Source organism: Herbidospora galbida, from assembly GCF_005233835.1.
Classification (GTDB): Bacteria; Actinomycetota; Actinomycetes; order Streptosporangiales; family Streptosporangiaceae; genus Herbidospora; species Herbidospora galbida.
The window spans coordinates 1-113,557 of record NZ_SZQA01000008.1 but is presented as its reverse complement, the minus strand read 5'-3'; the positions used below and the strand labels follow the sequence as shown (position 1 = coordinate 113,557).

Sequence of the window (113,557 nt, the reverse complement as noted above, 5' to 3'; positions counted from 1 at the left end):
GCCGCCGGCACCGCGATCGCCTCGGCGCACCAGAGGGGCATCCGGGTGGCCATCCGATCCCGCCAGTACGGGGCCAGCAGGATGATTCCGGCGGTGGCGGAGACCGAGAGGGCGAACCCGTATTCTCTGGCCAGACCGGGGTTGAACAGCAGCAACAGCAGGACGGCGACCGAGAGGGCGGACACGCCGTCCTTCTGGCGGCCGGCGCCGAGGGCGAGCGCGGCGATCGTCCCCATGACGAGGGCCCGCAGCACACTCGGCGAGAACCGGGCGACGAACGCGAACGCGACCATGGCGGCGACGACGAGCACGGCCCGCCAGACGAGCGTGAACCCCACGGCCCGCGCGAGGAGCAGGACGGCGGTGCCGATGATGGCGAGGTTGGCGCCGCTCACGGCGGTCAGGTGGGAGAGGCCCGCGGTTTTGAAGTCGGCCTTGACGTCTTCGCCGAGGTTGGTGACGTCGCCCACCACCAGGCCGGGGAGCAGGCCGCGTTCGGCGGGGCCCAGGACGGAGCTGGCCTCTCTCAGTCCTGCTCTGACGGCGCCTGCGATGTCGTGTGGGTTCGATGGCGGGGTGAGGATCGCCGGGGCGCCTCGGGCCATGAAGACGGCTGCGAGCAGTTCTCCCGGTTCTGCTATGCCGAGACGGCCGGAGACTTTGACGTGGTGGCTGGGGAGGAGGGTGCGCCAGGTGTCGCCTCGGGCGAAGACGAGTACTGGGGCGTCGAGTTTGAGTCGATCGACCGCGACTATGCGGGCTTCGACGAAGACGAGGTCGCCCTTGACTCTGGGGTCGGCGGCGATGACGAGTTCGGCTGTGACGGTGGCGTTCTTTTTCGCCATATCCGTCAGCGGGCCTGAGGTGACGGCGTGGACTTTGACGCCGACCACTATCGAGACGGCGCATCCTGCGATGGCGACTGCTACGAGGATTCGCTTTCTGGAGACGGCGATCAGGGCGAAGATTCCGGCGGCGACGAAGGAGGCCCAGGCGGGGAGGCCGATGAGGAGGAGGGCGGCCAGGCACGCCGCTATGGCCGGGACTACGAGTTCGACGGAGTGGCCTTGCCAGACGTTGGCGGGTGGGGTGAGGATCTCGTCGTCTTTGGGGTGGTAGCGGTTGGTTCGTTGCTGGATTCGCGTCTTGAGCTTGTCTCGCAGGTGAAGGCCACTGCGTGGTTGCAACCGGCTGCTTATTTGAGGTCGACCTCTGGTGAGAACCGGTCGCGACGGGGAGGCCGTGGATCGCAGCCCGCGTATCCCGTAGAACCGGCGACTCACTGGGAACTCCCTTCATTGAGATCTGGCCCTACGGCTGACAAATGGCCGGACCCTCAGGCGGGATAGCGGGATGGGATGGCGGCCGCATCTCAGCCAACCTTGATTTGCGGGACCAGAGCAGGCGGCGAGTCATCCGCTCTCCGCCCACCCGCAGGAGGAGGCGCTTTGGCTCGCCATCCTTGCTGCACCTCGGGGTTGGATCCCACCACCGAGGCGAGTGGTACATCCCACCCGGCACAGTGCGGCTCCATTGTCCTCCCGCTCTGACGACTTGCTTGGCGTGCCTTAGTCGTACAAGAAGACTGGAAGTCACAGTGTGACCTGGTCTTTCAAATCGGCGAATTTGGCCTCGCCGATCCCCTCGACCTCGCGTAGCTGCTCGATGCTCTGAAATCCTCCGTTGGTGTCGCGGTATTCGACAATCCGCTGCGCCAGCACCTCTCCCACGCCGGGCAGCTGGTCGAGTTGGTCGACGGTGGCCGAATTGAGGCTGACCACCCCGGACTCCGCGACCGCAGGCGGGGGAGCGGCCGCCGCCGCGGGATCTCCCACCGCGATCTGCTCTCCATCGATCACCCGGCGGGCGAGGTTGAGCCCTCCCGGTTCGGCACCCTTCTTGAGCCCGCCCGCCGCCATGATCGCGTCGACCACGCGTGACCCCAGCGGTAGAGCGATCACACCTGGACGTTTCACCTTGCCCGTCACGTAGACCGTCACCTCGGCAGCGGCGGCCGACCGTACAGGACTGGGCGCCACCGATGCCCCGGCCACGGGGGCGGGCGGCGCAAGCGGTTCCTCGCGCGGACGCGTCCAGATCGCGATGGCCACGGCGACCAGAGCCGCCACGATCCCCACCAGGATCAGCCCTTTGATTCCTCGACGCCCCGGATCGAGCGGTCCGTTGAGCTCGTCGGCCAATTCGTTCTCGTCGAGAAGCGGCCATCTCGGCAAGGGCGGCGCCTTCCCGAAGGAGGGCGGTATCCCGCCGGGTGACATGGGAGCGCCAAGCTGGGAATCAGACTCGGCCAGGTAGGAGTCACGCCCTCTGGGGCGCGCCGGCCTTGTGGGTCGGGAATCCGAATGCACCGGATACTTCGGCTGCGACTGCTCGGGCCTGAACGCAGGGGGATCGTCGAGCCGGTTGGGCGGGGTGTCACGCAAGGAAGGCGCGCGGTTCTGCGGACTCGGTGATGGCTCGGCCTGGTAAGGGTCATCTCCTCTCGCCGGTCGGGAACCCGACTGCACCAGGTACTGCGGCTGTGGCTGAGCGGCCGTGAACGAATGTGAATCGTCGGTCTGGTCGAGCGGAGCGCCGAAAGACGAAGAAGGCACACCGTTCTGAAGCTCCGGCGGCGGTTCGGCCTGATAGGGGTCACGCCCTCTGGGGCCCACCGGCCCCGTCGGTCGGGAACCCGGCTGCACCGGATAGTTCTGTTGAGGCTGAACGGCCCCGAATGAAGGCGGCGGCCGATCGACGATCTGATTGAGACGCGCCTGCGCCACCGCTTGGCGACTTTCCCGCTCCCTGCTACGCACTCGGAGAAGGTAAAGCTTTACGAGATGATCCCGCCGACCCAGAGCGCGATTCTGTGGATAACTCGCAGAGAACAAAAGCCGGAATATCGAGCAATCTGGACCTTTCCCTCCAGTTTTCCCCAGCTGTGATTCCACACTCGAATCATCAAAACCCCTCGGTGGCCACGCGCGAGCTCCATCCGCCCCGGCGCATACATGCCGTGGTCAGTCGCGCGGCCCGAGCCATGCCGAACCGACAAGGGACCTTCACGCAGGGGCTCAGCTTTGGCCTACCAATCTGAGCTCAGACTCCAACCCGGCCAACTCGAGCCGACGGAGGCCACATCCCAGTCCGAACTCAGGTCCAAGCTCAGTTCGGCTCAAAGTTCGTCGGCTCAGGTCGAGTCGGCTCAGGGCGGCTCAGTCGGGTCAGCTCTGGTTGGCTCAGCCAGGGTCCGAGATCAGGTCGGCTCAGTCCGGGTCCGGGTCCGGATTCAGGTCAGCTCATGTCCGAGCTCAGGGTGGTTGCCGGCGTGTTCGGCACGCGGCCCCATAACATCCGGCCAATCGCACGAGAGATCAGGCCGCATCGGATTTTGTCGGTGGCCCGTCCTAGTGTGTACGCGCACGAAGCCGACAGTGAAAGCCCCTCGCCAGACACCGACGGCCCAACCCCTACCGTGTGCGCACCACCGTGGGTACGGAGCACCAGGAGGTCCCATGACGACCCTGCCCAACCGTCCGAACACCGCACTGCTCGTCATCGACGTGCAGAACGGCGTAGTCGAGGGCGCACTCCGCCGCGACGAGGTGGTCGCCAACATCAACACCCTCATCGGCAAGGCACGCGCGGAGCAGATCCCGGTCGTCTGGGTCCAGCACTCCGACGACGGCCTCAAATACGGCAGCGAGAACTGGCAGTACGTCCCCGAACTGACCCGGGAAGACCCCGAGCCCCTGGTCCACAAGCTCTACGGCGACTCGTTCGAGGACACCGACCTCGACGCCCTGCTCGGCGAGCGCGGTGTAGGCCGTCTGATCGTCACGGGCGCCCAAACCGACGCGTGCATCCGCTCGACTCTGCACGGTGCCTTCACCCGCGGCTACGACGTCACCCTCGTCGGCGACGCCCATACAACCGAAGACCTCACCGCTTACGGCGCCCCACCGGTCGACCAGGTCATCGCTCACACGAACCTGTACTGGAAGTTCCAGACCGCCCCCGGCCGCGAAGCGACCGTCGTAGACACCAGCGACGTCACCTTCGCATAGGCAGGGGGAGCCGCCCGGCCCAGAGCGATGTCCGGAGCGTCACAACCCGACGGTGGCGCTTCGGGGTCGAGGTACCCGCCGGCTGAATCGGAAGGGCTCCCAGTACGCGCGGCGAGGCTCTGGTCTCGTGCGCCACCGTGGGACGCTCGGTCGACAGCCAGGGAGCCGGTCCCGTGGCCGTCGGTGACGACCTTGTACACGACCGACGGGGAGGACGTCACCCTGCTCCCGGCCGGTTGAGACGGTGAAGACCGAGATGCTGTCCGACAGCTTCAGTGCGATCGCGGCCGGCGCCGGGAGATCTCCAGTCGGTCGTCACAGGTCGACTGCGCCTGCCGTCAAGCGGCGCGCGGCCAGGGGATCGACCGTGTCAGTCGGGTAGAGCCACGTGTGGCCTGGCCCATGACGCCGACCGGCCCGTGCCGAATGACCGAAGTGTGGTCGGTACGAAATTCCTTTGTTCTTCTCAATATGAGATAGACCTTTGAGTTGGGTCCACGAGCCTCACCCCCTGCTCGTCGGTGACGCATCTGCTTCACATAACGCGCTCGACTCCGGTGCAGCCGCGGTGCCCTCGCGACTCTTCGTTGATCTGGAGACGGCGATACTCCGGCACAGCTGGGATGGGGCCTGGCGTGATCGACATCCTTGATGCGCTCGCCCACCCCGGCGCCTGAGGCGCGGGCGCAGAGTGAGGGCGGTGGGTCGGTGGTCGAAAGGGCGGTGATGAGTCGGATCGCGCCTATGCTCCGGCAGTGCCCGATGATCTCCCGATCCTGTTCCTGGACGTCGACGGCCCGATCATCCCCTTCGGCGGTCACCACGTCACCCGGAACTCCCACGCGTCATCACGCGAGAACCCGTTGCTCGCCCGTGTCGACCCCACCCTCGGTTCCAAGCTCGCGGCGTTGCCCTGCGAGCTCGTCTGGGCGACCACCTGGGCCTCTCACGCCAACGACGTCATCGCGCCGATCCTCGGCCTGCCCGACCTGCCTTACGTCGACTGGCCAGACGCCGACGAGTGGGGCGAACTTCACTGGAAGACGCGCCACCTGGTGGAGTGGGCCGCAGGCCGCCCATTCATCTGGGCAGATGACGAACTGACGGACATCGACCGCCGCTGGGTGACCCGCCACCACCTCGCACCTGCCCTGCTTCACCAGGTGCGTCCCCAAGACGGCATGACAGACGCGGACTTCGACCTCATAAGCGCATGGCTCACACGCTGGGCTGAGATCCCTCGAAGACGCGAATGAGCAACCCAGGTTCAGGCGGCAGGCAGTTCCGCCGCCGGGCTGCGGCCGCATCCCCCCAACGAAATGACACGGCCTTCGAGTCACCGCATTCGCCAAGGTCAGCACCCGCAAAGGCGCTCAGACCGCAGACGGCTCCGCCTCCAAGAACACCCCGTCCCGCAGTTCCAGCACCCGATCCGCCAGCGTGATCAAACTAGGGTCATGCGTAGCCACCACCGCCGTGACCCCCTCACTCCGCACCAGCGCCCGCAACAGCTGCATGATCTGCCGAGCCGTCTGCGAGTCCAACTGCCCGGTTGGCTCATCGGCGATCAACAGTTTCGGCCGGTTGGCCAGTGACCGCGCGATCGCCACCCGCTGTTGCTGTCCGCCGGAGAGCTCGTAAGGCCGCTGGTTGGCATGCTGCTCCAACCCCACCAGAGCCAGCAACGCCTTCACCCGCTCGTCCCGCTCCGCAGGCGCCGTCCGGCTCAGCCGCATCGGCACCCCCACGTTCTCCGCAGCCGAGAGCACGGGGATCAGCCCGAACGACTGGAACACGAACCCGATCACGTCCCGCCGCAGCTCCAGCAGTCCGGCCTCGGGAAGGGCCGTGACCTCCTTCCCATCCACGAAGACCCGTCCTTCGGTAGGCACGTCCAGGCCGCCGAGCAGGTTGAGAAGGGTCGTCTTGCCCGACCCCGACCGCCCCCGTACGGCGATCAGTTCGCCGGGGAAAGCGGTGAAGGACACCCCGCGCAGCGCCTCGACCCCACGCGGATAGACCTTCCGCAGACCTTCCACCACGACAAGCGGTGAGCTCATTCGCCGTTCTCCTCACCAGCGCCGGCCGGCCACACTCCGATGTGGTCGCGTTCGAGTTCGAGCCGTACGCGCCGTTCCATCTCCAGCGCGTTCATGAAGTCACGGGGGAGCTGCAGGCGCCCGACCCGGTCGAGCACCGCGTACTCCTCGGCGATCACGTCGCCGTCTTCGGAGGTGCGCCGCAGGGTCTCGCTGGAGGTGCGGCCGTCGCGGATGCCGACGGTGCGGTCGACCTGCTCCGAGACCAGGGGGTCGTGCGTCACGATCACGGCCGTCACGCCGAGTTCGCGGTTGGCGCGGCGCAGCGCGCCGAAGACCTCTTCGGAGGTGTCGCTGTCGAGTTCGCCGGTCGGCTCGTCGGCGAGGATCACCTCGGGGTTGTTGGCCAGGGCGACGGCGATGGCCACGCGCTGCTGCTCGCCGCCCGACATCTGGCCCGGTCTGCGCGGGGCGCAGTCGGCGACGCCGAGGAGTTCGAGCAGGTCGTCGGCTCTGCCGGGGGTCGCCTTGCGGCCGGCCAGCTTCATCGGGAGCAGCACGTTCTCGCGGGCGGTCAGGTAGGGGAGCAGGTTGCGCGCCGTCTGCTGCCAGATGAAGCCGACCACTGAGCGGCGGTAGCGCAGGCGGTCTTTGGCCGTCATCGACAGCAGGTCCATGCCGGCGACCCGGGCCAGGCCGGCGGTCGGGACGTCCAGGCCCGACAGGACGTTCAGCAGGGTCGACTTGCCCGAGCCGGACGCGCCGACGATCGCGATCAGCTCGCCCTTCTCTATCAGCAGGTCGAGGCCCTGCAGGGCGACCACTTCCACACCCTCGGTCTTGTAGATGCGGACCAGGTTGTCGCACAGGATGTGGGCGTGCTCGCCGAACGCGGGTGCGCGCCGGGCCGCCTGGGCCTCCAGGTCGGACAGTGTGGTCATGAGGATTCCCCCACTCGGAGTGCGGTGGTGACGCGGCGGCCGGCGGTCGCGTGGGCGAAGGCGCCGAGGATCGAGACGGCGGTCAGGGCGGCCGCCAGCAGGGCGGGCGTGGTGAAGGTCACCGGGAAGTCGGTGACGGCCAGGCCGGCGAACGACGACAGGTCGAGGCCGGGGCCGACCACCAGGGGCAGCACCAGGCCGAGCGCGAGGCCGGCCACGGCGGTCAGGACGATCAGGGGCGCCACCTCCAGCACGGTCAGCGTGCGGGCCTGCTGCTGGGACAGGCCCAGCGTACGCAGGAACGACAGCGCCTTGGCGCGGTCGGCGGAGCCGATCACCAGGGCCACGATCACGGCGATCAGCGCGTAGGCGCCCATGGCCAGGGTGGCGACGGTGAAGGCGACCGTGATGGCGCCGGTCAGCGGGGTGTCCCGGATGTCGGCCAGCGCGGTCGTGTAGGTCTCGATCTCGGCGTCGGCCAGGCCCACCGTGCGTTCCAGGGTCGCCCGGTCGACGTCGCCGTCGACCAGCAGGATGTTCGTGTACGTCCGGAGCCCGGCCCGCTTGGGCCCGTCGAACGGCATCACGATCAGGTTCTCGCCCGGGAACGACAGTCCGGGCAGCTCGTCGAGCCGGCCCATGTTGCGGATCGTCATCCGGGTGTGCCACCCGACCTCGATCTCCTTGTACGGCACCAGCGTCGTCGACACCAGCGCCGGGACCCCGAGCCCGCGCGGCGGGTCGGGCACCGTCAGGGGCGAGCCGGCGACGAGTTCGCGGTAGTCCTTCAGGTCGATGGAGAGCACGGTGGCCCGCATGCCGCCGACGCCGACCTGGACGTTGCCCTTGCCCGCCCGCACCACCGAGGTGACCCCGGGCAGCGCCTCGACCTTGGCGACCACGTCCTCGGGGATCTCGGCGGCCCGCTCGATCCGGGCCTGCGCGCCGACGTCGCGCCACGCGGCCCGGCTCTGGGTGTCGCCGATCGCGCCCGACACCAGCGCCCCGAACACCGAGACGGCCAGCGCGGGCAGCAGGATCAGCACCGGCAGCGCCGCCCCGCCGCGCGACCGGGCGGCCAGCGTCAGGCCGAGGAACGAGACGGCCCCGGGACGCCGTCCGGCCAGCCGCGTGAACAGCTTCAACGGCAGCGGGTAGAGGCGCAGCGTCAGGATCCCGGCCGCCAGCGCCAGCCCGGCGGGCGCCAGGACGAGGAACGGGTCGGCCCCGAGCTCCTGCGCCTCGGTCGCCACTCCGCGCGTGCGCAGCAGGTAGGCGCCGCCCACTCCGAGCAGCACCACGAGGAACTCCAGGGCGATGCGGCGGGGCGAGGGACGTACCGACACGAGATCGGAACGGGTGTCCTTCAGGGGACGCCGGTGCGCCAGCGCGAGCCGGCCGGCCGCGAACAGCAGCGTCGTCAGGGCCACCACGACCGGGACGACGTGCGCGAGCGGGGTCGCCGGGCCGGGCACCAGGTACGACAGGCCGTAGCCGGCCAGCGCGGCGGGCAGCACCGCGAGCGCGACGACCGCCACCCCGGCCCGCACCACCTGGCCGAGGGAGGCGCCGCGGGCGCGTACCAGCGACAGGCCCGTGCGCATCCGCTCGGTGAGCAGCTGCACGGCCAGCGCCAGCACCCCGAGCGACACCACCGCGAGCCCGCCCAGCAGCAGGTAGAGCAGGGTCTCGGCGGTGCGCAGCACGACCAGGAAGTCGCCCAGCACCCGGTTGAGGCCGGTCCAGAGCTGGAACCGCAGCTCCAGCGGGTTGCCCATGCCGCCCGACAGGTCGCCCAGGAAGCGCTGGTAGTCGTCGACCTCGGTGATGATCGCCGGGGCGGTGGCCGCCTCGACGCGGCCTCGGTCGACGCCGTAGACCCACCAGTAGCTCACCTCGCGGCGCTCGTCGAGCCTGGTCAGGCCGTCGTCGCTGATCAGGCCGGCGGTCAGCCACTCGGTGTCGGTCGAGCCGGGGATGGGGCGCTCGACGATCCGGGTGACCTCGCCGTTGTGCTCCCAGTAGGGGTCGGCCGCGTCGGTGAGCTCGTACAGGCCGGTGACCTTGGCCACGACCGGGTAGCTGTTGCCGAGCACCAGGCTCTGGCCGACGTCGATGCCCATCTCGTCGACGACCTCGGCCAGGAGGCCGATCTCGATCACCGTCAGGTCTCTCAGGTCGGGCCGTCCGGGCAGCCGCGCCAGCGTCGACGACGCGCCCGGCGGCCGGCCCTTGACCCACTTCACCCGGGCGGTCGCGTCGGGCAGCCAGGCGAAGTCGACGTACTGGTTGGACCTTGAGGAGCCGCCGACGCGGCCGCTGACCGGGGTGCCGGTGGTCTTGGCGCTGTAGTGGGAGGTGCCCTGCCCGAGCGGCACGACGACCCTCCGCAGCTGCGGCGGCAGGCCCTGCGCGATCTCCTCGTACCGGTTCCGGAAGTCGGCCGGGTGATTGAGCAGCGCCTGGGGCACGATCGGCCGTCCGGTCACGGCGAGGTCGGTGACCTGCGCGGAGACGTCGCCGAGCATGCCGTGGACGGCGTCGTCGTAGGCCCGCTCGTAGCCCCGGGGCAGCGCCGCGAGCAGCAGCGACGCGGAGAGGCTCAGCAGCGCCAGCACCAGGGCCGTGCCCCGGTGCACCTTGACGAGCTGCCAGACGTTCACTCAGTCCTCCCCGATGCGCAGCGCGCGGCCGAGACCCTGGCGGCGGAGCGTGCGGGCCAGGCCCCCGACCACCGCGAACAGCAACAGCGCCACCGCCGCGAGCAGGGCGGCCGTGGCGCCCCACGGGATGTCCAGCAGCACCCCGGGCGTCACCGCCGTCGCCTGCCCGGTGAGCACGATGTGCGGCACGACGAGGGTGGCCACGGCGACGGCGAGAGCCGTACCGCCCAGCAGTGACAGCCCGATGATGAAGGTCTGCTCGACGGCGAGCAGCCCGAAGACCTGGTTGAAGCTCACCCCGAGCGCGCGCAGCAGCGCGAACTCGGTGGCGCGTTCGCGGGCCGCGACGGCCGCGTTGACGAGGAAGCCGAGGACCGCGAAGACCAGCGCCGCCGCGAAGCCCAGGATCAGCGCGCCCTGCAGGCCGCTGGCCAGCGGGTCGTCCTGGAGCTGGCGGGTCAGCGTGGCCCGCGACACGATCGTCTGGTCCCAGTCGAGGTGCCTGGTCATCTCCGCCTCGGCCCGCGGGCCGTCGGCGGCGAGCCACCACTCCGTGGCGGGATGCGGCGCGTACGCCCCCGCGAGGTCCCGCGCCTGGACGGTCTCCAGGTCGGCCAGCACGGCCGGCTGCTCGCCCTCGGTCCCGGGCATCGCGTCCAGGACGGCGATGGGCGTCACCGGGGTCGGCGTGCCGTCGATCGCCATGGTGGTCGTCTTGCCGATCACGAGCTTCGAACTGGCGGCCAGGTCGGCGGTGACCGCGACCGGCAGGGCCGTCGCAGAGGCCGGGCCGGGCAGCACCGCGATGTGCTCCGACTCGACCGGCACGTCGGCCGGGTGCGAGACCGGCCGCCCGGTCGTGAGCGTGAGGAACCCGCCGGGCGTGACCGAGGGCTTCTCGAGGTTCTGCCTGCCACGCTGCACGACCGTCCACGACGGAGCGGCCAGCGCGGCGCCGGCGTCGGTGGTGACCGCGTCGACGGCCACCGTGATCGGGCTGCCCTCGGGCGGGATCGGGACGTCGAGCAGCACGCCCTCGACCGCCAGCGGGTAGGCGATCGTGCCGGAGCGCCCGCCCAGAGACTTCAGGTCGGCCGTGATCCGGTGGGCGCGGCCGTCGGGGGTGAGCAGGCCGGTTCGGACCTCGGTCCGGGTGCCGAGACGGTCGCGGACGACCAGGCGCAGGAAGACGCCGCCGTACGCGTCCGCGCGGGCCGGGTCGCCGAGGGTGAGCCGGGTCCCGAGCGTCAGGGCGCCGGGCTCGCCCGGGACCGCGATCGAGGCCGGGTCGGGCCGGGCCGACGACAGCTCGCCCGCGAGTTCCGGCACGGTCATCGGGGTCAGGTCGGGGCGCAGGTGCAGCAGCCCGTCGAGGCGTTCGGCGTCGGCGGCCAGGAACACCGCGTCGTCGCCGCCGAGTTCGACCGCGCCCCGGTAGACGGGGCTCATCTCGGTGACGCCGGGCAGCGCGGCGTAGGCGCCCGCCCGGCCGAGCACGCCGAGTTCGGCGGCCGCGACGGGAGCGGCGACCCGCAGGTCGGCGGCGGCGATGTGGCGCGCCTGGTCCTCCTGGGACCCCCGCCAGGTCGCGGCCGTCGCGATCGACACCACGCCGATCGCGATGGCCATCGTGAGCAGCAGCACCGGGCCCGAGTAGCGCAGCGGGCGGCGGCTGACCTGCCAGGCGCCCAGCGCCGGCGCGAGACTGGACCTGCGGCTCGTCCACCGTTCGGCGATGCCCGAGACGATCGGGACGAGCCGCAGGCCCAGCATGCCCCCGCACAGAAGGGCCAGTGCCGGTCCCGTCACGATCAGCGGGTCGATGCCCAGACCGCCGCTCGTCGTGGAGGTGACCGGAGATCCGTACCGCTGGAGCTGCCAGACCGCGAGCGCAGCGACGACCAGCAGGACCAGGTCGCCGCCGGCGCGCTGGATGATGCCCTGCTTCTCGCCGCGCCCGCGGGCCGACTGTTCTTCGATGTACGTCCGCCGCGCCCCCCGCCACGCCGGCAGCGCCAGCAGGACGGCGCACGCGATCGCGACCCCCGCCGAGATGAGGAACGTCGACAGGTTCGGCGTGGGCGTCAGCCGCACCCCGGTGGCCCGCAGCCACGGCAGCGACCCGATCAGCGTCAGCACGGGTGGGGCCAGGAACGGCGCGACGATCGCGCACGGCAGCGCCACCAGCAGCGACTCGGCCCCCGCCAAGAGCCCCAGGCGCAGCGACCCGGCGCCGCGCGAGCGCAGCAGCGCGACCTCCATCCGCCGGTGGTCGGCCAGCAGCCGCGCCGTGAGCATCAGCGCGTACGCCGCCAGCACCAGCAGCTGCAGCACCGGCACCAGCATTGTCGAGCGGGCCACCAGCGCGGCCTGGTCGAGCTGGCCCAGCATCTCGGGCAGGTTGCTGACCGCCGCGCAGCCCGAGCACTCGCGCTTGACGTCGTCGTTGAGGGCGGCCACCGCGGCGGCGAACGGCCGCAGCTCCTCACGGGGGAGACTCCGCAGGTCGGGCACCGCGAACCAGGTCGCCGTCACGTTCGTCGCGAACCGCTGCACGAACGTCTCCGGCGTCACCATCAGCGGCCCGTTCGTCGTGTAGTTGCGGATCTCCGCGCCGCGCCGCAGCAGCTCGTCGCCGTTCCACCGGTCGCCGGCGGGGTCGGTCAGCCGGAAGACGCCGCTGACCCTGACGTTCACGGGCTTCTTGTCGAGCCGCCCCACGATGGTGAAGGTGGCGCCGCTGGTCAGGTCCATCTCCTGCGCGGCCGGCTGCGACAGCGCGACCTCGACGACCCCCGACGGCGAGGCCGCGGGCCAGGAGCCCTGGACGAGCTGCGCGTGCCGGTCGAGGTGCTCATAGGTCGCGAACCGGGTCAGCTCGGGCTGCTCCAGCTTCTCCTGGCCGGGCATCGCGTAGGAGTCCGACCGGATGCCGACCGTGACGTCGGCGGGCACGTCGCCGAAGGTCTTGTCGAGCTGCCCCCGGATGAGGGCGTCGCGCTGGGGGAAGGTCGTCGCGTCGACCGGCGCGGTGATCTTGGCCGAGGTGGTCCGGATCGGGGCCGTCTCCATGGTCCGGCGGACGCCGACCTCGGCGACGGTGACGGCGTACATGATCAGCGCCACGAGCGCCGTGGTGGCCAGCAGGATCGAACCGAACGCGGCGACGAGGAGGAGCGGCTGGCTGAGCGCGCGCCGCAGGACCAGCGGAATACGCCCCCGCATGTACCGACTCCCATCGTTTTTGCCGTTGTGCGGCACACGATAGGGGAGCGGGCAGTCCTGACGACCGGTCAGGGAAGACGGTGACCTAGCCGGTACGCTGCGGCGATGCCAATGTGATATCGAAAACGTGACATATTACGGGTTGAATCCCGACAACGGCGAAAGCCGCGCCCCGATGGTATCGGGGCACGGCTTCCGGATGTCGCTGAACGCAGACCTTAGCTGGCCGCGAGGGCGGCGGCGCGCTTGGCGATCGCCGACTTGCGGTTGGCGGCCTGGTTCTTGTGGATGACGCCCTTGCTCACGGCCTTGTCGAGCTGGCGGCTGGCCGCCTGCATCGCCGCGGACGCCGCGGCGGCGTCGCCGGACTCGGCGGCCTCGCGGAACTTGCGGACAGCCGTCTTGAGGGACGACTTGACGGCCTTGTTGCGCTGCCGGGCCTTCTCGTTCTGCCGGTTGCGCTTGATCTGGGACTTGATGTTCGCCACGAAGAAGCCTCAAAAAGAAGTCTGGGTTTCGGTATGGGTCGCGCTGGCTCGGTGAGAGGGCGTGCCATACGCAGTTGTCTAGGATACCAGCACCCATGACTCGCGGTACTCCGTCCAATCCTCCTCGGTGGCGGCGAAGTCGACGTAGAGGGCCAGGCCCGTGTCCTTGCGCGGGGTCTCGCTGATCACCAGCCGGAGCCCCTCGGCCGCCATCTCCACACTTTCGGCGTAGTCGGTCAGGCCGAGCTTGTGGTCGTGGTAAGCAGGGGCGCCGATCAGCACGCCCGTCGACTCGGGGGCCAGCGCGAAGGCCTTGCGCGCCTGGCGGGCCACCCAGCCGCCGTAGACGGTCTGGAGGGGCGTCCACGAGTCGTAGGTCATGATCGCGACCTGGTCGACCCGCTCGGCCACCTTCCGGAAATAGCCCTCCGACCAGTACTTCCCGTGCCCGACCACCGCGTTCCAGCCGGTCACCGCGCCGGGGAAGGGCTCGATCTGGTGGCTGGCGACGGAGATGCGGGCATGGGGGATGGCCCGGCGCGTCTCCTCCAGCAGGCTCAGGTACGCGGCGTCGCCGTCCAGGACCGGTTCGAAGTTGTAGTGGACGCCGTCATAGCCGAGCGCCACGATCTCCCGCGCCCCCGCGATGATGTTCGCCCGGGTGGCCGGGTCGTCGAGGTCGAGGTGGCCCTCGTCGTCCTCGTTGACCGTCTGCCCCAGCCACGGCAGCACCCGGACCCCCGGCAGATGGGTCCGCGCCCAGGCCAGGAAGTCACGCGACTTCGGGTGGAGGTTCGGATCGAGCCGCCCGTCGGCGCCGTAGGGCCCCGAGTGCACGAACACGTCCCGCATGTGGGTGAGACGGGGCTTCAGCGCCTCGAGATCCTTCTCGGTACGCCGCCCGTCGACCCACATGTGCCCCATCCACAACGCGTCGGTCCCCGCCGAACGCGCCGCGGGCGAGGGAGTGCCCAGGTAGTCGAGGCGTAAGACGGCCATACCGGTCACCGCCAGCACCAGGGGGACGGCCACGAGAATCGACAGGCCGAGCAGCACACGGCGGCGCGTGGTCGAGGCAAGCATGGGGACATGCGACCATGGAGGGTGGCTGCTCCGCCAGCCGTCGATCGCCTCAATCCCAGTTGAAACGGACTTCGGTGCGCACTCAGACCGGCCAGACCGACCCCGCGTTGATCCGCAATTTCTGCATCATCGCGCACATCGACCACGGCAAGTCAACACTTGCCGACCGGATGCTCCAGATCACCGGAGTGGTCGACGACCGGTCCATGCGCGCCCAATACCTCGACCGGATGGACATCGAGCGCGAGCGCGGCATCACCATCAAGTCCCAGGCGGTCCGCCTGCCGTGGAACGGCCACGTGCTCAACATGATCGACACGCCCGGCCACGTCGACTTCACCTATGAGGTGTCGCGGTCTCTCCAGGCGTGTGAGGGCGCGGTCCTGCTGGTCGACGCCGCCCAGGGCATCGAGGCCCAGACGCTGGCCAACCTCTACCTGGCCATGAACGCCGACCTCAACATCATCCCGGTCCTCAACAAGATCGACCTCCCGGCCGCCCAGCCGGAGAAGTACGCCGAGGAACTGGCCGGCCTGATTGGCTGCGAGCCCTCCGACGTGCTGCGCGTCTCGGGCAAGACCGGCGTGGGCGTGAAGGAGCTGCTCGACCACGTGGTCGACACGATCCCCGCCCCGGTCGGCGACGCCGACGCCCCCGCGCGGGCCCTCATCTTCGACTCGGTCTACGACACCTACCGGGGCGTCGTCACCTACGTCCGGGTGATGGACGGCCACCTGGGCAAGCGCGAGCGCATCCTCATGATGTCGACCCGGGCCCAGCACGAGACGCTGGAGATCGGCGTCATCAGCCCCGAGCCGCTGCCCTCGGCCCTCGGCCTCGGCGTCGGCGAGGTGGGCTACCTGATCACCGGCGTGAAGGACGTCCGCCAGTCCCGGGTGGGCGACACGGTCACCTCGGCCGCCAAGCCGGCCGAAGCGGCGCTCGGCGGCTACGAGCACCCCCGTCCGATGGTCTACTCGGGCCTCTACCCGATCGACGGCGACGACTTCCCCGAGCTCCGCGAGGCGCTCGACAAGCTCCGCCTCAACGACGCCGCCCTGGTCTACGAGCCCGAGTCGTCGGCGGCCCTGGGCTTCGGCTTCCGCTGCGGCTTCCTCGGCCTGCTCCACATGGAGATCGTGCGCGAGCGCCTGGAGCGCGAGTTCAACCTGGCCCTGATCTCGACCGCCCCCAACGTCATCTACCGCGTCATCATGGAAGACGGCACCGAGCACACGGTGACCAACCCCTCGGAGTTCCCCGAGGGCAAGATCGCCGAGATCTACGAGCCGACCGTGAAGGCGACCGTCCTGGCGCCCGCCGAGTTCATCGGCGCCATCATGGAGCTCTGCCAGGGCCGCCGCGGCGCCCTCCAGGGCATGGACTACCTGAGCGAAGACCGCGTCGAGATCCGCTACACCCTGCCCCTGGGCGAGATCATCTTCGACTTCTTCGACCAGCTGAAGTCCAAGACGCGAGGCTACGCCTCCCTCGACTACGAGCCCTCCGGCGAGCAGGACTCCGACCTGGTCAAGGTCGACATCCTCCTCCAGGGTGAGGCCGTCGACGCCTTCTCGGCCATCGTCCACCGCGAGAAGTCCTACGCCTACGGCGTCGACATGGCCAAGAAGCTCAAAGACCTGATCCCCAGGCAGCAGTTCGAGGTCCCCATCCAGGCCGCCATCGGCGCCCGCGTGATCGCCCGCGAGAACATCCGCGCGATCCGCAAAGACGTCCTGGCGAAGTGCTACGGCGGCGACATCTCCCGCAAGCGCAAGCTTCTCGAGAAGCAGAAGGAGGGCAAGAAGCGCATGAAGATGGTCGGCCGCGTGGAAGTCCCCCAAGAGGCTTTCGTGGCGGCGCTCAGCACCGACTCGAGCGGCGCGGAAAAGGCCAAGAAGTAGCACCAAGAAGCAAGAAGGGCCGGAGCGCGACCCAGTTGCGCTCCGGCCCTCGTCGTTCAGGTCAGCGCAGGACCTTGTACAGCGCGGTCGTCAGAGACGCCTTGCTGTCGTCCTGGTCGATCGACCACATCATGGCGCCGCCGAGGCCCTTCAGGCGGATGTAGGCCGCCTTCTCGACGAGCGAGATCGGGTCGTCGTACGACCAGAACTCGTTGCCGTCGTACAGCCACAGCGCGCCGGTCAGCAGGTCGCGGTGGCGCTTGCCGGGCTTGTTGACGATGTCCTTGTAGTCGTCGGTGCCGTTGGCCCACTTGCCGGGGGCGGGGCCGGTGGCGGGCTTCCAGAGGCCGTTGCCGCCGGCGGTGACGCCGGTCCAGCCCTGGCCGTAGAACGGGACGCCGACGACGATCTTCTTCTTGGGGGCGCCGCGGGTCAGGTAGTCCTTGACCGTCTGGTCGACGCTGAACTTGACCGCGTTCGGGTCCTTGCGGTCGGTGAACAGGTTGCCGTTGTGGCCGGTCACCTGCTCCCACGAGCCGTGCAGGTCGTAGCCCTGGACGGTGGCGAAGTCGAGGTAGGAGAAGACCTTCTTGACCTCGAAGCCGGCGTCGATCTTGGCGGCGGCGGCGGGGAGGAAGGCGGTGAGCTCGTGCTTCTTGTTGTACTGGTTCATCTGGCGGCGCAGCTCGGCCAGGAACAGCGTGAAGTTCTGCTTGTCCTCGGGGCGGATCACGTTGCCGACCTCACCGGACGAACCGGGCCACTCCCAGTCGAGGTCGATGCCGTCGAAGACGCCCGCGCCCGCGCCGGGGGCGGTGCCGGGCAGGTTGCCCTTCAGCCACAGGTCGATGCACGAGGAGGCCAGCTTGGTGCGGGCCTCGGGGGTGAGGACGGCGTCGGAGAACCACTTGGAGCCGGTCCAGCCGCCCAGCGAGATCAGGACCTTGAGGCTCGGGTACTTGGCCTTCAGCTTCTTGAGCTGGTTGAGGTTGCCGGCGATCGCGCCGGTGCCGTCGTCGGCCACGCCGTCGACGCTCTGCTCGGCCGGGACGGGGCGCTGCCAGTCGGCCCACGGGTCGGCCGAGTAGCACTCGCCGCCCTGGTTGACGAAGCCGAAGGCGTAGTTGATGTGGGTGAGCTTGGCGGCGGCGCCGGTCGTCACCATGTCCTTGACGTGGTAGTTGCGGCCGTAGATGCCCCACTGGATGAAGTAGGCCACCCGCTTGTATCCCGAGTCACCGGTCGAGGCCTGGGCCGGAGCGGGCGCGGCGGTGGCGACGAGGCCGGCCACCAGGGCTAACAGAAGGGGGGTGCGAAGTCTCGGCACTGTTGTCTCCGCTGCTAGGAGGCATTTCTTATAGGAAAGTTTCCTGTAAGTTTGCCGGGATCATAAATGCGTCCACATGACCGCGTCAATGAACCTCCCGGCATCGGGCAGACTGGGCGGATGCCCTCCGTGCTCCCCGACGGTGAACCCGTCCCCACGTCCGGTGAACTGCCGTCCGCGGCGCTCGCCGCGCTGGGCGAGCGTCCGTTCGGTTTCTATGTGCACGTCCCCTTCTGCGCGACCCGGTGCGGCTACTGCGACTTCAACACCTACACGGCGTCGGAGCTAGGTTCCGGGGCATCGCAAAGCGCTTACGCCGACACCGCGATCGAGGAGATCCGGCTGGCCCGCCGGGTGCTCGGCGACGTCGACCTGCCCGTCTCGACCGTGTTCTTCGGTGGCGGCACCCCCACGCTCCTGCCTCCCGACGATCTCGTACGCATCCTCCGGGCCGTCCACGAGGAGTTCGGCATCCACCACGACGCCGAGGTCACCACCGAGGCCAACCCCGAATCGGTCGGCCCCCGCGAGCTGGCGGCCCTCCGTGAGGGCGGGCTCAACCGCATCTCCTTCGGCATGCAGAGCGCCAGCGACCACGTGCTGCGGGTGCTGGAGCGCAAGCACACCCCGGGGCGCGCGGCGCAGGCCGTACAGGAGGCGAAGGAGGCGGGCTTCGGCCACGTCAACCTCGACCTGATCTACGGCACCCCGGGCGAGACCGACGACGACTGGCGGGCTTCACTGGAGGCAGCGATCGAGACCGGCCCCGACCACGTGTCGGCCTACTCGCTGATCGTCGAGACCGGCACCCGCCTGGCCAACCAGATCAAGCGGGGCGCCCTGCCCATGCCCGACGACGACGTCGCCGCCGACCGCTACCTGATCGCCGACGAACTCCTGACCAAGGCCGGCTTCTCCTGGTACGAGGTCTCCAACTGGGCCACCAGCGAGAAGGCCCGCTGCCGCCACAACCTGCTCTACTGGTCGGGCGCCGACTGGTGGGGCGCCGGCCCGGGGGCACACAGCCACGTCGGCGGCGTGCGCTGGTGGAACGTCAAACACCCGTCGACCTACGCCGCCCGCCTGGCCCAGGGCCACTCACCCGCCCACGCCCGGGAACAGACCTCGGCCGAGGAGCGCAATCTCGAACGCGTCATGCTCGAACTCCGCCTGGTCGACGGCTACCCCCTCGACGACCTGGCCAGAGAGGTCAGACCGGCGGCGGCCAAGGCGCTCGCGGGCGGGCTGCTCGACGTCGAGGCGTTCAAGAAGGGCCGCGCGGTGCTCACCCTCCAGGGCCGCCTGCTGGCCGACGCGGTCGTCAGGGATCTGACGTGACGAAGTCGATGAGCTCCTCGACCCGGCCCAGCAGTTCGGGCTCCAGGTCGGCGTAGCTGTTCACGCGGCCGAGGATGTGCCGCCACGCGTCCGGCGGCTCCATCCGCCAGCCCAGGGCGGCGATCACGCCCTCTTTCCACGGGATCCCGCGCGGCACCTCCGGCCACGCCCCGATCCCCAGCACGGCGGGCTTGACCGCCTGCCAGACGTCCACGAACGGATGGCCCGCCACCAGCACGTGGGGGCCCGCGACCTGGGCGGCGATCCGGCTCTCCTTGGAGCCGGGGACGAGATGGTCGACCAGCACGCCGAGCCGGCGGCCGGGCTCCGGGCCGAACTCGGCGACGATCTCGGGCAGGTGGTCGACGCCTTCGAGGTATTCGACGACCACGCCCTCCACCCGGAGGTCGTGGCCCCAGATCTTCTCCACGAGCGCGGCGTCGTGGACGCCCTCGACGTAGATCCTGCTCTCCTTGGCCACCTGGGCCTTCAGGCCCTCGACCGCGATGGAACCCGAGGCGCTGCGCCTCGGGCCCTGCGGTCTGGCCTGGGGACGGACGAGCGTGACGGGCCTCCCCTCCAGGAGGAAGGCGGCGGGTTCCAGGGGGAACAGCCGTCGTCGCCCGAACCGGTCTTCCAGGGTGACGGCCTCCTTGTCGCAGGTCACCACCGCCCCGCAGAACCCGTCGTCGGCCCACTCGACCACGAGGTCGAGCTCGGCTGGGATCTGCGGGATCGTCCCCTTCTTGGGGCGCCGCCAGTCTCCGGAGAGCACGTCCCGCTCGTACATGCCGCGAACGTTAGTACATCCCCATCATCCGGCGGCGGGCGCGGGAGCGCCGCACCAGCACGACGATGGTGGTCAGCACGGCGATCAGGAAACCGAGCGAGGGCAGGCCGAGCAGCAGCGCGGTGCCGCCCACCAGGCCGCCGGCCGCCGAGATCAGTTCCTTGCCGACGCCGAAGCGCACGCCCTCGCCGTCGCAGGAGGCCTGGTATTCACCGGCCGCCGGGACGCCGACCGAGAACAGCAGCTCCCACCTGGTGCCGTCGACGGTGACGGTCTGCTCGCCGATCCCCTTCGTCAGGGTGATCTTGTCGTCCGCGCTGCCCCCGGTGACCTGGCACTGCACGTCGGTCGGCTGGTCGGCGGCGGCCCAGATGGCCGGCTTCTGCGCCGGGTCGAGGTTCACCTTGACGGTCTCGCCGGAGGAGAAGGTCGTGGTGGGGGCCACGTCGGCGATGGACGAGAAGAGGCCGCCGGCGAAGGCGAAGACCCCGGCGACGGACATCACGATGAAGAGAAGCCAGGCCAGCACGATCCAGAGGATCCTGGGACGGACCGGTCCCTGCGGGGGCGGGGCGCCGTAGGGGGACTGGGGGGCGCCGTAGTAAGGGTGGGGCTGCTGGCCATAGTTCTGGCCATATTGAGCGGTCATGGGAGACATTGTGTGATTCATGACTTGCGACGTATTTGCAGTCGGCTTGTTGCGTCCGTGCCCGGCTGTGTTATCGCACCCTGGGAGCGGTGGCCGTACACTTGGCACTCGGGAACACAGAGTGCCAGGGAGGTGAGAACGTGCTTGACGACCGGAAGCTGGCGGTGCTGCGGGCGATCGTCGAAGACTACGTCTCCACCAACGAGCCCGTGGGTTCCAAGGCGCTGGCCGATCGGCACAACCTCGGAGTCTCGCCGGCCACCATCCGCAACGACATGGCGGCCCTCGAAGACGGCGGCTACATCCACCAGCCCCACACGAGCGCGGGGCGGGTTCCGACCGACAAGGGCTACCGGCTGTTCGTCGACCGGCTGTCCCAGGTCAAGCCCCTCTCGGGCGCCGAACGACGGGCCATCGAGACGTTCCTGGCCGGTACGCTCGACCTCGACGAGATCGTCATGCGGACGGTCCGGCTGCTCGCGCAGCTGACCCGGCACGTCGCGGTCGTCCAATACCCCTCGCTGACCCGCTCGACGGTCCGCCACGTGGAGATCGTGCCGCTGGCCGACACGCGGGTGATGCTGGTCCTGATCACCAACACCGGCCGCGTCGAGCAGCGGGTGGTCGACCTGCCCGAAGTGATCGGCGACGACCGGGTGTCCCATCTGCGCGCCGTGCTCAACGCGGCGCTCGACGGCTGCGGGCTGTCCAAGGTCCCCGAGACCGTGGCCGCGCTGCCCGAACGTCTGTCCCCAGAAGACCGGCCGGTGGCCGCCACGATCCTTTCGGTGATCCTGGAGACCCTGGTCGAACGGCATGAAGAGAAGATCGTGTTCGCCGGGGCCGCCAACCTCGCCGCCGCCGATTTCACCATCGGCCTGCGCGACGTGCTGGAGGCCCTGGAGGAGCAGGTCGTCCTGATGCGCCTCCTCGGCGAGACCGACGACCTGTCCGAGCTGACCGTCCGGATCGGCTCGGAGAACCCCTACACCGGTCTGCGCGGCACCTCGATCGTGGCCGCCGGATACGGCGCGGGAGACAAGGAACTGGCCCGGCTCGGAGTGCTGGGCCCGACGCGAATGGATTATCCGGTGACGATGGGTGCGGTGCGCGCGGTCGCGCGCTATGTCGGCCAGATCCTGGCGGGGTCATAAGTGGCCAAGGACTATTACGCCACCCTCGGCGTACGCCGCGACGCGAGCCAGGAAGAGATCAAGAAGGCCTACCGCCGACTGGCCCGTGAACTGCATCCCGACGTCAACCCCGACCCGGCGACGCAGGAGCGCTTCAAGGAGATCACCGCGGCCTACGAGGTGCTCTCCGACCCCCAGAAGCGGCAGATGCACGACATGGGCGGCGACCCCTTCGGCGGCGCGGGCGCCGGTGCGGGCTTCGGGGCGGGCTTCCCGTTCAGCGACATCATGGACGCCTTCTTCGGTACGGCCTCCGCCTCGCGCGGCCCCCGTTCGAGGGCCCGCCGAGGCCGTAACGCGACGATCCGGGTCGAACTCGACCTGGCCGAGTCGGGCTTCGGCACCACCCGCGAGCTCGTGGTCGACACCGCGATCCTCTGCGAGGTCTGCCAGGGCTCCGGCGCCGCGGCCGGCACCCACCCCGACACCTGCGACATGTGCCACGGCCGGGGGGAGGTCTCCCAGGTGACCCGCTCGTTCCTGGGCCAGGTCATGACCTCGCGCCCGTGCCCCCAGTGCGGCGGCTTCGGCAGCGTCATCCGCCACCCCTGCCAGGAGTGCTCCGGCGACGGCCGCGTCCGCACCCGCCGGACCATCAAGGTCCGCATTCCGGCGGGCGTCGAAGACGGCACCCACATCCAGCTCGCGGGCGAGGGCGAGGTCGGCCCCGGCGGCGGCCCTCCCGGCGACCTGTTCCTGGAGATCGTGGAGCGCCCCCACCCGACGTTCGAACGCCGCGGCGACGACCTCCACTGCACCGTCTCGATCCCCATGACCGCCGCAGCCCTGGGCACCTCGCTGACCATGGAGACCCTCGACGGCCCCGAACAGATCGACGTCCGCCCCGGCACCCAGTCGGGCCAGGTCATCCCGCTCTACGCGCGGGGCGTCCAGCGCCTCAACGAGAGCGGGCGGGGCGACCTGCTGATCCACGTCAACGTCGAGACCCCGCTGAAGCTCGACCCGGAGCAGGAGGAACTCCTCCGGAAGCTGTCCCAGCTGCGCGGCGAGGAGCGCCCGCCCGGCAAGTTCGCCCCGGGCCAGCAGGGCTTCTTCTCCCGCCTGAAGGACGCGTTCAACGGCCGATGACCGTCCCCGTCTTCCTGGGTGAGGTCACCCCGGGCCCGCGCCTGACCCTGGCCGGGCCCGAGGGCCGCCACGCGGCGGCCGTCCGCCGCATCACGGCGGGCGAGCGCGTCGACGTGACCGACGGCGCGGGCCGGGTGGCCGAGTGCACGGTCGACGCGGCCGGCAAAGACCACCTCGACCTCACGGTCCTTCGCGTGTACGAGATCCCGCCGCCCTCGCCGCGCCTGGTGGTCGTGCAGGGGTTGCCGAAGGGCGACCGGGGCGAGCTGGCCGTGGAGATGATGACCGAGGCCGGAGTCGACGCGATCGTGCCCTGGTCGGCCTCCCGGTCGATCACCCAGTGGAAGGGCGACCGCGCGGCCAAGTCACTGGCCCGCTGGCGCTCGACGGCGCGCGAGGCCGGAAAGCAGGCGCGGCGCTTCCACCTGCCGGAGATTCTGGAACCGGCCTCCACGAACCAGGTGGCGGCCCTGCTGGAGTCCGCCGCGCTGGCCGTGGTCCTCCACGAGGAGGCGGCCGAACCGCTCTCCCGCGTGGAACTGCCGGAGAAGGGCGACATCGTCCTGGTGGTGGGTCCTGAGGGCGGCGTGTCCGACGAGGAGATCACGCGTTTCCGCGCGGCGGGGGCACTTCCGGCCCTGCTGGGGCCGACGGTGCTGCGCACGTCGACGGCGGGGGTCGCGGCGGCAGCGGTCCTGATGACCCGCACCGGCCGCTGGTAGCACGCCACCTGCCGACGCTGGGGCCGACACTCTCGCACCCGGCAATTCGTGAATCGGGCCTGTGTGCGCGGCTCTGAGAAGAGCACGACATTTCGGATTTGTCGTCAAGTTAATCCCCCGACCCCTGTGACCTGCGCCGTCGTCCCGTCAATCGGCAGGCCATTCCTCTACAGGCTCTGTTCGCTCCATCGCGCCGCAGGGATCCGTACCGGAAAACCGAAAAGCGGGCCCCCCGGAGTGCGCTTGGCACGTTCCGAGAAGGCCCGCCTCGAAAGCTCAGGACGCCGGGTCCGAGACCTCCACCGTCGTCGACGGTGTCTCCGCGGGAGACGCGTCCGGGGTCGGCGTCGAGCAGGTGTCGCCGCAACCCGTCGGGGTCGGGCTGGGGGCGTCGGCCGTCGGGGTGGGGGTCGGCTTCGACGGGGTCTTGGTCGCGGTCGGCTTCGTCGTCGGGCCCGAGGTCGGGTTGGCCTCCTGCGTCGGGCACTTCGCCGCCGCCGCAGGGTCGGGGGCCGGGGTCGGCTCGGGGGTGACGCACGGGTCGGACGACGGCTCGGGCGGTGGCGCCGCCGCCGGCTGGGACGGGGCGGACGAGGTCGCCGGGGGCGTCGTCTCGGCCGGCTTGGTCGGATTCTGGGTGGTGATCGAGATGCCGGGTTCCTGGGGCGGCGGTGGCTGGAAGGTCGAGTCGGAGCTCGGGAGCTCGCCCGCGGGGGTCTGCTCGGTTCCGTTGTCGACCCAGGTGACACCCACGTTGTCTCGTATCTGGGGTACGGAGACGACCACGATTCCGGCCACCAGGGCGGCGGCGGCCACGGACGCACCTATGCGCCACCACAGGAGACCGCGGATGCCGCGGTTCTCGATGCGGTGGCGGATTATCTCCAGTCCGTCGGGAGACGGCACGACCGAGTCCGCCTCCGCGCGCATCGCACGGCGGAGGAGGTCGCCGTGCTCGTCGGGGGGGATGGTCATGAGAACTTCTCCAGCACTTGACGTAGTGAGGCCATGCCTCTGGCGGTGTGACTCTTCACCGCGCCTTTGGAGATGCCCATGGCGTGGGCGATCTCGGCCTCGGAAAGGTCGCCGTAGTAGCGCAGGACCAGCGCTTCGCGCTGCCGCTGGGGCAGGGCGCGCAGCGCCTCGATCACCGCGGTGCGCTCAAGCTCGCCGATGGCGCCGTTCTCGGCGCTCGGGGCGTCGGGGAGGCCCTTGGGGGCGTACTTCTCCACGACGGCTCGATGACGCAGCACGGAGCGCGAACGGTTGACGACCGACTGTCGCAGGTACGCAAGTGCCTTGTCGGGGTCGCGCAGCCTGCGCCAGGCGCCATGGATGGCGACGAACGCGTCCTGCACGACTTCTTCGGCGCTGGCCACATCGCGGACCAGCAGCACCGCGAGACGCACCAGTGACCGATAGTGGGCGCTGTAAAGCGCCGTAACGGCCATGTCGGCATCCCACCCGACCGGCACCGTGCCCAGCGACCTGTCGGCCACGAGGGTCTCGGTGGTCACATCAGTAGGACGCTCGTCCTTGCCAGGGGGTTTACGTTCTTCCGAATCATTAGGGGGCATGACCCAGTTGTGTCCTCGCCCGACACAGGGGATTGGTTGACGGTGCAGTCTCGCACATAAACCCTATCCGGGCAGATCTTTGCACGGGACATTCCGGGGATTACCGATTGGCAACGCTAGGCTTCCCCCGTGAAGAATGAGTGCCTGTTCTGCGCAATCGTGGCTCGTGAGATACCCGCGACGGTCGTGTACGAGACCGACACCACCCTTGCCTTCCGTGACATCAACCCCCATGCCCCCACGCATGTTCTGGTCGTACCGAAAAACCATGTGCGCGACGCGGGGGAACTGGCGGAGGCTGGACTGGCCGACGAGGTGATCAAAACGGCGAAGGCCGTCGCGGTCGCCGAGGGCATCGCCGAGTCCGGCTACCGGCTGGTCCTGAACACCGGGCCCGACTCGGGGCAGAGCGTCTTCCACGCCCATCTCCACCTGCTGGGCGGGGCGCCGCTGACGCTCCAGATGGGGTAGCGGACGGCTACCATTGACAGCGGTTAATAGGGAGGCGAGCAGGCCCGACGAGGCCGCCCATGTCCGAGACGCGCGAAACACAGAAGACCCACGCCAAGGTCGTGATCCCCGACGAGCACGCGATGATCAGCATCCTGGGCTCGCGTGACGAGCTCCTCCGGGTCATCGAGAAGAGCTTCCGGGCCGACATCCACGTGCGGGGCAACGAGATCACCATCACCGGGTCCCCCGACGAGAGCGGTGTGGTCGTCCGGCTGTTCGAGGAGCTGGTCGAGCTGGCCCGTTCGGGGGCGCAGCTGACCCCCGACGCGGTCGAGCGCAGCATCTCCATGCTGCGCCAGAGCAACGGCCGGCCGGCCGAGGTGCTCTCGCTCGACATCATCTCCTCGCGCGGGCGCACGATCCGCCCGAAGACGGTCAACCAGAAGAACTACGTCGACATGATCGACAAGCACACGATCGTCTTCGGCATCGGCCCCGCGGGAACCGGCAAGACCTATCTGGCGATGGCCAAGGCCGTGAAGGCCCTGCAGGAGAAGCGGGTCAACCGCATCATCCTGACCCGTCCGGCCGTGGAGGCCGGCGAGCGGCTGGGCTTCCTGCCCGGCACGCTCTACGAGAAGATCGACCCCTACCTGCGGCCGCTCTACGACGCCCTCCACGACATGATCGACCCCGACTCGATCCCGCGCCTGATGGCGGCGGGCACGATCGAGGTCGCCCCGCTCGCCTACATGCGCGGCCGGACGCTCAACGACGCCTTCATCATCCTCGACGAGGCCCAGAACACCTCGCCCGAGCAGATGAAGATGTTCCTGACTCGTCTGGGGTTCAACTCCAAGATCGTCGTCACCGGTGACGTCACCCAGGTCGACCTGCCGGGCGGCACCCAGAGCGGCCTCAAGGTGGTCCAAGACATCCTCGACGGCATCAACGACATCCACTTCAGCCGTCTGACCAGCGCCGACGTGGTCCGCCACAAGCTGGTGGGGCAGATCGTCGACGCCTACGGCCGCTATGACGCCGCACTGGCGTCCGACCCGCGCGCCAACGGCACCAACCGGCCCAGGGGGCGGCGATGACGATCGAGGTCAACAACGAGTCCGGCACCGAGATCGACGAGAGCCGTCTCGTCGCCCTCGCCGGGCACGTCCTCGGCCAGATGGGCATCAACTCCCTGGCGGAGTTGTCGATCCTGGTCGTCGACGAGGCCGCGATGACCGCCCTCCACGAGCAGTGGATGGGCGAGCCCGGCCCCACCGACGTGCTGGCCTTCCCCATGGACGAGCTCCGGCCCGGCCAGGGCCGCAACGACGACGCCTCGCCCGACCCCGCTCTGCTGGGCGACGTCGTCCTCTGCCCGACGGTGGCGGCCCGGCAGGCCGCCGAGGCGGGCCATCCGACGCAGGACGAACTCGACCTGCTGTGCACCCACGGCATCCTCCACCTGCTGGGCTACGACCACGCCGAGCCCGAGGAGCACGCCGAGATGTTCGGCCTCCAGGGCGAGCTGCTCGAGTCGTGGCGTAAGACAGCCCCCTAGGAACCATGAGTAACGGCTGGTTGTTCTCGGCCGTCGCCCTCGTCATCGGCGGCGGCCTGCTCGCGAGCGCGGAGACCGCGCTCACGCGGATCTCGCGCGTGCGCGCCGAGGAGTTCGTCAAAGAGGGGCGCCGCGGCGCGAACCCCCTCCAGGCCATCGTGGCCGACCCTCCTCGCTATCTGAACCTGCTGCTCCTGCTGCGGATGAGCTGCGAGCTCGGCGCGACCGTGATCGCGACGCTGCTGTTCATCGACTGGCTGGGCGACACGGGCCAGGCCTACGCGGCGGCGGCCGGGGCCATGATCGTCATCGCCTACGTCATCGTGGGCGTCTCCCCGCGCACGCTCGGGCGGCAGCACGCCGAGCCGATCGCGCTGTTCAGCGCGCCCGTCGTCTACGGCCTGACCCGGATCTTCGGCCCGCTGCCGACGCTGCTGATCCTGCTCGGCAACGCGGTCACCCCCGGCAAGGGGTTCCGCGAGGGGCCGTTCACCTCCGAGGCCGAGCTGCGCGACCTGGTCGACCTGGCCGAGGAGCGGCGGGTCATCGAGCCCGACGAGCGCGAGATGATCCACTCGGTGTTCGAACTGGGCGACACGCTGGTGCGCGAGGTCATGGTGCCGCGCACCGACATGGTCTTCATCGAGCGCCACAAGACCCTCGAACAGGCGTTGTCGCTGGCGCTGCGCAGCGGCTTCTCCCGGGTCCCGGTGACGGGCGAGAACGAAGACGACGTCATCGGCATCGCCTACCTGAAAGACATCGTCCGCCGCATCCAGGAGACGGGCGACGACGAGGGCGCGGTCGAGGAGCTGATGCGCCCGGCGACGTACGTCCCGGAGAGCAAGCCCATCGACGACCTGCTCCGGGACATGCAGGCCCGGCAGATCCACCTGGCGATCGTGATCGACGAATACGGCGGCACCGCCGGGCTCGTCACGATCGAGGACGTCATCGAGGAGATCGTCGGCGAGATCGCCGACGAATACGACCAGGAGGCCCCCCGGGTCGAGCACCTCGACGACGGCGCGGTGCGGGTCACCGCCCGGCTGGCGGTGTGGGAGCTGGAGGAGCTGTTCGACACCGAGATCGAGTCGGAGGACGTCGACACGGTGGGCGGCCTGCTGGCCCACGCCCTCGGGCGGGTGCCGATCGCGGGCTCCGAGGCGACGGTGGCCGGGCTGCGGCTGACCGCCGACGAACTCGCGGGTCGCCGCAACCGCATCAGCACCGTGGTGGTCCGGCGGGTCGACGACGACGCGGCGGCGCGGCACTGATCTCCGAGGGGGTCAGGCGCTCGCGTCGGCCCGCATCGGGGGGCAGGCGCCGCCCGGCCCGGTGGCCAGCTCGAAGTGCCACATCTCGTTCGCGTACGTCTGGCAGAGGCCGTATGCACGGCCGTGCCGGTTGAGCCAGTCGTCGGCGTCGGTGGGTCCGACGTCGACGGCGTCGCCGGTGACGTGGCGGGAGCGGTCGGGGGTGCTGACGAAGCGGCGGGCCTCCCGCTCGCTCCCATACTTGGTGATGGCCTCCTCGTACAGCTGCCGCTGGTAGCGCTCGCTGCGCCAGGCGGTGGTCAGGAACATCTCCACGCCGTCGTCGGCGGCGTCCCGGGCGGCCTCCTGCACGGCCCGCAGCAGGGCGGGGTCGAGGTTCGCGATCGCGGGCAGGCGGGTGTCGAACGGGGAGACGTGCGCTCCGTCGGCGACGAATCCGTCCGCGACGCCGACGGGGGCGGCCGCGCAGGTGGTGGTCGTGAAGGTCAGCAGCAGGGGCACCAGCCACCGGTACATGAGTGAACGTCCGTTCCTGATCGGCATCGGGTGGATGCGTTCAGGCTGGTCGGCGTAGGTGTCAGTACTGCGGAAGCCGGATGTCGGCGGGCGCTTGGCCGTGTATCAGTTCAGCCGCACGGTGGCGACCGCGCCGCCGCCGGGGGCGTTGGCGAAGGAGAGCCGCGCGCCGATGACCCTGGCCTGCCCGGTGGCGATGGTCAGCCCCAGGCCGTGCCCCCGGCCGCGTTCGCTCGTGCCGGTCCGGAACCGCTGCGGCCCCTCCGCCAGCAGCGGCTCGGGGAACCCCGGCCCGTGGTCGCGGACGGTGATCGTCGTGCCCGCCACGCGCACCTCGACCGGGCCATTCCCGTGGCGGTGGGCGTTCACGACCAGGTTGGCCAGGATGCGGTCGAGGCGGCGGGGGTCGGTCTCGGCGATCGGGTCGCCGTGGACGGTCACCTCGGCCGTCAGGCCCGTCCGGTGGACGCAGTCGCGGGCGAACCCGCCCAGCGGAACGGCCACCCGGTCGGCGGACTCGGCGCCCGCGTCCAGGCGGGAGATCTCCAGCAGGTTCTCCACGAGGACGCGCAGCACCCCGACCCGGTCGCGGACCAGCTCGGTCACCTCGCCGTCCGGCAGGAGCTCGGCGGAGGTGACCAGGCCCATCAACGGGGTGCGCAGCTCGTGGGCGACGTCGGCGGTGAACCGCTGCTCGGCGCGCAGGCGGTCGTGCAGGGCGGCGGCCATCGTGTCGACGGCGGCGGCGATGCCGGTGATCTCGTCGCCGCCGCGCCCGGCCGACGTGCGGGCCTCCAGGTCGCCTTCGGCGATGCGGCGGGCGGTGCGGGCGACCCGTCGCAGGCGGCGGTTGGGCAGTTCGGCGGCCAGCGCCGCCAGCGGGACCACCAGGCCCAGGACGCCCGCCGAGGCGAGCACGATGTGGCGGTCGAGGGCTCGCAGGTTGCGCAGGTCGCCGCCCATGTCGATCTTGACGGCACCGGTGTCGTCGGCCGCCCACATCCACGGGACGTCGGGGTCGCGGTCGTCGTACCAGGTGGCGAAGGTGCCCGGACCCCCGAGCCGGGCGGTCAGCTCGGCCGGGAGCGGGCCGGGGTCGGCCGGGCCGGCCAGCAGGGCGGTCAGCGCCCGGTCCCTGCCGAGGGCCAGCGAGCGCTCCAGGGTGCTCTGGTGGACGAGAACGCCGACGGCCAGCGCCACCACGCCCGACGCCACGGCCACCAGGGCGGCGATCTGCCAGCGCAGGGATCTCCAGCGGGACATCTCAGCGCCGCAGCTTGTAGCCGAAGCCGCGGACCGTCTCGACGCGGTCGGCCCCGACCTTCCGGCGCAGCCGCTGGACGCACAGGTCGACGACCCGGCTGTCGCCGTCCCAGCCGTAGTCCCAGACGTTGCGCAGGAGCGTCTGACGGTCCAGGACGATGCCGGGGTTGGCGGCGAACTCCAGCAGCAGCCGCAGCTCGGTGGGGGCCAGGGAGATCTGCTCGCCCGCGACGTACACCTCCAGCGCCTCGGGGTCGACGGTTAGGTCGCCGAAGACGAGCCGGGGGGTGCCGGGGGCGGGGGTGGCCCGGCGCAGCAGCGCCCGGATCCTGGCCACCAGCACGGAGGTGTCGGCGGGCTTGACGACGTAGTCGTCGGCGCCGGCCTCCAGCCCGGACACGACGTCCAGGGCGTCACCGCGCGCGGACATCATCAGGATCGGGACCAGGCTCGACTCGCGTACCCGGCGGCACAGCCCGATGCCGTCGAGGCCGGGCAGCATCACGTCGAGCAGCAGGAGATCGTGGTCGCCGGCGTGGAACCGCTCCAGACCGGTCAGGCCGTCGGCCGCCGGGTCGACCCGGTAGCCGTAGCGCTCCAGGGCCATGCCGACGCTCTTGCGGATCACCTCGTCGTCCTCGACGAGGAGCACCGAAACCGACATTGGTCTCCAAAGGCGCAGGAACAGGTCCGAAGCAGAATATGCGGACCTGGCAGCCGTCCTGCCTCAGCCGTGTATCAGCCGCGAATCAGTGACTACGCCCTGATCGGGTGGACGCGGTATTCGTAGGCGTGCTCGTCGAAGAGTAACCACTCGGTCACGTCGATCCGGTAGAGCCGCTCGCCCGGGGCCAGGCGGACCGGGTCGGGCGACTCGGCGGCGCTCGCGAGGCCGGCGAAGGTCACGCCCCGCCCCGCGCCGGCGATGATGGAGCCCGCCACTTTCGGACGGGTCTTCAGGCCGGCCACCAGCGGGCGGTCGCGGTGGGCGATGAACATGAGCCGGTCGGGCCCGAAGGCCGCGTGGAAGGGCAGGGGGAGGAGCGCCGGCGCCCCGTCGTCGTCGACGGCGGACAGGGACATGAGCCGGGCGTTGCCGACGTACTCCTGCAGGAGGCGTCGGTGGTGGGCGGGCGCGGTTGTCACGTGCCAAGGATGCTCTCACCTGCTTGGGTGTGTCTTGCATCCGGCAAGGAGTTTCTCCGCAAGCGTTCTTTAAGCGGCTTGCAAGTCATCCCGGGCATTCTTTCTCCAAGGCGTCCGGGAGGGGTTCGGGGCGCCGAACAAGGGGTCGATCGGTGCGCCGGGAGGGGTTCGCGGCGCACCGGCTGATCTGAGGGGGATCATCGATTAGGGGGCTCTCGTCCGGCGAGAGCCCCCTAATGATGTTTTTAGGCCCGTTGCTATTCGGGAATGTAGCCCGAGGGATATCGACGGGGGGACCTGGAAATGCGCGTGGCGAGACTGACCATCGCCTGCTGTCTGCTCGCCGCCGCCGTCGCCGGATGCGGCTCGGGTCCCGTGGGCGACGCCCGCACCACCCCGCAGGCGCTCAAGATCAAGGCGCTGTTCGCCGACCTCGACGAGATCCCGCGCGGCTTCGCCACCCGGTCGCGGCCCGGCTGGGAGGAACCGTTCGAACCGGTCGTCCAGGCCTGCCGCCGCCTGTTCAACCTGATGGCCGGCCGGCCCGCCCGCAAGGGCCTGACCGCCGCCACCACCGCCAGCTACCTGGGTGAGGGCGTCGGCCAGACGGCCGCCGTCTCACTCGCCCTGTACGGCTCCCGCGAGGCCGCCGACCAGATGGACGAACTGGCCAAGGCCTCCCGCAAGTGCACCACGGCCCGTGACCAGACCGCCGGTGAGGTCAACCGGCTGACCGTCGCCCCGCTCGCGGTGTCGGAGCAGATCCTCCAGGGCGGGGGCGTCGCGCGCCGCCTGGTCGGGCGGGTCGGCGGCTATCCGTACGAGATGCACCTGATCGTGGCCCGCCAGGGCGGCGCGGTGATCGGCCTGGTGAACGCCGGCATGAGCGGCGCCGACGCCCGCACGACCGAGGAACTGGCCCGATTGGTGTCCCGCAAGGTCGCTACCCTTGACCTGTGACGCTCGACCCTGAAGACGAAAAGATCCTCACCCTGGCCCGGTCGGCCAGGGCCAGGAACGGCACCGCCGAAGGCGCCGCCGTCCGTGACGAGACCGGCCGGACCTATGTCGCGACCGACGTGAACCTGCCCTCGCTGCGGCTGACCGCCGTGCAGGTCGCGGTGGCGACGGCGGTGTCGAGCGGCGCCCAGGGCCTGGAGGCCGCGGCGCTGGTCAGCGACGCCGAGGAACCCGCGCAGGAAGACCTCGCGGCGGTGGAGGACCTGGGCAACGCGATCCTGTTCCACGCGGGCCTCGACGGCTCGCTGAAAGGACGCTATGTCTGATCGGCCGGTGTCTGAGTTCCGCGCGGGGTTCGCCGCGTTCGTGGGGCGGCCCAACGTGGGCAAGTCGACCTTGATGAACGCCCTGGTCGGCACCAAGGTCGCGATCACCTCCTCCAAGCCCCAGACGACCCGGCGGGTGATCCGCGGCATCGTCCACCGGCCCGACGCCCAGCTCGTCATCGTCGACACCCCGGGCCTGCATCGGCCCCGCACCCTGCTGGGGGAGCGGCTCGACAGCCTGGTGCTCTCCACCCTGACCGAGGTCGACGTGCTGGGGTTCTGCGTCCCGGCCAACGAGCCCATCGGGAAGGGCGACCGGTTCATCGCCGAGAAGCTCGGCGCGGTCAAGAAGACGCCGGTGATCGCGGTGGTCACCAAGTGCGACCTGGCCTCCCGCGAGGAGGTCGCCAAGCAGCTGCTCGCCGTGTCGCAGCTGGCCGAGTTCGCCGAGATCGTGCCGGTGTCGGCGAAGGGCGACGACCAGCTCGACGTGCTGGCCGACCTGCTGATCGACCGGCTGCCCGAGTCGCCGCCCCTCTACGCCGGCGGCGAGCTGACCGACGAGCCCGAGCAGGTGCTGGTCGCCGAGCTGATCCGCGAGGCGGCCCTCGAAGGCGTGCGCGACGAACTGCCCCACTCGATCGCGGTGGTCGTCGAGGAGATGGGCCCCCGTGAGGGGCGCGACGACCTTCTCGACGTGTACGCCTTCATGTTCGTCGAACGCGACTCGCAGAAGGCCATCGTCATCGGCCCCGGCGGCTCGCGGCTGAAAGACGTGGGGAGCAGGGCCCGCAAGCAGATCGAGGCGCTGCTCGGCAGCCGCGTCTACCTCGACCTGCGGGTCAAGGTCGCCAAGGAGTGGCAGCGCGACCCGAAGCAGCTGCGCCGGCTCGGCTTCTACGACTGATCGGGCGGCTGACGACGCCCCATGAGGGCGAGGCAGGCCAGCGCCGCGACCACGATCGAGGCGCCGAGGCCCGCGAACCAGCCGTACATGATCGTGGGTTCGACCGAGACCAGGCCCGGGATGGCCATCGAGAGGCGGTCGAACCCATGGGGCCTGGTCAGGAACATGGCCAGCGAGAACGCGGCGACCGCGCCCGGCAGGATGGCCAGGCCGGTGATGATCCGGCTGCGGGAGATCCCCAGCGCGCCCAGCCCGGCGGCGACGACGCCCGATCCCATGACCCACCAGCCGGCCGCGTCCTCGGTTCCGTGTACGGCGGTCAGGTCGGCGTTGACGACTCCGAACGTGGCGCTGATCCCGAACCAGGGCAGCACTCCGGTCATGGCCAGGCCGAGCCCCGCTATCACGACGGCCAGCCCTAACAAGGTGCTTGTTCCGCTTCGATCCGGTGTGGGGGGATGTGCGGTTGCCACGTCTCCACCCTAGTTGCCACGTCTCCCTCTAGGGGAGAACGCGGCTCTCTCCCCAGGAGAGCCGATGTCGGAGTTCGACGGCGTCGGCGGCCAGCGCCGAGACGAGAGTGCCGGGACCGGCCAGTGGGAGCACCGCGACCCCTTCGGCGACTTCCGCTTCTCTGGGCTCGCTTTTCGGTTCCTCCGCCGCGGTTTCGGTCGTGATGAGGGTGCTGCCGACGCACCGCGCGGTGCCGAACACCGCTGGGCTGGCGTCGGTTTCCGGGTCGCCGACGACGAACTCCTGGCGGAGCAGGGGGTGGCCGTCGACCGTCGCGTCGAAGCGGGAGTGGCAGCGGCCGGGCCGCTCTCCGTGGCGGCCGAAGACGATCTCCTCGCGCCAGAACAGGGACGCGTCCCGTGCGAGCTCGATCGACGTGGTCATCCGGTGGTCGCAGCCGGCCGCCAGGACCGTCGGCTCGGGGGCGAAGACCAGGGTGGCGCCGGAGGCGACGTACACGTGGATCTCCATCAGGGAGCGGCCGGTGCCGGGGAGCACCAGCGTGCTGGCGATGGAGCGGACCGTCAGGGAGGTGCCCTCGGCGACCTCGACGTCGAGTCTCAACCGGTCGCCGCCCAGAGGGCCCGCGCCGGTGCTGACCAGGTGGATCTCTCCGGGGGCCGTCTGCCGCAACGTGATCGGCGGGTCGGAGCGCATGGTCTCGATGCGGGTGAGGCCCCGGTCGTCCAGGCCCGTGCGAAGGATCGCACGGGCCCGGACCAGCGCTTTCGTCATCACAGGTGGCTGTGGGAGTGCTGGTGCCGCCACGATTCGACGATGCCGGCGACCCATTCGGCCACCGAGTGGGCGCCCCTGTCCTCGCGGATCGAGGTGAACAGGACCGGCTTGCCCTCCCGGACCGCCGCCGCGTCACGGGACATGACCGTGAGGTCGGCGCCGACCATCGGGGCGAGGTCGGTCTTGTTGACCACCAGCAGATCGGCCGACGTGACGCCGGGGCCGCCCTTGCGGGGGACCTTGTCGCCGCCGGAGACGTCCAGGACGAAGATCTGGCGGTCGGCCAGGCCCCGGCTGAACGTCGCGGTCAGGTTGTCGCCGCCCGACTCGACGATGACCAGGTCGAGGGGGCCGAAGCGCTCCTCCAGGGTCTCGACGGCGTCGATGTTGGCGGCGATGTCGTCGCGGATCGCGGTGTGCGGGCAGCAGCCCGTCTGCACGGCCATGATCCGGTCGGGGTCGATGACGCCGGCCCTGCGCAGGAAGTCGGCGTCCTCGGTCGTGTAGATGTCGTTCGTCACCACGCCCAGGCGGAGCGACGGCCCGAGGCTCCGGCAGAGCGCCGCGGTCAGAGCGGTCTTGCCGCTCCCGACCGGGCCGCCGATGCCCAGGCGCAGCGCCCGGCCGTGCCCGTCGGGCGCGTCGTGGTGGTCATCGTGGTTAGCTGACAAAGAGCCTTACCTCCGTACGTAGGTGCTGTTCGGCCAGCAGATCGAGAGCGGGGGCGGCGTGCGCGGGTAGCGCGGACCAGTCGTGCTGTTCGGCGATGACCGAGTCATAGGGGAGTTCGGCCAGGACGCGGTGGACGGTCACCGGGTCGAGCCCCAGCAACCTGACCGCGGCCGTGGCCGCACCGGTGACGGACGTGTAGGCGGCCGCCATGGCGGCCTGGTGGGGCGTGCACCCGGCGGCCTGGGCGGCGACGCCGAGGGCGATCGGATGGTGGGCGCCGTCGGGCACGGCCCGGGCCAGCGCCGCGAGCGCCGCCGACGGCCAGATCCGCTTCGCGGTCCTGACCAGCAGACGGCCCTGGGTCCGACTGGCCAACCGCTGGGCGGGCGAGGCGATCCTGGCGTCGGCTTCGGCGTCCAGGAGCCGCCACGCGCTTTCGGCGTCGGCCGCCGCGCAGGCGGACCAGGCCAGCGCCGCCGCCACCCGGCCGGCCGTCGCGAGCCGGCCCCGAAGGAACCGCGCCAGGTCCTCGGGGCCGGAGATCGCGCCGATGCGGCAGGCCTCCTCCGCGCCGCCCGAATGGGCGTGACCGCCCGCGGGCAGCCGGGAGTCGGCGAGCAGCAGCAGACCGGGCAGACCGTCCATCGCCGGTGGCCTAGAAGAGGAAGTAACGCTGGGCCATGGGCAGGACCTCGGCCGGGGCCGGTTCGATCAGTTCGCCGTTGACCTTAACGGCGAAGGTGTCGGGGTTGACCTCGATGTCGGGCAGGGCGTCGTTGAGCGGCATCGACTCCTTGCCCCGGGACCGGACGTCGGCCACCGGCGCCAGTCGCCGCTCGACCCGCAGGCGGTCGGCGAGGTCGCCTTCGAGGGCCAGCGGCGCGACGAAGTGGACCGAGGTCTGGGACGGGGCAGCGCCGTAGGCGCCGAACATGGGTCTCGGGAGGACCGGCTGCGGCGTGGGGATCGAGGCGTTCGCGTCGCCCATCTGGGCGTAGGCGATCATGCCGCCCTTGACCACCAGGTCGGGCTTCACGCCGAAGAACGCCGGGGTCCACAGCACCAGGTCGGCGAGCTTGCCGACCTCCACCGAGCCGACCTCGGCGTCGAGGCCGTGGGCGATCGCCGGGTTGATGGTGTATTTGGCGACGTACCGGCGGGCCCTGAGATTGTCGGCCACGCCCTCCAGCGCGCCCCGGCGCTTCTTCATGACGTGGGCGGTCTGCCAGGTGCGGATGATCGTCTCGCCGACGCGGCCCATGGCCTGGGAGTCCGAGCCGATCATCGAGATGGCGCCGAGGTCGTGCAGGACGTCTTCGGCCGCCATCGTCGACGGGCGGATGCGGGATTCGGCGAAGGCCAGGTCTTCGGGGATCGACGGGTTCAGGTGGTGGCAGACCATGAGCATGTCGAGGTGCTCGTGGTGGGTGTTGACCGTGTGGGGCCGGGTCGGGTTGGTCGACGACGGCAGGATGTTGCGCTCCCCGGCGACCTTGATGATGTCGGGGGCGTGCCCGCCCCCGGCGCCCTCGGTGTGGTAGGCGTGGATGCTCCGGCCGTTGATTGCGGCCAGGGTCGACTCGACGAATCCGGCCTCGTTGAGGGTGTCGGTGTGGATGGCGACCTGCACCCCGGTCACGTCGCAGACCGCGAGGCAGGCGTCGATCGCGGCGGGGGTGGTGCCCCAGTCCTCGTGCAGCTTGAAGCCCGACGCGCCCGCCCTCAGCTGCTCCAGCAGCGCCTCGCTGCTGACGGTGTTGCCCTTGCCGAGCAGGGCGACGTTGACGGGCATGCCGTCCATCGCCTCCAGGATGCGGCCGACGTACCAGGCCCCGGTGACGGTGGTCGCCTTGGTGCCCTCGGCCGGGCCGGTGCCGCCGCCGACCAGGGTGGTCACGCCGCTGGCCAGGGCCTCGTCGACGATCTGCGGGCAGATCAGGTGGACGTGGGAGTCGACCGCCCCGGCCGTGACGATCTTGCCGTTGCCGGCCAGGATCTCGGTCGAAGGGCCGATCACGAGATCGGGGTGGACCCCGTCCATCGTGTCGGGGTTGCCGGCCTTGCCGATGGCGACGATCCGGCCGTCGCGCACCCCGATGTCGGCCTTGACGACGCCCCAGTGGTCGAGGATCACCGCACCGGTGATGACCAGGTCGGGGGCGCCCTCGGCGCGGGTGGCGCGGGCCTGGCCCATCGACTCGCGGATCACCTTGCCGCCGCCGAACACCGCCTCGTCGCCGGCTCCGGCGGGGCCCATCGCCAGGTCGTCGGTGACCTGGATGAACAGGTCGGTGTCGGCCAGGCGGATCTGGTCGCCGGTGGTGGGGCCGTAGAGGGCGGCGTACCGGGCGCGGCCGATCTCAGGAATGCGGGTCTCAGGCATGCGGGCTCCCGTCGAGAGGGCCGGCCCATTCGGAGCGCAGGCCGGGCACGACCCGCTTCCCGGCGATGGGCACCAGGGTGACGTCACGCTCGACGCCCGGCTCGAACCGGACGGCGGTGCCCGCCGGCACGTCGAGACGGTGGCCCCAGGCGGCCTCGCGGTCGAACTCCAGCCCCGGGTTGGCGGCGGCGAAATGGTAGTGGGAGCCCACCTGGATGGGCCGGTCGGCGATGTTCACCACGCGCACGGTCACCCGCTCGCGCCCCGGGTTCAGCGGGACGGGCTCGGGGCCGGGGACGATCTCTCCGGGAACCGTCATGAGATCGGGTGGTGGACGGTGACGAGCTTGGTGCCGTCGGGAAAAGTGGCTTCGATCTGGACGGAGTCCAGCATTTCCGGCACGCCCTCCATGACGTCCTGACGGCGCAGGACCTTGCGGCCGGCGTCCATGAGTTCGGCGACCGACTGGCCGTCGCGGGCCCCTTCGAGCAGGAACGACGCGATGATCGCGGTGGCCTCCGGATGGTTCAGGCGCAGGCCCCGGTCCATCCGGTCGCGCGCGACGCCGGCCGCTACGTGAATGAGCAGGCGTTCCTGCTCGTGTGGGGTGAGCCGCATGGCCGGACCCTAAGAAAGATCGGTTTCAATGGCGTTTCCGCGCGATGACGGACGCGTTTCCGAGTTTTCCGGCGCTCCCGGTCAATGATAGCGCCGTCCGCCGCGTTCATTGATTGAGTGAAGTTTCGGTAATCGGCTATTAACCTCACCGATTTTCCCGGGAAATCGCGTTCGATCACCTTTGCGGCAGACGGGTCGGTGCGGGGGCCGTATCGGCAAGGAGGAAATTCATTGCGCAACGCATTCTTACGGACCGCGGTGGGCGCGGGTCTGGTGCTGGTTCTGGCCGCCTGCGGCGGTGAACCGACCGAGAGCACGACCGGTGGCGGCGCCGCGGCGGGCGGCGACACCATCAAGGTCGGCCTGCTGCACTCCCTGAGCGGCACGATGGCCATCAGCGAGGTCACGGTCCGCGACGCCGAGCTGCTCGCCATCGAGGAGATCAACGCCGCCGGCGGCGTGCTCGGCAAGAAGCTCGAACCGGTGGTCGAGGACGGCGCCTCCGACTGGCCGACCTTCGCCGAGAAGGCCAACAAGCTGATCAGCCAGGACAAGGTCGCCACCGTCTTCGGCGGCTGGACCTCCGCGTCGCGCAAGGCGATGCTCCCGGTCTTCGAACGCCACAAGGCGCTGCTCTGGTATCCGGTCCAGTACGAGGGCCTGGAGTCCTCCCCGTACATCTTCTACACCGGCGCGACGACCAACCAGCAGATCATCCCGGGTCTGGACTACCTGAAGGAACAGGGCAAGACCAAGATCTTCCTGGTCGGCAGCGACTACGTCTTCCCGCGTACGGCCAACAAAATCATCAAGGCCTACGCCGCCGCGAACGGAATGACGGTTCTCGGCGAGGAATACACCCCGCTCGGTCACACCGAATACTCCACTTTGACCAACAAGGTCGTTCAGGCGAAGCCCGACGCGGTTTTCAACACGTTGAACGGCGACAGCAACGTGGCCTTCTTCAAGCAGTTGAAGAGCGCCGGGGTGACCGCCGAGTCGATGCCGGTGCTTTCGGTTTCCGTGGCGGAAGAGGAGGTCACCGGAATCGGCGTCGACAACATCGTCGGCCACCCGGTGGCGTGGAACTACTACCAGACCACCGAGAACGCGGCCAACACCAAGTTCGTCGCCGCCTTCAAGGCCAAGTACGGCGACGCCAAGGTCACCTCCGACCCGATGGAGGCCGGCTACAACGCCGTCTACCTGTGGGCCGAGGCGGTCAAGAAGGCCGGCACCACCGAGGTCGAAGCGGTGAAGAAGGCCTCCGGCGGGATCGCGCTGGAGCGTCCCGAGGGCCTGGTCACCATCGACGGCGAGACGCAGCACATGTACAAGACGGCCCGCATCGGCATCATCCAGCCCGACGGGCTGATCAAGGAGGTCTGGAACTCGGGTGAGCCGATCAAGCCCGACCCCTACCTGAAGTCGTATCCGTGGGCCGGGAGCCTCGCCTCCTGACGCCGACTTCCCGGGGCGCCCGCGTGCGCCCCGGGACCGTACTTCCCAGAAAGGGGGCAGGGTGGAGGGAATCCTCAACCAGCTGCCGATCGGACTGTCGATCGGGGCGGTCCTGCTGCTCATCGCGCTCGGGCTGACGTTCACGTTCGGGCAGATGGGCGTGATCAACATGGCCCACGGCGAGTTCATCATGGCCGGGGCGTACACGGCCTACCTGCTGCAGGACTTCGCCGACCGGAACGCGGTGCTGGTGGCGCTGCCGGTCGCGTTCCTGGTGGCCGGGCTGATGGGGCTGATCCTCGAACGGACCGCGATCCGGCACTTCTACGGCCGTCCGCTCGACACGCTGCTGCTGACCTGGGGCGTCTCGCTCGTCCTCCAGCAGGTGGCCCGAGACCTGTTCGGCGCGCCGAACGTGCAGGTGCTGTCGCCCACGTGGCTGCAGGGCTCGCTCGGGCCGATGCCGTACAACCGGCTGTTCATCCTGCTGCTGGCCGTGGGTTCGGTCGTGGCGATCTGGGTCTACATGAACCGGAGCGCGCAGGGACGCCGGATGCAGGCCGTGATGCAGAACCGGCAGCTCGCCGCGACCAGCGGGATCAACACCGGGCGCGTCGACCAGCGGACCTTCTTCATCGGGTCGGGGCTGGCCGGGATCGCCGGGGTCGCGCTGACCCTGATCGGCCCGGTGGGGCCGACGCTCGGGACCTACTACATCGTCGACGCGTTCCTCGTGGTCGTCGCGGGCGGCCTCGGGCAGCTGCGCGGCGCGGTCATCGCGGCGCTCGCGCTGGGGCTGCTGAACTCGTACGCGGAGTTCTGGACCAACGCCAGCCTGGCCAAGGTGATCGTGTTCGCGGTGATCATCGCCTTCCTCCAGTTCCGGCCGCAGGGCCTGTTCGTCCTCCGTTCAAGGGCGCTGACATGACAGCCACACTCGAGAAGCCCCCCGTCACCGAGGCCCCCGTCAAGGAACCGCGCGACTGGCGCGGGCCCGCCCTCTTCGCGCTCGTCGCGGTCATCGGGCTCGTGGTCATGCCGCTGGTCCTGGAGCCGTTCCGGCTGGGGCTGCTGGCCAAGTACCTCACCTATGCGATCGTCGCCCTCGGCATCGGCCTGGCCTGGGGCCAGGGCGGCATGCTGACCCTCGGGCAGGGGGTGTTCTTCGGCCTCGGCGGCTACGCGATGGGCATGCACCTCAAGCTCAACGACGCCGGCGACGGCCTGCCCGACTTCATGGTCTGGAGCGGCGTCGAGACGCTGCCCGCCCTGTGGGAGCCGTTCCGCAACCCCGTCTTCGCCATCGCCATGGTGGTGGTCGTACCGGGAGCGGTCGCCTGGCTGCTCGGCACGCTCGTGTTCCGGCAACGGGTGCGGGGCGCCTACTTCGCGATCCTCACCCAGGCCCTCGCGGCCGCCATGGTGATCCTCCTCGTCGGCCAGCAGGGCCTGACCGGCGGCACCAACGGCCTGACCAACTTCTTCGAGTTCTTCGGCCAGGACGTCGCCGCCGACTCGACCCAGCGCGGGCTCTACTTCACCGTCGCGATCGTGCTCGGGATCCTGTTCATCGCGGCCTGGCAGCTCCAGCGGTCGAGGTTCGGGCGGCTCCTCCTGGCGGTGCGCGACGGCGAGGACCGGGTGCGGTTCCTCGGCTACAACCCGGCCACCGTGAAGACGATCACCTTCACCCTCTCGGCGGTCATGGCGGGCATCGCGGGCGCGCTGTTCGTGCCGGTCGTCGGGATCATCTCGCCGGCGCTGCTGGGGGTCGTACCGTCACTGGAACTGGTGGTCGCGGTGGCCGTCGGCGGGCGGTTCGCGCTCGCCGGGGCCGTGCTCGGCGCGGTCCTGATGGGCTACGCGAAGACCTATTTCAGCGAGGAACTGCCCGACGCGTGGCTCTACCTCCAGGGCGCGCTGTTCATCCTGGTCATCGGCCTGGCGCCGAAGGGGATCATCGGGTTCCTCCGCAGGAAGGACGTGGCGGCATGACGGCCCTGCTGGAGGTCCGCGACGTCTCTGTCGTCTTCGACGGGTTCCGGGCGCTCGACGGGGTGAACTTCACCGTCGACCACGGCGAACTCCGCTTCCTGATCGGCCCGAACGGCGCGGGAAAGACCACCCTGATCGACATCATCACCGGCCTGACCAAGCCGACCACCGGCACGGTGAGCTTCGACGGGTCGGTCATCAACGGCAAGCGGGAGCACCAGCGGGTGCGGCTCGGGATCGGCCGCACCTTCCAGACCTCGGTGGTCTTCGAGGAGCTGACCGTCCTGGAGAACCTCGACCTGGCGGCCTCGTTCCGCCGGCCGCTGGTCTCGCTGCTGGCCCGGCGCAAGGGCGTGACCGAGAAGGTCGCCCAGGCGCTGGAGACCACCCAGCTCACCGACCTGGCCGGGCGCAAGGCCGGGGTGCTCTCGCACGGGCAGCGGCAGTGGCTGGAGATCGGCATGCTGATCGCCCAGGGCCCCCGCCTGCTGCTCCTCGACGAGCCCGTCGCGGGCATGTCGGCCGACGAGCGGGCCCGGACCGGCGAGCTGCTGACCGAGATCGCCAAGGACCACACGGTCATCGTGATCGAGCACGACATGGACTTCCTCCGGCGGTACGCCTCCACCGTCACCGTCCTTCATGAGGGAAAACTCCTGATAGAGGGCTCGGTGGACGAAGTGCGGGCCGATCCGCGGGTACAAGAGGTCTATCTGGGTCGCGCGCGCGAGGAGGCAGCACACGATGTTGTCAGTTGACGATTTGGAGGCCGGATACGGCCGCGCCCGGGTGCTCTTCGGCGTCGGGCTGGCCGTCGAACCGGGGCAGCTCGTCTGCGTCATGGGCCGCAACGGCGTCGGCAAGACGACCCTGCTTAACACGATCATGGGCGTCATCCCGGCGACCGGCGGGACGGTGACCTTCGAGGGCCACGACGTCACCAAGATGAAGCCCCACGAGAGGGTCAAACTCGGCATGGGGTACGTCCCCCAGGGCCACGAGACCTTCCCCCAGCTCAGCGTCCTCGGCAACCTGCTGGTGACGCTGGAGGCGTCGGGGAACCCCCAGTCGGCGCTCGACGAGGCGCTCGACGTGTTCCCCCGCCTCAAACCGCTGCTGAAGCGCCGGGCCGGCTTCCTGTCGGGCGGCCAGCAGCAGCAGCTCGCCATCGCGCGGGCCCTGGTGACCAAGCCGAAGCTCCTGATCCTCGACGAACCGACCGAGGGCATCCAGCCGTCGATCATCATCGAGATCGAGGAGGCGATCGAGACGCTGCACGCCTCGGGCATCGCCGTCCTCCTCGTGGAGCAGTATCTCGACCTGGCCATGCGCCTGGCCGATCGCTACCTGATCCTCGACGGAGGTCATGTCGTCCACGCCGGGACGGCCGCCGACCTCCAGGGAGAGGAGGCCCGTAAACTGCTCGCCGTCTGACCGTTCTTGACAGTTCTCAGTAACGGCGCAGCTCAACGGCCAGAAGAAGGGTAGCGTCTAAGTCAGGACCCGTCGGGCCTCTCCCGGACTTGGTGGCACAGTCCGGGCCGGCCCGACGGGTCCCCCTTTTTTTGTGTCAGGTGCGGAGTTCCCAGATCCGCCACACATCCAGCAACTCGTAGCCGAGGCGTTCGTTGATGGCGATCATGTGGGCGTTCGTGACCGCGTTCCAGGTGATCACGCGGTCGACGGCGGGTTCGGCCGCGAACATCCGGGCGGTGTTGCGCAGCTTGACGTGGTATCCCAGGTTCCGGCCGCGGTGACTCTTGAGCACCGCCGTGTCGGTCTGCCGGGCCCAGCCCTCCGGGTCGGCCGCGTCGACGAAGATCCGGGTGAACGCCGCCGCCTCGCCGTCGGCGGCGCGGGCCACCGTGGTGTAGACGGTCTGGCGGGCCAGGTCCCAGGTGTCCTCGTAGACGCGGACCAGGTCGGGGTTCCAGCGTTCGGCGGCGACCTCGTGGTCGTCGGTCGGGGCGTCGTTCATGGTGTCGAGCAGGGTCACCATCTCGGCCAGCCGGTCGGGCGGGGTGGGGCCGACGGTGGTCTCGAAGGCGTAGCCGGGCGGGCCGGGCGGCGGCTCGGACCCGGCTGATCGGTGCAGCACCCGCCGGGCCTCGGTGTAGACGCTCCGGAAGCCGTGGCGGGCCGGGAACCCCTCGCCCTTCGCCTCGACGATCAGCTTCGACCGGCCCAGGGCGCGGGCGCGCTCGCGGGCGACGCCGAGCAGCGCCGAGCCGACGCCCCGGCCCCGGTGCCCGGGGGCCACTTCGAGCACGCGGATCAGCGCGTCGCCGAGGCGGTCGCGGTCGAAGAGGTGGAGGGTCACGCCGCCGATCACCTCGCCGTCGGCCACCGCCAGATGGGTCTCCGAGGGGACCGAGCGCCAGCCGCGCTCCACCCACAGCCGGAACAGGTGGGGTGACAGCGGCGGGCCGGGCGCGTGCAGGTGACCGGCGACCGCGTGGTAGCCGGCGGCCAGGTCGGGGGAGGCGTCGAAGTCGAGGGGGACGATGCTCATCGCACCGGTGGTTCTCATACGTGGAGTTCCCATTCGTGCCACACGTCGAGCAGTCGGTAGCCCAGCCGCTCGTTGATCGCGACCATGGGGGCGTTCGAGACGGCGTTCCAGGTGATCACCCGGGTGAGGTCGGGGCGGGCCCGCCTCAGCCAGGCCGTGTTGGCCTCCTTGACCCACCGGCCGAGGCCGCGGCCCCGATGTTCGCGCCGCACGGCGGTGTCGGTCTGCCGGGCCCAGCCGTCCGCCTCCAGGGTGTCGGCGAACAGGCGGGTGAAGGCGGCGGGCGAGCCGTCACCGGCGCGGGCGATCACGGTGAAGACGTCCTGGTGGGTCAGGGTCCACGCGTCTTCCAGCGCCGTGACGTCATCGGCGGTCCAGCGCTCCTCGTCGACCGACAGGTCGTCGAGCGGCGCGTCGTTCATGATCTCCAGGAGGGTGCTCATGTCTCCGATCAGCGGATCGGGGGTCCGGCCGCGGAGGAACTCCAGCCGGTAGCCGGGGACCTCCCGCTCCGGCACGGCGAAACCGGTCAGATCGAGCACCCGCCGGGCCTGGGAGGCGACCGCGCGCATGCCCTTGGCCCGGACGAAGGCCGCGCCGGAACCGCCCTCGGCGACCTCGACGAGCACCATCGCCCGGCCGTGGGCGCGGGCCCGTTCGGCGACCTGGGACAGCAGGGCGCCGCCCACACCGCGGCGCCGGTGGCCGGGGTCCACCTGGAGGAACCGGATCAGCGCCAGGTGGGTGTTGTCGCGGTCGGGCAGGTGGACGGTCACGCCGCCGATCACCCGGCCGTCGTCGACCGCGAGCCACGTCTCGGCGGGCATGGCCCGCCAGCCGCGCTCGGCCACCAGCCGGAACAGGTGGGCGGGCATCCGGGGTCCGGGCGCCATCGAGCCGGCGGCGAGCGCGTGGTAGTCGGCCGCCCTGCCGGGCTCGGCCGCGAAGTCGAGGGGGACGATGTCCATGAGGGTCAGTCCACCCCCGCCGCCGCCGGAAAGCGACCGAATTTACTGCTGGTAGCCTTCGACCTCGGAGACCGGGCGGGCGACCGCGCCGTCGGGGTTCTCGCCGACGCCGCGCCGGGCCCGCCGCTGGCGGAGCAGGTCCCAGCACTGGTCGAGAGACTCTTCCAGGTTCTTGATGCGGCCGCGTTCCTCGCTGGTGGCCTCGCCGGCGGAGATGCGGGCGCGGAGCGCGTGCTCCTCGTCGATCAGATCGCCGATGCGGCCGAGAATCTCGTTGTCCTGCATGATCCCCACTCTATTGGTCCTCCCGGGGAGGCCACTCCGGGGGCTCTGGTAGCCTCGGACCTATGCTGCGCGGGCTGCTCCTCCTTAGCCGCCGCGTCGAGGGCCTGTAACAGGCCGGCTCCCTCGTCGCGGTGCGAGTCATGCGCGTCGGCCACGTCCTGTGATGTGACCACCAACGAGGAGCCCTCGAAATGTACCCCCGGCAACAGCCCAGCCCCATGCCCTTCCGGCGCTATCAGCCCTTCACCCCCGTCGCCCTGAACGACCGCACCTGGCCGTCGAAGGTGATCGACCAGGCCCCCCGCTGGTGCGCGGTCGACCTGCGCGACGGCAACCAGGCCCTGATCGACCCGATGGACTCCACCCGCAAGCTGAAGATGTTCGAGCTGCTGGTGCAGATGGGCTACAAGGAGATCGAGGTCGGGTTCCCGGCCGCGTCCCAGACCGACTACGACTTCGTCCGCAAGATCATCGAAGAGGGCCGCATCCCCGACGACGTCGTCATCCAGGTGCTGACGCAGGCGCGGCCCGAGCTGATCGAGCGCACCTACGAGTCGCTGCGCGGGGCCAAGCAGGCCATCGTGCACCTCTACAACTCCACCTCCACCCTGCAGCGCCGGGTCGTCTTCGGGCTGGACAAGGAGGGCATCACCGCCATCGCGGTCGAGGGCGCCAAGCTGTGCAAGAAGCTGGCCGACGACATGGCGGGCGAGACCGAGATCTACTTCGAGTACTCGCCGGAGTCCTACACGGGCACCGAGCTCGAGTACGCCGTCGAGGTCTGCGACGCCGTCAACGACGTCTGGCAGCCGACCCCCGACCGCAAGGTGATCATCAACCTGCCCGCGACGGTCGAGATGGCCACGCCCAACGTCTACGCCGACTCGATCGAGTGGATGCACCGCAACCTGCGCTACCGCGACTCGATCGTGCTGTCGCTGCACCCCCACAACGACCGGGGCACCGCCGTCGCCGCCGCCGAGCTCGGCTACATGGCCGGGGCCGACCGCATCGAGGGCTGCCTGTTCGGCAACGGCGAGCGCACCGGCAACGTCTGCCTGGTGACCCTGGGGATGAACCTGTTCTCGCAGGGCATCGACCCCGAGGTCGACATCTCCGACATCGACGAGGTACGCCGGGTCGTCGAATACTGCAACCAGCTGCCCGTCCACCCGCGTCACCCGTGGGGCGGCGAGCTGGTCTACACCGCGTTCTCCGGCTCCCACCAAGACGCGATCAAGAAGGGCTTCGAGCACCTGGAGCGCGACGCCGCCGCGGCGGGCGTGCCGGTCGACGAGTTCGCCTGGGCGGTGCCCTACCTGCCGATCGACCCGAAGGACATCGGCCGGACCTACGAGGCCGTCATCCGGGTCAACAGCCAGTCGGGCAAGGGCGGCGTGGCCTACATCATGAAGGCCGACCACCAGCTCGACCTGCCCCGCAGGCTGCAGATCGAGTTCTCCCGGGCCGTTCAGGCCCGCACCGACGCCCAGGGCGGCGAGGTGACCCCGGCCCAGATGTGGGAGGCGTTCACCGACGAATACCTGCCCAACCCCGCCAACCCGTGGGGCCGCGTCGGCCTGCTGGCCCACCGCACCACCTCTGCCGTCGACGACAAGGACGCCATCAGCGCCGACGTCCGGGTCGAGGGCCAGATCCGCGAGATCCACGGCACCGGCAACGGCCCCATCTCGGCGTTCTGCGACGCGCTGGGCTCGCTGGGGATCGACGTGCGGGTCCTCGACTACACCGAGCACGCCATGAGCGGCGGCGCCGACGCCAAGGCGGCCTCCTACGTGGAGACCGAGATCGACGGCCGGGTCCTGTGGGGCGTGGGCATCGACGCCAACACCACGACCGCCTCGCTCAAGGCGATCATCTCGGCGGTCAACCGCGCCGCCCGATGAGCAGGTGAGAAGGCGCGGGGTCAGGCGACCCCGCGCTTTTTCCTTCTCCCGTCACGGCTCCGCCCACCCCGGCCCCGACCGCCGCCGGGGCTCCGCACCGCATCCGGCGCCACCCGGCCGCGCCACCGCCGCGCCGTCACGGCTCAGACGTCCCGGATCGAAGGGCGAGCGTCACGCCGGGAAGCGGTCCGGGGCCAGGCCGGCCGGGGGAGCCTCCAGGCCGAGGACCATCTCGGCGCAGATCCGGCCGACCGCCGGGGAGATGGCGAAGCCGTGGCCGCTGAAGCCGGCCGCGACGTACAGCCCTTCGGGGCCCGCCGGGCCGACGAGCGGGGCCAGGTCGGGGGTGATGTCGTAGCAGGCGGCGTACGACTGCGGGAAGACGACGTCGGGGAAGGCGGGGAAGCGCGTGGTGAATCTGGCCGCCGCGCGTTCGAGCTCCACGTCGGTGGCCTTGTTCAGGTAGCCGTCGGCGGTGGTGAGCTCGGCGCCCGTGTGGGAGCCGATGAGCAGGCGGCCGCTGTTCTCGTGGCGGACGTACTGCATGCCGACCAGGTCGGTGAAGGCGGGCACCGGGCCGACCGGGGCGCCGGGGGCGGCGATCACGATGGGCTCGCGCATCGCGCCGATGGGCAGGTGAACGCCGAGGGGCGCGACCAGGTCGGCGGTCCAGGCGCCGGCCGCGACGATCACGGCGCGCGCGCCGACCACCCGGCCGTCGGCGAGGCGTACACCCGAGATCGAGGAGGAGTCGCCCAGGAGGGCGGCGACTCTGGTGTGTTCGAGGATGCGGGCGCCGCCGCGCTGGGCCGCCACGGCGAAGTGGCGGCAGGTCGCGATCGGGTCGCCGTGGCCGCCGCGCGGTTCGAAGGCGAAGGCGGCGAAGTCCTTGGTCTCCAGGCCGGGCCACAGGGCGGCGACGTCGTCGTGGGTGACCATCGCGACGTCGATGCCGAGGTCCTGGCGGCGGGCGACGTTGGCGCGCAGCGTGGCGGCCGACTCCTCGCCGACGCCGACCACGTGGCCGGTCTGCCGGAAGCCCAGGCCGGGGTGGCTCTCGAAGAAGCGGGTGCCCTCCCAGGCCATCGCGGTCAGGGTGGGGCAGTCGTAGTGGCAGCGGACCAGCCCGCTCGACTTGGCGGTGCCGCCGGAGCCGGTGGTCCGGCGCTCCAGGACCAGCACGTCGCGCTGTCCTCGGGCGGTCAGCGCGGCGGCGATCGACAGGCCTTCCAGCCCGCCCCCAATGATCACCACGGCGTGGGAGCTCATGGCGGTAAGTGAACACTTGCCACATTGCCCCCATGTGGCCCGCTCGTTTCCGGCGGGTAACCTTCGGGCCATGAAGATCGCGATGATCGGTCTGGGCGACATCGCCCGGAAGGCGTACCTGCCGGTGCTCAGCGCCATCGACGGGGCCGAGCTCGTGTTCTGCACCCGGAACCCGGAGACGCTGCGCGAGCTGGGGGACGCCTACCGGGTGACCCGGCGGCACACGTCGGTGGCCGAGGTCGTCGACGGGGGAGCCGACGCGGCGTTCGTGCACGCCGCCACCGGGGCCCACCCGGCGATCGTGACCGAACTGCTGGAGGCGGGGGTGCCGGTCTTCGTCGACAAGCCGCTCGCCTACCGGCTGGAGGAGTCGGAGCGGCTCGTGGAGCTCGCGCGGGAGCGCGGGGTCCCCCTCATGGTCGGCTTCAACCGCCGCTACGCCCCCGGCGTCGCCGCCCTCCGCGACCTGCCCCGCGACCTGGTCATCCTCCAGAAGAACCGGCACACCGGGCCCGAAGATCCGCGCACGATGGTGCTCGACGACTTCATCCACGTCGCCGACACGCTCAGGTTCCTGGCCCCCGGAGAGGTCACCGCGACCTCGGTGCGGTTCCGGAAGACCGGCGACCTGCTGGAGCACCTCGTGCTCGAACTGTCCGGCGACGGGTTCACCGCCCTCGGGATCATGTCGCGGGTGAGCGGCCAGACCGAGGAGACCTGCGAGGTCATCGGGCGGGGCGAGAAGCGCAAGGTGCTCGACCTCGGCGAGGAGATCGCCTTCACCGAGGCCGGCGAGGTGCGCAGGCGGCGTCCCGACTGGGTTCCCGTCGGGACGCAGCGCGGCTTCCGCGGCGCCTGCCTCGCCTTCCTCGAAGCGGTCGGCGAGGGCAGGCTGCTCGACGCGGGCGACGCGCTGGAGACGCACCGCCTGTGCGAGCGGATCCTCGACGAGGTCTACGCGTAGCCGCCTCTCGACCGGCACGCGTCCGCCACCCTGCCGACGGCGATCACCAGGGCGGCCTGACGCAGGGTCAGGCCCGTCTCCCGTGACAGGGCTTCGACCTGCCGGTAGGCGGGCCGCAGGTGCTCGCGCAGCCGGGAGTCGAGATCGCCGATCGTCCACTCGCTGTGGGAGGCGATCGCGCCGCCGGCGTTGCCGAGCAGGTCGGGCACCACCACGCACCCCCGCCCGGCCAGGATCTGGTCGCCGGCCGGGGTGATCGGGCCGTTGGCGGCCTCGACGACCATCGGGGCCCGGATCTCGGCGGCCTCGTGGGCGGTGATCGGGCCGGTCGTGAGCACGAGCACGTCGGCGTCGGTGCCCAGGCCGCCGCCGACGACCTCGAACCGGGCCTCGGCCAGCTTGGCGGTCACCTGCGCCGCGACCGCGCCGGAGCCGTGGACGGCGACCGTCCGGCCCTCGCCGGGGCCGAGCAGCACCCGTACGCCGAGCGCCACGGCCTCGGCCAGGTCGGGCCGCGCCGAGGTGAGCGGGATGTCGCGGCCCACCAGCGGCTGGATCTCGTGGGTGTAGCGGCGGGTCAGCCGGTCGAACTCGCGCTCGGTCAGCCCGGCCGGGTCGACGGCCACGCCGCCCTTCGCGCCGCCGTAGGGCAGCCCGGCCAGGGCGCACTTCCAGGTCAGGCCCATGGCCAAAGCGGTGACCTCGTCGAGGTCGGTGGCGGGATGAAACCGGACGCCGCCCTTCGCCGGGCCGCGCGACAGGTTGTGCTGGACCCGGTAGCCCTCGATCACGTCGATCCGGCCGTCTTCGCGGCGGACCGGGACCGAGACGGTCATCGACCGGCGCGGGGTGGCGAGCAACTGATGGAGGCCCTCGTCGAGGGCGAGAAAGCGGGCGGCCTCGGCGAGGCGGTGCTGGGCGGAGGCCAGCGGGGCCGACGGCGCTGTCGGGATGTCCGTGACGGTCATAGTGGTGGTGCCTCTCGGATTGATCACCCATCGCCATTGACGGGTGATGTCCACCATTGTCGTGATGTTGGATCACGGCGATGTCCCGTTTTACGGGCATGTCGCCGTTTTTTCGTGGAGCCTGCTGTCCACTATCGCACCGGTTTTGTCACTGATCGTGAACGGGGTGTTACAAACCGAGGTATCTCGCGAGCGACCGCATTCCGTGGTCGAAGATCTCGCGGCGGTGCGTGATCGTGTCGCCGAACTGGCCGAACAGTTCGAAGCTGACGGCGCCGAACAGGGCCGTCCAGGCGGTGAGCGCCGGGGTGACGACCTCGTCGGAGACGCCGGGCATGACGCTCCGGAGCGCCTCGACGTCCGGCCCGAGCACGGCCGGCGGGGGCACGGCGACCGGGGAGACGGGCCGCGCGTCGCTGATGATCCGGCCGTAGACGAGGGTCGTGCGCATGGCGGGGGCGATGGTGTCGGCGGGGGCCTGGTAGCCCGGCACGGGGGAGCCGTAGAGCAGGGCGTACTCGTGGGGGCGTTCGAGCGCGAAGTCGCGGACGGCGTGGCAGAGGGCCAGCCAGCGGCCGGTGGGGTCCTGGCCCTGCTGGGACGCCTCGGCCGCGTCGCCGATGGCGTTGTAGCCGTCGATGATCAGGGCCGTGAGCAGGTCGTCCTTGGTCGGGAAATAGCGGTGGATCGCCGACGAGGCCATGCCCATCTCGCGGGCGACCGCGCGCAGCGACAGCCCGGCCGCGCCGTCGCGGGCCAGGTGGGTGCGGGCGATGTCGGTGATCTCGCGGACCATCTCGGCCCTCACGCGCTCCCGCGCGGTCCTCGCTGCGCTCATTTCCGCAGCTTAACAGAGCGGCGTACAGAAAAGAGAGCAGTGCTCTTGACGAGCGCTGCTCTAAAGAGAGAGCATTGCTCACATGAAGGATCTGCACACCGAATACGCGATGAAAGGCCGCATCGACGACCGTGCGCCGGTGCGGAACACCTCGTCGATCGAGATCGACGCCTCACCCGCCGAGGTCTGGGCGCTGCTGTCCGACCTGCGGGGCTGGGAGCGCTGGTGGCCCGAGCACAAGGTGCTCGAACTGGGCGAGATCGCCCCGGGCGAGCGGTACCGGTGGCGGCTGGGCGGCGTGAAGATCAGCTCCCGCTTCGCCGTCGTCACCGAGGGCCGCGAGCTGACCTGGAGCGGGGTGGTGCTCGGGCTCTACCGGGCGGTCGACCGCAACCTCGTCGAGCCGCTGCCCGGCGGGCGCACCCGCATGACCATCTCCGAATCGCTCGCCGGGCCGCTGGCCGGGCTGCTCTACCCGGCCGCCAAGCTCCGCGCCGGACACGAACGTTTCCTCGACGCGATCAAGAAGGAGGCCGAGAGATGAGGCACGTCGTCATCGGGGCCGGCCAGGTCGGCGGGCAGCTCGCCGAACTCCTGCTGGCCGAAGGACACCAGGTCGTCCAGGTCTCCCGTTCGGGGTCGGGCGCCCCGGGGGCCGAGAAGATCGCCGCCAGCGCGGCGGACGCCGACGCGCTGCTCCGGGCCTGCGCAGGGGCCGACGTGATCTACAACTGCGTCAACCCGCCCTACCACCGCTGGCCCCTCGACTGGCCGCCGATGCACGCCGCGATGCTGCGCGCCGCTCAGGAGACCGGCGCCGTGCTGGTGATGCTCGGGAACCTGTACGCCTACGGCCCCGTCTCCGGCCCGATGACCGAGGACCTCCCGCTGGCCGCCACCCACGTCAAGGGCCGGGTCCGGGCCGAGATGTGGGAGCGGGCGCTGGCCGCCGGGATCCGGACCACCGAGATCCGCGGCTCCGACTTCTTCGGCCCCGGCTCGACCGGGGAGGCCTACCTGACCACGCAGGTCATCCGCCCCGCCGCCGAGAACCGGCCCGTGGTCGTGCTGAGCGACCCCGACGTCCCGCACGCCTGGACCTACCTGCCCGACGTCGCCCGCGCCCTGCTGATCGCCGGCGCCGACGAACGGGCCTGGGGGCGGCCCTGGCACGTGCCGACCTCGAAGGCGATGACCTTCCGCGAGGTCGCCGAACGGTCGGCCGCGCTGGCCGGCGCCCGGAGACCGCGCATCGTGCGGGTGCCCAGGATGGCCTTCCACGCCATGGGCTGGGGCTCGCCGAAGATGCGGGAGTTGCGGGAGACCCTCTACCAGTTCGAGGCCCCGTTCCTGCTGGATTCCAGCGACTTCGAGAAGACCTTCGGGGTCGCCCCCACGCCCATCGACGAGGCCCTGGTGGCATCCATCCTGAAATAAGCGGTATCACTAGGAGAGTGGCACAACTAGTGATCGGCCCCCTCCTCCGCCACGTCGACGCGTCGACCGCGTCCATCTGGGTGGAGACCAGCGACCCTTGCACGGTCACCGTCACTGCGGGCGCCGAACAGTCGACAGAGCGCACCTTCACGGTGCACGGACACCACTACGCGATCGTGGACGTCCCCGTGAGCGAACCCGTCCCCTACCAGATCCACCTCGGCGACGAGGCGGTGTGGCCGCTGGAGACGATGGACCCCAGCGTCATCCGCCCCGTCGACCGGCTGAACAAGGTCGTGTTCGGATCGTGCCGGACCAGCGTCCCCCATGACACGGCCCACACCATCACCCACGGCGTGGACACCCTCTTCGCCTTTGGGCACGCCCTGACCGTCCACGACGAGCTCCCCGACCTGCTCATCATGCTCGGCGACCAGGTGTACGCCGACGAGCCGTCCAAGGAGATGCTCGACTACATAAAATCCCGCCGGGGCGACCAGGAGCCCATCGGCGAGATCGCCGACTTCGAGGAGTACGCCGAGCTCTACCGCCAGGCGTGGAACGACCCGGAGATCCGGTGGCTGCTCTCGACCGTACCGACGACCATGATCTTCGACGACCACGACCTGCGCGACGATTGGAACACCAGCAAGGACTGGCGGGCCCAGATGGCCCGGGTCCCGTGGTGGCCGCGCCGGGTCGTGGCTGGGCTGGGGGCCTACTGGGTCTACCAGCACCTGGGCAACCTGTCACCGGCCGAACGGGCCGCCGACGAGGTCTACACGAAGCTCCGCGCGGGCGAGGGCGACGGAGCCGCGGTGCTCGACGCGTTCGCCCAGCAGGCCGACGCCGACCCGTCGACCAGCCGGTGGAGCTACGCGCGCGACTTCGGCGACACCCGGCTGATCATGCTCGACTCGCGGTGCGCCCGCCATCTGGAGCCCCGGGAGCGGTCGATGCTCGACGCGACCGAGTGGGCCTGGCTGGAGGAGGTGCTGGCCGACCCGCCCGCGCGGGTGCTGGTCGGCTCGTCGGTGCCGATCCTGCTCCCGGCCGGCATCCACTACATCGAGGCCTGGAACGAGGCGCTGGCCGACGGGGCCTGGGGCAAGACGGTGGCCCGGTGGATGGAGAAGGCCCGCCAGGCCGTCGACCTGGAACACTGGGCGGCCTTCCGGCGCTCCTTCGACCGGCTGCTGAAGATGCTGGCCGCCTCGGGCACCACAGTCATGCTGCTGTCGGGCGACGTGCACTACTCCTACGTCGCCCGGGTCAAGGGCCTGCCGATCTACCAGCTGGTCTGCTCGCCGATCCGCAACCCGCTCAGCCGCACCCTGCGCCTGGCCAACGTGATCGCCCAGTTCGGCGTGGCCACGCTGCTCGGCGGCCTGATCGCCCGGACCGCGAAACTACCGAAGCCGCCGGTGAGGTGGCGCATCACCGACGGCCCCTGGTTTCCCAACGCGCTGGCCACCCTCACTCAGGAGGACGGCACGCACGTGGTCCGGTGGGAGACGCCGACCGTCCTCGACGACCCACCGAAACTCAAAGAGGTAGCCCGGGTGGAGCTCACTCCCATTCGTTAGGGCAGATTCACAGCGCGAGCTACGGCCGGCCTTCGGCCGTCCGCAGCTCGCTTCCGGTGAGCACTACCTCCAGCTGCGCCAGCGCCCACTCGATCTCGCGGGCCTCGACCACCAGGGGCGGGGCCAGCCTGATCGTGCTGCCGTGGGTGTCCTTGGCCAGCACGCCACGCGCCATCAGGCGCTCGCACACCTGCCGGCCGGTGGCCAGCGACGGATCGATGTCGACCCCCGCCCACAGGCCACGGCCGCGTACGGCGGTGACCCCCGGCAGCGCCCGCAGGCCCTCGAACAGGACCGATTCGAGCTCGCGGGCTCGGGCCTGGTATTCGCCGGTCTTCAGCAGGTTGACCACGGTCTCGCCGACGGCGCAGGCCAGCGGGTTGCCGCCGAACGTCGATCCGTGCTGGCCGGGCTTGATCACGCCCAGCACGTCGGCGTTCGCCGCGACCGCGCTCACCGGGACGACTCCGCCGCCGAGCGCCTTGCCCAGGACGTACATGTCCGGGACCACGTTCTCGTGGTCGCAGGCGAAGGTGTCGCCGGTGCGGCCCAGGCCCGACTGGATCTCGTCGGCGATCATCAGCACGCCGCGCTCGGTGCACAGCTCCCTGACCTGGCGGAGGTAGCCGTCCGGCGGGACCAGCACCCCGGCCTCGCCCTGGATCGGCTCCAGGAGCACGGCCACGGTGTTCTCGTCCATCGCGTCGGCGATCGCGTCGGCGGAGCCGTACTTCACGATCCGGAACCCGGGCGTGTAGGGGCCGAAGCCGTCGTGCGCGTCGGGGTCGGTGGAGAAGCTGACGATCGTGGTGGTGCGGCCGTGGAAGTTGTCCTCCATCACGACGATGTTGGGCTCGGTGACGCCCTTCACGTCGTGGCCCCACTTGCGGGCGACCTTGATCGCCGTCTCGACGGCCTCGGCGCCGGTGTTCATCGGCAGGATCATGTCCTTGCCGCACAGCTCCGCCAGCCCGGCGGCGAACGCGCCGAACCGGTCGTTGAAGAAGGCGCGGCTGGTCAGGGTGACCCGGTCGAGCTGGGCGTGGGCGGCCGCCAGGATCAAGGGGTTGCCGTGGCCGAAGTTCAGCGACGAATAGCCGGCCAGGCAGTCGAGGTAACGCCTGCCCTCGACGTCGGTGACCCAGGCGCCCTCGGCGGAGGCGATCACCACGGGCAGCGGGTGGTAGTTGTGCGCGCTCCGGCTCTCGGCCAGCTCGATCATGTCTCGCGTGTTCAAAGGCGGATCTCCAGGGTGCAGCACTTGGGGCCGCCGCCGGCCTTGCGCAGTTCCGACAGGTCGACCGGGATGACCGAGTAACCGTGGCGCGACAGTTCCGCGCTGAGCCCGGTGGCCTCGGCGTTGACGATCACATTCTTGCCGTCGGAGACGGCGTTCAGCCCCAGCACGAGCGCGTCCTCCTCCGAGGCGATGATCGCGTCGGGGAACATCCGCCGCAGCACCCGCAGGCTGCCCTCGGAGAAGGCGCCCGGGTAGTAGGCGACGTTGCGCCCGTCGAGCGGGAACAGCGCCGTGTCGAGGTGGTAGAACCGGGGGTCGACCAGCCGCAGGGTGACGACCGGGCGGCCCAGGAACTCCTGCGCCTCCATGTGGGCGGCGACGTCGGTCCGGAAGCCGGTGCCGGCCAGGATCACCTCGTCGAGGGTGAGGAAGTCGCCCTCGCCCTCGTTGGTGAACTCGGCCTCCTTGATCGGCAGGCCGAGTTCGGCGAACCACTTGGCGTAGGCGGGCCCCTCGTCGGCCCGCTCGGCGTGCGCGAACCGCGCGCCGTAGACGTGCGCGTCGACCACGAGGGCGCCGTTGGCGGCGAACACCATGTCGGGCAGCCCGTCGATGGGGTCGATCACGCTCACCCGGTGGCCCAGCGACTCGTATGCGGCCTTCAGGGCCTCCCACTGCGCCAACGCCTTCTCGGCGCTGGCGCCGGCGGCCGGATCCATCCAGGGGTTGATCGCGTACGTGACGGCGAAGAATTCCGGTCGGCACATAAGGAAGTGACGCGTCGTGGCCACCCGCTCGCGGGTGGTGGTCGTCATCTCGTAAGCGGGTGTGTTCACGCACGTCTCCGGCGGTGAGCTGGGGCAACTGCTCTCAGACTAGGAACAGGCGACCTGGGCTCCAATGCGGCGACATTGCGTCCTTAACGCGGTCTCTTGCGTTCTTGGGGCGGTAGGCGGTGATTTGTTGCTCAGGTGATCAGCCGGGTGAGCACGATCGCACTTTTGGTCCTCGTGACGAACGGCTCGGCGGCGATCCGCTCGATGACCTGCTCGACGTGCCGGACGTCGGTGGCGCGGATGTGCAGCAGGGCGTCCGCCTCGCCGGTGACGGTGCAGGCCGACACCACTTCGGGGTGCCGGGAGACGGCCAGCCCGATCTCGGCGGGAGAGGTCTTGCCCCGGCAGAACAGCTCGACGTAGGCCTCGGTGGTCCACCCGAGGGCGGCGGGCTCGACCCGGGCGGTGAACCCGGTGATCGCCCCCTGCTGGACCAGCCGATCGACCCGCCGCTTGACCGCCGGCGCCGACAGGCCGACCTGCCCGCCGATTTCCGCATATGTCGCCCGGGCATCGTCCACGAGGGCCCCGATGATCGCCCGGTCTAGCTCGTCCAGCTTCACGACCATCTGTATACCGCCTGAAACCACGTCCCCCGTGAGCGGGACGCGCGGATCCTCTTTTCTCTCCGTTACGGCTCCGCCCGGCCGGCCCCGCCCACCGCCCCCGGTCCGGCGGGCGACCGGCGCTCCTCGGCCGCGCCCGGCGCGCCCGTCACGAGGAGGGGTGAGGCGTTCATCGGCCGCGCCCGGCCCGCCCGTCACGAGGAGGGGTGAGGCGTTCATCGGCCGCGCCGGGCCCGTCCGTCACGGGCCGGGCGCGGCGGGTCTGGTCGGTCGGCGCTGCCTCAGGTCGGCGTGTGGCCGAACTCGGTCAGGGGAGCCGAGTGCGGCGTCGTCGCACGTCATCGCGTGAGTGCGGGATCGCTCAGTCGCGCGGGAGGGGAGCGCGGGCGAAGCCGGGGGCGGCGCGTTCCAGCAGGTCGAAGGCCCTGATCGCCTCTCTTCTGAGGTCGGGCAGGATCGTCTCCGGGGTCTCGCCCGCGGTGCGGCGGGCGAAGTAGGACGAGGCCGTGATGCGGACCACCGCGCAGACCCCGGCGGCGATGATCTGGGGCGTGATGTCGCCGGGCTCGGTGCCCGCCTCGTCGGCGAGGGTCTCGGCGAGGACCTGTTCGCGCCGCTCGTGGAGTTCCCGGATGCGGGAGACCAGCGACGGCGCGTCGTTGATCATCTTGGCCACGAGTTCGCTGCCCTCGGAGGTGCCGTAGCGCCAGTCGCGGGTGTCGACGGCGTCGAGGACGTCGCGGCGGATGGCCTCGACGGCCGACTCGCCCGGCCGCCGGTCGCGGACCACGATGGCGAGGAGCTGCTCGGCCTCGTCGAGGCGGTCGAGGCAGAGGTCCTCTTTGGTTTTGAAGTAGTTGAAGACCGTGTTCACCGAGACGTCGGCGACCCTGGCGACCTCGGCGACGGTCACGTTGTCGAAGCCGTGGTGCAGGAAGAGGCTCATCGCGATGTCCGAGATCTTGAGCCTGGTCTCCCGCTTCTTGCGCTCGCGCAGGGTCTCCATGGTGGGGATCCTAGCAAACTTGTAGTGACACCAAATTTGTGGTTACTCTACCGAAGTGATTACCGCGAGAGCGCTGACCAGGACCTTCAAGGGCGTGCCCGCCGTGCGGGCCGTCGACCTCGACGTCTACGAAGGAGAGATCTGCGGGTTCCTCGGGCCGAACGGGGCCGGGAAGACGACCACGCTGCGGATGCTGACCACCCTCCTCAGGCCGACGTCCGGCGCCGCGACCGTGGCGGGCCACGACCTCGTCGACGACCCGGCGGGGGTGCGCGGATCCATCGGCTACGTCGCCCAGGGCGGCATGTTCACCCCGCTCTCCCGGATCGGGGACGAACTGCGGCTGCAGGCCCGGCTCTACGGGCACTCGGCCCGCGAGGCGCGGCGGCGGACGGGGGAGGTGCTCGACCGGCTCGACCTGGGCGGCTTCGAGCAACGCACCCCGGCCTCGCTGTCGGGCGGCCAGGCCCGGCGGGCCGACCTGGCGCTGGGGCTGATCCACACCCCCAAGGTGCTCTTCCTCGACGAACCGACCAACGGGCTCGATCCCCGGGCGCGGGCCGAGCTCTGGACGTACATCAGGGGCCTGAAGACCACGATCTTCCTCAGCACCCACTACCTCGACGAGGCCGACGCCCTGTGTGACCGCGTGCTGATCATCGACGGCGGCCGCATCGTCGCCTCGGGGTCCCCGGCCGACCTGAAGCGGGACCACGCGGCGAAGACCCTCGACGAGGTCTTCCTGACGGTGACGGGCCGCCCGATGGAGGAGACGGCGGCGTGAACCGGGCCGAGAAATGAGCACCGTGTTTGTGCGGAAGTATGTGTCCGGATTTTTCCGGATGCCTTCATCGGATGGGTGCGCTCAACCCAAACGATCTTCGTTGGGAAACGTCCCCGCATTCGGGGTGACAAGAAGGAGGTCATCGGATGACTGCGTTTGTTGTGGCGGCGCATTATCTGCGCGAAACGTTCCGTAACCGATTCGTGATCGTTTTCGGAGTGGTCCAGCCCGGGCTCTATCTCGTCTTCTTCGGGCCGGTGTTCACCGGGTCGGGCGTCGGCACCTGGGACGTCCTCGTCCCCGGCCTGCTCATGCAGCTCGCGCTGCTCACTTGCGGGCTCACCGGGTTCAACATCGTGTTCGACCACCGCTTCGGGGTGCTCGAACGGCTCCGGGTGACCCCGGCGAGCAGGTTCGCGCTGCTGGTCGGCCGGGTGCTCAAGGACGCCGTGCTGCTGCTGGTGCAGGCGGCCGTCCTGCTCGCGCTCGCCGCCGCCTTCGGGCTGCGGGCGTCGGTCCCGGGCATGGTCGCCGGGCTCGCACTGGTGATCGTCATGGCGCTGGGGCTCGCGGCGCTCTCGTACGTGGCGGCCCTCACGCTCGGCGACGAGCTGTTCCCGCCGGTCGCCGGCACGGCGGTGGTGCCCCTGCTGCTGCTGTCGGGGGCGCTGCTCCCCATGGAGGGCGCCCCCGCCTGGCTGGACGTCGCCTCGCAGGCCACCCCGTTCCGGCACGTCGTGGACGCCCTGCGGTCACTCTTCGCCGGGTCGACCGAAGGGGTCGGGCAGGCGGTGGTGGGAGTGGCGCTGTTCCTCGCCGTCGCGCTCCCCCTGGCGACGCGCGTGTTCAGCCGCGAGAACGCCTAACCGAGCAGGTGGTCGAAGCGGCCCGACTTGATCTCGGTGAGCATCGCGGTCAGCGCCTCGGCGCCGAAGAGCAGCGCGGGGCCCTCCGGGTCGCGGGAGTTGCGCAGGGCCGTGGTGCCGTCGGGAAGGCGGGCGAACTCCACGCAGCTGCCGTTCGGGTTGCTGTGACTGCTCTTCTTCCAGACGACATGCCGCAGCTGACCGGAATTCGGAACGTATCCCATCGCACCCTCTCATTGGTTCAGAGGGCCACCCTAGTAGGTCATCTGCACGTGCATCGGAGATTACAGAGAGGTGCGAATCTCCGTCAGGAGATCGTGTGTCTGCCGGGCCTGGTGGGCCTCCACGCACAGGCTGTTCATGACCTGCATGTAACGGTCCACCTCGTCGAGTTTCTCCAGGTAGAGGGCGCTGGTGAGCTGTTCGAGGTAGACCACGTCGGGCAGTTCGCGCTCGTCGAAGCGCAGGATCGTGAAGGGCCCGCCGGCCGCCGCGTGGCCGCCCCGGTCGAACGGCACGATCTGGAGCGTGATGTTCGGGTGCTCGCTCATCTCCAGCAGGTGGTCGATCTGGGCGCGCATCACGTCGCGGCCGCCGAGCGGGCGGCGCAGGGCGGCCTCGTCGATGACCGTCCAGAGCTTGACCGCGTCGGGGCCCTCCAGGCGGGCCTGGCGGGTCATCCGGAGGGCGACGCGGCGGTCGATCTCCTCCTCGGGGGCGCCGGCGTTGGCGAGCAGGATGACCGCGCGGGCGTAGTCGGGGGTCTGGAGGAGCCCGTGGACGAACTGGACCTCGTAGGCCCGGATCACCGAGGCGGCCTCCTCCAGGCCGACGTACATCTCGAACCAGGAGGGGAGCAGGTCGCTGTACTTGTGCCACCAGCCGGGCGAGTTGGCCTGCCGGGCCAGGGTGATCATCGCGTCGCGGTCGACGGCGCTGGTCACGCCGTAGAGGGTGAGCAGGTCGGCGACGTCGCGTTCCTTGAAGCTGACCCGGCCGAGCTCCAGGCGGCTGATCTTCGCGTGGGAGGCCCGGATGACGTGACCGGCGTCCTCGGGCGAGATGCCCTTGGCCCGGCGGAGCCGCCGGAGCTGGGCGCCGAGGAGGATGCGCAGCACCGTGGGGCCACCACGGGAGTACGAGAGCACGCCGGGGTGGGCCGGTTCAGCGGTCACGACTGTCTCCACACGGGTTACGTCACAGGTCGGGCATTTCCTTAACCAGTGCATCATTGTCGCATCAGTGGCCCTTGGCAAACAGTGCAGCATTCATGGGAAAATGCCAAGAGCCGCCACCTGCACGTGCATATGCGATTATTTGTTGATTAGTACTGATTCGTTAGACCGGCTGACAATGAGGGCCGCGTCGTGGTGGCGCACCTCCGGCAGCAGCCGGTCGACCCAGCGCGGCAGCCACCAGTTGGCCCGCCCGAGCAGCGCCATCGTGGCCGGGACCAGCACCAGCCGGACGAGCGTCGCGTCGATCAGCACGGCCGCCGCCATGCCCACTCCGGTCGTCTTGACGGTCACGTCGGGGTCGAGCGCGAAGCCGACGAACACCGCCACCATGATCGCGGCGGCGCTGGAGATCACCCGGCCGGTCGAGGACAGGCCGCGGATCACGCTGCCCTTGGCGTCGCCGGTGGCGAGGTAGTCCTCCCGGATCCGGGACAGCAGGAACACCTCGTAGTCCATCGACAGGCCGAACAGCACGGTGAACATCAGGATCGGCACCCAGCTCGACACCGCGCCGCCGTGCGGCAGGCCGACCAGGGCGGCCCCGGCGTCGGTCTGGAACACCGCCGTGATCACCCCGTACGCCGCCCCGACCGACAGCAGGTTCATCACCGCGGCCTTGAGGGCGACGACCGGCGCCCGGAACAGCACGGTCAGCAGCAGCAGCGACAGCGCCACCACGAACGCGACCACCACCCAGAGCCGTTCGGCCAGGCGGTCGGAGATGTCGCCGAACACCGCCACCACGCCGGTCACCATGACCCCGTCGGGGAGGGTCGCCCGCAGGTGCCGGACGAGCTCGGTGGTCCGCTCGTCCTGCGGCCCGGTCGCGGGCTCGACGGTGATCACGGCGGCCTGGCCCTGCGTGACCGGCGGGGCCACCGCCGTGACGCCGGGCACCGCCGCCAGCCGGGCGGCGACGCCGGGGGCGAGCGAGGCGTCCATGGCCAGCACGATCGGGCCGTTCGCGCCGGGGCCGAACTCCGCGGCGACGAGGTCGTAGGCGACGCGGGTGGTCTTGCTCTCGGGCTGGGTGCCGGCGTCCTGCGGCCAGGTGCGCATGCCCAGCGTCGGCGCGGCCAGCGCCAGCAGCACCACGACCGCCACGAGCGCCGACCGGACCGGCCGCTCGCCCACCCACGCGGCCCACCGGGCCGTGCGCGGCGCCCGCACCACGGGCTTCACCAGGCCGAGCCGCTCCCGGCGGGGCAGCACCCGGCGGCCCGCCAGGCCCAGCATCGCCGGGACCAGCGTGATCGAGGCGATCATGACCGCCCCGACGGTGGCGAAGGTGGCGTACGCGAACGACGCGTAGACCGGCAGCGTGGACAGGTTCAGCCCGAACAGCGAGACCAGCACGGTCAGGCCCGCCATCAGCACCGACGACCCGGCGGTCGCGGTCGCGTGGGCCGCCGCCTCCCGGGGCGACAGGCCCGCCCGCAGCGCCTCGACGTGCCGGCTGACCAGGAACAGGGCGTAGTCGATGCCGACCCCGAGGCCGACCATCGTGGCGATCGTCGGGGCGATGGTGGAGATCTCGGTCAGCGCGGCCAGCAGCGTGACCAGCGCGGTGCCGACGCCCAGGCCCATCAGCGCGACGAGGATCGGCAGCCCGGCCGCGACCAGCGAGCCGAGCCCGGCGATCAGGATGAGCAGGGCGGCGACGATCCCGACCACCTCGGCGGTGCCGCTCGGCGCGGAGACGTTCTCCGGCACCTCGCCGCCGAACGCGACCGTGAAGCCGGCCTGCCCGGCTGGGGCGGCGGCCTCGGTGAAGGCGTCCACGGCCTCGGAGCCGGTGAAGTCGGTGACCGGCACCGAGTAGCGGACCTCGATCAGCGCCGTGTCGCCGTCGGCCGACAGGCGCGGCGGGGCGACGCGGGAGACGTCGGGCATGGCCGTGAGCCGGTCGGTCAGCGTGGCCAGCAGGTCGGACGGCACCCGGCCGTCGCCGTGGACGACGACCCGGGACCCGGCCCCGGCCATCGCGGGGAAGTGCTCCTCCAGGAAGGCCGTGCCCTCCTGCGAGGGAATGCCGGGCACGTCGTAGTCGTCGTGGGTGGTGCCGCCCGCGGCCGTCGACAGGCCGGTCGCCGCGACGAGCGCGACCAGCCAGACGGCGAGCGTGCGCCACGGATGTGCGGCGGCCGCGCCACCAAGGCGGCCGAGCAAGCGTGACATCGGGGGTGTCCTCTCGTGGTCGGATACACCCCCACGGTCGTCCCGGGCGCTTGGTCGCCTCTTGGACCGGGCTTGGAGCCGGTCAGCGGGCCGAGAGCCCGGCCAGCGCCTTCTCCGCGTCGGCGGCCCAAATGGGCGCGCCCCGATGGCGGGCCACCTCGGCGGCGTGCCGGTAGTGCTCCGCCGCCTCGTCGAGGTCGCCCAGGCGGACCGCGAGGTCGCCCAGCAGGTGGGCGACCGGTCGCAGCGAGACCGACAGCGAGGCCGCGCCCGGCATGCCGTCGCGCAGCGGCAGCAGCTGCTCGCGGATCTGCCGGGCCTCCTCCGGCGACCCCACCTGAGCCACCGCCAGGGCGCGCAGGCCCAGGTAGAGCGAGTAGTAGAAGTCCTGGCGGATCGGGGCCAGCTGGGACCGGATCTCGGCGGCCTCCTTCAGCCGGCCCTCCCGGCTCAGCGCCAGCGCCAGCAGGTCGTTGACGATCGCGCCGTGCTCCTCGTGCAGGGCCCAGGCGACGTCGGCGTACTCGCCGTGCCGGTCCTGGGTGAGCCTGATCGAGAAGAGCGCCAGCGCGTGGGCGCCCTCGGCGTTGAGCGAGCCCTTGCGCTGCAGCAGGCCGAAGGAGGCGGCGTAGGCGGCCTGCGCGCCGTCGAGGTCGCCGGCCACGTGGCGGAGCGTCGCGTAGGCGACGTTGGTCACCTCCCGCGCCTCGACCATCTGGTACGCCGTCGCGAGGTCGTGGGCCGCCTTCAGGTGCCGGTGCATGCCGGGCAGATCACCCAGCATCCAGCACGCCCGGGTGGCCACGAACATGCCGTACCAGCGGTAGGGCAGCAGATGGTCGTGGCGGAGGGCCAGGTCGGCCAGCCGTACGGACAGGTCGAGGACCTGGCGCGGGTTCAGCTCGAACGGGGTCTCCTTGATCCGGACCGTGAGGGCCAGCGCCGTCATCGCCGGGTCGTCGAGCGCGGCGGCCAGCTCCTCCAGTTCGGCGGCGGCCGCGGCGCTGCGCGGGTCGCCCTCGTTCTCGAGCTCGGAGACGATCATCTCCAGCAGGCGGCACCGCACGACCGGGTCGAGGTCGCCCCGCTTCAGCAGGCGGGTGATCAGGCCGACGGTGCGTTCGTCGACGTAGGAGTAGGGGCGGATGAGCCACGGGGTGGCCTCGGTCCAGCAGGAGAACGCGGCGATCAGCAGGTCGTCGCGGCCGGCCGCCTGGGCGATCTCCACCGCCTTCTGCCGGGTCGTCCGGGCGTGCGCCACCGCGCCGTCCTGCACCTGGGCGCGGACCAGCGCGGCCAGCAGCTCGACCTTGGCGGCGTCGCGGTCGGCCATCGCCTGGGCGGGCAGGCGCTCGAAGGCATCGAGGGCCTGTTCGTAGAGCTCGGTGGCGGTGTCGTAGGCGTAGCGCCGGGTGGCCAGCTCGGCGGCCTTGACCGAATGGGCGACGGCGCGCCCGGCGGTCGCCGAGGTGCCCGCGCGGGCGTAGTGGTGGGCCAGCGCGGTGTGGTCGTCGGGGTGCAGGGCGGCCAGCGCGTCGGCGACGCGGGCGTGCATGCGGGTCAGGCGCACCTGCGAGAGATCGTGGTAGAGGGTGTCGCGGACCAGCGCGTGGGTGAACCGCACCCGGCCCGGCGACGGCTCGGTGAGCAGGCCGGTCAGCACGCCCGCCTCCAGGGCGTCGAGCACGCCGTCCTCGTCGGCGTCGGCGGCGCCGACCAGCACCTCGACCTCGGCCTCCCGGCCGACGGCGGCGGCGAGCCGGAGCACGGTGACGGCGGGCGCGGGCAGCCGGGCCAGCCGCCGGCGCAGGACGTCGCGGACCCCTTCGGGAACGCTCCTGGCCACCCCCGCCAGGCTGCCCTCCGAGGCCAGCAGGCGGGCGCTCTCGCGTACGTAGAAGGGGTTGCCGCCGGTGCGCTCGGCGATCCAGGCGACCGTCCCGGCCTCGACCCCGCGTCCGCAGACCGAGGTCACCAGCCGCTCGACGTCGCCCTCCGACAGCCCGTCGAGGTGGAGCCGGGTGGGGGAGCGCCCGGCCAGCGCGGCCAGCGCGTCTTCCTGGGCGTCGGTCACGTCGGAGGGCCGGTAGGCGGCCACCAGCAGCACCCGGGCGGCGGTCAGCTCCTCGGCCACGGCGACCAGCAGGCCGAGGGTCTCGGCGTCGGCCCGGTGCAGGTCGTCGAGCACGATCGCCAGGGCCCGCCCCGAGGCGCCGGTCAGCGCGCGCAGCCAGGCGCAGGCGGCGCGGTGCATGCGGAACCGGCCGGCGGCGCCCTCGTCGGAGGGCGGGCGCGCGTCGCCGAGCAGCGGGGCCAGCGCGTCGGCGTGCTCGTTCAGCGGGGCGATCCGGGTCAGCGGCGACAGCGCCTCGATCCACGCCCAGGCGGGCGGCGCGCCCTCGGTCTCGGGGCAGCGCCCGGTCGCGACCAGCCAGGTCGCCGGGTCGAGGTCGTCGGCGATGCGGGCCATCAGGGTCGACTTCCCGGCGCCCGGCTCGCCGCTGATCAGCACCACGCCCGCGTCGCCCGCGGCGGCGCGGGCGGCGACGCCCGCGATCTCGGCCAGTTCGAGGTCGCGGCCGACGAACAGCGGGCCCGTGGGATCGGTCCAGTTCTCGGCCGCGCGGGGCGCGGAGATCGTGACCGGCGCGGTCCCGGCCGGTCCGGGCGCGCGGGTGGCGGCGTGGAGCAGGTCGAGCCGCTGCGCCAGCACCGCCTCTTCGAGGTCGGTCAGCGCCGGGCCGGGGTCGAGCCCCAGTTCGTCGACGAGGGTGGTGCGGGCCCGGCGCAGCGCCGCGAGGGCGTCGGCCTGGCGTCCGCTGCCCCACAGGGCCAGCGCCAGCAGCCGCCAGCCCTCCTCACGCAGCGGTTCGCGGCGCGTCAGCATCTCGGCCGCCGGTACGGCGTCGGCCGGCGGCGCCGACCGCAGGGTGGTCTCGACCAGCAGTTCCTGGGCGACCAGGCGGACCTCGGTCAGCCGGGCGGCTTCGGCGACGGCCCATTCCTCGTCGGCGAACTCGGCGAACGCCGCGCCCTGCCAGATGCCCAGGGCGTCGCTCAGCAGCGTGCGCGCGGCGGCGGGGTCACGGGCGCTCAGGTCGCGGGCCTCGGCGGCGGAGCGTTCGAACCGCCAGGCGTCGACGGCGTCGGCGTCGAGGCGGACGGCGTACCCGGGGGCGGCGCTCACCAGCACCGAGGCGGGGGCGCGCGGCGGCCGGCCGGGTTCGAGGAGGCGGCGCAGGTTGGCCACGTAGGACTGGAGTGACGCGATCGCCTTGGCCGGGGGTTCCCCGCGCCACAGGTCCTCGATCATGCGGTCGACGGAGACGACGTCTCCGCGCGAGGCGACCAGCAGGGCGAGCACGGCGCGCTGCCTCGGGCCGCCGAGGGCCACAGAACGCCCGTCGACGTCCGCTTGGAGGGGACCAAGCACCCGTACACGAACGGTCACGCGGCCAGGTTATACCCCCAGAACATCCCAAGAGACCTTCAAGCCGCATGGCGGACATTCGATGCCTGACCTCGACAAAGCGAGATGCGGGCGGCCGAAGGCCGGCCGTGGCTCGCGCCATGAATCCGCCGCGAAGAAAGGCTGAAGAGGATCATGTCTGCCGATCGGCCCGACACCCACGACATGCTCGTGGTCCACCGGGTGTTCCGCCGCGAGTCCCGGGTGCTCGCGGAACTCGTGCCCACCGTCGCCGCCGGCGACGTCGTCCGCGCCGGGATCCTGGCCGCCCACCACCGCGACTACGCCATGGGCCTGCACCACCACCACACCGGCGAGGACGACCTCATCTGGCCCAAACTGCTGGCCAGGGTCGACCTGGAGGCCGACATGGTGATCCGCATGGAGCACCAGCACGAGCGCGTCCAGGCCGGCCTCGACCGCATCGCCGCGGCGCTGCCCGAATGGGAGCGCACCGCCGACCCCGGCCTGCGCGACCACCTGGCCGGCCTGTTCGCCGACCACCGGGCCGCCCTGCTCGAACACCTCGACGACGAGGAGAAGCACGTCCTGACCCTGATCGAGGAGCACCTCACGGTCGCCGAGTACGCCGCCGCCGGGGCCCGGTTCGCCACCGCGACCCCCGACGACAAGCTGCTGCTGTTCCTCGGCGCGATGCTGGAGGAGGCCACCCCGGCCGAACGCGCCCACCTGCTCGGCAGCCTGCCCCTGGTCGCCCGGCTGGCCTGGCTCCTGGTGGGCCGGCGCCGCTACGCGCGGCGCGTGGCGCTGGTACGCGGGGCTTCAAGAGGGTGACCAATCATCTCCAAGTACCCCGTCCCACCCTGGAGCGCATGACGAACGAACGCCCTTACGTCCAAGAGATGGTCATGATCCACCGGGTCTTCCGGCGCGAGTCGAAGATGATGCCCGAGCTGTTCCGCCGGGTCAGGGCCGGCGACGTCGCCCGCGCCGCCCTCATGGCGGAGCACTACCGGGGCTACGCCGACGGCCTGCACACCCACCACACCGGCGAGGACGACCTCCTCTGGCCGAAACTGCTGGCCCGGGTCACCCTGGAGGCCGACCTGGTCAACCGGATGGAGCACCAGCACGAGTACATCGCCGACACCATCCACCGCATCGGCGACCTGCTGCCCGAGTTCGAGCGCACCGCCGACCCGGTGCTGCGCGACCGCCTCGCCGACCTGCTCACCGACCACCACCAGGCCCTCGACGAGCACCTGCGGGAGGAGGAGACGCACATCCTGCCGCTGGTCACCGAGCACATCACGGTCGCCGAGTGGAACGAGATGGGGGAGCGCGGCGTCAAGGAGGCGTCGGGCGGCTCGCTGAAGCAGCAGCTGATCGTGCTGGGCGCGATCCTGGAGGACGCCACCCCCGAGGAACGCGCCCACTTCATGGGCAACCTGCCCGTCCCCGCCAAGATCGCGTGGAACCTGGCGGGGAAGCGCTTCTACGCCAGGCGCAGGGCGCTGGTGCGCGGCTAGTTGGGCTCGGCGTCGCCGGTGGCGGCCTCGACCGCGTCCTCGGGGCTCGCCTCGAGGTCCTGCTCGGCGTTGGCCACCGCCAGCGCCGACTGCTTGTCGAGCCGCACCCAGCTGTTGACGCTCTCGACCGAGAACAGCACCACCAGGTAGAGGGTGAGCGCGCCCGCCACCCAGGTCAGCGTGCCGGTGGCCGCGCCCGCGCCGAGCAGGAGCAGCCGCACCTCCCAGCCGAGACCCGCCTGGAAGATCCACGCCGGGGGCCAGATGCTCTGCCGGGTCCGGTAGACGGTGTCGTAGGTGTGGTAGCCGACGATGTAGAGCAGCACGAACAGCAGCCACTTGGGGGTGTCGGCGGCCAGGCCGATCAGGATGATCGTCAGGAACTCGGCCGCCCGGAGCAGCGGCGGCGTCAGCCAGTCGAACCGCCCCAGATGGTTGTGCGAGGCGGTCGGCAGCACCAGCAGGGTGAGCACCACGGCGGGCGCGAGCAGGATCGGGCCCTCGGTCAGCGACCCGGTCACTGCCAGCGCGACGATCGCCAGCAGCGCCGCCAGCGCCATCGGCACCGGCGGCAGGCCTCGGCCCAGCCGGGGCTTCAGCAGCGTGACCAGCGGACCGTCGTCGCGGTAGGCCACCAGGCGCGCGGTCTGCACCCGCTGCCGCTCCAGGTGGGGGTCGACGACCTCGGGCTCGGGCTGGGGGTGCGTGATCATGCCATCGACCTCAGAAGACGTCCGGTCAGGGTGTACGTGGCCGCGATGCCGCCCCAGGTGATCAGCACCAGGAACGTGACTCGGGGGTCGAAGAACGCGGTGACGATGGCGATGGCGGCGAACCGCTCGCCGATGGGGAAGACGATCATCTTGCGGGCCCAGTGGACGGTCCGGAACTTCCCGGCCTTCGTCCACAAGCGCAGCAGGTTCTTGACCGTGCCGCCGCTGGTGGCCTTGCGCACCTCGAGGGCGTCGCGCAGCGGCCGGTCGTCGGCCACGGCCAGGTCGAGCGTCGGCAGCGGGTTCGGCGGCTTGCGGCGGTTGGCCGCGCCGAAGGAGAAGTCGAGCAGGTGCTTGACCGACTGGAGCGCCAGCGCGATCAGGGCCAGCGTCCAGATCTCCTCGCCGTCGCCGAACTGCCCGGAGACCGTGGCCCCGACGGCCAGGCCGACGAAGACGGCGTACTCCTTGAACCGGTCGAACGTCGCGTCGAGCCAGGCCCCGAGGACCCCGAACTTGCGGGCGTACCGGGCGACCTGCCCGTCGACGCAGTCGAACACGAACGCGAAGTAGATCAGCACGCCGCCGGCGACATAACCGGGCCGCCCGCCGGTCGCGAACGCGCCCGCGGCCAGCAGCCCCAGCGCGATCGAGATCAGCGTGACCTGGTTGGGGGTCAGCCCCCGCCGCGCCGCCCACCGCGCGATGAACCGCGAGTAGGTGCTGACGAAGTAGGTCGTGAAGAACCCGTCGGCGCCCTTCACGGCGTTGTCGAGCCGGGCCCGGTCTTCGTCGAAGGTCAGGAACTCCTGGACCGACTCGTGCGCGTTCCCGGCGTTCACCTGCCGGTAGAACAGGTCACGGCGGCCCCGGATGCCGACCGACACCCCGCGCCGGACCAGCCCCAGCACCAGCAGCTCGGTCACGCCGTCTTCGGGCCCGGTGAGCGAGGCGAACTCGGCCAGGTCGCGGGCCGCCTCGGCCAGGTTGGCCACCTGGCTCGCCTTGAGGTGCAGCGGCCCGAGGAGCGCCGCGTTGGGCCGGGTCACCTGGTGGTAGGCGCTGCCCTGCGAGATCACCCGGGTCTTGCTGATGCGGGCCCGCTGGGGACGCCCTTCCAGGATGTTCATCCCGATCTCGGGCACCGCCTCCTCGATGGGCGGCGGCTCGGGGGCGTCGGGGTCGCGCTCTTCACGGACGACCAGCGCGACGGCGCCCCGCTTGGACTTCACGAGCTGGTAGATCAGCTCGTCGTGGATCAGCGAATCGGCCGGGAGGACCAGCAGGTCCTCTTCCAGCCCCGCGGCCACCTCGGCGATCACCCGGAGGTCCCCGGCCCGGTCGGCGCTCTCCACCGTCCGGGCGCCTGGGTAATATGCGGCTTGACCTGGCCGAATGATCACGACCGGCTCGGGGTCGTAAGGCACGGCCTGGTCGATCAGCCGCTGGAAGGCCATGGGGGAGCCCGGCAGGCCGGTGAGCGGCAGCGGGGGCGCTCCGTTTTCGGAGCCCAGCAGCACCACGCGGGTCATGGCACCCTTTCTCTGGTTCATGCGGCGGGCGGAGGAAACCCACGCAGAGGCCAAAGCTTAGTGACCTTTCGGTTAACCCGTCGCACCACAGGTTTACCGGACGTATAGACGGCGCCACGAGGTTACTTACCTAAATTTCACCAAACGTGACCCCGAGTAGGCTGACGCCGTGAGTCTCTACCGTGACGAGGGCGTCGTCCTGCGCACCCACAAACTGGGCGAGGCCGACCGCATCATCACGATCCTGACCCGCCGCACCGGCAAGGTCAGAGCGGTCGCCAAGGGCGTCCGCAAGACCAAGTCCCGCTTCGGCGCCCGCCTGGAACCCTTCACCCACGTCGACGTCCAGTTCCACACGGGCCGCTCCCTCGACATGGTCACCCAGTGCGAGACCATCCGCCCCTACGGCGAACCGCTGGTCTCCGACTACCCCCGCTACACGGCCGGCACGGCCATGCTGGAAACCGCCGACCGGTTGACCCTGGGGGAGAAGGAACCCGCGCTCCGCCAGTTCCTCCTGCTGGTCGGCGGCCTGCGGACCCTGGTCGACGGCTCCCACGAGCCCCGGCTGGTCCTGGACGCCTTCTTCCTGCGCTCCCTGGCGGTGGCCGGGTACGCCCCTGCCCTCTCCGAGTGCGCCCGGTGCGGCGCGGAGGCGGTCCGGGCGTTCGCGATCGTGGCGGGAGGAGTGGTGTGCGGGAACTGCCGGCCTTCGGGGGCGGCGGTCCCGGCGGCGGAGACGATCGCGTTGATGATCGCGCTGCTGCGGGGGGACTGGGAGGCGGCGGACGCGTCGGAGGCGCGGAACCGGGTGGAGTGCAGCGGGCTGGTGGCGGCTTATCTGCAGTGGCACCTGGAACACGGAATCCGTTCACTGAAGCACGTTGAACGCGGCGTCGCGCCGTCTGAATTCCGTTAGATTGCGGGCGGTGGAGCTACTCCCCGCCGATCTGAACATCGCCGAACAGAGGATCGTCGCCGCATTTCCCGTGGGAGCGCCCGTCGATCTCACGCGGCTTCCCGACCGTCGGGTGCGCGCCGACGTCATCGCCGCGGTGCTTTTCGGCGCGTGTGACCTTCCGCGGGGAGCGCGTCCCGCATTACGCGTCACCGGCGCCCGGATCACCGAAGAACTCGTGCTCGAAGCCGGCGCCATCGCCGCGCCCGTCGCAATGACCGGGTGCGACTTCGAATCCGGCGTGAACCTGGCCGACGCCACCGCCGTCACCATTCGCCTTCACGACTGCAGAATCGCTGTCCTGTACGGCTCTGACCTGCGCACACAGGGAGACTTCGAGATCACCGACGGCTCGGCGGTAATGGGCGCGATCGATTTGCAGGGCGCCCGGATCGGCGGTGACCTGCGATTGTCGAAGGTTCATCTGCACCCCGGCGAGAAGACGGCGGTCTACCTCAGCCGGGCCAGAATCGACGGCGGATTGTTCGTCCGGGACTCGTTGGTCTGCGGCCAGCTCCGCATGATCAGTGCGCACGTCGGCGGATTGTTCACCGCGCGGGGATCGGATTTCCGGCCGGAGAAGGTGTCGGCGATTCAGGCGGAACGAGCGAAAGTGGGAGAGAGCGTATTCATCGACCGGGGATTCCGCTCGACCGGGCGGATCTATCTGCGTCACGCGGAGATCGGCGGAGGAATCGGGGCCCAGCGCGGCCGGATCGCCGGAACGACCGATGAGAGCATCAATATCACCCGCGCCGCGATCGGGCGCAACGTGCATTTCCATGGTGCCGACCTGAACGGCGGCTTCAACGCGAAGGGTTCGCGAGTCGGCGGCGACATCGACCTTGACAAGACGGTTTTCGCCGAAGGCACGTCCGTCGACTTGTCGTTTGCCGACGTGAGAACGGTGAGGGTCAGATTCGCGGTACCGCCCGACTCGATGAATCTCGAAGGCGCGACGTTCGGCGTCATCCAGGACGACCGCGACGCGTGGCCCCGCGACGTGCGACTGGAGGGCTGTACCTACGGTGCGATCAAGGACGACGGCAAGATCGGCCTCCGCGATCGGCTGAAATGGCTTGATCGAGACGCGGGCGGCTTCTCGCCGCAGCCCTTCGAACAGCTCAGCGCCATGTACCGCGCCCGGGGCGACGAGGCCGCCGCCCGCCGGGTCGCGCTCGAACGCCACCGACGCCGCCGCAGGACCCTGACGCCCGGGTTCGGCTATCGCAGTTGGCTGGCGGGGATCTGGCTGGCCGCGCTGCTGGCGACCGGCGCCACGATCTTCTCCGTGTGGCCGCCCATCGCCGTCGACCCGAAGACGCCACGCCACTTCGAGCCGGTCGTCTACACCCTCGATCTGCTCCTCCCGGTCGCCGACCTGAAACAGGAGCCCTACTGGCAGTTCGGCTGGGGCCTGGGCACCGCCGTGATCGCGGGCCTGATGCGACTGTTCAACCGCAACTGAGGCGGAACGAGGACCGTCCGGGACCGAATACGCTCAGGGACCATGGTTCGACCCCCGACGCCCCACCCTTCCGGGGCCACTCCGCCCGCCCTGCCCGCGGACCTGGTCCCCCGTCACGTCGCGATCGTCATGGACGGCAACGGCCGCTGGGCCAAGCAGCGCGGCCTGCCGCGCACCAAGGGGCACGAGATGGGGGAGGCGTCGCTGTTCGACGTCATCGAGGGCGCCATCGAGATGGGCATCCCCTACCTTTCGGCCTACGCCTTCTCGACGGAGAACTGGAAGCGGTCGCCCGACGAGGTCCGGTTCCTGATGGGGTTCAACCGTGACGTCATCCGCCGTCGCCGTGACGAGCTCAACGCCATGGGCGTCCGGGTGCGGTGGTCGGGGCGGCCGGGGCGGTTGTGGAAGTCGGTCATCCAGGAGTTGTCCGACGCCGAGGTCATGACGCGGGGAAACTCCACGCTGACGCTGCAGTTCTGCGTCAACTACGGCGGGCGGGCCGAGATCGTCGACGCCGCGCTCAAGCTGGCGGCCGACATCGAGGCCGGCAAGATCAAGCCTGGGAAGGTCAACGAGAAGACCTTCGCCCGCTATCTCCACCAGCCGGAGATCCCCGACGTCGACCTGTTCATCCGGTCGTCGGGCGAGCAGCGGACCAGCAACTTCCTGCTCTGGCAGTCGGCGTACGCGGAGATGGTCTTCCTCAACCGCCTGTGGCCCGACTTCGACCGGCGGGACCTGTGGCAGGCGTGCGAGATCTACGCCAGCCGTGACCGCCGCTACGGCGGGGCGGTCCCGAACCCCGTCTAGGCCCGCCTGCGGGCCCGGTAGGCGGCCACGTGCATGCGGTTGCCGCAGGTGCGTGAGTCGCAGTAGACCCGCGACCGGTTGCGTGACTCGTCGACGAACACGTTGGCGCAGTCGGGGGCCGAGCAGGTGCGCAGGCGTTCCCACTCGCCCTCGACCAGCACGTGGGCCAGGGCCACGCCGCAGTCGGCCGCCAGGTGTTCGGCCAGGGACGCGCCCGGCGCGAAGTAGTGGACGTGCAGGGCGAAGCCGTCGTGCCTGGTCAGGCTCGGAGTGATGCGGGTGCGGCCGAGGAGGGTGTTCAGGCGGGTGACCGCCACGTCTTCGTCGGGGGAGGTGAAGACCTCGTGGAAGGCGGCCGAGAGGGTCTGGACCTCGGCCAGGTCGGTGGCGTTGACGAACTCGACGCCGCTCACCTGGCGCCGGAGCACCAGCGCCCCGAGTTCCTCGAGGTCACCGGGTGGGGAGTTGACCAGATCGACCACAGTGGCCAGAGAGTGCACCATGTCGTGACTGAACGGCATCGCAGCTCCTGTGTCGCGTGTCCAGGAACTCTAACCCTTCGCGCACGCCCCGCAGGTGCCGAACACCTCGACGGTGTGGGTGATGGCGGTGAAGCCGTGCTCGGCGCCGACCCGGTCGGCCCACACCTCGACGTCGGGGCCGTCGACCTCGACCGTCAGGCCGCAGGTGCGGCAGACCAGGTGATGGTGGTGGGCGGAGGTGGCGCAGGCGCGGTAGACGGCCTCGCCGTCGTCGGTGCGGAGCACGTCGACCCGGCCGTCGTCGTTGAGGGCCTGGAGGGCGCGGTAGATGGTGGTGAGCCCGATCTTCGAGCCGTCGGCGCGCATCTCGGTGAAGATGTCCTGCGCGCTGCGGAACGCGGCGCTCTGCCGAAGGATCTCGTGCACCGCGTCGCGGCTTCTGCTCATGCTGTCGACTCCCCTGTACGGCTCCGCCTCACGAATCTACCGATCCCGAGCGCGACCGCGAACCCGGCGAGGGCGAGCAGCACGATCGTCGCCCCCGAAGGGACGTCGAGGTAGAACGACGACGTCAGACCGCCCACGGTGGCGAGCACACCGAAGACCATCGACAGCGCCATGGTGGTCCGGAAGCTCCGGGTGAGCTGCTGTGAGGTGGCCACCGGCACAACCATAAGCGCGCTGACGAGCAGGAGGCCGACGGCCCGCATGGCGACGACCACCGTCACCGACGCGATCACGGCGATGAGCAGGCCGAGGAACCTCACCGGCAGGCCGCTGGCCCTGGCCACCTCCTCGTCCTGGCAGAGCACGAAGAGCTCGCGGCCGAAGACCGCCAGCAACGCCAGAACGGTCACCGCGAGGCCCGCGATGACCCACAGGTCGGTCGAGTCGACGCTGGTGATCGCGCCGAACAGGTAGGAGTTCAGGGACGCGGTGCTCTCGCCGGGCGTCAGGTAGATGATCATCACGCCGCCGGCCAGGCCGCCGTAGAACAGCAGGGCCAGCGCGACGTCGCCGCTGGTCTTGCCGCGGGCCCGGACCATCTCGATCGCCACCGCGCCCAGCGCGGCCACCACGACGGCGGTCGCGACCGGGGCGGTGCCGGTGAGGAAGCCGAGCGCCACCCCCGTCAGCGCCACGTGGCCGATGCCGTCGCCGAGCAGGGCCAGCCGCCGCTGCACGATGAACGTGCCGACGGCGGGCGCGGTGAGGCCGACCATGACGGCGGCCACCAGGGCGTACCGCATGAAGTCGAGGTCGAGGATGGTCATGCCTTCTCCTGCGCCAGCACCCAGCTCGGGAGGCTGCTCTCGGCGGGCTCGGGCTCGTGGGGGTGGACGTGGTCGTGACCCGGGAGCGCGTGGGCGCCGACGGCCGTCGGCGGGGCGCCGTCGTGGACCTTGCAGCCCTGGTTGAGCACCACAGCCCTGCTGACCAGCGGTTCGAGCGGGCCCAGCTCGTGGGCCACCAGGACCACCGTCTTGCCGCGTCCGACCAGGTCGGACAGGGTCTGGGCGAGCATCTGCTGGCTGCCCGCGTCGACGCCGGCCGTCGGTTCGTCGAGGACGAACGCGTCGGGCTCGCCGGCCAGCGCCCGGGCGATCAGCACCCGCTGCTGCTGGCCGCCCGACAGCGACGACACGGGGTCGCCCGCGCGGTCAGAGAGGCCGACCTCGTTCAGGGCCGCCGCGACCGCCTGGCGGTCGGCCGAGCTGGTGAAGCGGCCGCGCCGCTGGCGGGCGATGCGTCCCGAGGCGACCACCTCGCGGACCGTCGCCGGCACCCCGCCGCCGACCGACAGCCGCTGGGGCACGTAGCCGATCCGCCACCACTCCCGGAAGCGGGCGGGCGGGCGGCCGTAGAGGAGCGTGGTGCCGCCGGAGAGCGGCTGGACCCCGAGCAGGGCGCGGACCAGCGTCGACTTACCGGAGCCGTTGGCGCCGAGCACGGCCACGACCTCGCCGTCGTCGACGGTCAGGTCGACGCCGCGCAGGATCTTCCTGCCGTCGATCGTCACCTGACCGGCGGTCATGTCGAAAGCCGTGCTCATGGGTCGCCTTCCGGTCACTGGCAGCCGAGTGCGGTGCGGAGCTCGGTGAGGTTGGCGGTCATGCCGGAGATGTAGTCACCGCCCTGGGGAGGGCTCTCCAGCGGATTGAGAACCGCCGTCTTGGCCCCGACCTCGCTCGCGAGGACCTCGGCGACCTTCGGGCTGACGAGCTCCTCGGTGAAAATGGTAGTCACCTTCTTCTCCTTCGCGATCCGGGCAGCCTCGGCCAAACGGGCAGGAGACGGCTCAGCGTCGGGGTCGATGCCGCCGATGCCGACCTGTTCGAGCTTGTAGCGGTTCGCCAGGTATCCGAACGCGGTGTGGGCGGTGACGATCGTCCGGTTCGCGCAGCGCATCAGGCCGGTGGCCATCTTGAAGTCGAGGTCGCCCAGTTCGGCGGCGGTCTTCTTGGCCCGTTCCTTGTACGCCGCCTCATGCGCCGGATCGATCTCGGCGAGCCGTCCTCCCAGCGCGGTCGCGAGGGTGGCCATCCGCGAGGGGTCGAGCCAGATGTGCGGGTCGTAGAAGAGCTCCTCGTGGCCGTGCTCCTCCTCCTCGGCGTGCTCGTCGTGGGGCGCGTCGATCTTCGGGACCGCGCTCGCCGCGTCGAACCCGCGGTCGGCCGCGTGCTGGGCCACCGCCTCGTCGACGGCGGGCTGCACGCCCTTGACGTACACGACCAGAGAGGCTTTGCCCACTCCGGCCACCTGCTGCGGGGTGAGTTCGAGGTCGTGGGGTTCGACCCCGGGCTTGGTCAGGCCCTCGACGGTCACGTCGGGGCCGCCGACCTTCTCGACCAGCCACTGAAGAGGGAAGAACGCCGCGTCCACCACCGGTTTGCCCGATTCGGCCGCCGTGGTGCCTCCACAGGCGGCGGTAAGGACAAGGGCGGATCCGGCGATGAAACGCACAACATTTCCGGGCATCACCCAACAGAGTGTGCCAGGAAATGAAAATGATTGTCAAAACGGTTCAGAGGCCACCGAAGCGGGTCACCGCCACTGCCAGCAGGAACGCGAGGAGCGCCAGCCGCAGCACCCGCGCGCCGACGCGCAGCGAGGGCCACGACAGGTAGGCGAGCCAGCCCGTGAAGGCGATCACCGGCAGCATGCACAGCCCGCCGCGCCAGTCGGGGAGGGCGAACCCGCCGATGAAGAAGGCCACCAGCACGACCGGCAGCAGCCACTTCGGCATCTGGTAGAGGTAGACGAGCAGCGGCGCGCTGCGGGTCTCGACGGTCTTGCGCAGCCCGGTCGCGCCGGGCGTGAAGAACTGCTCGCCGGGAGGCAGCGGCCGAGGGGCCTTCTTGGCCTTCTGGGGCTGGGCGAGAGGATGGCGGGGTCGACGGTTGGCCACCCGTCGAGGTTACTCGCAGGTGGAAGACCCCCCGCTGATGGCATGCTGGGCTCATGCTGGCCGTGATCCGCTATTCGGTGCCCGAAGCCAGGGCCGAGGAGTTCGAACTGCACGCCCGCGAGGTGATCGACCTCTTCTCGGCGCAGAGCGGCTTCCTGCGCGGCCAGGTCGGCCGCTCGGTCGACGAGCCCAACCTGTGGGCGCTGGTCAGCGAGTGGGAGGGCGCCGGGTTCTACCGCCGCGCCCTGTCGGCGGCCCGCATGACGATGTATCCGCTGATGACCTTGATGATCAACGAGCCCGGGGCGTTCGAGCAGGTCTACCCCAAGGGCTGAGGCCACTAAGCTTGCGCCATTCCCGTTTTCCCATCGCCGACACCCAGCCGGATGGAGCACTACTCATGGCACGTCGCGCCGACGTCATGGACACCATCGTCAGTCTCGCCAAACGCCGCGGGCTCGTCTACCCGTCGAGCGAGATCTACGGCGGTCTGCGGGCGTCCTGGGACTACGGACCGCTGGGTGTCGAGCTCAAGAACAACGTCAAGCGCGAGTGGTGGAAGGCCATGGTGCAGGGCCGCGACGACGTCGTCGGCCTCGACTCGTGCGTCATCCTGGCCCGCGAGGTGTGGCAGGCCAGCGGTCACGTCGAGACCTTCACCGACCCGCTGACCGAGTGCCAGGCCTGCCACAAGCGCTACCGCGCCGACCACCTCGAAGAGGCCTACGCGGAGAAGCACGGCAACCCGCCCACGAGCCTGGCCGACATCACCTGCCCCAACTGCGGCAACAAGGGCGCCTTCACCCAGCCCAAGCAGTTCAGCGGCCTGCTGAAGACCTACCTCGGCCCGGTCGAAGACGAGTCGGGCCTGGCCTACCTGCGTCCCGAGACCGCGCAGGGCATCTTCATCAACTACCTGAACGTGCAGCAGTCGGCCCGCAAGAAGATCCCGTTCGGCATCGGTCAGCAGGGCAAGTCGTTCCGCAACGAGATCACCCCGGGCAACTTCATCTTCCGCACCCGCGAGTTCGAGCAGATGGAGATGGAGTTCTTCGTCAAGCCCGGCACCGACGAGGAGTGGCACCAGTACTGGATCGACGAGCGCCTGCGGTGGTACGTCGACCTCGGCATCTCCAAGGACAACCTGCGGCTCTACGAGCACCCCAAGGAGAAGCTGTCCCACTACTCGAAGCGGACCGTCGACATCGAATACCGCTTCAACTTCACCGGCGCCGAGTGGGGCGAGCTCGAGGGCATCGCCAACCGCACCGACTTCGACCTGACGAGCCACGGCAAGGCCTCCGGCACCGACCTGTCGTTCTTCGAGCAGGACAGCGGGGAGCGCTACATCCCCTACGTCATCGAGCCGGCGGCCGGTGTCGACCGCGCCACGCTGACGTTCCTGCTCGACGCCTACACGGTCGACCAGGCCCCCAACGCCAAGGGCGTGATGGAGGAGCGCACGGTCATGCGCCTCGACCACCGGCTCGCGCCGGTCAAGATCGCGGTGCTCCCGCTGTCGCGCAACGCCGACCTCACCCCCAAGGCCAAAGACCTGGCCGCCCAGCTGCGCCGCCGCTGGAACGTCGACTTCGACGACGCCGCCGCGATCGGCCGCCGCTACCGCCGTCAGGACGAGATCGGCACCCCGTTCTGCGTCACCGTCGACTTCGACACCCTCGACGACCAGGCGGTGACCATCCGCGAGCGCGACACGATGGCGCAGCAGCGCATCGCGCTCGACCAGGTCGAGTCCTACCTGCGTCAGCACCTCAACGACTAGAGACGGCTAGGCCGCCGGACAGACGGTGCCCTTCGCGGGCACCGTCCCGTTGAGCAGATAGGCGTCCACGATCCCGGTCACGCAGAGCGTCTGGCCGTAGGCCCCGTGGCCCTCGCCCTCGAACGTGAGCAGCACCGCGTTGCCGAGTTCCGAGGTGAGCTTCGGGGCCCACACGTAGGGCGTGGCCGGGTCGTTGATCGCCCCGACGACCAGCACCGGATACTGGGTGCCCCGCGAGCTGACCCGCTTGTTGCTGTCCTCGCCCGGCGTCGGCCACACGCTGCAGATGCCGGCGCTGGCGGCGTCCGGGCCGAAGATCGGCGAGACCTTCGACAGGTCCTTGGCCAGCGCCTCCGCCTGCGCGAAGGTCGGCCGTTCGGTGGTGTCGGCGCAGAGCACCGCGTTCAGCGACGACAGCAGGGTGTTGTAGGTGCCGTCGGGCTGGCGGCCGGCGTACTGGTCGGCCAGGGCCTGCACGCCGGTGCCGTCGCCCTTGATCGCGGCGGTCAGCGCCTCGGTCAGCAGGGGCCAGCTCAGCTTGCTGTAGAGCGCCTCGCCGATGGCCGCCCTGACGGTGTCGTCGGTCACCTTCCGGCCGTTCACCACCAGCGGCGTCGTGTCGAGCCGGTCGAGCAGGCCCACCACCTCGGCGTTCCCGCCGAACGGGCATCCCTGCGGCTGCTTCTTGCAGTCGGCCAGATAGTTCTCGTACGCCTTCTGGAAGCCCAGCACCTGCGTCCGCGACTGGTCGAGCAGGCCGACCGTCGGGTCGAGGGCCGCGTCGAGCACCATCCGGCCCGTCTTCTGCGGATAGAGCGTGGCGTAGGTGGCGCCCAGGTGGGTGCCGTAGGAGAAGCCCAGGTAGTTGAGCTTCGGGTCGCCGAGGGCCTGCCGGAGGGCCTCCATGTCCTTGGCGGCGTTCACGGTGCCGACGTAGGGCAGGATGCGCCCGGCGTTCTTCTGGCAGCCCTGCACGAACTCCACCGACAGGTCGCGCTCGGTGGCCTCGTCGAGCGACGGCTCGGCCTCCAGGAACTCCTCGAACTCCTTGGGCGGCAGGCACTGGATGCCGCTGCTGCGGTCGACCCCGCGCGGGTCGAAGCTGACCAGGTCGTAGCTCCGGTTCAGGGACCCGAACGCGGTGCCCGAGGCGAGCAGGGTGGTCACCCCTGAACCGCCGGGGCCGCCGAAGTTGAACACCAGCGACCCGATCCTCGGCCCGGTCGCCTTGCTGCGGACCACGGCCAGGTCGAGGGTGCCCTTACCCGGGTCGGCGTAGTCGAGGGGCACCGTCAGCGTCGCGCACTGGAAGGGCGCCAGTGGCGCCTCGGCGCACGCCGCCCACTTCAGGCCGGCCGGCTCGACCGGCCCGCCTCCGCCGACCCCGGTCATCGCCACCAGGGCGATCCCGACCAACTTCGCTCGGCTCATTCGTCACCCTCCGGAATGGGATCTTGTCGGAGGGTGTTTCCACGATAACAGGGCATTGGTCTCTACCAATTGCCGGGGGTCGGAACAATGCGCGCAGACGAATTGGTTCAGACCAATCATGGTCTTGTGAAAAAACGGCCGTTCTTTACGTTCGGGGGAATTGGATTAGACCGGTTCTACCCTCCCTACCTGCGGGAACACTTATGTGTGACAGCCGTGAGGTTTCATGCTCTGCTTAATCGGTAGAGTCCCGCTCGCGGGGTGGTTCCGCGATTAATTGGGCCCCTGGAGGAGACTGCCGTGCCGAAGCTCGTCTATGACTTCACCGAAGGAAACAAAGACCTGAAGGACCTCCTCGGGGGCAAGGGCGCCAATCTCGCGGAAATGACCAACCTCGGGCTGCCGGTCCCGCCCGGCTTCACGATCACCTCGGAGGCGTGCCGGGCGTACATGGACGACGGTTCGGTCCCCGCCGAGGAGATCGGCACCCACCTCGAGAAGCTCGAGGCGGCGATGGGCAAGAAGCTCGGCGACCCCGACGACCCGCTGCTCGTGTCGGTCCGCTCCGGCGCCAAGTTCTCGATGCCCGGCATGATGGAGACCGTCCTCAACATCGGCCTGAACGACCGTTCGGTGCAGGGTCTGGTACGCCAGGCCGGCGACGAACGCTTCGCCTGGGACTCCTACCGGCGGCTGATCCAGATGTTCGGCAAGACGGTCATGGACATCGACGGCGACCTCTTCGAGCAGGCCATCGACGAGCTCAAGGACGGCCGCACCGACCTCGACCTGACCGCCGCCGACTTCCGGTCGCTCGTCGGCACCTACAAGGAGATCGTGCGCCGGGAGAAGGGCCGCGACTTCCCCGAAGACCCCAAGGAGCAGATGGAGCTGGCCATCAAGGCCGTCTTCGACTCCTGGAACGCCCCCCGCGCGATCCTCTACCGCCGCCAGGAGCGCATCCCGTCCGACCTCGGCACGGCCGTCAACGTGGTCGCGATGGTCTTCGGCAACCTCGGCATGGACTCGGGCACCGGCGTCGCCTTCACCCGCGACCCCGCCACCGGCCACCAGGGCGTCTACGGCGACTACCTGCAGAACGCCCAGGGCGAGGACGTCGTGGCGGGCATCCGCAACACCGTCCCGCTGCAGGACCTCCAGGAGATCGACCCGCACTCCTACGCCGAGCTCATGGAGATCATGGCCAAGCTCGAAGGCCACTACCGCGACCTGTGCGACATCGAGTTCACCATCGAGCGCGGCAAGCTCTGGATGCTGCAGACCCGGGTGGGCAAGCGCACCGCCGGGGCCGCCTTCTGCATCGCCACCCAGCTCGTCGAGGAGGGCCTCATCGACCTCGACGAGGCGGTGCGGCGCGTCACCGGCGACCAGCTGGCCCAGCTGATGTTCCCGCGCTTCGCCGACGACCACGGCAACACGGTGCTGACCCGGGGCATGAACGCCTCCCCGGGCGCGGCCGTCGGCAGGGCGGTGTTCTCCTCGGCCCGCGCGGCCGAGCTGGCCGCCCAGGGGCAGGACGTCATCCTGGTGCGCCGCGAGACCACCCCCGACGACCTCGCGGGCATGATCGCCGCCCGCGGCGTGCTGACCTCGCGCGGCGGCAAGACCTCCCACGCGGCCGTGGTGGCCCGCGGCATGGGCAAGACGTGCGTCTGCGGCGCCGAGGAGATCGAGGTCGACGCGAAGGCCGGCCGCTTCACCGTCGGCGACGTGGTGGTCGAGGAGGGCGACGTCATCTCGATCGACGGCGGCACCGGCTGCGTCTACCTCGGCGAGGTGCCCGTGGTGGCCTCGCCGGTCGTGGAGTACTTCGAGGGGAACCCGTCCGGCGACGAGCTGGTGAGGGCCGTCGACACGATCATGAGGCACGCCGACGGGCGCCGCCGCCTGGACGTCCGCGCCAACGCCGACACCCCCGACGACGCCGCGCGGGCCCGCCGGTTCGGCGCCAGCGGCATCGGCCTGTGCCGCACCGAGCACATGTTCCTCGGCGACCGCCGGGTGCTGATCGAGGACCTGATCCTGGCCGAGACCGCCGAGGAGCGGCAGGCCGCCCTCGACGCGCTGGAGCCCCTCCAGAAGGCCGACTTCGCCGGGCTGTTCGCGGCCATGAACGGCCTGCCGGTGACGATCAGGCTGATCGACCCGCCGCTGCACGAGTTCCTGCCCGACATCATCGACCTGTCGGTCAAGGTCGCCACCGGCAAGGGCACCAAGAAGGACCGCCGCCTGCTGGAGGCCGTGCAGCGCCTGCACGAGCAGAACCCGATGCTCGGCCTGCGCGGGGTGCGCCTCGGGCTCGTCGTGCCCGGCCTGTTCGCGATGCAGGTGCGGGCCATCGCCGAAGCAGCCAAGGCCGCCGAGGGGGCCAGACCCGAGATCATGATTCCGCTCGTGGGGGCCGTACAGGAACTGGAGAGCGTGCGGGAGGAGGCCCGGCAGATCCTCGCCGAGGTCGGGGTGGAGGCCCTCATCGGCACCATGATCGAGGTGCCGCGCGCGGCCCTGACCGCCGGGCAGATCGCCGAGGCGGCCGAGTTCTTCTCCTTCGGCACCAACGACCTGACCCAGATGACGTGGGGCTTCTCCCGCGACGACGTCGAGTCGGCGTTCTTCGGCACCTACCTCGACAAGGGCATCTTCGGGGTCTCGCCGTTCGAGTCGCTCGACCGCGACGGCGTCGGCCGCCTCATGAAGGTCGCCGTGGTGGAGGGCCGCAAGGCCCGGCCCGGCCTCAAGCTGGGCATCTGCGGCGAACACGGCGGCGACCCCGCCTCGGTCCGGTTCTGCCACGAGATCGGCCTCGACTACGTCTCGTGCTCACCGTTCCGGGTCCCGGTGGCCCGCCTGGAGGCGGGCAGGGCCGCGCTTCTGTAACATGCCCCGGCGACTCAGGCAATCAGATGTTTCCAGCGCGTTTGTCGTGAAGGTCGATATTTGCGGGTACCTTCTAGCTCCCTCGCCGCGACGAAAGGGGGAGCCGTGAGGCCATATGACCAGCACGACGAGGCACGCTGGGTTCCCGAGCCGCCGGGGAATCCGGAACGCAGCCCGTTCGAACGCGACCGCGCCCGGGTGCTCCACAGCGACGCCCTGCGCAGGCTGGCCAGCAAAACCCAGGTGGTGGCGCCGGTCGACCAGATGATGCACAGTCCGCGCACCCGCCTGACCCATTCCCTGGAGTGCGCCCAGATCGGCCGCGAGATGGGCAAGGCCCTGAACCGCGACCCCGACCTGGTGGAGACCGCCTGCCTCGCCCACGACCTGGGCCACCCGCCGTTCGGCCACAACGGCGAGTTCGCGCTGAACCAGATCGCCGAACGCGCGGGCGGCTTCGAGGGCAACGCCCAGAGCCTCCGGCTGCTGTCGCGGCTGGAGGCCAAGGTCATCACCGAGGACGGCGTCAACGCCGGCCTCAACCTGACCAGGGCCACCCTCGACGCCGCGATCAAATACCCGTGGGACCGCTCGTGCGGGGAGAAGTTCTGCGTCTACCCCGACGACATGGAGGTCTTCGACTGGGTCCGCCAGGGCGCCCCGCCCGGCTCGGTGAGCTTCGAGGCCCAGATCATGGACTGGGCCGACGACGTCGCCTACTCCGTCCACGACCTCGAAGACGCGCTGCACAGCGGCTACGTCACTCCCGGCATGCTCCGTGACCCGGCCGAGCGCCTGGAGGTCTGCAAGCTCACCCAGGAGTGGTACCTGCCCGACGCCGACCTTAACGAGCTCGAGGAGACCTTCACCCGTCTGATCGGCGAGCCCCTGTGGCCCGGCCGCTTCGACGGCGGTTTCCCCGACCTGGCCGCGCTGAAGCAGCTCACCAGCACGCTCATCGGCCGCTTCTGCCGCCGCGCCCAGGACGCCACCCGGGAGGCCTACGTCCTCGATGAGGCCGGCCGCCACGACGCAGACCTGATCGTCCCGCACGTCACCCGCCTGGAGTGCGCCCTGCTCAAGGGGGTGACCGTCCGGTTCGTGATCGGGGAGGCCGACAACCAGACGGTCCGGGCCCGGCAGCGCGAACTCCTGGCCGAGCTGACCTCGCTCACCATGCTGGGCGCCCCGCACACGCTCCAGCCCGCCCTGCGCCCGGCCTTCGAGAACGCCAGGGACGACGCCGGACGGCTGCGGGCGGTGATCGACCAGATCGCGTCGCTGACCGACGCGTCCGCGACTGCGATGCACCGGATGCTGTCCGCCCGGAGCGCGTAAAGGAGCACGCATGTTCGTCATCATCGGAGCCGGCCTGGCCGGAGCCAAAGCCGCCGCCGCCCTCCGCGAGGAGGGCTACCGGGGCGGCGTCACGCTCATCGGCGCCGAGCACGAACGCCCCTACGAGCGCCCGCCGCTGTCGAAGGGCTACCTCCAGGGCTCCTCGGAACTCGAGAAGGTGTACGTCCACCCCGAGGGCTGGTACCGCGACAACGACGTCGACCTGCGCCTCGGCACGGCGGCCACCGCGATCGACCGGCCCTCGCGCGAGGTGGTCCTGGGGACCGGCGAGCGGGTGGCGTACGAGAAGCTCCTGATCGCGACCGGCGCCACCCCGCGCCCGCTGCCCTTCGAGGGCGCCGACCTCGACGGCGTCCACTACCTGCGCACCGTCGCCGACAGCCAGGCGCTCAAGGCCGCCTTCGCCCACGGCGGCAATGTCGTGGTGATCGGCGGCGGCTGGATCGGCCTGGAGACCGCCGCCGCGGCCCGCAAGGCCGGCTGCGACGTGACCGTCGTCGAGCCCGAGCCGACGCCTCTCCACCGGACGCTGGGCGCCGAGATGGGCGAGGTCTTCGCGGGCGTCCACCGCCGCAACGGCGTCGACCTGCGCCTCGGCGCCAAGGTCGCCCGGCTGGCCGGCGACGGGCACGTGCGGGAGGTGGTCCTGGAGAGCGGCGAGGCCATCGCCGCCGACGAGGTGATCGGCGGCATCGGCGCCGCCCCCAACGTCGAACTGGCCCGCGACGCCGGCCTGGAGATCGGCTCGGGCATCCTCGTGGACGCCGCCCTGCGGTCGAGCGACCCCGACATCCACGCCGCCGGCGACGTCGCCGAGGCCTTCAACCCCCTGCTGAACCGCCGGATCAGGGTCGAGCACTGGGCCAACGCCCTCAACCAGGGCCCGGTGGCCGCAAAGGCGATGCTCGGCCAGGACGTCGTCTACGACCGCGTCCCCTACTTCTACACCGACCAGTTCGAGATCGGCATGGAGTTCTCCGGCGACATCGCCGGCGCCGACGACCTGGTCATCCGCGGCTCCGACCTGGAGTTCATCGCCTTCTGGCTCCGCGAGGGCAGGGTCATCGCGGGCATGAACGTCAACGTGTGGGACGTGGTCGGCGACATCCAGAAACTGATCAGAAACGGTGAGACCGTCGACCCGAAGAGACTGGCCGACCCTGAGACCCCACTGGCAGGATGACCTCACCTTCGGTCCAAACCGGCCGTTGGGTCATGTCACGTCAGATAACGTCACCAGGGTGGAGATCATGCGACCGGGGACCTCGACCCTCCTCGTGCTGGCCTTTCTGACCGCCGCCTGCAGCGGTCCGGCGGGTGTCGCGGGCGTCAGCACCCACCCACCCGCCGCGCCCATGGCCGGCACGCCGCTCGACGACGCGGGTTCGACCCCCGAGCCCGCGTTCATCTCGGCGGCCGTGCCGCCCACCGGCGACGAGCCGGTGCTGCTGCCGCCGCCGAAGCTGTCGAAGTTCGAGTACACCTTCCCCGTCAAGGGGTGCAAGGTCTCCTACGCGCGCAAGCTCCTCGTGCTGCCCAAGACGACCATCTGGGCCGACAAGGGGTGCGCGTTCGTGGCACCCGTCTCCGGCACGGTCCGTGAGGTGAACGTGCAGAACCGGTGGGTGCCCTCCACCGACCGGGGCGGCGACCGCGAGGGGCGCTACGTCACGCTGCTCGGCGACGACGGCGTGCTCTACCTGGGCGGGCACCTCGACACCGTGGCCGAGGGGATCGCCCCGGGCACGAAGGTGAAGGCGGGGCAGACGCTCGGCACGGTCGGGAACACCGGCAACGCCCGCGACACCGCCAGCAACCTCTACTTCGCGATGACCTGGAAGACCGACGCCAACGAGTGGTGGATCAGGCGCGGCATGGTCGAGCCGTGGGACTACCTCGACGCCTGGCGCAACGGCAACCGCACCTACTCTCCGGCGCAGGAGATGAAGGCGGTCCGGAAAAAGACCGGGCCGCTCCCGGCGTGCTCGGTCGCCTGCTCGGCCAAGCCCGAGGTGAAGGGCGTCGAGCGGCCGCAGCGGCCGCAGCCGACCCGCAAGCCCGTGCAGCCCGTCGAGGTGGGGCCGCTGGGCGTCGAGGTGCCCGGCGTGGGTGACTAGACTCACGGCGTGGCAGGCCGGATCAGCGATGACGACATCGCCCTCGTCAGGGAGCGTTCCCCGATCGCCGACGTGATCGGCGAATACGTCCAGCTCCGCAACGCCGGGGGCGGCAACCTCAAGGGCCTGTGCCCGTTCCACGACGAGAAGTCGCCCTCGTTCAACGTGACCCCCGCGCGGGGGATGTACTACTGCTTCGGCTGCTCCGAGGGCGGCGACGTCATCTCCTTCCTCCAGAAGATCGACGCGCTGACCTTCGCCGAGTCGGTCGAGCGGCTGGCGGGGCGGGCGGGCATCCAGCTCCGCTACGAGCAGGGCGGCTACGTGCCCGGCCGGCAGCAGGGGGAGCGCTCGCGGCTGATCGAGGCCCACCGGGCCGCCGCCGAGTTCTACGTCTCCAACCTGACCACGCCTGAGGCCGCGGTCGCCCGGCGGTTCCTGTCGGAGCGCGGGTTCGAGCGGGCCGACGCCGACCACTTCGGGGTGGGTTACGCCCCCAACGAGTGGGAGGCGCTGTCGCGCCACCTGATGGGGCGGGGTTTCACCGTCCAGGAGCTGATCAAGGGCGGGCTGGCGCGGGAGGGCCGCCGAGGGCCGATCGACCGGTTCCGGGGGCGGCTGATCTGGCCGATCCGCGACATCACCGGCGACGTCATCGGGTTCGGCGCCCGCAAGCTCATCGAGGCCGACGACGGCCCCAAATACCTGAACACCCCCGAGAGCCCGATCTACCACAAGAGCTCCGTCCTCTACGGCATCGACCTGGCCAAACGCGAGATCTCCAAGCGGTCCCAGGCGGTCGTGGTCGAGGGCTACACCGACGTGATGGCCCTCCACCTGGCCGGGGTGCCGACCGCCGTGGCCACCTGCGGCACCGCCTTCGGCGAAGACCACATCAAGGTGCTGCGCCGCATCCTGTTCGACCAGGGCCAGGGCGAGGTCATCTTCACCTTCGACGGCGACTCGGCCGGGCAGAAGGCCGCCCTGCGAGCCTTCCAGGACGAGCAGAAGTTCGTCACCCAGACCTTCGTGGCCGTGCAGCCCGACGGGCTCGACCCCTGTGACCTGCGGGTCCAGAAGGGCGACGCGGCCGTCCGCGACCTGGTGGCCAGCCGCGAGCCGCTGTTCGCCTTCGCCATCCGCAGCATGATCGGCCGCTACGACACGAGCACCAACGAGGGCCGCCTGTCGGCGCTCGACGCCGCCGCCCCCGTGGTCGCCTCGATCAAAGACAAGGCCCTGCGCCACATGTACGCCGTCGACCTCGACCGCTGGCTCGGCTTCATGAACGAGCGCCTGGTCGTCGAACGGGTCACCGAGATCGCCGCCCGGCCGGCCGAGACGCGCAGCGAGCCGGGGAAGAAGAAGCAGGCCCCGCTCGATCCGCTCGCCCGGCTGGAGCTGGAGGCGCTGAAGCTGGCCGTCCAGCGCCCGGCCCTGCTCGGCCCGGAGTTCGACGCCCTGGGCCCCGGCGCCTTCGGCGTCGCCGACCACGCGGCCCTGTTCCAGCTGATCGCCTCCTGTGGCGGCACGGCCGCCGGGGGCCCGGGCGGGCGCGAGTGGGTCGAGATCCTCCTCGCGGCCGTCTCCGACGATCTCAGGCAGCTCCTCACCCGTCTCGCGGTCGACCCGGTGAAGGTCGAGACGAGCAGCGAGGAGCGCTACGGCACGGCGGTTCTGGCCAAGCTGCAAGAGGTCACGGTGGGTCGTCAGCTCGACGCGCTGAAGGCGCGGATGCAGCGGCTCAACCCGATCGACGAACAGGGCGACTACAACCGGATGTTCGCCGAACTGGTGGCGCTCGAACAGCAGCGACGCGTGTTGAGAGAACGCGCCGCCGGGGCGTGAATATCAATTCCTTTCCGCCCCTCACAGAGGCGAAACACGGGTTTGATATCGATTCGGTAATGACGCGGATCTAACCTTCGGTGACAAAAATAGGCCTGCCGTTTTGTTGTGGTTATACCGCAGACTGTGTTCCGTGGGTGCATCGGTGCTGCCAAGCGGGCCGCCATCGGTAGACCAGGTGGCCGAGCTCGTCGTGAAGGGAAGGGAGCGCGGGAGCGTCACGGTTGACGACGTGGCCGCCGCGCTCGACCGATCCGGGCTTGAGGCCGACGCGCTGGAGCGCGTCGTGCGCATGCTCGCCGAGAACGGAGTGGAGGTCCTCGAGCCGCAAGGCGACGAAGAGACGTCCAAGCCAGACGAGGAAGACGTCGGTAAGAGGGCGCCGACCAGCGACCTGGTAAGGATCTACCTGCGGGAGATCGGCCGGGTTCCGCTGCTCACCGCCGAGGAGGAGGTGGAACTCGCCAAGGCCATCGAGGCCGGCCTCTTCGCGGAGGACAAGCTCTGTGAGAGCCCCGCGATCCGGGTGGCCCGGCCCGAGTTCGAAGATCTGGTGTGGGAGGGCGTACGCGCCAAGCAGCGCCTCATCGAGGCGAACCTGCGGCTCGTCGTCTCCATCGCGAAAAGATATGTGGGCCGGGGAATGTTATTCCTCGATCTCATTCAAGAGGGCAATCTCGGATTGATTCGCGCGGTCGAGAAATTCGACTACACCAAGGGCTACAAGTTCTCCACTTATGCCACGTGGTGGATTCGGCAGGCGATCACGAGGGCCATCGCCGACCAGGCGCGGACGATTCGAATTCCGGTCCACATGGTCGAGACGATCAACAAACTGGTGCGCGTGCAGCGTCAGTTGCACCAGGACCTCGGCCGTGAACCCGCGCCCGAGGAGATCGCCGCCGAGATGGACCTGCCGATCGACCGGGTCATCGAGATCCAGCGGATCGCCCAGGAGCCCGTCTCCCTGCAGTCGCCGATCGGCGAGGAAGACTCCGACCTCGGCGACTTCATCGAGGACGCCGACGCCGTGGTGCCGATCGAGGCCGCCGCGTTCATCATGCTGCAAGACCAGCTCGACGACATCCTGGCCACGTTGTCCGAGCGGGAACAGCGCATCATCCAGCTGAGGTTCGGCCTGGCCGACGGGCATCCGCGCACGCTGGAGGAGGTCGGGCGGGAGTTCGGGGTGACCCGGGAGCGCATCCGCCAGATCGAGTCCAAGACGCTCGCCAAGCTGCGTCATCCGACGCGCGCCCAGATGCTCCGCGACTACCTCGACTGACCGTCATCGGATCACGGCCCGTGCCCCCCAACCGGGGCACGGGCCGTCCGCTTGTACATTCCCTGATATGGCTCTGTTCGGGAATCGCTTGCCCGCCGACATCCGCACCCGTCTGTCGGGGGAGCGGGTGCTGAGTTTCGCCCCCGCGCCGTCCGGCGGCTATGCCGTCGCGACCTTCGTGGCGCTGCACCTTCCCGGCGGGGAACGGGTGCCCTGGCACACCGTCGACAAGGCGTCCTGGGACGAAACCGGGATGAACATTACGACAGTGACGGGCGGCGTTTATCGGGTGGATATCGAGGAGCCCGGCTTCTTGCCGGAAACCATCCGGGAAAGGGTGCAGAACTCCATCGTCGCCAACCGCTATGTGAAACTCACCGCGGAGGCGGGCGTCCGCTTCATCGCCCGGCGGATCGCCGGAACCGACACCATCGAATGGGAACTGGCGTTCGACGACGGCCTCGACGGCAGTGATCCCGGCGTGCTGGCCGCCGCCGAACAGGCTCTGGAGCAGGTCCGCAGAAGCCTCGGCGTCTGAACGTCACGAAGGGCCGCCCCTCTGCAGGGGCGGGCCTTCGCCGTCTCGTCGTCAGGTGATCCGGTTGACCTCTGGATCTGGCCAGCCTGTCGGGCCGGCTGTGGTCTCCCCGTCCCAGGGGTCAGGCTTACGCAGGAACGGGACCCTGTCCTTGGCCGCCACGGTCATCTTCGACACACGGGCGCCCACCAGACCGGCCGCCTCCTGGACGGCGGGGCTGTCGGACACCCTCTTCGTGGCTCGCACGATCTGCTCGTAGCGCTCACGCCCGGCGCGGGTGCCCAGGACGTATCCAAGACCCAGCCCGGCGGCGAACATCACCTTGTACCGCATCTTCCACCTCCGCGCTTCGCTACTCCCGCCCCTACCCAATGGGTGTGCATCTATCCAAACCGGGCTCCGCCAAAGGGCACGCCAATGGATGTGACAGACCACCCCCTGAGTGCGCTAATCTAGTTCCGCGCCGCAAGGAAAGCCGCAAGGCAGCGGAGCACAGCACGATCCCGTGTAGCTCAATCGGCAGAGCAGCCGGCTGTTAACCGGCAGGTTATAGGTTCGAGTCCTATCGCGGGAGCTGCCAGAAGCCCCGGTCTGAGAGATCAGACCGGGGCTTCTTCGTGTGTGCGTACACTTCCGGTTTTCTGACGCTCCGTGGCCGGTGATGCACAGATATAGATGACAAATCCGGTGCAAGCGCAGAAAATGTGATCCGCGCTGTGCATGTGCCTGACAGCAGGCGTGGTCGCCGCGGACCAAACTACGCACCGGCGGTGGGGAGAGGGCCACCGCACGAGGGTCGTCGTCGCCGCCCGGAACGGCCACCGGCGATCCGCGAGGGGAAAGTCGCGATGCGGACGTGGTGGAAGAGAACCGACGAGGTAAGAAGCGGCGAGGAGGTCGACTGGCGGGAGGCGGAGGAATTCGTCCGGCTGCACCATGCCGAGGTGCCCTCGGCCGGGCCCGTCGAGGGGCGGCTGTGGGAGATCGCGGCCGAGATCGAGCAGACCGGCAGCTACACCCACACGCTCGACGAACTGACGTTCGGCGCGCGCGTGGCCTGGCGCAACAGCGGCCGGTGCATCGGCCGGCTCTACTGGCAGTCGCTGCGCGTCCGCGACCGGCGTGAGGTCGACACGGCCGACGCGATCGCCGAGGAGTGCGTCGCCCATCTGCGTGAGGCGACCAACGGCGGCCGCATCCGGCCGACGATCACCGTGTTCGCCCCCGACCGCCCCGGGCGGCGTGCCGCCCGGATCCGCAACGACCAGCTCGTCCGGTACGCCGGCTACGAGCGCGACGGCGAGGTCGTCGGCGACCCGTCGCACCTGGCGCTGACGCGGGAGGCCCGGGCGCTCGGCTGGGAAGGCCGCGGCGGCCGGTTCGACGTGCTGCCGCTGCTGATCGAGGTGAAAGACCGCGTGGAGATGCGCGAGCTGCCGCCCGACGCGATCCTGGAGGTGCCGATCACCCACCCCCACTACCCGTGGTTCGCGGAGCTGGGGCTGCGCTGGCACGCCGTCCCGGCGATCTCCGGCATGTGCCTGGAGATCGGCGGCGTCTGCTATCCGGCGGCGCCGTTCAACGGGTGGTACATGGGAACCGAGATCGGCGCCCGCAACCTCGCCGACGCCGGCCGCTACGACCAGCTCCCGGTGATCGCCCGGCGGCTCGGCATGGACACCTCCAGCGACCGCACTCTCTGGCGCGACCACACGCTCGTCGAGCTCAACGTGGCCGTGCTGCACTCCTTCGCCGAGGCCGGGGTGACCATGACCGACCACCACACCGAGGCGAGGCGGTTCATGACCCACCTGGAGAAGGAGGAGCGTTCGGGCCGGGTCTGCCCGGCCGACTGGTCGTGGATCGTCCCGCCGCTGTCGGGGGCGCTGACGCCGGTGTTCCACCGCTACTACGACGACGTGGCGCTGCGGCCGTCCTTCACCCACCACAGGGGGCTGTAGTAGAACAATATTCGTGAGTGATCTGGTGCTGAGCGAGCTCGCCGAGGGCGTCCTGACGCTGACCTTCAACCGCCCCGAGCGGCTCAACGCGTGGACCGACGAGCTCGGGAGGCGCTATTTCGACCTGCTCACCGAGGCCGAGGCCAACCCGGCGGTGCGGGTGATCGTGGTGACCGGGGCCGGGAGGGGCTTCTGCGCCGGGGCCGACTTCCAGACGCTCACGGCCCTTCAGGAGGGCACGTTCGAACGTGCCGTCGACCCCCGGCCGCACACCCTGCCCACGACGATCCGGAAGCCGATCATCGCGGCCGTGAACGGCGCCTGCGCCGGGCTGGGCATGGTGCACGCCCTCGTCTGCGATCTCGTGTTCACGGCCGCCGAGGCGAAGTGGACGACCGCCTTCTCCCGGCGGGGCCTCGTCGCCGAATACGGCCTCGCGTGGGTGCTGCCCAAGCTTGTCGGCCAGGCCCGCGCCCTCGACCTGCTGCTGTCCGGCCGCACCTTCACGGGGGAGGAGGCGGCCGGCATGGGGCTGGCTTTGCGCGCCGTGCCCGCCGAGGCGCTGCTCGACGAGGTCGGCGCCTACGCCCGGGAGCTGGCCGTCATGAGCTCGCCCACCTCGATGGCGGTGATCAAGCGGCAGGTCTGGGGCGACTGGGACCTGGACCTGGACGCCTCCCGGACCAAGGCCGAGAGGCTGATGGCCGAGTCGTTCGGCCGGGCCGACTTCGCCGAGGGCGTGGCCTGCTTCCTGGAGAAACGCCCGCCGGAGTTCCCGCCCTTCACTGGGTAGGGCCTGTGGCGAGGTGATGCGAAATGGCGTTCCCGATCGTCACACGGACCCTGCACCGTCACATCGACATCGACGGCCTCCGGGTCTTCTACCGCGAATCCGTACCCGAGACCGACCAGGCGCCCGTGCTGCTCCTGCTGCACGGCTTCCCGTCGGCCTCGCACCAGTACCGGCGGCTCATTGACGCCCTCGGCGCCCACTACCGGCTGATCGCGCCCGACCTGCCGGGCTTCGGCCACAGCGACGTCCCGGGCAGCCCGCTGACCTTCGACCGGCTGGGCGAGGTCATGGCGGGCTTCGTCGAGCGGCTCCGCCTCGATCACTTCGTCCTGTACGTCTTCGACTACGGCGCCCCGGTCGGCTTCCGCCTGGCCCTGCGTTACCCTGAACGGATCGCCGGCCTGGTGATCCAGAACGGCAACGCCTACGAGGAGGGCCTCGGCGAGACCATGCGCGGCCTGGTCGCCCTGCGGCCCAGCCACGAGGGCGAGCAGGCGGCCCGGGAGATGCTGACCCTCCCGGTCACCCGCAAGCAGTACGAGTCGGGCACGGGCGACGTCCAGCTGGTGTCGCCGGACAGCTGGGTGCTCGACCAGTACTTCCTCGACCGGCCCGAACGGGCCCGGCCGCAGCTCGACCTGCTGCTGAACTACCACGCCAACCTCGGCCACTATCCGGAATGGCAGGAGTGGCTCCGGACCCGCCGCCCGCCGACGCTGATCACCTGGGGGGCCAACGACATGTTCTTCCCCGAGCCGGGCGCGCACGCCTACCTGCGCGACGTCCCGGACGCGGAACTGCACGTCTACCCGACGGGCCACTTCGCCCTGGAGGAGTACCTGCCGGAGATCGCCCCGCTGATCGCCGCCTTCCTCGACCGGACGTGGAAGACCGTCAGCCCCAGGTGAGCGGATCGAGGTGCAGGTAGAACCGGAGCCTGCCGGGATCGGGATCGAGGCCGAACAGGCCCTCCCGCGGCAGACCGGGCCGGATCTCGTCGGCGGTGGCGAACAGCAGCACGAGATCGGCGTGGGGATCGGCCCGGCCCAGCCTGCCCACGTCGACGAAGCCCGCGACCGTCAGCGACTCGGGGTCGAGGATGACGTTGGGCAGGGTCAGGTCGCCGTGGCAGACGACCCCGTCGCGGGCCTCCTGCTCCCGGCGCAGGTCCAGTTCCGGTCTCAGACGGGCCAGGAGCTCGGGTGGCGGGGTGCCGACCTGCTCCTCGGGCAGGAAGTCGGGGTTGACCGCGCCGCGCGCGACGACGTCTTCGGCCCGCGCGAGCATCCAGTCGAGGTCGCGGGAGAAGGGGCAGCCGGGGAGGCCGTGGAGGCGGCGTACCGCCTCGGCGATGGGCTGCCAGGCCCTCTCCAGCTCGCCGGGGGACACCTGATGGGCGGGGACGCCGTCGACGGCCGAGGTCACCAGGCAGGCCCGGTCTCCGGCGGTCCGCCAGTCGAGCACGCGCTGGCCCGGCACGTCGTGCCCGGCCAGCCACGCGAGGCGGTCGCGCTCGGCCGTCAGCTCGGCTGCGGGCCCGCACTTGGCGTAGCGGGCGCCGTCGGCCGAGCGGAACACGCGGGCGCCCGATTCGCCGTGGCCGACGGGCGTCCAGTCGTCGTGGCCGAGCAGGTCACGGAACATCAGGACATGATGCCGCCTCCGCGTTTCACCGCGCGACGCGGAAGAACGCGCGCAGGTCGCCGACCAGCAGGTCGGGCGTCTCCATCGCCGGGAAGTGGCCGCCCCGGTCGAACTCCGACCAGTGGCCCACGGCGCCGACCGGGTCGGCGAGGGCCCGGATCGTCGTGTCCGCCGCGAACACCGCGACCCCCTGCGGCGGGGCCGGCGCGGACGGCCAGCCGCCCTGGTCGCCGGACGGCGCGGCGGCGGCCATCTCGCGGTAGGCCCGCATGCCCTCGTAGAGGATGCCGGCCGACGACGCGCCGGAGCCGGTGAACCAGTAGAGGCTCACGTTGGTGAGCAGCCGGTCGCGGTCGACGGCGTCCTCGGGCAGGTCGGCGGCGGGGTCGGTCCACTCGCGGAACTTCTCCGCGATCCACGCGAGCTGGCCGACCGGTGAGTCGTTCAGCGCGTAGGCCAGGGTCTGCGGGCGGGTCGACTGCAGGTGCAGGTAGCCGAGGCCGTCGTCGCGGGCGGCGTTGAAGCGCTCGGCGCGGGCCCGGTCGGCGTCGGGCAGACCGTCGAGCTCGACGGCCGGGCCGAGCGGGTAGGGCGACGGGCCGTTGACGTGGGTGGCGAGCACGCGGCCCGGGGCGGCCATGGGCAGCAGGGCGGTCACCCCGCCCCCGATGTCGCCGCCCTGCGCGGCGAACCGCTCGTAGCCGAGGCGGCGCATCAGCTCGCCGAACGCGGCGGCCACCCGGAACAGGTTGCCCCAGCCCGGTTCCCGCACCGGGTTGGAGAACCCGAAGCCGGGCAGCGACGGGATCACGACGTGGAAGGCGTCGGCCGGGTCGCCGCCGTGCGCGCGGGGGTCGGTCAGCGGTCCGATCACGTCGAGGAAGTCGACGAACGAGCCCGGCCAGCCGTGGGAGAGGATCAGCGGCAGCGCGCCGGGTTCGGGTGAGCGGACGTGCAGGAAGTGGATGTCCTGGCCGTCGATCGTGGTCACGAACTGCGGGTGCTCGTTGAGCGCCTTCTCCTGCGCCCGCCAGTCGAAGCCGTCGGCCCAGTAGGCCGCCAGTTCCTTCAGGTAGTCGACGGGGACGCCGCGCTCCCAGCCGGTTCCGCCGGTCTGCCGGGGCCAGCGGGCGCGGGTGAGGCGGTCGCGCAGGTCGTCCAGTTCGGGCTGGGGGATGTCGACGCGGAACGGGCGGATCTCGGTGTTGTCGTCCATACCGGAGAACCTATGAGGGATACAGGAAGGTTCCGTTCCTGTATCCGGGCAGAATCTGATTCATGTCCGACACGGCACAACGACTGCTGCGACTGCTCTCCCTGTTGCAGACGCCGCGCGACTGGAGCGGGCCCGAGCTGGCCGAGCGGCTCGGCGTCACCGGCCGCACCGTGCGCAACGACGTGGAACGCCTGCGCGGCCTCGGCTATCCGGTCGAGGGGATCAGGGGCGTCACCGGCGGCTACCGGCTCGGTCCGGGGGCGGAGCTGCCGCCGCTGCTGCTCGACGACGACGAGGCGGTCGCCGTCGCGGTCGGGCTGCGGGTGGGCGCGACCCAGGGCGCGGTGACCGGGATCGAGGAGGCGGCGCTGCGGGCCCTGACCAAGCTGGAACAGATGCTGCCCTCGCGGCTGCGCCGTCGCGTCCACGGGCTGCGGGCCTCCCTGGCCCCGCTGCCGCACCCGGGCCCCCGCGTGGACGCCGACACGCTCACCGCGATCGCGGCGGCCGCGCGCGACCACGAGCGGCTCCGGTTCGACTACACCGGTCATGACAGGTCGGCCGGCCGCCGGGAGGTCGAGCCGCACCGGCTCGCGCACAGCCGGGGCCGCTGGTACCTGGTCGGCTGGGACGTCGCCAGATCCGACTGGCGCACGTTCCGGGTCGACCGGCTGCGGCTGCGGACGCCGAACGGCCCGCGGTTCACCCCGCGCGAGGACCCCGGCGGCGACCTCGCCGGTCACGTCGCCACCGGCCTGGCCACCGCGACCTGGCAGTACCGGGCGCGGGTGACGGTCCACGCGCCGGCCGGGCACGTGCGCGCCCGGCTGCCGTCGGGTGTGCCGGTGGAGCCCCTGGGCGACGACGCCTGCGTGGCCGAGGTCGGCTCGGACTCCCCGCACCTGCTGGCCTGCTATCTCGGCATGCTCGACGCCGACTTCGAGGTGACCGGGCCGCCCGAGCTCCTCGCGCGGATCCGGGTGCTGGCCGACCGCTACCGGCGGGCGGCGCCGGACGACCCCGCCGCTAGCTGAGCCTGCGGGCTCCGGCCGAGGGGGTGGCGGTGCGGAAGACCGGCGGCTTCCAGCCCTTCGCCTCGTAGGCCTCCGCCACCGTCCGCCGCATGGCCTCGGCGCGGTCGGTCGCGACCAGGGCGATGGCCGAGCCGCCGAAGCCGCCGCCGGTCATGCGGGCGCCCCGCGCGCCGCCCCTGATCGCCGACTCGACGGCCACGTCGAGCTCGGGGCAGCTCACCTCGAACTCGTCGCGCAGCGACAGGTGGGAGGCGTTCAGGAGCGCGCCGATCTCGGCCACCGCGCCGGCCCGCAGGAGGCCGACGACGGCTTCGACGCGGTGGTTCTCGGTGACGACGTGCTGGGTGCGTTTCCGCTCGTCTCCGCTCAGTCTGGACAGGGCGCCGGCGAGGTCGGTGACGTCGCGCAGGGCCGGCACGCCGAGCTTGGCGGCGGCGCTCTCGCAGTCGGCCCGGCGCTTGGCGTACTGGCCGTCGGCCAGTTCGTGGTGCACGCCGGTGTCGATGATGACCAGGTCGAGGCCGTGGGAGGGCAGGTCGAAGGGGATCGCGCGGCTGCCCAGGGTGCGGCAGTCGAGCAGGAGGACGTGGCCCTCCTTCGACAGGGCCGAGGCGGCCTGGTCCATGATGCCGCAGGGCATGCCGACGACCTCGTTCTCGGCCCGCTGGCCCAGCCGGGCCAGGTCGAGCGGGGTCTGGCCGAGGTCGTAGAGGTCGTTGAGCGCCAGCGCGACGGAGACCTCCAGGGCCGCGCTCGACGACAGGCCCGCGCCCCGGGGGATGTCGCCGTCGATCGCGATGTCGGCGCCGCCGACCGGGAGACCGGCCTCGCGCATGGTCAGGGCCACGCCGATCGGATAGGCCGCCCAGCCGGCGACCTCCTCGACCGGGCCGCCGCCCGCCTGCGCCGACACGACCCGCACGCGGTCGTCGGACCGCCGGGCGACCGCCGCCGTGACGCCCCAGGGCACCGCGAAGGGAAGCACCAGGCCGTCGTTGTAGTCGGTGTGCTCGCCGATCAGGTTGACCCGGCCGGGGGCGTGCCAGACGCCCTCGGGTGTGCCGCCGAAGGCGGTCTCAAAGGAGGAAACGACCCGCATGACCGTTAGGTTATCGCTGTGGTCTCGCCTCTCACCCGCGCCGACGGGGTCCTGCTGAAGCGCGACGATCTTCTTCATCCCGACATCCCCGGCAACAAGTGGCGCAAGCTCAAGTACAACCTCACCGGCGAGCCGATCGTGACCTTCGGCGGGGCCTACTCCAACCACATCAGGGCCGTCGCGGCGGCCGGGCGCGAGTTCGGGTTCCCGACCGGCGGGGTGATCCGCGGCGAACCGGTCAGGAACGAGGTGCTCGACTTCGCGGTCGCCTGCGGGATGCGGCTCATGTTCCTCGACCGCGCGCGCTACCGGGCCAAGGCCTCGCCCGAGGTGCTGCGGCTCGTGCGCGAGGAGTTCCCCGGTCACCGCGTGATCCCCGAGGGCGGCTCGAACGCCGAGGCGGTGCGCGGGTGCATGGAGATCGGGCCCGAACTGGCCCATCTGGGCGAGGCGGTCGTGTGCTGCCCGGTCGGGACCGGGGGCACGCTGGCCGGGCTCGCCGCCGGGTTGCCGCCCGGGTTCACGGCCGTCGGGTTCTCCGTACTCAAGGGCGGCTCGTTCCTGCACGACGAGGTCGCCCGGCTCCAGACCGAGGCGCTCGGCCACGTCACGCCCAACTGGCGCATCGAGACCGGGTTCCATTTCGGGGGCTATGCCCGCACCACTCCGGAGCTGAGCGCGTACATCCGTGATTTCGAGACCCGGCACGGGCTCCGGCTCGACCACGTCTACACGGCCAAGATGATGTACGGCATCCGCGCCCTCGCGCTCGGTCCCACGGTCGTCGCGGTGATCACCGGTAGGGTGTGAGGGTGCTGCTGGCCGAGGGCGTACACGCCGTGATCACCGATCGTCATGGCGGCGTGAGCCCGGCCCCCTTCGGCGGCCGGAACCTCGGCGGGGCCGTCGGCGACGACCCCGAAAACGTGGCGGCCAACCGGCGGATGACCGCCCTGGAGTTCGGCGTCGACCCCGCCCGTGTGGTGCTCATGCGGCAGGTCCACGGGCGCGACGTCGCCTACGTCGACCGGCCGTTCGGCGACGAGCCGCCCGGCCTCGACGCGATCTTCACCGCCGAAGAGGGGCTCGCGCTGGTCTCGCTGGCCGCCGACTGCGCCCAGGTGCTGGTGGCCGATCCGGTCGCCCGGCTCGTCGGCGCCGCCCACTCGGGGCGGCCCGGCACCCTCGCCGGGGTGGTGCCCGCGCTGGTCGAGGCCATGGCCGGGCGCGGGGCAGACCCGGGCCGGATGGTCGCGCTGGTCGGGCCGGCCGCCTGCGGGCGGTGCTACGAGGTGCCCGCCGAGATGCGCGACGAGGTCGCCGCCGTCGTCCCCGAGGCCTGGGCGACCACCTCGCGCGACACCCCCTCGGTCGACCTGCGGGCGGCCATCGCGGCGCAGCTCTCCCGGGCCGGGGTGGACGACGTCCGGCACGACGCCCGCTGCACCATCGAAACCGGCGATCTCTACTCATATCGCCGTGAAGGGCAGACCGGGCGCTTCGGGGCCTATATCTGGCTCGGCTAGGAACTTTCCCCCCGATTCCGCTCGTTCTCCGGGCATGGGATGGGACTACCGGAAGTCGGTAAAAGTCGGACCGCTGCGCTTTCACCTCTCACGTCACGGCGTCTCCCGCAGCTACGGGGGCCGTCGTTTCCACGTCTATCGCACCCCTGACGGACGCCGCCACGTGACCGTGCGGCTGCCCGGCGGGTTCCACATCGGCAAGACGTTCTAGCGAGACGCGGACGGCCGAAGGCCGGCCGTGGCTCGCGTGGGGAGATCCTTCTTAGACAGGTCTCATTATCTGATACGGATCCTCTCGTATCGCGAGACGAGGCGTACTCTCGTGCCCATGCACTACACGCATGGGCACCATGAGAGCGTGCTGCGGTCCCACCGCTGGCGCACCGCCGAGAACTCCGCGGCCCACCTGCTGCCGCACCTGACCCCCGACACCACCCTGCTCGACGTGGGCTGCGGCCCCGGCACCATCACCGCCGACCTGGCGGCGCGGGTCGCCCACGTCACCGCCACCGAGATCGGCCCCGACGAGCTCGACCTCGCCCGCGCCGAGGCGGAGCGACGGGGGACGCCGAACATCGCCTTCGAGGTGGCCGACGTGCACGCGCTGCCGTACGGAGACAAGGCTTTCGACGTCGCGCACGCCCACCAGGTCCTGCAGCACGTCGCCGACCCGGTGCGGGCGCTACGGGAACTGGGGCGGGTGGCCCGGCTGGTCGCCGCCCGCGACAGCGACTACGGCGCGTTCACCTGGTATCCGGCGCTGCCGGAACTCGACGAGTGGCTCGCGCTCTACTACGCCGTGGCCCGGCGCAACGACGGCGAGCCCGACGCGGGCCGGCGGATGCTCTCGTGGGCCCGCGCGGCCGGGTTCACCGACATCGAGGTCTCCACCTCCACCTGGTGCTTCGCCACCCCCGACGACCGGGCGTTCTGGGGCGGCATGTGGGCCGACCGGGTGGTGAGGTCGTCGCTGGGCCGCCAGGCCGTGGACGCGGGGCTGGCCACGCCGGAGGATCTGCGGCGCATCGCCGACGGCTGGCTGACCTGGGCCGCCGACCCCGACGGGTTCCTGACGATCGTGCACGGCGAAGTGCTCTGCGCGTCTCTTGAGGCAGATTCATGACGCGAGCCACGTCCGGGCCTGCGGCCGTCCGCGTCTCGCTTGACCTTCACGCTGATGTGAAGGTTTAGCCTGCGGACATGCGGATCGGTGAGCTGGCACGGCGCTCGGGTGTGAGCACCCGCGCGCTGCGCCATTACGAGGAGAAGGGCCTGCTGGCCGCCCGCCGGGGCGCCAACGGATACCGCGAGTACGACGAGGCCGACGTGCGGCTCGTCCAGGAGATCCGGGCGCTGATGGCCGTCGGCTTCACCCTGGAGGACGCCCGCCCGTTCGTCGCCTGCCTGCGCGCCGGCAACGAGTCGGGCGGCGTCTGCCCCGAGTCGGTCGACGTCGTCCGCCGCAAGCTCACCGAGATCGACACCGAGATCCGGGACCTGATGGCCCGCCGCGACGAGATGCTACGGAGGAACACATGATCGAGGTCACCGCGGAGACGTTCGAGCGCGACGTGCTGGGCAGCGACCGCCCGGTGCTGCTCGACTTCTGGGCCGAGTGGTGCCCGCCGTGCAAGATGATCTCCCCCATCCTGGAGGAGATCGACCGCGAGTACGGCGACAAGGTCGTCATCGCCAAGATCGACGTCGACGAGCACCCGTCGATCGCGCTCCGCTACGACGTCATCGGCCTGCCCACCCTGAACCTCTACCGCGACGGCGAGGTCGTCCACCAGATCAAGGGCGCCCGCCCCAAGCGGGCCATCGTCGACGGGATCGCCCCTCACATCTGAGCCTGGAAGTGCTCGTACGCCTCGTCGGTGAACAGCACGAAGCGCACCTCCTCCACCTTGGTGGGGGTGGCCCTGACGGTCTCGACGGCGATCCGCGCCGCGTCGTCCATCGGCCAGCCGTAGATGCCCGCCGACACCGCCGGGAAGGCGACCGTCGAGGCCCCCAGCTCGTCGGCCACCCGCAGCGACTCGCGGTAACACGACGCCAGCGTCTTCGACCGGTCTTCGCTCCTGCTGTGCACCGGACCGACGGTGTGGATCACCCACTTCGCCGGCAGGCGCCCCGCCGTGGTGGCCACCGCCTGGCCCGCGTCCAGCCCCCTGCCGTAGGCGGAGGCCCGCAGCCGGCGGCACGCCTCCAGGATCTCGCTGCCGCCCTTCCGGTGGATCGCGCCGTCGACGCCGCCCCCTCCCAGCAACGAGGAGTTGGCGGCGTTGACGATCGCGTCGGCCCGCTGATCGGTGATGTCACCCTTGACCACGATGATCCGCATGGCCCGATTGTGCCCACTGGGCTCAGACGTTCACCACGTCGAACTGCTCCCAGGGCCCGACGGCGGTCCGGTTGGCGATGAGCGGCTGCGCGCCCCCGCCGTCGGCGCAGACCAGGTTGCCGTTGGCCTGGGCACGGAGGCTGATCGTGCCGTTGGGATTGTCGACGACCTGGAAGGTCTCCCACGGCCCGGCGGCGGTCCGGTTGGCGATGAGCGGCTGGGCTCCGGCGGCCTCGGCGGCGACGTACATGTTGTTGGCGCGTGAGCGCAGGGCGATGTTCCCGTTGCCCAGGTCGACGCGGTCGAACGTGGTCGCGTTGCCGTTGGCGACCAGGGTCGGCCCGGCGTTGACGAACTGGTTGTTGGCGCGCGAGCGGAGCCGGATGCCCGGCGTCCCGCTCGTGGCCCCGAACCAGGCGAGGTCGAACGCGTTGGCCATGGCCTGGAACCCGGCGTCGTTCGGGTGGAGGTGGTCGCCCGGGTCGTAGGCGGGCAGGAACCGGGTCGGGTTGGCGGGGTCACGCGTGGCGGCGTCGAAGTCGACGACCCGGTCGCAGCCGCTGCCCGCGCCGCGCACCCACGCGTTGTAGGCGGCGCGGCTGTTCTCGCCCTCCTGCGTCCAGTAGTTCGCGCCCTGGAACGGCGTGAGCGTGGCGCAGATGAACTGGATGCCCCGGGCGTGCGCCCGGGTGATGAGGTTCTGCGCGCCGGTGATGAGCTGCTGCGCCGTGGGCACGGGCCGGTTCGACCCGACGTCGTTGATGGGATTGTCGGCGAAGACGACCCACTTCACCCCGGTCTGGTTGAGCACGTCACGCTCGAACCGGTTGATGGCGCTCTGCCCCGCGCCGTCGCGCAGCAGCTGGTTGCCGCTGATGCCCTGGTTGACGACCCCCACGGTCCGCCCCGACGCGTTGAGCCGGTTCGACAGCAGGTTCGGCCAGCGCCGGTTGGCGTTGTGACTGGAGGCGACCCCGTCGACGATCGACGCGCCCAGCGCCACGACGGTGCCGGTCCCGGCGGCGTTGTCGACGTCCACCCCGGACAGGATGAAGGTGTCCCCCGTCTCCCCGGTAGGCGTGATGGTCGCGTGGCCCGCGACGTTGCCGGCGGCGATGTAGCTGGTCTGCAGCGCCGTCTGGTGATAGGTCGCCGGCCCGGTCGCCGACGGCAGGTGGAAACTCACCGCCAGGTCGGAGGAGGCCGCGACCGGCACACTCGCCGCGTCGCTGACGGCCAGCCCCCCGACGGGGATCGTCACCGACTGCTGCCCGCCGAACGTGATCACGCGGTCGGTCGCCGGATCGATCGACGACCCGCTGGCCCGCCGCGCGACGTGCACGTTCGAGACCGTGAGGGCCCGGTTGCCGAAGGCGTTGGAGAGCTGCACCCGCACGGCCGTCCCGCCGATGCTGGTGCGGACGATCTGGCGCAGGGTCTGGTTGCTGAACTCGCGGCTCCCGCTCTGGGGCGAGGCCGCCCACGTGCCGAGCCAGGTGGCGGCGGAGGCCGGAGCGGGGAGGTTCGCCGCGACGAGAACCGCGACGAGGGCGGCGACGAGCGCCCGGATTAACCGTTGCATCGTGTCCTTCTGCCTGTACGAGACCACGCTCGTGATCAGGCCGAGATTAAGCTGACAGGTCTTTGTCGTCAACAGATAGGTTGGATGTATAGGCACGGGAACGTGACAAAGCGACCGTTCGAGTGCCTTGAAACCGGACATAGGTCGGATCTGATGGCGGCAGGGGTGGCGCAGTCTTTTCCTGTACGGAGTGACCCGGATAAGTTCGGATATATCGGGATTTGAATGATTGTCAGGATGACTGTTTCGACGGTTTTGTTACTCCGGAAACGGAGTTATCTCTAGAATTCCTGCGCATCATGCGGTGTGCCCTATACCCTCTGCGGCGTCACGTTTTCAGAAGAGTGTCCGAGGGAACCGGCATGCCATTCTCGTGGGGCGATCTCCCGGTGGGGAGGGTGCTCCGCATTGCCGGAGTCGATTCCAGCATTGACGCCAATGTCATGGAATTGTTGCTGGACCCTTTACCGGAGACCGGCCCGGCCGTCGTCACCTACGCGGCCGCGGAGTGCGACTCGGTCCCTGAACTGGTCGGATCGATCCTCCGGGAACTGGAGACGCTGGCCGTCGGCCTCTTTCCCGCCTGGCTGCCCGAAGGCGAGAAGCTCGACGGCCCGGGTGGCGCCGGAATGGCGGCGGCGCGCGTTCTCGCGATGCGCATGGCCACGGGCGCCCGCCATTTCGGACCGTTCCTGGCCGAACTCGCCGCCCACGCGATTCAGCACCGGGACTCGTTCACCCTCAGGCCCACCCGGGGCCGTGCCTTTCCCGCCGAGGTCCGCGCGGCCGGGCTGGCCCGGGTCGTCGCGGCCGCCTACCGGCGGCACGAGGTGGCGCTCGTCGTCTATGTGCCGGAGAAGCTGAGTTCGCACGGCGAGACCGTGCTCGTGGCCGGATGCGAATGGCTCGCACATCAGAGCGGGATGGGCGTCTGGCTGGTCGGCCCCGAGGTCAGACGGGTCGAGACCGTCCATCTCAAGGTCCCGAAGGCGGTCGCCCTGCTGGCCGCGGGGCTTCCGCCGTCCGAGCCGCCTGCCGCCGTCCTCCGGTGGCCGCCGCTCCGGGGAGAACCCGCTCGCTACAGCGAGGTCGAGCAGGCCGTGGAGAAGGCGCTGCTCGAGTGTCCCTGGGCCCACGGGCGCGAATGGAACCAGACTTACCCGTCGAACGACGCGCTGTTCGTGACGATCCGCACCGATCTGATGTGGGCGCACGAGAAGTGCGTCGTGGAACTCGACGGACCCGAGCACCTGACGGCGGCCAAAGCCGAAATGGACCGACTTCGGGATCGGCATTTGGACCGTGACGGTTTCACCGTGCTGCGCTTCACCAACGAGCAGGTGCTCGACGATCTGCCGGCGGTGCTCCGCCGGATCAAGAAATTCCTCCTGGGGCGACGCCTCGGGCTGAGCGAAGGAGCAGTCTGATGTCCGAAGAAAAACTCACATACCGGCAGGTTGCGGCCCTCCTTGTCCTCAAGGAGCTGGGAACGGCTGTTGGCCACAAGGATTTGCGGGACAACTGGGGCTTGGACCTCGACACCAAGAACCGGGCCGGGTTGGTGGACGGCAAGCTGATCGAGTCGGAGAAGCGGGAGCGCGGAACCATCTGGTATCTGGTCACGCCCGCCGGTGAGGAGAGGGCACTGGAAGAGGTTCAGAAGGGTGTCGCGGTGACCTCGCGGTCGGGCAAGACTCTGGCGTTGCTCTACCTGCGCACGCTCTTGGGGCCCGCGGTGCCGGCGGCCGAGGAGGTGGCGCCCGAGCCGGAGGCGGCGCCGGAGCCGGCGGCGGTTCCGGTCGCCCTCGGTGGCGACGAGGTCGAAGACCGCATCCGTGAGGCCTACGCGAAGATCACCCCTGGTGTGGGGGAGTGGGTCACCCTGACCAGGTTGCGGCCCTTGCTCGATGACATCGACCGGTCGGAGCAGGACAACGCGCTGCGCCGGATGTTGCTGAACTCCCCTGAGGTACACATCCTCGCCGCGTCGATTCCCGGCAACCTGTCGCCGGAGGACCACGCGGCCGCCGTCGTGATCGGCAGCGAGCCCAACCACCAGCTTCGAATCGGGGCCCGCTGATGATCACGGACTGGTACGCGCTCAGCTCCCTGAACGTCATCTCGACGGTCAACGGCGGGGAAGACGTCTGGCGTCCGGTGCCCTTCCATGTCGAGGGGTTGCACCCCCAGGCGTCGCAGGCGCTGACGTCGGGGCTGGAGGCGGCCGCCCGGAGCGTGGGCACTTCCAGTCCGATCGGGGTCGTCCTCGAGGGGACGGCCGGAAGCGGCAAGACGCATCTGATGAGCTGGCTGCGCGAGCAGGTCATCCGGCGTGACGGCTACTTCTTCCTGATGAGCGTGCTCGACGCGCGCAACTTCTGGGAGAGCGCCCTGGTGTCCATCCAGGATGGTCTCGCCCGGGTCGGGGCGGACGAGGAGAGCCAGCTCAAGCGCTTCCTCCGCAATCTGACCGAGCCGATGTCACTGCCCCGCCGGACGCAACAGGCCGTCATCGGCAACCAGCCACTGGAGAAGGAGCACCTCAAGGAGTTCCTGCAGGGGCTGTACAAGCGAGACTCCAAGTTGTTCATGCAGGCTCAGGACACGGCCCGTGCGCTGGTCCTGCTGGCGGCGAACGACTACAACCTGGCCAGCCTGGGCGACAGTTACATGTACGGCCTGGAGGATTTCGAGGGCGATCGCCGCGAATGGGGATTCCGCCAGGCCATGCGGACTCCGCAGGAGTTGGTCAGGGACATCTCGGGCCTGCTGGCGCTGACCGGCCCGAGCGTCATGGCCTTCGACCAACTCGACCCGCTCATCAGCTCCATGGCGCTGTTCGGGGACGGCGTGGTCGACCCTCGGACCCGGGCCACCGCGCTGCAGATCGCCCATGGGCTGACCTCGCTGCGTGAGGTGACGAGCAGGACCTTGTCCGTTGTCTCCTGCCTGCCGGACACGTGGATTCTGCTCAGGCAGTTGTCGGTGACGAGCTTCAAGGACCGGTTCGAGCAGACCACGATCCTCAAGCGCGTTCCCTCTCCCGAGGTCGGCCAGGAGCTCGTGATCCGACGGCTGGCCGAGCATTTCAAGGGCATCGGCTTCGAGCCGCCCTATCCCACCTGGCCGGTCCGGCCGGAAGCCTTCGCCGAGGCCCCGTTCTACACGCCGCGAGTGATTCTTCGGGCGCTCACCGAGCACATCAAGGCCTGCGTCGCGCGGGGCGAGGTCAAGGAGCTCTTCCGTTTCGACGGAGTCGAGACGCACCAGGTCGAACCGGTCACCGCGATCCAGACGACGCTCAGCGAAGTCCACGGCATCGAGACGAAGTTCGCCCTGCTCGAAGACGCCGCGCACGTCACCGGGGCCCTCGACGCGACGCAGGAGGACGCCGTCCTCCCCGGCCTGCTCGCCGCCGGGCTGCAGGCCTGGGCCATCGAGAAGGGCGACGACACGACGACCTACAAGGTCGACCCGACCTTCGGCCAGAAGACCTCCCTGCACGCGCGCCTCCGCCAGGTCCTCGACGAGGCCAGGGAGGACGAGATCCACTGGGCGATCCGCGGCATCAGCGCCAAGCATCCGAACGCGGCGCTGACCCGGCTCAAGAGGGCGGCCATCGCGGCGGGCCTCGAAGCCGAGACGCCCAAGCGCAGGCTCATCGTCCTCAGGAACGTTCCGTGGGCGGCCGGGCCCAAGACCCAGCAGGCCCTGGCCGACTTCCGGGCGAGGGGCGGGCGGATCGTCACGGTCGACGAGGACGACCTTAAGAGCCTCAGCGCCCTGCGCGACCTGATGGCGCAGAACCCGCCCAGCCTCAACAAATGGCTGGTCCTCAAGCGGCCGGCGAGTGCGATCAAGCTGCTCAGGGACGTCCTCGAGGACTGGTCCGACGAGCCGCAGGCCGCCGCTCCGCAGGTGCCGCACGTCCCAAAAGCACCTGAGGGCGACATCCTCGAGGAGCCGCCCGCACTGCCGACCCGCGAGGCGGGTTCCTCGGGGCACTCGCCGGTGACCTTGATAGAACCCGTCGTCCTGCCCGCCAAGGCGCCCACCCTGATCGTCGGCCGATCCTACGAGCGCGGGCTCCCGGTCTCGGTCGAACTCGAGGCGCTGCGCAAGCACACCGCGATCTTCGCCGGTTCAGGCTCGGGCAAGACCGTCCTGATCAGGCGGATCATCGAAGAGTGCGCGCTGCAGGGCGTCTCCTCGATCGTGCTCGACACCAACAACGACCTCGCCCGTCTCGGTGACGCGTGGCCCGAGGAGCCCTCGGCCTGGGGGCCCGGTGACGCCGCGCGGGCGGCTCGCTACATCGCCGACACCGACGTCGTCGTGTGGACGCCGCGCAGGGAGAAGGGCCGGCCGCTGGCGTTCCAGCCGTTGCCCGACTTCACGAGCGTCCGGAACGACGTCGACGAGTTCAACGAGGCCGTCGACGCAGCCGTGGCCGCGCTGGTGCCGAGGGCCAAGGCCGAGGGGAACACCAGCAAGGCCGCGGTGTCGCGGGCGGTGCTCAAGGAGGCCGTCGTCCACTTCGGGAGGTACAAGAGCGGCGGCCTCAACGGGCTCATCGGGCTGCTCGCCGACTTCCCCGAGGACATCAGCCAGATCAGCGGCGCTGTCAAGATCGCAGACGGGCTCGCGCAGGTGCTCCGGGCGGCGATGGTCAACGACCCGCTGTTCGGCGGCGAGGGGCAGCCGGTCGATCCCGGCCGGCTGCTCACCCCGGCCGCCGGCAAGCGGGCCCGTGTCTCGGTCATCTCGTTCGTGGGGCTGCAGAGCGACTCCGAGCGGCAGTCGTTCGTGAACCAGCTGCAGATGGCGCTCTTCGCCTGGATCAAGAAGAACCCGGCGGGCGACCGGCCTCTGGGCGGGCTGTTCGTGATGGACGAGGCGCAGAACTTCGCCCCTTCGGGTGCCACGACCGTGTGCACGCAGAGCACGCTGGCGCTCGCCTCCCAGGCCAGGAAGTACGGGCTCGGGCTGGTGTTCGCCACGCAGGCGCCCAAGGGCCTGCACAACCGGATCCCCGGCAACGCGGCCACCCAGTTCTACGGGCTGCTCAACGCGCAGGTGCAGATCGAGGCGGCCAAGGAGATGGCCCGGGTCAAGGGCGGCAGCGCCGACGACATCGGGGCGCTTCGCAGCGGTCAGTTCTACGTCGCACCCGAGGGGGCGGGGTTCGCGAAGGTGCGTACGCCTCTCTGCCTCAGCCACCACCCCCGTGCGCCGTTGACGACCGAGGAGGTCATCGACCGGGCGAGCCGGTGACCCTGGCCACCAGCCAGTATTCGCCCGGATCGTGCTCCCCCCGCAGGGTGGGGAGGATCGTGCGCGGCACCAGGACGTTCGTCCCCGGGTGCGGCTGCACGACCTCCCCGTCCCGCCGGACCCCCGTCGGCCAGTCGGAGTCGGTCACGTCTTCGATGCGGGACAGGCCCTGGTCGGAGGTCGCCCACGCGTAGCCGTCGCCGGTGCCGCGGCCGGTCTCGGTGTCGCGGTTGACCGCGAAGGCCGCTTCGGCGGTGAACAGGCGGCGGGCCGACACGATGCGGTGGACGCGCAGGTGGTCGGGGGCGCGGGGGATCAGCCACGTCTCGATCTGGACGTCGTCCCACGGTGACCAGCGCAGGTGGAGGTCTCCAACCGCCTCGGGGACCTCGCAGCAGCGCCAGTGCAGGCCGTCGTCGCTCAGCGCCAGGGTGCTGTCGAAGGCACCCTGGTCCAGGCCGTAGCTCCCGGCGGGGACGCTGAAGCCGAAGACGGTTGAGTAGGCGAACTTGGCGTACTTGGCCGGGCCGCCGCGGGCCCACGTGTTGTGCTGCGCGGTGCTCAGCAGGACCACGTGGCGGCCTTCGTCCGACCGGATCACGGCCACCCCGGCCTCGGGCTGGCGGACGACTCCGTCGGTCGGCGGCGCGGGCGTCTCGGGGGTGGTCCAGAAGGGGTGGTCCTCCGCCAGGGCCAGGGGGAGGAACGCCTTCATGGCCCAGTAGGGCGACCCGGGGGCGTTGTACTGCTCCGCGAGGAGCGGCTGCGGGTAGGCGTAGCCGACCGTCAGCACCCCGTCGCGGGTGGCGACGTCACGGCTCTGCCACCAGCGCAGGTGCCGGAGCAGGTAGCCCTTGGTCTCGCCCCACGGCAGCGCGTCGACCTCGGCGAACGCCATCGCGCCCCAGAACGCGGCCTGCGCGTGGCGGTAGGTCATCGACCGGCCGAAGGGGACGGCCGCGCCGTCGGCGGCGAACCAGTGGCGGAAGTCGAGGGCGAACTGGCCCGCGCGGGCACGGAAGCGCTCGGCTCGGGCGTCGTCGCTCAGACCGGCGTAGATGAGGCCGTAGTAGTGCATCGCGAACGGCACGTAGTAGTCGCGCTGGGCGGTCGGGCCGTCGGAATACCAGCCTCGGCCGAGGGCGAAGGACTCCAGCCGGTCGAGCCGGGCCTCCACCGACGCGTCGACGGGTACGCCGACCCTGCGCAGGCCGAGGGCGACCAGGACGGGGAAGAACTGCCAGTTGTTGTCGACGCCCGACCGGGCGAGGGCCTGCGACAGCCACGTCGCCACCCGATCGCGCTCGATTCCGCTCAGACCGTCCCACAACTGCTCGGGTGCCAGGGCGAGGGCGAAGCCGAGCGCGGCCGTCTCGACCAGGCGCTGGTCGACCTCGGCGATGTCGCCCCAGTATTCGGGGTGCCCGGGGTCGGTGCCGGTCGCCAGGCCCTCGCGCCACGGGTCCAGGCCCTCGCCCAGGGGGGCCAGGCCCCACAGGGGGCGGGCGAAGGCCTCCAGTTCGGCCGCCGCGTCGTCGTAGTGGGCGGTGTTGACGCCGAGTCGCAGACGGGCGCGGCCGGGGCTGAAGAACGGGTGCAGCGGGGTGACGAGATCCCGGACGAGCTGGGCCATCGACGCACGATCCGCTGCCATCTCGCTCCTGTCAATACTTATTTTTATATATACGCTTAAGTATAGAATATAGCCTATGCACTACATCGATGGGGCTTTCGTCCCGGCCGTTCACACCGCTCCCGTACGGGAGAAGGCCACCGGGGCCGAGATCGGGCGCTACGCCCTCGGCACCGCCGCCGACGTCGACCGGGCCGTCGAGGCCGCCCGCCGCGCCCAGCCGGGATGGGCCGCCCTCGGGGCGCCCGAGAGGGCCGCCTACCTGACGGCGTTCGCCGACCAGCTGCGGTCGCGCTACGACGAGCTCGTCGAGCTGTCCATGCGGGAGACCGGGGGAGTCCGGGCCAAGGCCGTCGACGAGGTGTCGGCGGGGCTGAAGCAGCTGGCCATCTCCGCCGTGGAGGCGTGCGGGACGGCGGGGGAGGTCCTGCAGCCGTACAAGGCAGGAAAGCTGTCGCTCTCCCGGGCGGTGCCGCTCGGGGTGCTCGGGATCATCACGCCCTGGAACTATCCGGTCAACCTGGCCATGCGGGCGGTCGCGCCGGGGCTGGCGTTCGGGAACACGATCGTGCTCAAGCCGGCCGAGCTCACGCCGATCATCGGCGGGCAGGTGCTGGCCGAGGCCGCCCACGCGGCGGGGCTGCCGCCCGGCGTCTTCAACGTCGTCGAGGGCGACGGGCCCGAGGCGGGGCACGCGCTGGCCGAGCACCGGGGGCTCGACCTGCTCGACTTCACCGGGTCGCGGGAGGTCGGCACGGCCATCGCGCTGTCGGCCGCCCGGGACCTGCGGCCGGTGCGGCTGGAACTCGGCGGCAGCAACGCGTTCGTGGTGCTCGACGACGCCGACGTCGAACTGGCCGCGTCGTGCGCGCTGATCGCGTCGCTGGAGTTCCAGGGGCAGACGTGCATCAGCGCGAGCCGGCACATCGTGCTCGAACCGGTCGCCGACGCCTACGTCGCGGCGCTCACCCGCAAGGTCGAGGCGCTCAAGGTCGGGGATCCGTTCGATCCCGCCAGCGACCTCGGGCCGCTGATCAGCGAGGTGCAGCGCGACCGCGTGCACGAGCGGATCGTGCTGCCGTCGGTCGCGAAGGGGGCCGTCGTCGCCACCGGCGCCACCTACGACGGGCTGTTCTACCGGCCGACCGTGCTCACCGGGGTCACCCCCGACATGCCGGCGTTCGCCGAGGAGATCTTCGGGCCGGTGCTGCCGGTCACCGTCGCGGCGACGGAGGAGGAGGCGATCGAGCTGGTCAACGGCTATCCGATGCTGATGAACTCGGTCTTCAGCCGGGACCTGATGCGCGGCCTGGCCGTCGCCGAACGGCTCAACGCGGGCGAGGTGCACGTCAACGACGCACACGCCCGGCACGGCGCCGAGAACCAGATGCCCGGCTTCACCCGCCGTCAGTGGATCGGGGTGCAGCGCGGGCCGCTCGACCTGCCCGGATGGACCCGGCGGTGATCGTCGACTACGCGATGTACCCGGAGCTCACGGCCCGGCTCTTCGACACGCCCGAGCCGCCGCTGACCGAGTTCCACAGCCCGGCGGCGCGGGCGCGGCTGGCCAGGACCGAGATCCTGGTGACCGGCTGGGGGTGCCCCGTCCTCGACGGCGGGGCGCTCGACGCCGCGCCGAACCTGAAGGCCGTCGTCCACGCCGCCGGGAGCATCAAGGGGCACGTCACGCCCGAGGTGTTCGCGCGCGGCGTCGTGGTCAGCTCGGCCGCCGACGCCAACGCGATCCCGGTCGCGGAGTTCACGCTCGCGATGATCCTGCTGGCCAACAAGGCCGTGTTCCGGCTCGCCCGCGAATACGGCGCGGCGCGGCGGGACCTGGGCCTGCTCACGCAGGACAACGACCTCGGCAACTACCGCAGGACCGTGGGCGTCGTCGGGGCGTCCCGGGTCGGCAGGCGGGTCATCGAACTCCTGCGGCCTTTCGACCTGGAGGTGCTGGTCGCCGACCCCTACGCCGACGACCTGGTCACCCACGACCTCGACGAGGTGATCGGCCGCAGCGACGTGGTGTCGATCCACGCCCCGGCCACGCCGGAGACGTACCGGCTCATCGGCGCGGAGCGCCTGCGGGCGATGAAGGACGGCGCGACCCTCATCAACACCGCGCGGGGCTCCCTCGTGGACGAGGAAGCGCTCGTCGAGGAGCTCCGCACGGGACGGATCTTCGCGATCCTGGACGTCACCGACCCCGAACCCCCCGCGCCCGGCTCGCCGCTCTGGGAACTGCCCAACGTGGTGCTGACCCCGCACGTCGCGGGGGCGCTGGGCGGGGAGGTCGGGCGGCTGGGGCAGGCGGCGCTCGACGAGGTGGCACGGCTGACGCGCGGCGTCCCCCTCAGGTACGAGGTGGACCCGCGCGTCCTGTCCCGCCAGGCCTAGCTGTACTCGGTCATGACGTTGGTGACAGTCGGCTGATCGGAGGGTGACCGTCCAGTGCGCTGTGACGTCGTCGGGTGTTGTAGTGCTCCATCCATGGTTGCAGGGCGTCGGCGCGGTGGGTGT

110 protein-coding genes and 1 tRNA gene (1 of these 111 cut by a window edge) are annotated in these 113,557 nt (G+C 70.5%); 56 read left to right on the top strand and 55 right to left on the bottom strand.

What is annotated here, in order from left to right:
- On the bottom strand, positions 1-1,187 hold the 5' portion of the coding sequence (locus tag FDA94_RS11185; protein WP_246059750.1) for a ComEC/Rec2 family competence protein. 1,144 nt of this gene lie to the left of the window's left edge; the window shows 1,187 of its 2,331 coding nt (coding positions 1-1,187); it begins with the start codon at positions 1,185-1,187; its stop codon lies off the left edge, out of view.
- Between the two features lie 405 nt (positions 1,188-1,592).
- The gene (locus tag FDA94_RS11180; RefSeq protein ID WP_212735274.1) at positions 1,593-2,201 is read right to left on the bottom strand and encodes a ComEA family DNA-binding protein; all 609 of its coding nucleotides are present in this window, start codon (positions 2,199-2,201) and stop codon (positions 1,593-1,595) included.
- 1,317 nt (positions 2,202-3,518) lie between these two features.
- On the opposite strand from FDA94_RS11180, the gene FDA94_RS11175 reads away from it, so the two are divergent.
- Together FDA94_RS11175 and FDA94_RS11170 are read left to right on the top strand one after the other, a co-directional pair.
- On the top strand, positions 3,519-4,070 hold the full coding sequence (locus FDA94_RS11175; protein WP_137246985.1) for a cysteine hydrolase family protein: 552 nt from the start codon (positions 3,519-3,521) through the stop codon (positions 4,068-4,070).
- 755 nt (positions 4,071-4,825) lie between these two features.
- Positions 4,826-5,326: an HAD domain-containing protein gene (locus tag FDA94_RS11170; protein ID WP_137246984.1), complete on the top strand. Its 501-nt coding sequence runs from the start codon at positions 4,826-4,828 to the stop codon at positions 5,324-5,326.
- A gap of 117 nt (positions 5,327-5,443) precedes the next feature.
- On the opposite strand, the gene FDA94_RS11165 is transcribed toward FDA94_RS11170, so the two are convergent.
- The 6 genes from FDA94_RS11165 to FDA94_RS11140 form a co-directional block, all read right to left on the bottom strand.
- Entirely contained in the window at positions 5,444-6,130 is a 687-nt protein-coding gene (locus FDA94_RS11165) for an ABC transporter ATP-binding protein (RefSeq protein WP_137246983.1), read from the bottom strand.
- A complete protein-coding gene (locus FDA94_RS11160; protein ID WP_137246982.1) occupies positions 6,127-7,050 on the bottom strand; it encodes an ABC transporter ATP-binding protein in 924 nt (307 codons plus the stop codon). The genes FDA94_RS11165 and FDA94_RS11160 overlap by 4 nt, the downstream gene beginning before the upstream one ends.
- Positions 7,047-9,713 carry an ABC transporter permease family protein gene (locus FDA94_RS11155; RefSeq protein WP_137246981.1) on the bottom strand — a complete coding sequence of 889 codons (2,667 nt, stop codon included), beginning with the start codon at positions 9,711-9,713 and terminating at the stop codon, positions 7,047-7,049. Before FDA94_RS11155 ends, FDA94_RS11160 begins: the two co-directional genes overlap by 4 nt.
- Positions 9,714-12,938: an FtsX-like permease family protein gene (locus FDA94_RS11150; protein ID WP_137246980.1), complete on the bottom strand. Its 3,225-nt coding sequence runs from the start codon at positions 12,936-12,938 to the stop codon at positions 9,714-9,716. It abuts the gene before it with no gap.
- Positions 12,939-13,156: 218 nt separating this feature from the next.
- Entirely contained in the window at positions 13,157-13,426 is a 270-nt protein-coding gene (gene rpsT, locus FDA94_RS11145) for a 30S ribosomal protein S20 (protein WP_062340140.1), read from the bottom strand.
- A gap of 78 nt (positions 13,427-13,504) precedes the next feature.
- Positions 13,505-14,509, bottom strand: a complete 1,005-nt coding sequence (locus tag FDA94_RS11140; protein WP_137246979.1) for a glycoside hydrolase family 18 protein — start codon at positions 14,507-14,509, stop codon at positions 13,505-13,507.
- A gap of 74 nt (positions 14,510-14,583) precedes the next feature.
- Between FDA94_RS11140 and lepA the strand changes: the two genes are divergently transcribed.
- Positions 14,584-16,413, top strand: a complete 1,830-nt coding sequence (gene lepA, locus FDA94_RS11135) for a translation elongation factor 4 (protein ID WP_137246978.1) — start codon at positions 14,584-14,586, stop codon at positions 16,411-16,413.
- Positions 16,414-16,474: 61 nt separating this feature from the next.
- Here lepA and FDA94_RS11130 read toward each other — a convergent pair whose 3' ends face one another.
- Positions 16,475-17,704, bottom strand: a complete 1,230-nt coding sequence (locus tag FDA94_RS11130) for a glycoside hydrolase family 18 protein (protein WP_246059747.1) — start codon at positions 17,702-17,704, stop codon at positions 16,475-16,477.
- Positions 17,705-17,860: 156 nt separating this feature from the next.
- On the opposite strand from FDA94_RS11130, the gene hemW reads away from it, so the two are divergent.
- Complete coding sequence (hemW, locus tag FDA94_RS11125; protein ID WP_137246976.1) at positions 17,861-19,078, top strand: radical SAM family heme chaperone HemW; 1,218 nt, start codon at positions 17,861-17,863, stop codon at positions 19,076-19,078.
- Here the strand turns inward: hemW and FDA94_RS11120 are convergent.
- Together FDA94_RS11120 and FDA94_RS11115 are read right to left on the bottom strand one after the other, a co-directional pair.
- Positions 19,062-19,868, bottom strand: coding sequence for a DUF3097 domain-containing protein (locus FDA94_RS11120; protein ID WP_170990886.1), 807 nt, complete (start codon positions 19,866-19,868; stop codon positions 19,062-19,064). The two genes, hemW and FDA94_RS11120, sit on opposite strands and share 17 nt — an antisense overlap.
- A 10-nt stretch (positions 19,869-19,878) precedes the next feature.
- A complete protein-coding gene (locus tag FDA94_RS11115; protein WP_137246975.1) occupies positions 19,879-20,517 on the bottom strand; it encodes a flagellar basal body-associated FliL family protein in 639 nt (212 codons plus the stop codon).
- 140 nt (positions 20,518-20,657) lie between these two features.
- Between FDA94_RS11115 and hrcA the strand changes: the two genes are divergently transcribed.
- The 3 genes from hrcA to FDA94_RS11100 are packed head-to-tail and all read left to right on the top strand — an operon-like array spanning position 20,658 to position 23,521.
- Positions 20,658-21,671: a heat-inducible transcriptional repressor HrcA gene (gene hrcA, locus FDA94_RS11110; protein ID WP_137246974.1), complete on the top strand. Its 1,014-nt coding sequence runs from the start codon at positions 20,658-20,660 to the stop codon at positions 21,669-21,671.
- Positions 21,672-22,799, top strand: coding sequence for a molecular chaperone DnaJ (dnaJ, locus tag FDA94_RS11105; protein ID WP_137246973.1), 1,128 nt, complete (start codon positions 21,672-21,674; stop codon positions 22,797-22,799).
- On the top strand, positions 22,796-23,521 hold the full coding sequence (locus FDA94_RS11100; RefSeq protein ID WP_137246972.1) for a 16S rRNA (uracil(1498)-N(3))-methyltransferase: 726 nt from the start codon (positions 22,796-22,798) through the stop codon (positions 23,519-23,521). The genes dnaJ and FDA94_RS11100 overlap by 4 nt, the downstream gene beginning before the upstream one ends.
- 276 nt (positions 23,522-23,797) lie before the next feature.
- Here FDA94_RS11100 and FDA94_RS39080 read toward each other — a convergent pair whose 3' ends face one another.
- Entirely contained in the window at positions 23,798-24,496 is a 699-nt protein-coding gene (locus FDA94_RS39080) for a hypothetical protein (protein ID WP_170990885.1), read from the bottom strand.
- The gene (locus FDA94_RS11090) at positions 24,493-24,972 is read right to left on the bottom strand and encodes a SigE family RNA polymerase sigma factor (protein WP_051759275.1); all 480 of its coding nucleotides are present in this window, start codon (positions 24,970-24,972) and stop codon (positions 24,493-24,495) included. Before FDA94_RS11090 ends, FDA94_RS39080 begins: the two co-directional genes overlap by 4 nt.
- A 255-nt stretch (positions 24,973-25,227) precedes the next feature.
- On the opposite strand from FDA94_RS11090, the gene FDA94_RS11085 reads away from it, so the two are divergent.
- From FDA94_RS11085 to FDA94_RS11070, 4 genes are read left to right on the top strand one after another with little or no spacing between them, the layout of a single operon-like run.
- Positions 25,228-25,569, top strand: a complete 342-nt coding sequence (locus tag FDA94_RS11085) for a histidine triad nucleotide-binding protein (RefSeq protein ID WP_137246971.1) — start codon at positions 25,228-25,230, stop codon at positions 25,567-25,569.
- 59 nt (positions 25,570-25,628) lie between these two features.
- Positions 25,629-26,651, top strand: coding sequence for a PhoH family protein (locus FDA94_RS11080; RefSeq protein WP_062340127.1), 1,023 nt, complete (start codon positions 25,629-25,631; stop codon positions 26,649-26,651).
- Positions 26,648-27,112: an rRNA maturation RNase YbeY gene (gene ybeY, locus FDA94_RS11075; protein WP_137246970.1), complete on the top strand. Its 465-nt coding sequence runs from the start codon at positions 26,648-26,650 to the stop codon at positions 27,110-27,112. The genes FDA94_RS11080 and ybeY overlap by 4 nt, the downstream gene beginning before the upstream one ends.
- Positions 27,113-27,117: 5 nt before the next feature.
- Complete coding sequence (locus FDA94_RS11070) at positions 27,118-28,389, top strand: hemolysin family protein (RefSeq protein WP_137246969.1); 1,272 nt, start codon at positions 27,118-27,120, stop codon at positions 28,387-28,389.
- A gap of 12 nt (positions 28,390-28,401) precedes the next feature.
- On the opposite strand, the gene FDA94_RS11065 is transcribed toward FDA94_RS11070, so the two are convergent.
- From FDA94_RS11065 to FDA94_RS11050, 4 genes are all read right to left on the bottom strand, one after another.
- Entirely contained in the window at positions 28,402-28,905 is a 504-nt protein-coding gene (locus FDA94_RS11065; RefSeq protein ID WP_246059743.1) for a M15 family metallopeptidase, read from the bottom strand.
- A 105-nt stretch (positions 28,906-29,010) separates the two neighbouring features.
- Positions 29,011-30,168, bottom strand: a complete 1,158-nt coding sequence (locus FDA94_RS11060) for a sensor histidine kinase (protein ID WP_137246967.1) — start codon at positions 30,166-30,168, stop codon at positions 29,011-29,013.
- Position 30,169: 1 nt separating this feature from the next.
- Positions 30,170-30,832, bottom strand: coding sequence for a two-component system response regulator CseB (cseB, locus tag FDA94_RS11055; protein ID WP_137246966.1), 663 nt, complete (start codon positions 30,830-30,832; stop codon positions 30,170-30,172).
- Positions 30,833-30,924: 92 nt separating this feature from the next.
- Complete coding sequence (locus FDA94_RS11050) at positions 30,925-31,314, bottom strand: pyridoxamine 5'-phosphate oxidase family protein (RefSeq protein WP_137246965.1); 390 nt, start codon at positions 31,312-31,314, stop codon at positions 30,925-30,927.
- A 303-nt stretch (positions 31,315-31,617) separates the two neighbouring features.
- On the opposite strand from FDA94_RS11050, the gene FDA94_RS11045 reads away from it, so the two are divergent.
- From FDA94_RS11045 to era, 3 genes are read left to right on the top strand one after another with little or no spacing between them, the layout of a single operon-like run.
- Entirely contained in the window at positions 31,618-32,274 is a 657-nt protein-coding gene (locus FDA94_RS11045) for a hypothetical protein (protein WP_170990884.1), read from the top strand.
- The gene (locus FDA94_RS11040) at positions 32,271-32,600 is read left to right on the top strand and encodes a cytidine deaminase (RefSeq protein ID WP_137246963.1); all 330 of its coding nucleotides are present in this window, start codon (positions 32,271-32,273) and stop codon (positions 32,598-32,600) included. The genes FDA94_RS11045 and FDA94_RS11040 overlap by 4 nt, the downstream gene beginning before the upstream one ends.
- Positions 32,593-33,507, top strand: a complete 915-nt coding sequence (era, locus tag FDA94_RS11035) for a GTPase Era (RefSeq protein WP_137246962.1) — start codon at positions 32,593-32,595, stop codon at positions 33,505-33,507. Before FDA94_RS11040 ends, era begins: the two co-directional genes overlap by 8 nt.
- On the opposite strand, the gene FDA94_RS11030 is transcribed toward era, so the two are convergent.
- From FDA94_RS11030 to FDA94_RS11000, 7 genes are all read right to left on the bottom strand, one after another.
- A complete protein-coding gene (locus FDA94_RS11030; RefSeq protein WP_212735272.1) occupies positions 33,498-33,932 on the bottom strand; it encodes a hypothetical protein in 435 nt (144 codons plus the stop codon). The two genes, era and FDA94_RS11030, sit on opposite strands and share 10 nt — an antisense overlap.
- A 76-nt stretch (positions 33,933-34,008) precedes the next feature.
- Entirely contained in the window at positions 34,009-34,755 is a 747-nt protein-coding gene (locus FDA94_RS11025) for an urease accessory protein UreD (protein WP_137246960.1), read from the bottom strand.
- Positions 34,755-35,429: an urease accessory protein UreG gene (ureG, locus tag FDA94_RS11020; RefSeq protein ID WP_137246959.1), complete on the bottom strand. Its 675-nt coding sequence runs from the start codon at positions 35,427-35,429 to the stop codon at positions 34,755-34,757. The genes FDA94_RS11025 and ureG overlap by 1 nt, the downstream gene beginning before the upstream one ends.
- Complete coding sequence (locus FDA94_RS11015; RefSeq protein WP_137246958.1) at positions 35,419-36,075, bottom strand: urease accessory protein UreF; 657 nt, start codon at positions 36,073-36,075, stop codon at positions 35,419-35,421. Before FDA94_RS11015 ends, ureG begins: the two co-directional genes overlap by 11 nt.
- 10 nt (positions 36,076-36,085) lie before the next feature.
- The gene (locus FDA94_RS11010; RefSeq protein ID WP_137247059.1) at positions 36,086-37,798 is read right to left on the bottom strand and encodes an urease subunit alpha; all 1,713 of its coding nucleotides are present in this window, start codon (positions 37,796-37,798) and stop codon (positions 36,086-36,088) included.
- 7 nt (positions 37,799-37,805) lie between these two features.
- Positions 37,806-38,132, bottom strand: coding sequence for an urease subunit beta (locus FDA94_RS11005; RefSeq protein ID WP_137246957.1), 327 nt, complete (start codon positions 38,130-38,132; stop codon positions 37,806-37,808).
- Entirely contained in the window at positions 38,129-38,431 is a 303-nt protein-coding gene (locus FDA94_RS11000; protein WP_030450727.1) for an urease subunit gamma, read from the bottom strand. The genes FDA94_RS11005 and FDA94_RS11000 overlap by 4 nt, the downstream gene beginning before the upstream one ends.
- A gap of 231 nt (positions 38,432-38,662) precedes the next feature.
- On the opposite strand from FDA94_RS11000, the gene urtA reads away from it, so the two are divergent.
- The 5 genes from urtA (at position 38,663) to urtE (ending at position 43,321) form a co-directional block, all read left to right on the top strand.
- Positions 38,663-39,892 (top strand): urea ABC transporter substrate-binding protein, encoded by a 1,230-nt coding sequence (gene urtA / locus FDA94_RS10995; RefSeq protein WP_246059740.1) that lies wholly within the window; start codon positions 38,663-38,665, stop codon positions 39,890-39,892.
- A 61-nt stretch (positions 39,893-39,953) separates the two neighbouring features.
- Entirely contained in the window at positions 39,954-40,820 is an 867-nt protein-coding gene (gene urtB / locus FDA94_RS10990) for an urea ABC transporter permease subunit UrtB (protein WP_137246956.1), read from the top strand.
- Positions 40,817-41,887 carry an urea ABC transporter permease subunit UrtC gene (gene urtC, locus FDA94_RS10985; RefSeq protein WP_137246955.1) on the top strand — a complete coding sequence of 357 codons (1,071 nt, stop codon included), beginning with the start codon at positions 40,817-40,819 and terminating at the stop codon, positions 41,885-41,887. The genes urtB and urtC overlap by 4 nt, the downstream gene beginning before the upstream one ends.
- Positions 41,884-42,645, top strand: coding sequence for an urea ABC transporter ATP-binding protein UrtD (gene urtD, locus FDA94_RS10980; protein ID WP_137246954.1), 762 nt, complete (start codon positions 41,884-41,886; stop codon positions 42,643-42,645). Before urtC ends, urtD begins: the two co-directional genes overlap by 4 nt.
- On the top strand, positions 42,632-43,321 hold the full coding sequence (gene urtE, locus FDA94_RS10975; protein WP_062442403.1) for an urea ABC transporter ATP-binding subunit UrtE: 690 nt from the start codon (positions 42,632-42,634) through the stop codon (positions 43,319-43,321). Before urtD ends, urtE begins: the two co-directional genes overlap by 14 nt.
- 136 nt (positions 43,322-43,457) lie before the next feature.
- Here urtE and FDA94_RS10970 read toward each other — a convergent pair whose 3' ends face one another.
- Genes FDA94_RS10970 through FDA94_RS10960 form a run of 3 tightly spaced genes read right to left on the bottom strand, consistent with a single transcriptional unit; the run spans position 43,458 to position 45,652 of the window.
- Positions 43,458-44,399, bottom strand: a complete 942-nt coding sequence (locus FDA94_RS10970; protein ID WP_170990883.1) for a GNAT family N-acetyltransferase — start codon at positions 44,397-44,399, stop codon at positions 43,458-43,460.
- A gap of 14 nt (positions 44,400-44,413) precedes the next feature.
- Positions 44,414-45,367, bottom strand: a complete 954-nt coding sequence (locus FDA94_RS10965) for a GNAT family N-acetyltransferase (RefSeq protein ID WP_137246952.1) — start codon at positions 45,365-45,367, stop codon at positions 44,414-44,416.
- 42 nt (positions 45,368-45,409) lie between these two features.
- A complete protein-coding gene (locus FDA94_RS10960; protein ID WP_137246951.1) occupies positions 45,410-45,652 on the bottom strand; it encodes a DUF2630 family protein in 243 nt (80 codons plus the stop codon).
- A gap of 191 nt (positions 45,653-45,843) precedes the next feature.
- Between FDA94_RS10960 and leuA the strand changes: the two genes are divergently transcribed.
- Complete coding sequence (leuA, locus tag FDA94_RS10955; protein WP_137246950.1) at positions 45,844-47,559, top strand: 2-isopropylmalate synthase; 1,716 nt, start codon at positions 45,844-45,846, stop codon at positions 47,557-47,559.
- 171 nt (positions 47,560-47,730) lie between these two features.
- Here the strand turns inward: leuA and FDA94_RS10950 are convergent, their stop codons facing one another.
- Positions 47,731-48,828 carry an NAD(P)/FAD-dependent oxidoreductase gene (locus tag FDA94_RS10950; RefSeq protein ID WP_170990882.1) on the bottom strand — a complete coding sequence of 366 codons (1,098 nt, stop codon included), beginning with the start codon at positions 48,826-48,828 and terminating at the stop codon, positions 47,731-47,733.
- A 70-nt stretch (positions 48,829-48,898) separates the two neighbouring features.
- Between FDA94_RS10950 and FDA94_RS10945 the strand changes: the two genes are divergently transcribed.
- Positions 48,899-49,792, top strand: a complete 894-nt coding sequence (locus FDA94_RS10945) for a Gfo/Idh/MocA family protein (protein ID WP_137246948.1) — start codon at positions 48,899-48,901, stop codon at positions 49,790-49,792.
- Here FDA94_RS10945 and FDA94_RS10940 read toward each other — a convergent pair.
- Positions 49,783-50,760, bottom strand: a complete 978-nt coding sequence (locus FDA94_RS10940; protein ID WP_137246947.1) for a Glu/Leu/Phe/Val family dehydrogenase — start codon at positions 50,758-50,760, stop codon at positions 49,783-49,785. The two genes, FDA94_RS10945 and FDA94_RS10940, sit on opposite strands and share 10 nt — an antisense overlap.
- Positions 50,761-50,929: 169 nt before the next feature.
- Positions 50,930-51,598 (bottom strand): TetR/AcrR family transcriptional regulator, encoded by a 669-nt coding sequence (locus FDA94_RS10935; RefSeq protein ID WP_137246946.1) that lies wholly within the window; start codon positions 51,596-51,598, stop codon positions 50,930-50,932.
- 82 nt (positions 51,599-51,680) lie between these two features.
- On the opposite strand from FDA94_RS10935, the gene FDA94_RS10930 reads away from it, so the two are divergent.
- Genes FDA94_RS10930 through FDA94_RS10920 form a run of 3 tightly spaced genes read left to right on the top strand, consistent with a single transcriptional unit; the run spans position 51,681 to position 54,621 of the window.
- Positions 51,681-52,142: an SRPBCC family protein gene (locus tag FDA94_RS10930; RefSeq protein ID WP_137246945.1), complete on the top strand. Its 462-nt coding sequence runs from the start codon at positions 51,681-51,683 to the stop codon at positions 52,140-52,142.
- On the top strand, positions 52,139-53,035 hold the full coding sequence (locus FDA94_RS10925; RefSeq protein WP_137246944.1) for an NAD-dependent epimerase/dehydratase family protein: 897 nt from the start codon (positions 52,139-52,141) through the stop codon (positions 53,033-53,035). The genes FDA94_RS10930 and FDA94_RS10925 overlap by 4 nt, the downstream gene beginning before the upstream one ends.
- 17 nt (positions 53,036-53,052) lie before the next feature.
- Positions 53,053-54,621, top strand: a complete 1,569-nt coding sequence (locus tag FDA94_RS10920) for an alkaline phosphatase D family protein (RefSeq protein WP_137246943.1) — start codon at positions 53,053-53,055, stop codon at positions 54,619-54,621.
- A 19-nt stretch (positions 54,622-54,640) separates the two neighbouring features.
- On the opposite strand, the gene rocD is transcribed toward FDA94_RS10920, so the two are convergent.
- From rocD to FDA94_RS10900, 4 genes are all read right to left on the bottom strand, one after another.
- On the bottom strand, positions 54,641-55,843 hold the full coding sequence (gene rocD, locus FDA94_RS10915; protein ID WP_137247057.1) for an ornithine--oxo-acid transaminase: 1,203 nt from the start codon (positions 55,841-55,843) through the stop codon (positions 54,641-54,643).
- A gap of 11 nt (positions 55,844-55,854) precedes the next feature.
- Positions 55,855-56,676, bottom strand: a complete 822-nt coding sequence (gene ddaH, locus FDA94_RS10910; protein WP_137247056.1) for a dimethylargininase — start codon at positions 56,674-56,676, stop codon at positions 55,855-55,857.
- Between the two features lie 152 nt (positions 56,677-56,828).
- Positions 56,829-57,260, bottom strand: a complete 432-nt coding sequence (locus tag FDA94_RS10905) for an Lrp/AsnC family transcriptional regulator (protein ID WP_062340174.1) — start codon at positions 57,258-57,260, stop codon at positions 56,829-56,831.
- Between the two features lie 364 nt (positions 57,261-57,624).
- On the bottom strand, positions 57,625-58,269 hold the full coding sequence (locus tag FDA94_RS10900; protein ID WP_137246942.1) for a TetR/AcrR family transcriptional regulator: 645 nt from the start codon (positions 58,267-58,269) through the stop codon (positions 57,625-57,627).
- Positions 58,270-58,324: 55 nt separating this feature from the next.
- Between FDA94_RS10900 and FDA94_RS10895 the strand changes: the two genes are divergently transcribed.
- Entirely contained in the window at positions 58,325-59,053 is a 729-nt protein-coding gene (locus FDA94_RS10895; protein ID WP_137246941.1) for an ABC transporter ATP-binding protein, read from the top strand.
- 146 nt (positions 59,054-59,199) lie between these two features.
- Positions 59,200-59,919: an ABC transporter permease gene (locus tag FDA94_RS10890; protein ID WP_137246940.1), complete on the top strand. Its 720-nt coding sequence runs from the start codon at positions 59,200-59,202 to the stop codon at positions 59,917-59,919.
- Here the strand turns inward: FDA94_RS10890 and FDA94_RS10885 are convergent.
- The 4 genes from FDA94_RS10885 to FDA94_RS10870 all read right to left on the bottom strand — a co-directional run bounded on the left by FDA94_RS10885 (position 59,916) and on the right by FDA94_RS10870 (position 66,786).
- Complete coding sequence (locus tag FDA94_RS10885; protein WP_137246939.1) at positions 59,916-60,143, bottom strand: DUF397 domain-containing protein; 228 nt, start codon at positions 60,141-60,143, stop codon at positions 59,916-59,918. The genes FDA94_RS10890 and FDA94_RS10885 overlap by 4 nt on opposite strands.
- Before the next feature lie 60 nt (positions 60,144-60,203).
- A complete protein-coding gene (locus FDA94_RS10880) occupies positions 60,204-61,094 on the bottom strand; it encodes a helix-turn-helix domain-containing protein (RefSeq protein ID WP_246059738.1) in 891 nt (296 codons plus the stop codon).
- Positions 61,095-61,232: 138 nt separating this feature from the next.
- Entirely contained in the window at positions 61,233-63,335 is a 2,103-nt protein-coding gene (locus FDA94_RS10875) for an MMPL family transporter (protein ID WP_137246938.1), read from the bottom strand.
- Between the two features lie 82 nt (positions 63,336-63,417).
- The gene (locus FDA94_RS10870; RefSeq protein WP_212735271.1) at positions 63,418-66,786 is read right to left on the bottom strand and encodes an ATP-binding protein; all 3,369 of its coding nucleotides are present in this window, start codon (positions 66,784-66,786) and stop codon (positions 63,418-63,420) included.
- A 153-nt stretch (positions 66,787-66,939) separates the two neighbouring features.
- Between FDA94_RS10870 and FDA94_RS10865 the strand changes: the two genes are divergently transcribed.
- Positions 66,940-67,599 (top strand): hemerythrin domain-containing protein, encoded by a 660-nt coding sequence (locus FDA94_RS10865; protein ID WP_137246937.1) that lies wholly within the window; start codon positions 66,940-66,942, stop codon positions 67,597-67,599.
- 38 nt (positions 67,600-67,637) lie between these two features.
- Positions 67,638-68,294: a hemerythrin domain-containing protein gene (locus tag FDA94_RS10860; RefSeq protein WP_137246936.1), complete on the top strand. Its 657-nt coding sequence runs from the start codon at positions 67,638-67,640 to the stop codon at positions 68,292-68,294.
- Here the strand turns inward: FDA94_RS10860 and FDA94_RS41055 are convergent.
- Together FDA94_RS41055 and FDA94_RS41050 are read right to left on the bottom strand one after the other, a co-directional pair.
- The gene (locus FDA94_RS41055; protein ID WP_137246935.1) at positions 68,291-69,007 is read right to left on the bottom strand and encodes a DUF5941 domain-containing protein; all 717 of its coding nucleotides are present in this window, start codon (positions 69,005-69,007) and stop codon (positions 68,291-68,293) included. The genes FDA94_RS10860 and FDA94_RS41055 overlap by 4 nt on opposite strands.
- Entirely contained in the window at positions 69,004-70,539 is a 1,536-nt protein-coding gene (locus FDA94_RS41050) for a CDP-alcohol phosphatidyltransferase family protein (protein ID WP_281286559.1), read from the bottom strand. The genes FDA94_RS41055 and FDA94_RS41050 overlap by 4 nt, the downstream gene beginning before the upstream one ends.
- Before the next feature lie 169 nt (positions 70,540-70,708).
- Between FDA94_RS41050 and recO the strand changes: the two genes are divergently transcribed.
- The 3 genes from recO to FDA94_RS10835 are packed head-to-tail and all read left to right on the top strand — an operon-like array spanning position 70,709 to position 73,778.
- Entirely contained in the window at positions 70,709-71,458 is a 750-nt protein-coding gene (gene recO / locus FDA94_RS10845) for a DNA repair protein RecO (protein WP_137246933.1), read from the top strand.
- Between the two features lie 10 nt (positions 71,459-71,468).
- Complete coding sequence (locus FDA94_RS10840) at positions 71,469-72,965, top strand: hypothetical protein (RefSeq protein WP_137246932.1); 1,497 nt, start codon at positions 71,469-71,471, stop codon at positions 72,963-72,965.
- A gap of 42 nt (positions 72,966-73,007) precedes the next feature.
- Positions 73,008-73,778, top strand: coding sequence for an isoprenyl transferase (locus FDA94_RS10835; RefSeq protein WP_137246931.1), 771 nt, complete (start codon positions 73,008-73,010; stop codon positions 73,776-73,778).
- On the opposite strand, the gene FDA94_RS10830 is transcribed toward FDA94_RS10835, so the two are convergent.
- The 6 genes from FDA94_RS10830 to FDA94_RS10805 form a co-directional block, all read right to left on the bottom strand.
- Positions 73,775-74,299 (bottom strand): CGNR zinc finger domain-containing protein, encoded by a 525-nt coding sequence (locus FDA94_RS10830; RefSeq protein WP_137246930.1) that lies wholly within the window; start codon positions 74,297-74,299, stop codon positions 73,775-73,777. The two genes, FDA94_RS10835 and FDA94_RS10830, sit on opposite strands and share 4 nt — an antisense overlap.
- 30 nt (positions 74,300-74,329) lie before the next feature.
- A complete protein-coding gene (locus tag FDA94_RS10825) occupies positions 74,330-74,707 on the bottom strand; it encodes a Fur family transcriptional regulator (protein WP_137246929.1) in 378 nt (125 codons plus the stop codon).
- Positions 74,704-75,534 carry a metal ABC transporter permease gene (locus FDA94_RS10820; RefSeq protein ID WP_137246928.1) on the bottom strand — a complete coding sequence of 277 codons (831 nt, stop codon included), beginning with the start codon at positions 75,532-75,534 and terminating at the stop codon, positions 74,704-74,706. The genes FDA94_RS10825 and FDA94_RS10820 overlap by 4 nt, the downstream gene beginning before the upstream one ends.
- The gene (locus FDA94_RS10815) at positions 75,531-76,313 is read right to left on the bottom strand and encodes a metal ABC transporter ATP-binding protein (RefSeq protein WP_137246927.1); all 783 of its coding nucleotides are present in this window, start codon (positions 76,311-76,313) and stop codon (positions 75,531-75,533) included. Before FDA94_RS10815 ends, FDA94_RS10820 begins: the two co-directional genes overlap by 4 nt.
- Positions 76,314-76,327: 14 nt before the next feature.
- The gene (locus FDA94_RS10810) at positions 76,328-77,224 is read right to left on the bottom strand and encodes a metal ABC transporter substrate-binding protein (RefSeq protein WP_246059736.1); all 897 of its coding nucleotides are present in this window, start codon (positions 77,222-77,224) and stop codon (positions 76,328-76,330) included.
- Positions 77,225-77,285: 61 nt separating this feature from the next.
- A complete protein-coding gene (locus FDA94_RS10805) occupies positions 77,286-77,669 on the bottom strand; it encodes a DUF6703 family protein (RefSeq protein ID WP_137246925.1) in 384 nt (127 codons plus the stop codon).
- Positions 77,670-77,722: 53 nt separating this feature from the next.
- Here FDA94_RS10805 and FDA94_RS10800 point away from each other — a divergent pair, with 53 nt between their 5' ends.
- Complete coding sequence (locus tag FDA94_RS10800) at positions 77,723-78,004, top strand: antibiotic biosynthesis monooxygenase family protein (RefSeq protein ID WP_030450688.1); 282 nt, start codon at positions 77,723-77,725, stop codon at positions 78,002-78,004.
- Between the two features lie 65 nt (positions 78,005-78,069).
- On the top strand, positions 78,070-79,452 hold the full coding sequence (locus FDA94_RS10795; protein WP_137246924.1) for a glycine--tRNA ligase: 1,383 nt from the start codon (positions 78,070-78,072) through the stop codon (positions 79,450-79,452).
- Positions 79,453-79,458: 6 nt separating this feature from the next.
- Here the strand turns inward: FDA94_RS10795 and FDA94_RS10790 are convergent, their stop codons facing one another.
- A complete protein-coding gene (locus FDA94_RS10790; protein ID WP_137246923.1) occupies positions 79,459-80,883 on the bottom strand; it encodes an alpha/beta hydrolase in 1,425 nt (474 codons plus the stop codon).
- Positions 80,884-81,183: 300 nt separating this feature from the next.
- Between FDA94_RS10790 and ppdK the strand changes: the two genes are divergently transcribed.
- From ppdK to FDA94_RS10755, 7 genes are all read left to right on the top strand, one after another.
- The gene (ppdK, locus tag FDA94_RS10785) at positions 81,184-83,781 is read left to right on the top strand and encodes a pyruvate, phosphate dikinase (protein ID WP_137246922.1); all 2,598 of its coding nucleotides are present in this window, start codon (positions 81,184-81,186) and stop codon (positions 83,779-83,781) included.
- 105 nt (positions 83,782-83,886) lie between these two features.
- Positions 83,887-85,119 (top strand): deoxyguanosinetriphosphate triphosphohydrolase, encoded by a 1,233-nt coding sequence (locus FDA94_RS10780; protein WP_137246921.1) that lies wholly within the window; start codon positions 83,887-83,889, stop codon positions 85,117-85,119.
- A gap of 10 nt (positions 85,120-85,129) precedes the next feature.
- Entirely contained in the window at positions 85,130-86,323 is a 1,194-nt protein-coding gene (locus FDA94_RS10775) for an NAD(P)/FAD-dependent oxidoreductase (protein WP_137246920.1), read from the top strand.
- 67 nt (positions 86,324-86,390) lie between these two features.
- A complete protein-coding gene (locus tag FDA94_RS10770) occupies positions 86,391-87,257 on the top strand; it encodes a M23 family metallopeptidase (RefSeq protein WP_137247053.1) in 867 nt (288 codons plus the stop codon).
- Positions 87,258-87,266: 9 nt separating this feature from the next.
- On the top strand, positions 87,267-89,105 hold the full coding sequence (gene dnaG, locus FDA94_RS10765; protein ID WP_137246919.1) for a DNA primase: 1,839 nt from the start codon (positions 87,267-87,269) through the stop codon (positions 89,103-89,105).
- 178 nt (positions 89,106-89,283) lie between these two features.
- Positions 89,284-90,390 carry an RNA polymerase sigma factor RpoD gene (gene rpoD / locus FDA94_RS10760; protein ID WP_231515294.1) on the top strand — a complete coding sequence of 369 codons (1,107 nt, stop codon included), beginning with the start codon at positions 89,284-89,286 and terminating at the stop codon, positions 90,388-90,390.
- A gap of 67 nt (positions 90,391-90,457) precedes the next feature.
- Entirely contained in the window at positions 90,458-90,928 is a 471-nt protein-coding gene (locus FDA94_RS10755) for a hypothetical protein (protein ID WP_137246918.1), read from the top strand.
- Between the two features lie 51 nt (positions 90,929-90,979).
- On the opposite strand, the gene FDA94_RS10750 is transcribed toward FDA94_RS10755, so the two are convergent.
- Complete coding sequence (locus tag FDA94_RS10750; RefSeq protein ID WP_061294580.1) at positions 90,980-91,261, bottom strand: hypothetical protein; 282 nt, start codon at positions 91,259-91,261, stop codon at positions 90,980-90,982.
- Positions 91,262-91,429: 168 nt separating this feature from the next.
- Between FDA94_RS10750 and FDA94_RS10745 the strand changes: the two genes are divergently transcribed.
- The 4 genes from FDA94_RS10745 (at position 91,430) to FDA94_RS10730 (ending at position 94,590) form a co-directional block, all read left to right on the top strand.
- Positions 91,430-91,502, top strand: a tRNA-Asn gene (locus FDA94_RS10745).
- Positions 91,503-91,776: 274 nt separating this feature from the next.
- The gene (locus tag FDA94_RS10740; protein WP_137246917.1) at positions 91,777-92,889 is read left to right on the top strand and encodes a nitric oxide synthase oxygenase; all 1,113 of its coding nucleotides are present in this window, start codon (positions 91,777-91,779) and stop codon (positions 92,887-92,889) included.
- Positions 92,890-92,902: 13 nt separating this feature from the next.
- Complete coding sequence (locus FDA94_RS10735) at positions 92,903-93,682, top strand: enoyl-CoA hydratase-related protein (protein WP_137246916.1); 780 nt, start codon at positions 92,903-92,905, stop codon at positions 93,680-93,682.
- 23 nt (positions 93,683-93,705) lie between these two features.
- Positions 93,706-94,590, top strand: coding sequence for an alpha/beta fold hydrolase (locus tag FDA94_RS10730; protein ID WP_137246915.1), 885 nt, complete (start codon positions 93,706-93,708; stop codon positions 94,588-94,590).
- Here FDA94_RS10730 and FDA94_RS10725 read toward each other — a convergent pair.
- Complete coding sequence (locus tag FDA94_RS10725; RefSeq protein WP_137246914.1) at positions 94,577-95,326, bottom strand: aminoglycoside 3'-phosphotransferase; 750 nt, start codon at positions 95,324-95,326, stop codon at positions 94,577-94,579. The two genes, FDA94_RS10730 and FDA94_RS10725, sit on opposite strands and share 14 nt — an antisense overlap.
- Before the next feature lie 25 nt (positions 95,327-95,351).
- Positions 95,352-96,542 (bottom strand): epoxide hydrolase family protein, encoded by a 1,191-nt coding sequence (locus FDA94_RS10720; protein WP_137246913.1) that lies wholly within the window; start codon positions 96,540-96,542, stop codon positions 95,352-95,354.
- A gap of 62 nt (positions 96,543-96,604) precedes the next feature.
- On the opposite strand from FDA94_RS10720, the gene FDA94_RS10715 reads away from it, so the two are divergent.
- Positions 96,605-97,576, top strand: a complete 972-nt coding sequence (locus FDA94_RS10715) for a helix-turn-helix transcriptional regulator (RefSeq protein ID WP_137246912.1) — start codon at positions 96,605-96,607, stop codon at positions 97,574-97,576.
- On the opposite strand, the gene galK is transcribed toward FDA94_RS10715, so the two are convergent.
- A complete protein-coding gene (galK, locus tag FDA94_RS10710) occupies positions 97,569-98,675 on the bottom strand; it encodes a galactokinase (protein ID WP_137246911.1) in 1,107 nt (368 codons plus the stop codon). The two genes, FDA94_RS10715 and galK, sit on opposite strands and share 8 nt — an antisense overlap.
- Positions 98,676-98,693: 18 nt before the next feature.
- Between galK and FDA94_RS10705 the strand changes: the two genes are divergently transcribed.
- From FDA94_RS10705 to trxA, 6 genes are all read left to right on the top strand, one after another.
- A complete protein-coding gene (locus tag FDA94_RS10705; protein ID WP_246059735.1) occupies positions 98,694-99,485 on the top strand; it encodes a 1-aminocyclopropane-1-carboxylate deaminase/D-cysteine desulfhydrase in 792 nt (263 codons plus the stop codon).
- A gap of 2 nt (positions 99,486-99,487) precedes the next feature.
- Positions 99,488-100,201: a peptidoglycan editing factor PgeF gene (gene pgeF, locus FDA94_RS10700; protein WP_137246909.1), complete on the top strand. Its 714-nt coding sequence runs from the start codon at positions 99,488-99,490 to the stop codon at positions 100,199-100,201.
- Between the two features lie 34 nt (positions 100,202-100,235).
- Positions 100,236-100,412: a DUF4236 domain-containing protein gene (locus tag FDA94_RS10695; protein WP_137246908.1), complete on the top strand. Its 177-nt coding sequence runs from the start codon at positions 100,236-100,238 to the stop codon at positions 100,410-100,412.
- Between the two features lie 117 nt (positions 100,413-100,529).
- Entirely contained in the window at positions 100,530-101,324 is a 795-nt protein-coding gene (locus tag FDA94_RS10690; RefSeq protein WP_137246907.1) for a class I SAM-dependent methyltransferase, read from the top strand.
- A gap of 77 nt (positions 101,325-101,401) precedes the next feature.
- Positions 101,402-101,740, top strand: a complete 339-nt coding sequence (locus FDA94_RS10685; protein ID WP_137246906.1) for a MerR family transcriptional regulator — start codon at positions 101,402-101,404, stop codon at positions 101,738-101,740.
- Positions 101,737-102,051, top strand: a complete 315-nt coding sequence (trxA, locus tag FDA94_RS10680) for a thioredoxin (protein WP_137246905.1) — start codon at positions 101,737-101,739, stop codon at positions 102,049-102,051. Before FDA94_RS10685 ends, trxA begins: the two co-directional genes overlap by 4 nt.
- On the opposite strand, the gene FDA94_RS10675 is transcribed toward trxA, so the two are convergent.
- Positions 102,042-102,545 (bottom strand): O-acetyl-ADP-ribose deacetylase, encoded by a 504-nt coding sequence (locus tag FDA94_RS10675; RefSeq protein ID WP_137246904.1) that lies wholly within the window; start codon positions 102,543-102,545, stop codon positions 102,042-102,044. The genes trxA and FDA94_RS10675 overlap by 10 nt on opposite strands.
- Positions 102,546-102,567: 22 nt before the next feature.
- A complete protein-coding gene (locus FDA94_RS10670; protein WP_137246903.1) occupies positions 102,568-104,127 on the bottom strand; it encodes a GDSL-type esterase/lipase family protein in 1,560 nt (519 codons plus the stop codon).
- 398 nt (positions 104,128-104,525) lie between these two features.
- Between FDA94_RS10670 and FDA94_RS10665 the strand changes: the two genes are divergently transcribed.
- The 3 genes from FDA94_RS10665 (at position 104,526) to FDA94_RS10655 (ending at position 109,401) form a co-directional block, all read left to right on the top strand.
- Positions 104,526-105,554, top strand: a complete 1,029-nt coding sequence (locus FDA94_RS10665) for a DUF559 domain-containing protein (RefSeq protein WP_137246902.1) — start codon at positions 104,526-104,528, stop codon at positions 105,552-105,554.
- A 101-nt stretch (positions 105,555-105,655) separates the two neighbouring features.
- Positions 105,656-106,207, top strand: coding sequence for a hypothetical protein (locus FDA94_RS10660; protein WP_137246901.1), 552 nt, complete (start codon positions 105,656-105,658; stop codon positions 106,205-106,207).
- On the top strand, positions 106,207-109,401 hold the full coding sequence (locus tag FDA94_RS10655; RefSeq protein WP_137246900.1) for an ATP-binding protein: 3,195 nt from the start codon (positions 106,207-106,209) through the stop codon (positions 109,399-109,401). The genes FDA94_RS10660 and FDA94_RS10655 overlap by 1 nt, the downstream gene beginning before the upstream one ends.
- Here the strand turns inward: FDA94_RS10655 and FDA94_RS10650 are convergent.
- Positions 109,379-111,055 (bottom strand): DUF2264 domain-containing protein, encoded by a 1,677-nt coding sequence (locus FDA94_RS10650; RefSeq protein ID WP_246059733.1) that lies wholly within the window; start codon positions 111,053-111,055, stop codon positions 109,379-109,381. The two genes, FDA94_RS10655 and FDA94_RS10650, sit on opposite strands and share 23 nt — an antisense overlap.
- 55 nt (positions 111,056-111,110) lie before the next feature.
- On the opposite strand from FDA94_RS10650, the gene FDA94_RS10645 reads away from it, so the two are divergent.
- A complete protein-coding gene (locus FDA94_RS10645) occupies positions 111,111-112,499 on the top strand; it encodes an aldehyde dehydrogenase family protein (RefSeq protein WP_137246899.1) in 1,389 nt (462 codons plus the stop codon).
- A complete protein-coding gene (locus tag FDA94_RS10640) occupies positions 112,496-113,434 on the top strand; it encodes a hydroxyacid dehydrogenase (protein ID WP_246059731.1) in 939 nt (312 codons plus the stop codon). Before FDA94_RS10645 ends, FDA94_RS10640 begins: the two co-directional genes overlap by 4 nt.
- A gap of 10 nt (positions 113,435-113,444) precedes the next feature.
- Here the strand turns inward: FDA94_RS10640 and FDA94_RS10635 are convergent.
- On the bottom strand, positions 113,445-113,557 hold a 113-nt coding region (locus FDA94_RS10635), incomplete at its 5' end, for an integrase core domain-containing protein (protein WP_137246897.1).

Coding starts and splice junctions, on each gene's coding strand:
- FDA94_RS11175 (WP_137246985.1), top strand. CDS start 3,519: ATGACGACCCTGCCCAACCGTCCGAACACCGCACTGCTCGTCATCGAC.
- FDA94_RS11165 (WP_137246983.1), bottom strand. CDS start 6,130: ATGAGCTCACCGCTTGTCGTGGTGGAAGGTCTGCGGAAGGTCTATCCG.
- FDA94_RS11160 (WP_137246982.1), bottom strand. CDS start 7,050: ATGACCACACTGTCCGACCTGGAGGCCCAGGCGGCCCGGCGCGCACCC.
- FDA94_RS11150 (WP_137246980.1), bottom strand. CDS start 12,938: ATGCGGGGGCGTATTCCGCTGGTCCTGCGGCGCGCGCTCAGCCAGCCG.
- FDA94_RS11140 (WP_137246979.1), bottom strand. CDS start 14,509: ATGCTTGCCTCGACCACGCGCCGCCGTGTGCTGCTCGGCCTGTCGATT.
- hemW (WP_137246976.1), top strand. CDS start 17,861: ATGCCCTCCGTGCTCCCCGACGGTGAACCCGTCCCCACGTCCGGTGAA.
- FDA94_RS11120 (WP_170990886.1), bottom strand. CDS start 19,868: ATGTACGAGCGGGACGTGCTCTCCGGAGACTGGCGGCGCCCCAAGAAG.
- FDA94_RS11115 (WP_137246975.1), bottom strand. CDS start 20,517: ATGACCGCTCAATATGGCCAGAACTATGGCCAGCAGCCCCACCCTTAC.
- FDA94_RS11100 (WP_137246972.1), top strand. CDS start 22,796: ATGACCGTCCCCGTCTTCCTGGGTGAGGTCACCCCGGGCCCGCGCCTG.
- FDA94_RS39080 (WP_170990885.1), bottom strand. CDS start 24,496: ATGACCATCCCCCCCGACGAGCACGGCGACCTCCTCCGCCGTGCGATG.
- FDA94_RS11090 (WP_051759275.1), bottom strand. CDS start 24,972: ATGGCCGTTACGGCGCTTTACAGCGCCCACTATCGGTCACTGGTGCGT.
- FDA94_RS11080 (WP_062340127.1), top strand. CDS start 25,629: ATGTCCGAGACGCGCGAAACACAGAAGACCCACGCCAAGGTCGTGATC.
- ybeY (WP_137246970.1), top strand. CDS start 26,648: ATGACGATCGAGGTCAACAACGAGTCCGGCACCGAGATCGACGAGAGC.
- FDA94_RS11070 (WP_137246969.1), top strand. CDS start 27,118: ATGAGTAACGGCTGGTTGTTCTCGGCCGTCGCCCTCGTCATCGGCGGC.
- FDA94_RS11065 (WP_246059743.1), bottom strand. CDS start 28,905: ATGTACCGGTGGCTGGTGCCCCTGCTGCTGACCTTCACGACCACCACC.
- FDA94_RS11060 (WP_137246967.1), bottom strand. CDS start 30,168: ATGTCCCGCTGGAGATCCCTGCGCTGGCAGATCGCCGCCCTGGTGGCC.
- cseB (WP_137246966.1), bottom strand. CDS start 30,832: ATGTCGGTTTCGGTGCTCCTCGTCGAGGACGACGAGGTGATCCGCAAG.
- FDA94_RS11045 (WP_170990884.1), top strand. CDS start 31,618: ATGCGCGTGGCGAGACTGACCATCGCCTGCTGTCTGCTCGCCGCCGCC.
- era (WP_137246962.1), top strand. CDS start 32,593: ATGTCTGATCGGCCGGTGTCTGAGTTCCGCGCGGGGTTCGCCGCGTTC.
- FDA94_RS11025 (WP_137246960.1), bottom strand. CDS start 34,755: ATGACGAAAGCGCTGGTCCGGGCCCGTGCGATCCTTCGCACGGGCCTG.
- FDA94_RS11015 (WP_137246958.1), bottom strand. CDS start 36,075: ATGGACGGTCTGCCCGGTCTGCTGCTGCTCGCCGACTCCCGGCTGCCC.
- FDA94_RS11005 (WP_137246957.1), bottom strand. CDS start 38,132: ATGACGGTTCCCGGAGAGATCGTCCCCGGCCCCGAGCCCGTCCCGCTG.
- FDA94_RS11000 (WP_030450727.1), bottom strand. CDS start 38,431: ATGCGGCTCACCCCACACGAGCAGGAACGCCTGCTCATTCACGTAGCG.
- urtC (WP_137246955.1), top strand. CDS start 40,817: ATGACAGCCACACTCGAGAAGCCCCCCGTCACCGAGGCCCCCGTCAAG.
- urtD (WP_137246954.1), top strand. CDS start 41,884: ATGACGGCCCTGCTGGAGGTCCGCGACGTCTCTGTCGTCTTCGACGGG.
- urtE (WP_062442403.1), top strand. CDS start 42,632: ATGTTGTCAGTTGACGATTTGGAGGCCGGATACGGCCGCGCCCGGGTG.
- FDA94_RS10970 (WP_170990883.1), bottom strand. CDS start 44,399: ATGAGCATCGTCCCCCTCGACTTCGACGCCTCCCCCGACCTGGCCGCC.
- FDA94_RS10965 (WP_137246952.1), bottom strand. CDS start 45,367: ATGGACATCGTCCCCCTCGACTTCGCGGCCGAGCCCGGCAGGGCGGCC.
- FDA94_RS10960 (WP_137246951.1), bottom strand. CDS start 45,652: ATGCAGGACAACGAGATTCTCGGCCGCATCGGCGATCTGATCGACGAG.
- leuA (WP_137246950.1), top strand. CDS start 45,844: ATGTACCCCCGGCAACAGCCCAGCCCCATGCCCTTCCGGCGCTATCAG.
- FDA94_RS10950 (WP_170990882.1), bottom strand. CDS start 48,828: ATGAGCTCCCACGCCGTGGTGATCATTGGGGGCGGGCTGGAAGGCCTG.
- FDA94_RS10945 (WP_137246948.1), top strand. CDS start 48,899: ATGAAGATCGCGATGATCGGTCTGGGCGACATCGCCCGGAAGGCGTAC.
- FDA94_RS10940 (WP_137246947.1), bottom strand. CDS start 50,760: ATGACCGTCACGGACATCCCGACAGCGCCGTCGGCCCCGCTGGCCTCC.
- FDA94_RS10935 (WP_137246946.1), bottom strand. CDS start 51,598: ATGAGCGCAGCGAGGACCGCGCGGGAGCGCGTGAGGGCCGAGATGGTC.
- FDA94_RS10930 (WP_137246945.1), top strand. CDS start 51,681: ATGAAGGATCTGCACACCGAATACGCGATGAAAGGCCGCATCGACGAC.
- FDA94_RS10925 (WP_137246944.1), top strand. CDS start 52,139: ATGAGGCACGTCGTCATCGGGGCCGGCCAGGTCGGCGGGCAGCTCGCC.
- rocD (WP_137247057.1), bottom strand. CDS start 55,843: ATGATCGAGCTGGCCGAGAGCCGGAGCGCGCACAACTACCACCCGCTG.
- ddaH (WP_137247056.1), bottom strand. CDS start 56,676: ATGACGACCACCACCCGCGAGCGGGTGGCCACGACGCGTCACTTCCTT.
- FDA94_RS10900 (WP_137246942.1), bottom strand. CDS start 58,269: ATGGAGACCCTGCGCGAGCGCAAGAAGCGGGAGACCAGGCTCAAGATC.
- FDA94_RS10890 (WP_137246940.1), top strand. CDS start 59,200: ATGACTGCGTTTGTTGTGGCGGCGCATTATCTGCGCGAAACGTTCCGT.
- FDA94_RS10885 (WP_137246939.1), bottom strand. CDS start 60,143: ATGGGATACGTTCCGAATTCCGGTCAGCTGCGGCATGTCGTCTGGAAG.
- FDA94_RS10875 (WP_137246938.1), bottom strand. CDS start 63,335: ATGTCACGCTTGCTCGGCCGCCTTGGTGGCGCGGCCGCCGCACATCCG.
- FDA94_RS10865 (WP_137246937.1), top strand. CDS start 66,940: ATGTCTGCCGATCGGCCCGACACCCACGACATGCTCGTGGTCCACCGG.
- FDA94_RS10860 (WP_137246936.1), top strand. CDS start 67,638: ATGACGAACGAACGCCCTTACGTCCAAGAGATGGTCATGATCCACCGG.
- FDA94_RS41055 (WP_137246935.1), bottom strand. CDS start 69,007: ATGATCACGCACCCCCAGCCCGAGCCCGAGGTCGTCGACCCCCACCTG.
- FDA94_RS41050 (WP_281286559.1), bottom strand. CDS start 70,539: ATGACCCGCGTGGTGCTGCTGGGCTCCGAAAACGGAGCGCCCCCGCTG.
- FDA94_RS10835 (WP_137246931.1), top strand. CDS start 73,008: ATGGTTCGACCCCCGACGCCCCACCCTTCCGGGGCCACTCCGCCCGCC.
- FDA94_RS10830 (WP_137246930.1), bottom strand. CDS start 74,299: ATGCCGTTCAGTCACGACATGGTGCACTCTCTGGCCACTGTGGTCGAT.
- FDA94_RS10825 (WP_137246929.1), bottom strand. CDS start 74,707: ATGAGCAGAAGCCGCGACGCGGTGCACGAGATCCTTCGGCAGAGCGCC.
- FDA94_RS10820 (WP_137246928.1), bottom strand. CDS start 75,534: ATGACCATCCTCGACCTCGACTTCATGCGGTACGCCCTGGTGGCCGCC.
- FDA94_RS10815 (WP_137246927.1), bottom strand. CDS start 76,313: ATGAGCACGGCTTTCGACATGACCGCCGGTCAGGTGACGATCGACGGC.
- FDA94_RS10800 (WP_030450688.1), top strand. CDS start 77,723: ATGCTGGCCGTGATCCGCTATTCGGTGCCCGAAGCCAGGGCCGAGGAG.
- FDA94_RS10795 (WP_137246924.1), top strand. CDS start 78,070: ATGGCACGTCGCGCCGACGTCATGGACACCATCGTCAGTCTCGCCAAA.
- FDA94_RS10790 (WP_137246923.1), bottom strand. CDS start 80,883: ATGAGCCGAGCGAAGTTGGTCGGGATCGCCCTGGTGGCGATGACCGGG.
- FDA94_RS10775 (WP_137246920.1), top strand. CDS start 85,130: ATGTTCGTCATCATCGGAGCCGGCCTGGCCGGAGCCAAAGCCGCCGCC.
- FDA94_RS10770 (WP_137247053.1), top strand. CDS start 86,391: ATGCGACCGGGGACCTCGACCCTCCTCGTGCTGGCCTTTCTGACCGCC.
- FDA94_RS10755 (WP_137246918.1), top strand. CDS start 90,458: ATGGCTCTGTTCGGGAATCGCTTGCCCGCCGACATCCGCACCCGTCTG.
- FDA94_RS10750 (WP_061294580.1), bottom strand. CDS start 91,261: ATGCGGTACAAGGTGATGTTCGCCGCCGGGCTGGGTCTTGGATACGTC.
- FDA94_RS10740 (WP_137246917.1), top strand. CDS start 91,777: ATGCGGACGTGGTGGAAGAGAACCGACGAGGTAAGAAGCGGCGAGGAG.
- FDA94_RS10730 (WP_137246915.1), top strand. CDS start 93,706: ATGGCGTTCCCGATCGTCACACGGACCCTGCACCGTCACATCGACATC.
- FDA94_RS10725 (WP_137246914.1), bottom strand. CDS start 95,326: ATGTTCCGTGACCTGCTCGGCCACGACGACTGGACGCCCGTCGGCCAC.
- FDA94_RS10720 (WP_137246913.1), bottom strand. CDS start 96,542: ATGGACGACAACACCGAGATCCGCCCGTTCCGCGTCGACATCCCCCAG.
- FDA94_RS10715 (WP_137246912.1), top strand. CDS start 96,605: ATGTCCGACACGGCACAACGACTGCTGCGACTGCTCTCCCTGTTGCAG.
- galK (WP_137246911.1), bottom strand. CDS start 98,675: ATGCGGGTCGTTTCCTCCTTTGAGACCGCCTTCGGCGGCACACCCGAG.
- FDA94_RS10695 (WP_137246908.1), top strand. CDS start 100,236: ATGGGATGGGACTACCGGAAGTCGGTAAAAGTCGGACCGCTGCGCTTT.
- FDA94_RS10690 (WP_137246907.1), top strand. CDS start 100,530: ATGCACTACACGCATGGGCACCATGAGAGCGTGCTGCGGTCCCACCGC.
- FDA94_RS10685 (WP_137246906.1), top strand. CDS start 101,402: ATGCGGATCGGTGAGCTGGCACGGCGCTCGGGTGTGAGCACCCGCGCG.
- trxA (WP_137246905.1), top strand. CDS start 101,737: ATGATCGAGGTCACCGCGGAGACGTTCGAGCGCGACGTGCTGGGCAGC.
- FDA94_RS10675 (WP_137246904.1), bottom strand. CDS start 102,545: ATGCGGATCATCGTGGTCAAGGGTGACATCACCGATCAGCGGGCCGAC.
- FDA94_RS10670 (WP_137246903.1), bottom strand. CDS start 104,127: ATGCAACGGTTAATCCGGGCGCTCGTCGCCGCCCTCGTCGCGGTTCTC.
- FDA94_RS10655 (WP_137246900.1), top strand. CDS start 106,207: ATGATCACGGACTGGTACGCGCTCAGCTCCCTGAACGTCATCTCGACG.
- FDA94_RS10650 (WP_246059733.1), bottom strand. CDS start 111,055: ATGGCAGCGGATCGTGCGTCGATGGCCCAGCTCGTCCGGGATCTCGTC.
- FDA94_RS10645 (WP_137246899.1), top strand. CDS start 111,111: ATGCACTACATCGATGGGGCTTTCGTCCCGGCCGTTCACACCGCTCCC.